The following is an 84800-nucleotide window of genomic DNA, read 5'->3' on the forward strand; positions in this document are numbered from 1 at the left end:
GTCATTGTCATTGTCATTGTCATGCTCCTTTGCTTGCAGTCTGATGGCAGCTTATGTCGTCGGGCAAAGGAATGTATTGATGCATCGCAAACCTGCGCCATTTGTTGCGGCACGGTTCTCAAGGAGGATGGATTCACCGGGGGCGCGATGGGGAGTGCCTGGGGCAACAAGCATGTTGTTCCGCGACTGATTGGAGCGCTAAACAGCCGGCGTCATTCCTGGTTGCTGCAACGCAACGTCTTCCAGGCCTGGAGGGGTTCGCGGCGAGTCTGAGGCCGGGTCTGGTACCTCAAGCTCATCAGGAAAAAGGTCGAATGAGTCAGTAAGGACATTATGTCCTAGGGCTTTATGTCCAATGTCGGTCGCGGTTTGTTTAGCCTAGAATAGGGCGACTTCAAGGGCGATATCATGCAGCGGTTTGAGGTAGTGCTCCTCACGATAGATAGTGTCAAGTAATAGTCTGGAAATACGCAAAATGATGGAATTGGACTGGGTCCCGATAGTCTTCGTTACCTTCAAGGTGCTCGTGCTCGCTACGGGCATGTACTTCGCCATCAGGTGGCATTACGATCAAGGGAAGAAGGATAAGGATAAAAAGAAGGAAAAGCGCGCGGTGCTGCGCGCGGGCGGCAAGGTGGCCGCAATCTTCGTGCTGTCGCTCCTGGCCCTGGGGCTGCTCACCTTCGTCCTGGCCAGGACGCTCGGTTTGGACTTGACCTTTCCATGATGGCAAAGAATAGCGGGCCGATCTCCGGTGATGCGGCAGCTATTTTCCGATGCGGCATCGCTGCGGGACTGTTAATCGGCAAGCCATCAGGCATTGCATTGATGTGTTTCATGGCCGACAGCGGACACCCGTACAGTAACTCATGCACTGGCAAACACGTTCGCATCGGACGAGTTATCCACGGTATGCCACGATTTGGCATATTGACCGGGCGGCATGCCGGTATGACGCGTGAACGCGACAGTGAATGTGCTTGATGAGCTGTAACCCACACGCGCCGCTACCTCTGTAATTGCCTCGTTCCGTTCAAGAAGATTTCTTGCCATTGCCATCCGCCACGACAACAGGTAGTCCATCGGTGTGACACCCACGGCTTTGCTGAATCGTTCAAAAAAGGCCGAGCGGGAAAGTGCGGATGCTTTCGCCAACAGAGCAACGGTCCATGACGCTTGCGGGTTTTCATGGATGCAGCGGATTGCGTTCGCCAGCCGGATATCGGCAAGTCCGCGCAACAGCCCGGGCGAGGTCACCGCATTGTTTGAGGAGCGCAGCGCTTCAATCAACAAGACTTCCAGCAAGCGCGCGAGAACCTCTTCCCGCGCCGGGCGCTGCGCGCGTGATTCATCAATCACGAGTTGCACCAGCGCTGACAAACGGACGTCTCCCCGAATATGGACGAGCTTCGGGAGCAGCGTCAACAGTAATGCGGAGTCGGGCGAAGTCAATCGGCAAAAGCCGACCAGTGTTCTCACGTCGGCATCTGCTGATATCGATCCATTGCGGTGTTCGCCGTTTTCCAGGAGCGCGGGTTCGGACTGCCATTCATCCTCGGCAGGAGCGTCAAAGCTGGTTGCCAAAAATGTCGACATTGACGGAATCAGCACGAAATCGCCAGCTTCGACGATGAGTTCAGCCTCATTGATCGTATATCGCAGTTTTCCTTCCAACACCACGCAGCAACACAATCGCGTGCCGATGAGTTCACCGCGCACGCCCCAGCGTCCGGCGCCGGTCACAATCTTTGAGAACGTCATTTTCGGTTGCAGCAGCGCCACGACAGAAGCCAATGGATCAATCATTCTGGACTCTCGCAAACAAATTCGGGACTTTTGATTGTAGATGGTTTGGCTGGCAAGGGCTATCGTTACGGCTTACTGATGATGAAAGGATTTACATGAAAACCATTTTAATCACTGGCTGCTCTTCCGGATTTGGTCTGGAAATTGCCAGATATTTTTTGGAGCGCAAGTGGAACGTAGTCGCCACCATGCGTACACCGAATCAGGACGTTTTGCCAAAGTCTGAATATTTGCGGCTGTTGAAACTGGACGTGACTGATGCTGACAGCATACGTCGCGCAGTCGAAGAAGCGGGGCCGGTGGATGTTCTGGTGAATAACGCCGGCGTCGGCATGCTCGGGCCGTTCGAAAGTACCTCGATGGAAGCCGTACGCGAGGTATTCGAAACCAATACGTTCGGTACGATGGCCATGACGCAAGCATTTTTGCCGCAGTTTCGGGCACGCAGAGCGGGCGTTGTCGTCAATGTGGCATCTTCCGTGACCCTGAAGGCCTTGCCGCTGCTTCCTGTCTATACAGCCAGCAAGGCAGCCATCGTCGCATTCACCGAATCGCTGGCGCTCGAACTGGCTGAATTCAACATCCGGGCCGGCGTCGTATTGCCGGGAATGGCGCCGGAGACTGCGTTTGCATCCAATGCCGGCGCACGCGTCAGCCAGACATTTCCTGCAGATTACGCGGCCACGATGAATGCGGTGATGTCCGGGTTTCAGAATTACACCGGTGCAGTGACGCATTCGATTGATGTTGCCGAGGCGGTCTGGCAAGTTGTGCAAGACGGTTCGACTGCATTCCGCGTTCCGGCCGGCGCAGATGCGATCGAGTGGTTCAATAAGATCTAGTCGTCGGACAGGTCGGGCAGAACGCTGAGGGTGGGATCAGGCCGTGTATGGCAGGGGAGTGGCATTGGCCCGATCGGCTTTTTAAGAGAACGTGTATTACGCGACAGATTTCAGCTGCATGTCCGTTACTGGACGATTGTGGACTTTCGGAAACTAAACGCGTGCAATAATTTCTTTTATCTCACATCCTAATATTTGGCTCAGTCTTGTCAGACCTTTTTCCTCAATTCTAATGACATTTGGATTCATCACTTCCAAGACGAATTTAGCGAAGGCGACTGGCCACACATAGGCAAGCTTATTAAGGGATACACTTTTTTCGCAGCATTGAGTACGAACAATTAGGTTGGAAAATTTCCTTTTATACGCTTCCGACATTGCGTCATTCCACCAAGCCTCCATATCCGATTTGCACATCGGACAGCGAACTCCGTCCCAATTCTCACCAGCGTCAATGAATGCAACGTCCGAATGTTCAGTAGCAATAATCGATTCCGCTAGCGGAAATAGCGACGCCAACATTTCTTTTGCAGCTAATATGGCCTCGCCATTTGGAACGAACAGAGGGTCAGTTGGTACAAAACACAGAAAATTATCTGACATACGGGAAATAAGGTGGTTGACGGAATAATCCAGCATTTGTTCGCGTAGATCTCCTTGATCGCACCAGCTTTTGCCGACTTGCAGAAGTGGCTCGCACCCTTCATATCTTCCGGCGAGCATCCATCGACCACGTTTCGCTACGACTCCCAGTGCGTCCGTGCATCTGCCAAGGAGAGGAAGGTGAGTTCAAAGAAGGGGCCAATGTTAGCACCCCCCAACCTGTCCATCATGCAACGACCTTCATATTTTCCTTGGTAACTTTTTTTGATCATTAAGTCCGGTTCTGGCCGACTGCGGACGAATTAAAAAGTCATAGATATTGCTCGTGGCCAACACAAATAAGGCGCAAGGCTAATCTTATCCGCTTCACTAAGAGGTTCGGTCAATGGAGCTGCTATTGCACGGACTTGCGGCCAAGGAGCTTGAGCGGCAATATCTGAAGCAAATATCATCAGCTTTTCAACGTTATCCATCGGCGGACGTTCAAGAAGAGGAGATCCTTCCTTACCCTCCCTTACTGATACACCCGTGGAATGTGGTCAGTCCACGTCTTTTCCCTGACCAAGCTGCCATTTTGCCGCAAGGTCTTGGTGAAAGTGATGTGAAAATAGGAGGCATCCGACTCGATCAGCGCCCGGGTCGAGAGATCTATTTCCTTGTCCGCGATGGTGAACACATTTCTGCGCTCGCCCTGGTAGCGGGCGTTGGCCGGCTTGGCGTCATTGACTTCCCATCGGTATGATTCGCCGGACTTGTATTGGTTGTCACGAATGGTCCAGGTCACGTCGCTGGCGGTCGAGAAGGTCGAATCACCGGTTTGTTCATTGCGAACGCGCCTGAAAACCGGCCCGTTCCTTCCCAGCTCTTTGCCAAAGGGCGCGGCGTCATTCGATTCGACCGCGGCCAGGCGGCAGGCGTACTTGGTTTCGTTCTGCACGGGTACGGCCGGCAACTCGATCCATGTGTCGCCGCCCAATAAAAGACTGGTAGTGCCTGCCGTGGGGCTGGGCCAGATCATCGGAAATTGCGCATTGGCGACGGCCAGGCGGATGCGATGACCCGGTTTGAAGCGCCAGGTGGTGAAGTGAATCGAGGTGGCCAGCGTAGCCGGTGTGCCGTGTATCAATGCTTCAGGCGCAAGCCGTGAAACACGCTGCGAAGGATTGATGATCGCACCGCTGACCAGGGACACCTTGCCATCCGGCGCAACGTCTTCCAGACGCACCGTCCACTGATAAAACGACGCATCTGCGGCCACGCGCAAGCGCACTTGCGGCATGCCCATGATTTCCATGGCTTCGGTCAACGGGGCTGAATCGTAGACCAGGCTATGGGCATCGTCCGCTGCCATGTCGCCCGTTTGTTCGCCCCACCAACCGCCCGCGCCCATGCCGGCACCAGCGCGGTAGAGCAGGGTTTGGGTCGTCTCCTGCGCTGAAGGCGTATTGCCCAGTTGCTGCGCGGTTTGCGGATAAAGGCGTTGGCCGGTACTGCTGTTCCATGGCCATTGCTGGTCGCAACGCCAATAACCGGGGACGGTCTCCAGATCGGTGGCAGGCGGGTGCCCGGTACGCATGAATGCCGTCCAGCGGGGTTCCTCCAAAATACCGTTGTCTTTGCCTTTGAGCCAGTAATCCCACCAGCGCACCGCCTTTTGCCGCCACTCGTAGTTGGGGCCGGGCACGCCGTATTCAGGCCAGGCGTGGTTCCATGGTCCCATGTCCGCAATGACCGGCGCCTTGGAGGTTTGGGCCACCTCTGCCACGAAATCGCGGTAGCCGTCGAGCAAGCCACCGATCAGATAGGCTGGAACTTCCAGCGGCGCTTTGAATTTGACCGACTCCTTGCGCCAGAAATTGCCATCCTGTTGCTGACGCAGCCACGTGAATATCCAGGGTTCCCGGTCGAAGCGATTTCGGAAATAATTTTCGTCAATGCGGTAGTCCGGACTTTGCGGCATCGAATTGTCGGTATCGATTTGATGTGCGTAGGAATCGATATGCAACGCGCCGTCAATGTAATGAACGTCGTTGTAAAAAAGATCAGCCGACCCATGCGCGGCAATAATGGCCTTGAGCGCAGGCGGTTTCCTGTGAGCGGTCATCAGGGAATTGAAGGCGCTCCACGAAATGCCATACATGCCCACATTGCCATTCGACCAGTTCTTTTTGGAGAGCTGTGCGATCAATTCCTCGGCATCGGTAATCTCCGCTTCGGAATACTCGCTGACAGGAATACTGCCTTCGCTGCCTCCTGTACCGCGCACATCCACCCGGGCAACGACATAGCCACGCTTGGCAAAATAGGCGCCATATCCATAATCACCCAGCGCGAAAAAATCATCCTTGCGATAGGGCACCATTTCCATAATGACCGGGAAAGTTTCGCCGGCCGTTTTGGCTGCGGGGCGATAGTAGGTCACGGCCAAACGCACGCCATCTTTCATTTCCAGCGTGTCGTGCTCCAGGGAAAACGCATAATGCGTGGTGTCTGCTGGCAGCGTAGTAACGCCAGAGCAGCCGCATAAACCGCATATCAGGAACAAGCAGATTGCCTGTTGTCTCAAGGTGCTTGCACTCCATCGCATTTTTTTCTCCATGGTGATTTGTGCTGTTTGCAGTGCCTCGGCGTCAGCGTGTACGAACGAAAGCCTTTGATTATGGCAAGGATCACAGCTCCGGACAAGTCAGCGGGCACCGGGCTTGCGCATGCGCCTCCGTATCAGGCAAGGCCGCGAACGCAATGGTGGTGGTTGATATTCCATGCCGCCAGATTGCGCGCGTTCTTGGAACGTGTTCACGCGCTGTCGCTTTTGAAGCAAAAATATCGTAATGAGAAAGAGATACGCCAGCAACATCAGCGTGGTTCAAGAAGAGCTGGTCGTCGGGCAGAACGCCGAGGGGAGATCCGGCGGGGGGAGTTGGCCCGATCCGTTTTTTTGAGAGCGTGTATTGCGCGACAGATTCGGCAGCATGTCCGTTACCGGCGGCGGCTTCAACCGGTGAAGGCAACCTGCCAAGGCAGAATGGAAAAAACAGATGCAGACACGGCAACGCCATGCAGTTGTAAACGATTCTGAGCCACACATTCAAATTGCGCGCCGGATTTGTGGGCGACACCTGCGCTGGGGATATTGCCACTGGCGATCACGATTTCGACGCGCTGCATGCCAAGAGTGTTGAATGCACAGCGGGCCAATGCCCTGACACTGCGCAACGCCACACCCCGCCTTTGGGCAGACTGGCGCACCCAATATCCAAGATTGCAAAAGAGATGTTCATGGTTGATGGCATTCAAGCCTGCGCCGCCCAGGAATTCACCGGTCGCTGCCGGGAAAGCGCCGAACTCGTGGGCGGAACCAGCCGCAAAAGCAACCCGGCAAAGCTGGAACCAGTCAAGGGCATCTTGCCTGGAAAAAGCGGGATTGCACCAGGACATCCATTGACCTGCGGAGTCCACCGATTCACGTGCCGCGGCAGCGAAATTTTCTGCGTCGCTGTCGTCAAACGCGCGAAACACAAGTCCTTCATACAGGAATGGTTGCATTGAGATTGCTGATTCAAAGTGATATTCAGATTATTTTACAAGCGCGGCCGTTGCGGGCGGCGGTGACAGATATCACCGCTTTCCGCCATCACCACCGGCCGCAGGCAACCGGCCATTGAGCCGGATGCCTGCGGCATGTTGCGTGGCAGCTTAAAACTTGGTCGAAATGCCCAGGCCCCATTTGCGTTCGTCGTCGCCCGTGTCCGGCAACAGGCCGTTGGAATATTCCAGGCTCAGTCCCACGTTCTGGTTGAAGTTGTAGGTCAGCGCGCCTCTCCAGTAATGGATGCTCTGCGAGCCTTGCAACGCCTTGAGGCCGGTATAGGTAGTGGTGAAATCAAAAGGCAGTCTGGGATTGGTCGATGCCAGCGTGAAGCCTGCCTGTACCCCGAGGCGGATGAAGTTTTGGTGTTCATCGTACACCGTGGCGTCGCCGCGATTGACATACATACCGTTGCGACTCTGGGCGATCAGGATCGGCTTGAATGCCAGGCCGTTGTCCCAGCGGATGAAATCGTTGAGGAGGCCCGGTCGCACCATGGTGTAGGTGAAGTTGAGGGTGAACAGCCGGCTGCCGTCGGTGCTGTTGATGAGGTAGTCCGGCCGCGCGGTCAGGTCTTCGGTATTGGCCGAATCGGGATGTGCAAAGTGGAATGCCGACAGCATACCGACCTGACCGCTGCGGGAGGTTTCCACCGAGGTGCCGTTGCCGGTGTAAGTGGTCTCACGGTTTTGTTTGAAGCCGACATAAGGCACCGCTTCGTAGGTACTGCCGTTGCTGTCCATCGGGCGTTTGTCGAAGGAGTAGCCGGTGTAGACCACGATGTCGTTGGTGCGCGATTGCGCCACGTCATCGTTGGACAATGTCAGATGGGCGCGGTCGACCGATGCATAGGCGGCCTTGTTGCTGCGATCGACGGATAACTGGTCGGGATTGCCGCGTATGCGCACCGGATCGAGCCAGTCCGGCTGAGGTTTTTCCGGTGTGGCGGCCGGGGCCGGCGCGCTGGTGCCGGCCGCTGCGACTGCCGCCACCGGCGCAGTGGTCATGCTGGCTGCCGCTGCGGCATGCGGCAAGCTGAGCCGGGCCTGGGGCTGCGCACACACCAGATTGCTGCGGTTATCGGCGTCGAAGAAGGTGGCGGCGACGGCACCGCTGACCGGTTTGAATTGGGCATCCTTGCCATCGAGCAGGCTTTGCAGGTCTGCCGCGATGTGGCCGGCGTTGCAACTGTCGCCCTGGCACGTGCCGCCGGCGGTTGTTGCGACGGCATGTTTCTTGATCAGCCATGCAGCCAGTGCCCGGAATGATGACAGCGGCGCCGGCTGGTCGCCTACCGACAAATAGGCGGTGCTCACCGGATAGGTGGCAAGCAGGCGGGCCGCCAGTTGTTCCTTGTCCACCTTCAGATCGGCGGTGCATAACGCGGCGGCATCGGCAGCCTGCGTCAGAGGCGCGGCACCGGCCGCGGACAAGAGCAGGAGCGCAGCAAGCGAATGGTTTCGGCTTCGCATTGATATCCTTTTTGTTGAAAAATGCGTTGGTCGGAAATAAAGGGCATCGACGCCTGGAGACAGCGCCGCCATGGCTCGTCAAAAGGTGGTATGGACGCACCACGCGGGGAAATGTTCAACGCCAGTGGCAAATTTATATCCGCAGCGAGGGCTGCCCGTGCCACGTTGCGCAGCATCATCACGGCATCAATGCGGGACCGGCAACACGGTGCGGTGCGGGGGGCTGGTGTATGGACGAACAATGGCTGCAATTTATTCGGTACAGGTATCGGTTTGATTTGATATCGCCGGTTGGTGGCTGCGCGGCATGCCGGCGGTGAACTCCCGCGTGCAATACTTGCTGTCGGTATCAGGATCAGGATGCTGATCGTCAGAGGGCAGGTGAGCGGGGGATTTCAAGACGCGCTGAAATGACACGCAGAAGGCCTGCGGAAGAATGACGGGCTCTGGCCGATAGCCTCTTCCGTCTCCTAATGCCGGTGCAGAATCGCTTTCAGGAAAAGCTTGAAATCCTTTTCCAGATCCGCGCCAAAATCTTGTCTGGCCACACCGCGAAATTCCAGCGGCTCCAGCAACGGATCGATGGCACCGATGGTGCGAGTGGCGCTGCCCAAAGCATCAAATTTGATGGAGTAGGAATAATCGGGATTCGTCACCAGATCCGGATTGTTTGCATGCCGCCGGAGACGAAAACTCAGGCTCAGGTACGCCGGCTTTTGGTTATCTTCGCTCAATTCACCGGCCCACCAATCGGCGGCCTGCAATTCGACCCGCAATGCGGCAACCGTCTTCTTTACCGTGTCAACGGCTCTGGATGTGATCATGTCAAAATCCTCCAGCGCTTGCCAGGCGTCATCCTCTGCTGCTTGTTTCTCCAGCGCTATCTCGCGTATCGCCTCATCAAGTATGCCCATGGTTCGTTTTTCCCTTTATCGAAGAGGGAATGGTAGCTGACAAGCACCGCATATTCCCGAAAATTTATTGGCCGGGGCGAACGCGGCGCTGCCGGCAGGTGCCGTTCAACGGCGGCGAACGGCAGTTTGAAGCGACTGATCTTGTCCATCGGACAAGAAAATATCGCCGCGATGCACCATTTCCCCCGGCGGCGACTGACAACACCGGCGACGGTGTCAGCGGTTGCCTGTAGCGTGTTTGTGCTACAGACAACCGCGGCACAAACTCATATACTCGCGTGACTTCAAAAAGCGGGCATGGTCACCGGCAATGATCAATCGGGCTGCATGCCGCCGGCAGTCGGCAACGTCACTCGCAATATCAACAACGGCGGCTGGATCGGGTAACGCAACAGAAACAGCCGTGCGCTGAATAAAAATCGGATATCTGCTCCAGAACAAATTGCACGTCATCCAGGGGGAATGCATGTTTCAACTCAACCATCAGGGCGACACGCGCCGGTTTTGCCGATTGCAGCCGACGTCCTCGTGGCGGCGTGCAGGCGATATCGCTGCGGGTTCTTTCCGCGCTGTCCGTGCCGTGCGCACCGTATTGCCGGCGCTCGTTGCAATGACCGCCGCACTGATGGTGATGCTGTTGTCTGCCTGGTTCAGTGCGGCCTGGGCCGGGGTTTCTCCTTGCGGCACCATCAATGCCAGCGTCGCCGCAGGGCAGCAGGTGCAGATCGTGTTCAATATCGGCGGCTGTTCGAGATTCGGCTGGGACGGCATTCTTGTCTATCCCGCCAACGGCATTATCGTTGCGGCGAATCCGTCAGAGGGCGACACCAACACCTACATCATCTATTCCAACAGCGGCAACGGTCAGCTCACGGATACCTTTACTGCCAAGGACGAGAGCAATAATGAGATGACCTTCAACATCACGATTGCCGCACCGACGTCGCCGCTGACGATCTCGCCGACGGCATCCGCTAATCCGACCGTCGCCCAAAATTTTTCGCAGCAAATGACCACCACCGGCGGCACCGCGCCGTATACCTATGCGCTGGTTGCCGGCTCATTGCCGAACGCCGTGACGATGAATGCCGCCGGTACTTTTTCGGGGATACCGATTACGCGTGGCACTTACAATTTCACGGTGCAGGTCACTGACGCGTCGGTGCCGCCGAACATACTCACCAAGCAGTATCAGTTGACGGTCGGGGCGGCGACGCTGACCACCACGCCGGCATCGCTTCCCAACGGCATGGTCAATACCTCGTACTCGCAGCAACTGAGTACCAGCGGCGGCATCGCGCCATACAGCTATGTGGTGGACAACGGCGCCAGCTTGCCGACCGGGCTGTCGCTGAGCAACACCGGCCTGATTACCGGCACGCCGACAACCGCCGGCACCAAATCCTTTACCATCATCGTGACCGACAGCACCGGCGTTATGGCGACAGTCAATCAGGCGGCTTACAGCATGATCGTCGACCCGCCGCCGCCGCCACCGGTGGCTGGCGCGGTCAGCCTGAGCATACCGTACAACAGCAGCCTGAACCCGGTGACGCTGTCGCTCAGTGGCGGTACCGCCACTTCGGTGGCAGTTGCCGGGGCACCATCGCACGGCACCACCAGCGTCAGCGGTACCACCATCAAGTACACGCCGACTGCCGGTTATAACGGCCCGGATGCGTTTACCTACACCGCCACCAATGCCGGTGGCACCTCGGCGCCGGCATCGGTGAATCTCACGGTTACTACGCCCGTGATCACCGTCTCGCCCGCCGGCACGGCGCTCAATGCGACGGGAGAGCAGCAGTACACTCAGGTATTCAGCGCCAGTGGCGGTACTGGTCCCTACACCTTTGCCCAGACCGGTGTCTTGCCTGTCGGCCTGAGTTTCAACAGCGCTACCAGAACCTTGTCGGGAACGCCGCTCCAGGGCGGAACCTATTCCGTCAAGATCACCGCGACAGATAGTTCCACCGGCACGGCGGTGCCAGGCGCTCGCGATTACACACTGACGGTGACGAACCCCGTAATCCGCGTGTCGATTCCCGCGGCCACGCTGCAACGCGGTATGCCTGCTTCTCTGCAAGCGAGCGCCAGCGGTGGCGTGGGCCCTTACATGTATGCGGTCACCAGTGGTTCACTGCCGACCGGCTTGATCCTGGCCGCTGACGGCAGCATCACCGGTACGCCGACCGTAGCCGGCGCCTATTTCTTCGGAATCACCGCTGTGGACAGCAACGGTTTCACCGGCGTCCAGAACTTCGCCAGCAACGTCGGTGCCGGTGCGCCGGTGGCGAATCCGGTCGCCACTACGGTCGCTTACAGCACCGGTGCCGGCAGCGCCACGATTGCTGCATCTCTCGGTGGTGGCACGGCGACTTCGCTGACGGTCGGTACCGGTCCGTCGCACGGTACGGTCAGCGCGCTCAGTGCAGCGTTGTTCAGCTATACGCCGACGGCCGGTTATGCCGGGCCGGACGCGTTTACCTATACCGCCACCAATGCCGTCGGCACCTCTGGTTCCGCGACCGTGTCGATTACCGTGTCGCCGCCGGTGCTGACCATGGCTCCGCCCTCTGCGTTGTCGGCCACTGCCGGCATTGCGTACTCGCAGATCTTTACCGCCGGTGGCAGCGCCACAGCGTTCACCTACAGCATGAGCAACGGCAGCTTGCCGCTCGGGTTGAGTTTCAATGCCGGCACCGTATCGGGTACGCCAACGCAAGCCGGCACGTTCAATTTCACGATCCGGGCCGTCGACAGTTCTACCGGGGCCGGTGCGCCGTTCAATGTCTCGGTCAACTACACACTGACCGTCAGCCCGCCGTCGCTGGGTCTCTCGCCATCCGTGCTGACCACGCCCCAGGTCGGTATCAGTTTCTCGCAGCAGCTCTCGACCGCCGGCGGCACCGCACCCTACACCTATACCGCGAACGGTACGTTGCCACCCGGCCTGGGTCTGTCCACCAGCGGGCTCATCAGTGGCACGCCAACTACCGCCGGCGCGTACACGTTTTCGGTGACGTCAACCGATGCCGGCAGCTTCAGCACGACAAACAGCTACAACGGCACGGTCGGTGCCGGCAAACCGGTGACCGCCAACAGTGCCTCCACGGTTGGCTACAGCAGCAGTGGCAACGGCATCAGTGCCTCGCTCAGCGGCGGTACGCCAACCACACTGACCATTACGACGGCGGCGCTGCATGGCGCGGTGGCGACAGCCGGCATCAACGGTTTTACCTATACGCCGACGGCAGGCTACAGTGGCACCGATACTTTCAGCTACACAGCGACCAATGCCATTGGCACCTCGAACCCGGCGACCATCATCGTCACCATCAGCGCCCCGACCCTGGTTATCACACCGTCGACCACATGGAGCGCAGTGCAGGGCGCAAATTACAGCCAGACACTGACCTGGAGCGGGGGCAATGCGCCGTATACCGCGATCACCGTGACGGGTCTGCCGAGCGGCCTGACATACACCACGAGCACCACCAGTGCGACCATCTCCGGTACGCCAACGCAGAACGGCAGTTTCTCCGTGACGGCATCGGCCACCGACAGCAGCACGCCGACGCCGTTCATCAAAACGCAAACATTCACGCTCACGGCAGGGCAGGCGATTCCGGTCGTGGTCGCTGACAGCGTCAGTACCAATGCCAACCAGGCGGTGACGGTGCCGGTGACCAGCAATGACAGCGGCGCCATCACCAGCATCGTCGTGATCACTGCGCCGGCACACGGCACGGCAGTGGTCAGCGGCCTGAACGTGCTCTACACGCCGGCCGCCAATTATTTCGGCAGTGACAGTTTCACTTACGCCGCAACCGGTCCCGGCGGCACCTCGGCTCCTGCCACCGTCAGCGTCACTGTCGCCGCTCTGGCAGTACCGACCTCGGCGCCGCAAAGTGCCAGCGTCGCGCCGGGCCAGTCGGTGACACTGCACGTCGGCGCTGCTGCGGCCAACGGCCCGATCACTGCGGTGACCTTGTTCAGCGCACCGGCCTCGGGCAGTGTCGCAGTCAATGGCACTGACATTGTCTACACCGCCGTCAACGGTTTCAGCGGCAACGTGCAATTTACATATGCGGTGTCGAACGTATTTGGCCCGTCAGCCGCCATCACGGCCACGGTCCGCGTCGGCATAGTGCCGGTGGCGCTCAACCAGAGTGTGTCCGGCGCGGCCGGCGCTGCGGTGGCGGTCGATCTGATGGCCGGCGCCAGCGGCGGACCGTTCACCGCTGCGACCCTCGGCGTGCTCAACCCTGCGGCTGCCGGCACCGTCGCCATTGTCAATGCCGGCAGTCCTTCTTACCGGTTGAACTTCACGCCGGCAGCAGCGTTTTCCGGTGTGGCGACGGTGACCTACACGCTGAGCAATGCGTCGGGGCAATCGATGGCGGCGACTGTCACCATCACTATCGGCGCCCGCATCAATGCGACCAATGATGTTCAGGTCAAAGGCATCGTGGCGGCCCACGCCCAGAGTGCCAGCCGTTTCGCGACCGCGCAGTTGGGCAACTTCAGTCGCCGCCTTGAGAGCTTGCACGGATCCGGCTGGGCTCAGTCCAGTTTTGGTCTGGGATTTTCACAGCCGGCCACGCCTGTCAAACCGCTGCTGGCGCAATGGAGCGACGACGAAGTGGATCGCGTGGCCGGTTCACCGTTGCAGGCAGGCATGCGCAAAGTGGGCTGGCCGCTGTTGAGCCAGGCCGGGAAAACCGGTACCAGAGCGTCGGCAAGCAATAGCCAGGACCTGGCCGCGTTGCCGGAATTGCCGGCCAAGTCAGAACAGGAAAAACAAGAGTTGTCGCTATGGATCGCCGGCACGGTCGACTTTGGTCAACGCAATGCCAATGGCCAGCAGGAAGGTTTCCGCTTCACCACCAACGGCGTCAGCATGGGTGCCGATTATCGCCTCAGCGATCAGCTCACGATCGGCGTCGGCACCGGCTATAGCCGGGATCGCAGCGACATCGGCGACAGCGGCAGCAAGAGCATCGGGCAGAGTATGGTAGCAGCGGTCTACGGCAGTGTGCGACCGACACCGGACATCTTCATCGACGGCATGCTCGGCTACGGTGCATTGAACTTCGACTCGACCCGCTACATCACCGGCGACGGCAGTTTCGCTACCGGCCAGCGCCACGGCCAGCAAGTGTTCGTGGCACTGGCGGGCGGTTACGAATTCCGTGGCGAAAGCTGGATGTGGTCGCCCTATGGCAAGCTCGATCTGGCATCCACCACGCTGGGTCAATATACCGAAGCTGCCGCCGGCAACAATGCGCTGACGTACTTCAAGCAACAAGTGCGGACCACCAGCGGCACCTTCGGCCTGCGTACCGAGGGCCAGTATCTGAGCCGTTCCGGCATGTGGACGCCGCGTGCGCGGGTGGAGTACCGCCGGCAATTTTCCGGGGCCGGCGAAGCAGGAATCTCGTATGCCGATCTGGCGTCGAAGAAAAAGGCCTATGTGATCCGCTCGGACGACAGCTTCACCGGCAACTGGACCGCCGGCCTCGGCATGCGCTTGCTGATGTCGGGCGGCATGTCGCTGATCGTCGATTACAGCAGCAACCTCAACGTCGGTCAGGGACGCTATTCATCGATCCTGTTCGGGGTCAATGTGCCATTGCGTTAACGGGCACATCGCTGGCCGTTGCCGATGGTGCAGCGGCCAGCGCAGATCACAAGGTCTGCATGAAGGCCTTGACGCAATCGGCAAATGCGCGCGGCTGTTCAATCGCGCTCAGGTGCGAGGCGTCGGCCAGCACTTCCAGGCGGGCACCGGGAATGGTATCGGCTAGCAATTGCGCCATCGCAACCGGCGTGCCCTGGTCGAGGGCACCGGCGATCACCAGTGTGGTGGCCTTGATGGCGCCGATTCTGGCCGTGGTGTCGACGTTGCCGACCGCATGGCAGCAACCCATGTAGCCGTCGGCGTCGGTGCTGGTCAGGCGCTCGCGGAAGCGGCCCACGGTCGCGGCTTTCTCGCTGCGGAACTGGTCGTTGAAGTAGCGTCCCATGACGGCATCGGCCACTGCTTCGATGCCGTCTTCGCGCACCGTGGCAATGCGTTGACGCCAGGCTTCGCGTGCGGCTTCGGGATAGGCTGAAGTCGAGTTGGCAATCACCAGGGCATTGATCAGTGACGGATGGCGGATCGCCAGTTCCTGACCAACCATGCCGCCCATCGACAAGCCGATCCACAGCACCGGGCCGGTATCCAGTTCGCGCAGCAGTCGCGCAGCATCGTCGGCCAGATCGGCGATCTCATACAAGCCGGCGGGGGCATCTGAACTGCCATGTCCGCGCTGGTCGTAAGTGACCACGCGGCAATCGGCGGCCAGTTCATTGGCCAGGCTGTCCCACATCGTCAGATCGCAACCGAGCGCATGGCTCAGCACAATCGTGTGACGCGGGATTTTGCCATTGCGCGGGGCGCGCACGCTGTAATGCAGGGCGGGCTTGCCGCTGCTGCGGTATTCGCGGCCAATGCCGGGATGGCTGGTCAGTGTCGGCGCCAGCGGCGTCACGGTATAGCCGATCTGTTCCCCGACTTCGCGCAGGATTTGTTGCGCATGCGTGAAGGCGGTATTGCCGGCCGGGACGCCGGCATAGATCGCGGACTGGATCAGCACTTCTTTCATTTCATCCGGCGTCAGGCGCGTTTCGGCATCACCGAGCAAACCGGCGCGCACATGCAATTCGAATTCTTCCCAGCGCCCCAGCGCAATCGTGATCGCCAGCACGATGATGCGGCGGGTCTTTGGTTCGAGTCCGGGACGGCCCCAGATTTCATTCCAGGCAAAGCGCGTGATCAGATGTTGGAATTCGGCATTGAAGTTGGTGGCGTTGGCCACCGACCGGTCTACCCAGGCGTCGCCCAGCACTGCCCGGCGATTGCGCATGCCGCGTTCGAAGTCATGGTCGAGAGGATCGTAGCTCATGTAAGTACTCGCAAGAAGGTAAGTGGTTACGGTGCAGAGGCCGCGTCGAGTGCGGCAATCTGTTGCTGCAGTTGTTGCAATTGCGTGTGCGCCAGTGCTTGCGCCGGTGCGGTGGCGGCCACTGCATCAAACAGGCGGCGCAGTTGTGTCATGTCGATGGCGGTATGCAAGGCCGCATCGGCTTCCACCGCCGCGCCCAGCACATCGGCCAGTTGCCGGCCGCTGGCCACGGTTTGCTGTGTCAGTTGTTCCAGCAGGGCATGGGCGCGCGGGCGGCCGATGCTGGCTGCCAGATAAATCGAGGCGGCTTCGGCAAACACCAGACCTTGCAAGCTGTCGATATTGCGCTGCATGCGCACGCTGTCGATATGCAAACCGGCAAAGGCTTCGTTGAGTGCGCTCAGTGCACCGTGGGCACTCAAGAACAAGGCAGGCCATTCTGCCAGCTCGGCTTGCCAGTTGCCGAGGCCGCGCTCATGTTGCTGGCCCATGCTGGCGAGCAGGGCCGCAGCCTGATGCGGCGTGCGGGTGGCGGCGGCCAGCGCGATCATGGCCGATACCGGATTGCGTTTGTGCGGCATGGCTGATGAGCCGCCACGGCCATTGCCGGAAGGTTCCGCCAGTTCGGCGATTTCACCTTGCGCCATCAGGCTGAGGTCGGTTGCCAGTTTGCCGAGACTGCCCACCAGCACGGCAACTTCCATGCCGAGCCGGACCCATTCGTCGCGCTGGGTATGCCAGGCGGCATCGGCGGCCTTGATGTCGAGCTGCTGCGCCATGCGTGCCGCCACTGCCGGGCCGGCGCTGCCCATCACCGCCAGCGTGCCGACGGCGCCACCCAATTGCAATTGCAAGGCGCGCGCGCTGACGGTACGCAACTGACTGCGGGCGCGCACCAGCGGCGCCAGCCAGCCGGTCAGCTTGAAGCCGAAACTGGTGACTTGCGCCGGTTGCATCAAGGTACGTGCCAACACCGGTGTCGCCAGATGGGTCTGCGCCAGTCGCAGCAAATGTGCGCTGAGGCTGCCCAAGTCGCGATCGATCAGGCGCAAGGCATCACGCGTGACCAGCACCATGGCGGTATCGATGACGTCTTGACTGGTGCTGCCCCAATGGACATGCGTGGCTGATTCTTCACTGTAGAGGGCGACCGTTTTGGTCAGTTCCTTGACCAGCGGAATTGCCAGGCTGCCGGCGCGGCGGCCGGCATGAATGATGGCGGGGATATCGTACAACTGCGCATTGCAGACGCTGGCGATGGTGCGCGCGGCGGCTTCCGGGATGATCTGTTCGGCGGCTTGCGCCTGTGCCAGTGCGTCTTCAAAACGAAACATCGCCTGCACCACCGAGGCATCGTCAAATACCGCGATCATGTCAGGCGTACTGAGAAAACTGTCGAATAGGGAAACGCTCACGGTAGTCTCATTAGTCAGGGTAAATAAGAAAGCAAGACGCCTGCGACACCGGTTTCGATGTCACAGGCGCTGGCCGGCTGCTGCGTTCAGACGTAATCGAAGAATACCGTTTCTGTGGCGCCTTGCATCCGGATATCCCATTGATAACTGCCATCGGCCTGCTTGCGGGCGATCAGGGTATCGCGCCGCTCGGCCGGCACCTGCGCCAGTATGGCCGATTGTGCCAGACCCTGGTCATCGTCGAGAAACACGGCCGTGAACTGATGCTTGATCAGGCCGCGCGCGAAGACCGTGACATACATCACCGGCTCGCCGGCGACGCTGGTTTGCGGCAGCGAAACATTGACGCTGAAACCGCCCTGATCGTTGGTCGGTACCCGCCGGAAGCCGGGCAGGGCATGACTGGCTTCCACCGTGTTGGCGGTCGGCAGCCAGGCTTCGATCCAGCCGTCGTTGATCGGTGTGTCGTCGCCGTCGAACAGGATGCCGCTGATGGTGACGGTCGATGCCGTGCTGCTGACGGCGGCGGTGGCATCCACGCCCCAGTGCCATGCTTCATGCGGGAACGGGCCGATGGTTTGCGAGGTGGTAATTTTACTGGTCATATATTTTCCTTTGGCATGGACGGGATCACAGTCCCATCGGCGTGGCATCGCGGCCGCGCAACACGATATCGAATTCGTAGCCGAGCATTTTGTCGTCCACGGTTTCATCCATGCTGAAGCGCGAAATCAGGCGTTGCCGGGCAGCGGCGTCGGGAATGCTCTGGAAGATCGGATCGAAATCGAACAGCGGATCACCCGGGAAATACATTTGCGTCACCAGACGCTGCGCATAGACATTGCCGAACATCGAAAAATGGATGTGCGCCGGACGCCATGCCTTGTGATGGTTACCCCACGGATATGGACCCGGCTTGATGGTGACAAAGCGGTAGCGGCCGTCGGCGTCGGTCAGCATCTTGCCGAAGCCATGGAAATTCGGATCCAGCGGCGCGTCATGCTGGTCGCGTTTGTGCCAGTAGCGGCCGGCCGAATTGCATTGCCATACTTCCAGCAACGAGTTGCGCACCGGTTTGCCATCTTCATCGAGCACGCGGCCGGTGACCACGATTTTTTCGCCGAGCGGCTCGCCGTCGCCTTGTGCCGTCAGATCGGTGTCGTTGGGCAAGATCAGTGCGGGCGAGACCAGCAGGTTTTCATGGGTCGGCGCTTCCGCCTTGATGCGCAACGGCGGCAACGTGGGGCCGCGCTTGACCGTGGATTTGTAGGGAGGGTATATCAGGTCCGGCCAGACACCGGGTTCGATGGCATCGAAGTTCAACGCAAATCTCCTTTATATGAATGGTGCGCAGCGCCACCATGTGTGCGAATAGCATCGTCTTGAGTAACGGTGACCTGATACTAGGCAATGGACTGGCAGCAATCAAGATGGATTCTGCTACCGGCATTCGCCATTCGCCCGATTTGTGCGACAATCGCCCAAATTGACGGATATCTGACCATGCCACCCTCAAATACCAACCGCAGTGATGACAATGCCGCCGCCACGGATGATGTCCTTGCCGTTGCCGCACCGCACAAGCGCGATCTGATTGCCGGCCTCGAAAAAGGCTTGCAAGTGATCGAAGCATTCGACCAGGAACGCTCGCGCCTGACCATCAGCGAGGTAGCGCAACGCACCGGACTGACCCGCGCGGCGGCGCGTCGCTATCTGATTACGCTGGCCCATCTGGGGTATGTGCGGCATGAACAAAAACTGTTTTCCCTGACACCGATGGTGCTGCGTCTGGGGCAGTCGTATCTGCATTCGGCGCGCTTGCCGCGCATCGTGCAACCGCTGTTGTACCGGCTGGCGGCGAGCCTGCAGGAAGCGGTGTCGGCCGGTGTGCTCGATGATGATCAACTGGTGTGCGTGGCCGCAGTCAGCGGCGGCCGGCTGGTATCCACCACCTTGCAGCCGGGCACCCGGGTGCCGGCCTTTTGCACTGCCAATGGCCGCATGTTGCTGGCCAGTTTGCCGCCAGACATGATCGATGCCTTTCTGGCGCGACTGGTACCGGAACCGATCACTGCCCACACCATCGTCAACAAAGAACGGCTGGCGCTGGAAATCGCACGGGCCAGAGCGCAAGGCTATGCCTTGGTGGATCAGGAACTGGAACTCGGTTTGCGCACCATCGCCGTGCCGCTCCGGAATTTCCGTGGCGATACCGTGGCCGCCATGAATGTCAGCGTGCACGCTGCACGGATGCCGCTGGAAGATATCGTGGAGCGCTGCCTGCCGGCGCTGATCAAGATTCAGGTCGAACTGAGCGCCATGTTGTAGTGCCGCCGCTCGCCATGGCCCGCCACAAAAATTCCATTTTCGTATTGACCCTGACCTTGGGTCAGGTCGCACAGTAGCGGCTGAAGGAGAGCAACCATGCTATTGAAAGTCGGCGCATTGGCCCGTCAGACCGGGCTGACCATCAAAACCCTGCATCACTACGATGCGATTGGCTTGCTCATTCCTTCTCACCGGTCCGACGCCGGTTATCGCATGTACGACCGCGATGACCTTATGCGCCTGAATCAGATTCAGGCGCTCAAGCAATTGGGTTTTGCGCTGGCCGATATCGGTGACACGCTGGCTGGCGATGGCATGACGCTCACGGACCTGATTCCGAAACAGTTGGCAGAGCTCGACCGGCAGATCGAGCAAAGCACGCGTCTGAGAACGCAGCTGCTGTTTCTGAAGAACAAGATGGACCAGGGCGACACGCCGGAGATGGCCGATTTGCTGCTTACTCTGGAGTTGATGACCATGTACGAAAAATACTTTACCGCAGAAGAATTGACCTTGTTGGACCACCACCGGCGCAATGCCGTCCCGGATCTGGATGCGCGCTGGGCGACGCTGGTCCGGGCCATGCGCGACCTGATGCAACGCGGCGTCGATCCGGCCCATGCGGACGCCCAGGCGCGGGCATCGGAATGGACCGCGCTGGTGGAAGCAATGGTGGGCAATGATCCGGCGCTCATGACCAAAATGGATGCCATGACCCGCAATGAAACGGCGGCGCAGGCGCAGTCCGGCATTGACCCGGCATTGCTGGATTACGTCATGTCGTGCATGCAGGCGCGACACGCGGCAATCTATGCCAAATACCTGACACCGCAGGAGCTGGCGCACGTGTTGCAGGGCCGGACGCAAACCAAAGCCGCCTGGCCGCCGCTGATTGCCGCCATGCGCAAGCTGGTGGCACAGGGCGCGCAGGTCAGCGATCCGGCCGTGCGCGAACTGGCGGCGCAATGGAAAATCCTGTTTGATGTGACCCATGCCGGCGATGACGGCAGCCTGAAAGCCAAGCTTGCGGCCGCGTATGCACAAGAGCCGGAATTGCTGCGCGGTACCGGACTGGACATGCCGCTGTTGCAATTTGTCGGACGCGCCATGGCCTTGTTGTAACGGGCGTTTTCAGGAGCCGTCTGCGGCGTCTTCCGGCGCCATGTTTTGGCCGCGAAATGCTTTCGGCGTCAGGCCGGTATGGCGTTTGAACAGGCGGCTGAAATAGGCCGGATCCTGAAAACCCAGTTCATAGGCGATGCTGGCGATGCCGGATGGCACATAGGTCAGTTTGCGGCAGGCTTCCAGCATCAGCCGCTGCTGGGTGAGGTCGAAGGCGGAGTCTCCCGACAGTTTCAGGCACAGGCGATTCAGCCGGCTCGGCGTCACCCGCAGGCTGGCGGCATACTGGCTGATCTGCCACTGGTCTTTGTAGTGTTGTTCGACCAGTGTGCGAAAGCGGCTGAATAATTCAAAGTCATGCCGCCCGCTCTGATCGGCCGAGCGGTGGTCGGCATGCAGCCGCACCAGCAACAGCAGGGCGCTGCGCGCCAGCCATTCCAGCATCAGTGTGTGGCCGAACAGGGGCCAGGCCGATTCGGCAATCAGATTGCGCAACAAGGCTTCCAGTCGTTCCCGCACTTCGGGTACGGGTTGCAGATCGATGGCCAGCGGCTGCACGAACAGCGTCGCAAAAATATCGGTCTGGCTGTCGGCGCCGGTGCTGCTTCCGACCGCGAATACCACATTCTGATCCACCGTCAGTACGAAGCCGACCGCTTCTTCCGAAAAGGCAAAACCGTGCACCACCGACGGATGAATCGTGATGGCGACCGGGCCTTCACATTCCCAGACCGCATTGTCGATCTCGGCGCTGACATGACCCGACATTAAAAAAAGTACCTGAAACAGACCGCGATGCGTATGGCTCTGAATGTGCCAGTCATGCAGGCGGCTGCGGGTCTCGATCAGTTCTATATGCACGAACTCGGCGTTGTCTGGCCTTGTGTCCTCGCCGTAGAGCGAGAATTGCGGTACCTGTTCAGCGCGGGCTTTTTTGTTGCTTGCAGCCATGGGCAACAGCTTTCGTCAAAATGATGCGTGTAAAAATAGTACAAGTTATTGCGGCTTTCATCCATTCTTTCCAGCGCCATCCGCCGCTACGATGCAGGCATACCAATAAGGAGACATGCCATGCATACCCAAGTAGCCATCATCGGCGCCGGTCCGGCCGGACTGTTGTTATCTCATCTGTTGCATCTGCAAGGCATCGAATCGGTGGTGCTGGAAAGCCGCAGCCGCGCCGACATCGAAGCCACCATTCGCGCCGGTGTGCTGGAGCAGGGCAGCATGGATATCCTCAACGAATCCGGCGTGGGCGAGCGCATGCGCAGCGAAGGTGCGCTGCACCACGGCTTCGAGCTGTCGTTCGGCGGCCGCCGTCATCGCATTGATCTGACGGCACTGACCGGCAAGGCCATCACGGTGTATGCCCAGCATGAAGTGATCAAGGACCTGGTCGCCGCCAGACTGGCGGCCCAAGGTACGCTGCTGTTCGAGGTCAGCGAAGTGCAATTGCACAACATCGACAGCGAAGCGCCGGCAGTCAGTTATCAGCATGCCGGGCAAGCGCAACATTTGCAGGCCGACTTCGTGATCGGTTGCGACGGTTTTCACGGCGTGTCGCGGCCATCGATGCCGGAACACCTGCGGCAGGATTTTCAGCGGATTTACCCGTTCGGCTGGTTTGGCATTCTGGTGGAATCGGCGCCGTCGTCCGAGGAGCTGATCTACGCGCAGCATGAACGCGGCTTTGCGCTGGTCAGCACGCGCTCGCCGAGTGTGCAGCGGCTGTACTTTCAATGCGATCCGAAAGATGACGTCAATAACTGGTCGGATGATCGCATCTGGGCGGAATTGCATCAGCGGCTTGAAAACAATGATGGCTGGCAACTGAAAGAAGGCAGGATTTTCCAGAAGAACATTATCGGCATGCGCAGCTTCGTGACGACCACCATGCAGCACGGCCGGTTGTTCCTGGCCGGCGACGCGGCGCACATCGTGCCGCCGACCGGTGCCAAGGGCATGAACCTGGCGGTTGGCGATGTGCGCATCTTGTCGCAGGCGCTCAATGATTTTTACCGGCATGGACGTCACGATCAATTGGCGGCCTATACCGAAAACGCACTCAAGCGGGTCTGGCGCGCCGAATATTTCTCGTGGTGGATGACCAGCCTGTTGCATACCTTTGCCGACGCTTCGTCATTCCAGCAACAGATGCAGCGCGCCGAGCTGGAGTTCGTGGTCAACTCCAAAGCCATGGCGACCGCACTCGCAGAAAATTACGTCGGCGCATTTTAATCAACTGTCATTGCCAGTGTCAGTCGCTGCTGTTCGGTGGCTGACATCGGCAACACCGCTGCCGCTTCAGGCGGGTGCAATCCGGCATGGCGCAGCTTGAATACACTGACCGCCTGACCCAGGCTGGCAGCCTGATGTTACAAGGCTTGCGACGCCACCGATACCTGCCGCACCAGCGCCGCGTTTTGCTGCGTGGTGCCATCCATTTCGGCGATGGCGCGATTGATCTGCTCGATGCCCAGGGATTGTTCGTGGCTGGCGGTACTGATTTCACCAATGATGTCGGCTACTTTCTTGACGCTGACGACGATGCCGCTCATGGTGGTGCCGGCCTGATTCACCAGCTTGCTGCCATAGCCGACATTGTCGACCGACGTATCAATCAAGCCCTTGATTTCCCGCGCCGCATTGGCCGACCGCTGCGCCAGTGTGCGCACCTCCGACGCCACCACCGCAAAGCCGCGACCCTGCTCGCCGGCGCGCGCGGCTTCGACCGCAGCATTGAGCGCCAGGATGTTGGTCTGAAAGGCAATGCCGTCGATGACGCTGATGATGTCGACGATTTTTTTGGCCGAGGCATTGATGGCTTCCATGGTCTTGACCACTTCCGCCACCACGGTGCCGCCCTCGGCGGCAATGTCGGATGCGGAAATCGCCAGCGTGTTGACCTGTTGCGCGCTGTCGGCGTTGTGTCTGACCATCGCCGTCAATTGTTCAATCGAGGATGCCGAGTGTTGCAGCGCAATCGCCTGTTGCTCGGTGCGCGAAGACAGATCATCCATGCCATCGGCGACTTCCAGCGAGGCAGTGGTGATACTGTCGGCGCCCTGACGGACTTCATCCACGGTGCGGTGCAGGCTGGTGTTCATGTGTTGCAGCGAAGTCAGCAACTTGCCGGTTTCGTCCTGGTTGCCGCTGCGGATATCGGAGGTGAAATCACCGCGCGCCACCACCTCGGCAATTGCCACCGCATGTTGCATCGGCACCGTGATCGAGCGCGTCATCATGGCGCCGATCACGCCCACCAGCAACAAGCCGAGCACGCCGATGGCGACAATCAGATTACGCGTAAACACGTAGCTGGACTGGGTATCCTGACTCGCAGCCTGCATCAGGCCGGCTTGATAGGCCACCAGTTGCGCCAGCGAATCGCGGTAGGCAATGAAATCCGGCAGCACTTCTACGGTCAGGTATTTCTTGGCTTCATCCAGCATGGTGAGGTCAATGTATTCGAGTACCTTGTCTTGTTGCTGCATGAAGCGGGTTTGCAGGCGCAGGGTCTTTTTCAGCAAGGCCAGTCCGGCCTCGTCGACGATCATTTTTTGCAGTCTGGCATCGTTGTTCTTGATGGCCGTACGCGAACGCACGATGTTGGCCAGTTCCTTTTGCTGATCGGCGACCTCGTAGTGCAGCATCATGTTGCGGATCGCCAGTGAAATATTGTTGGCTTCGGTGTAATTGCCTTGCGCCACTTCAATCGCCGGCCAGCGTTCGGTAATGATGCGCGCGGTATCGTCGTTGAGGCGCGATAACACATTGAGTGCAATGCTGATGATGATCGCCAGAATTGCCACCACGATACAAAAAGTCATGCCGAGACGAACTGCTATTTTCAAATTGCCAAGCTTCATCTGGTTCTCCGCTCCTGATTTTGGTTTTTGGTGCCGGGCGCTGAGTTGGATTTTTATTTGTCGGCCGGAAATATGCTCGCAGATGATAATCAATGTGTGTGCGATAAACAATCTAATGGGCGATAATCGCACGTCATTTGCTGGTGTGCGTTGCAACAGTGTTTTGCCGGGCCCAATGAAAAATGCCGCCCGGTATCAGCCGGGCGGCATGCATGAAGCGAACTGCGGTGACGACAATCAGAAGCCGATCGCGCGGCCATCCGGATTGCGTGGATCGGAATAACCGTAGAAACCGTCATCCTTGATCTGAATCGTTTGCGTGCGACCCATGGACGGCTGAATGCTGACTTTCTGGCCCTTGTCCTGCAACAGCTTGATGGTGTCGGCGCTGATACCTTTTTCGATACGCAACTGATCCGGCGCCCACTGATGATGGATGCGCGGCGTGATGGTAGCTTCCGCCACATTCATGTCGTGATCGATGACGTTGAGGATGGTTTCCATGGTGGTGGTGATGATACGGCTGCCACCCGGGCTGCCGGTCACCAGGAACGGCTTGCCATCCTTGAGCACGAAGGTCGGCGACATCGAACTCAGTGGCCGTTTGTAGGCGGCGACGGCATTGGCTTCGCCACCCACCAGGCCGAACGCATTCGGCACTCCCGGCTTGACGGAGAAGTCGTCCATTTCATTGTTGAGCGTGATGCCGGTACCGGTCGCCACAATGCCGCTGCCGAAATTCAGATTCAGCGTGTAGGTGGTGGCGACAATATTGCCGGCCTTGTCGGCGACCGAGAAATGCGTGGTCTGGTCGCTTTCATACGGCTGCGGTTTGCCCGGTTTGATTTCAGTCGATGGCGTGGCGCGGTTGGGATCGATCTTCTTCGCCAGTTCATCGGCATAGCTGCGCGAGGTCAGGCCCTTGACCGGCACCTTGGTGAAATCGGGGTCACCGAGATACTCGGAGCGGTCGGCATACGCCAGTTTCATCGACTCCGCCATCAGGTGGATGGTCTGGGCACTGTCGGCGCCGTACTCCTTGAGCGGATAGCGTTCCAGAATATTCATCATCTGGATGATGTGGATACCGCCCGAACTTGGCGGCGGCATCGACATGACCTGATAGCCGCGATAATTGCCGACCACCGGTTCGCGTTCAACCACTTTGTATTTCTTGAGGTCATCACTGGTGATCAGGCCGTTGTGTTTGGCCATCTCGGCGACGATTTTTTTGGCAATGGCACCTTCATAAAAAGCCGACGCGCCTTCGCGCGAAATCAGTTTCATCGATTTCGCCAGATCCTTTTGCACCAGCTTTTCGCCAGCCTTGAGCGGACGGCCATCCTTGAAGAAAATTGCCTTGCTGGAATCCCACTGGCCCAGATGATCGCGTTCGGCCGCCAGAATCAGCGCCAGACTCGGGCTGACCGGATAGCCGTCGTTGGCCAGCTTGATTGCCGGCGCCATGACTTCCCACAACTTCATGGTGCCGTATTTGTTGAGCGCATGGGTCAGGCCGGCCACCGTGCCGGGAACGCCGACGGCGAGGTGACTGTACAGCGAACGACCGGGCACTACATTGCCCTTGTCATCCAGATACATATCGCGGCTGGCCCGGGCCGGAGCCATTTCGCGGAAGTCGAGTGCGACATTCTTGCCGGTCTTGGCATCGTGAATCATCATGAAGCCACCGCCGCCGATGTTGCCGGCATTCGGCAACACCACGGCCAGCGCGAAGCCGACGGCGACGCCGGCATCAATCGCATTGCCGCCGCGCTTGAGAATATCGACGCCGACCTTGGTGGCCAGTTCTTGCTCGGAGGCAACCATGCCGTTGGCTGACTGAATCGGGCTGACGATGTCGTAAGTGAGGTCGTACTTGATTACCGGTTGCGCTGCAGTCTGGGCCTGGGCCGGCATCCCTGTCAGCGAAGTACACAGCAACGCCAGTGCCGGCGTGCTGAAGCCATTAAGTCTCCTCATGCGTCTTCTCCTGTGGTGATTTTTTTATAACGTTTCATCATGCTTGCGCATGCGCTGATTGTAGCGCCGGGAAGCGGCTTGTCGATAGCAAATATTGGCGAATTGGCGTCGCAAAAAAATGCCATGCGCGGCTCGTCGTTCATGCCGATTTTGCATCGGCAGGCAACGCGCTCTGCGCTACACTGCCGTTTGTTTCCAACAATGCAAGGATCGTCATCATGAGTGAAATCAAACGCAGCCATATCGGACCACGCCTGTCGCAGGTAGCCGAGTATCAGGGGGTACTGTATCTGGCCGGACAAGTGGCCAGGAATGTCGACGTCGGCATCAAGGGCCAGACCGAAGAAGTGCTGGCGACCATCGACCGTTTGCTGGCCGAACAGGGCAGCGACAAGAGCCGCATTTTGCAATGCACGATTTATCTGGATGACATGGCGCTGGCGGCCGACATGAATGCGGTGTGGGATGCCTGGGTGACGCCCGGCCATGCACCGGCGCGTGCTACCGTACAAGCCAAACTGGCCACCCCGCAAAAGCTGATCGAGATCACCATCATCGCTGCTGCCGGCAAGTAAGTTTCAGTGCAACGGCAGGGCGCGATGGCATACCGTTCAGGTACTTTCGCGCACTGCCAGTTCAAAGCCGAGATCGATGCGTGCCTTGGCGATGGTCTCGCCTTTGAGTTGTTGTATCAGCAATTTTGCCGCCTGAAAGCCGATGTCGTAACGCGGCGTGACGACCGTGGTGATCGACGGCGTGGCGCAGGCGGCCCATGACAGATCGTTGAAACCGGCAATCGCCATTTGTGACGGCACCTGAATGCCGCGACGCTGACATTCAAACAAGGCGCCCAGCGCCAGATCGTCATTGCAGCAAAAAATGGCATCACAATCGGGATTCAATTCCAGAATCCGGCGCAACAATTGCGCCCCCATATCGACGGTAGTCGGAGTCGGCAGCAAGACTTCGATATCCGGGTCGAAGCCGGCTTCACTCAATCCCTTGCGAAATCCTTCGCGCCGCTTGAGCATGCGCGGGTCCATCTGCGCCGCCAGAAATCCCGGCTTGCGATAACCGCGTTCAATCAAATGCCGCGCCACCGCGTAGCCGGCCTTGAGCTGGGAAAAGCCGACGCTCATGTCTTGCTTGCTCTTGCCGAGATCGAACATGCGCACTGCCGGGATATGATCGCCGGCCGCAGCGCGCAAGATGTCGTGCTGTTCTACGCTGGACAATAAAAAGCCGTCAGGCGCATGTGCCAGATACGTCGAGATCAGTTGCGTTTCCTTGGCCTTGGCGTAACCGGTTTCGCCGATCAGGAACTGATAACCGGCTTGCGCCAGATAGTCACGGATACCGCTCAGGGTTTCGATGAAGACGGCATTGGTCAGCGATGGCACCAGCACCCCGATCACTTGCGAACGGGCCGATGCCAGCGTGCTGGCGGCCTGATTCGGGAAGTAACCGAGTTTCTTGATGGCGGCGCTGATGCGGTCGCGTGCTTGCTGTTGTACGACGGCGGGCGTTTTCAGTGCGCGCGAAACAGTCATCGGACTGACTTGCGCTTCACGGGCGACATCGACGATGGTGACGCGGCCGGTGGCGCGGCCGGCGCGCGCGGGCTTGGTGGTCGACGGGACGGATGGTTGTCGGGGCATGGCGGGTGGGGAGACTGATGTTGGCGACATCATACTCTGGTGGCGCGCATGACTGAAAGGGATTCAGCGGGGAGTGGCGGTGGTTGTTTCTGCGATGACCCAGGCGGGGCAGCTCCGCCGCCACTCAGTTCGGAACCGATCGCCAACGGGAACCCGAAGGGCCGCAGCTGTTGCGGCCGTCTTTCTTTGCTTGCTTTCTTTGACGAAGCAAAGAAAGTGAGTGGCTGCGGGCCACCCCCTGCTTGCTTCATCAAAGAGAGACGACAGAAAAAATAAAAATACACGGGCACATCCTTCAAACCTCTTCCCGAAACTCCATCGCATTCCCGATCTCGCCGGATCGCTTTTGCTCCTGCCGCCGCAATTCCACACGCCTGATCTTGCCGGAAATGGTCTTCGGCAAATCCGAAAATTCAATGATCCGCACCCGCTTGTAGGGCGCCAGTCTGGCCCGTGCAAACGCAAAGATCGATTGCGCCAGCGCATTGTCCGGCGTGAATCCCTCCCGCAAGGTGATGAACGCTTTCGGCACATACAAGCGCAAATCATCCGGGCTCGGCACGATGGCCGCTTCCAATACGGCCTCATGTTCGACCATCACGCTTTCCAGCTCAAACGGACTGATGCGGTAATCCGACGACTTGAATACATCGTCATTGCGACCGACGTAAAAATAGTAGCCGTCTGCATCACGCGATGCGGTGTCGCCGGTGTGGTAATGACCACTGCTCATGACATCGGCATTCTTTTCGGCATCGCCTTCATAACCGATCATCAGACCGACCGGACGGGTTTGCAGATCGAGTGAAATTTCACCTTCCAGTGCCGGCTGGTCATCGGGATCGAGCAAGGCCACGCGATAGCCGGGCAGGGGCCGGCCCATCGAACCGGGTTTCAGTTTCTGGCCCGGCGTGTTGCCGATCTGCGCCGTGGTTTCGGTCTGGCCGAAGCCGTCGCGGATGCGGATGCCCCAGGCCCGTTCGACTTGCTCGATCACTTCCGGATTGAGCGGTTCACCGGCGCCGACCAGTTCCCGCAGCGGCAACTTGTACTTGCTCAACTCTTCCTGAATCATCATGCGCCACACGGTCGGCGGTGCGCACAGCGACGTCACGCCGCAGCGGGCGATGACTTCCAGCGACTTGCGCGCATTGAAGCGTTCATAGTTATAAACGAACACGGCGGCGCCGGCATTCCACGGCGCGAAGAAACAACTCCAGGCATGCTTGGCCCAGCCGGGCGAGCTGATGTTCCAATGGATATCGCCCGCTTTCAAACCGATCCAGTACATGGTGGACAAGTGGCCGATGGTGTAGCTGGCGTGGCTGTGCAATACCAGCTTGGGTTTGGAGGTAGTGCCCGAGGTGAAATACAACAATAGCGGATCGGTCGCCAGCGTGCGCGCATCAGGTGAAAAACCGGTAGCGGCGAAGCTGCTTTCTTCAAACGCATGCCAGCCGGGCGTGGCGCCACCGACCGCGATGCGCGTGAAACCGTCGCCGAGCGCCGCAAATTTTTCCAGTTCAGTGGTTTGCGCCACGACGTGACGGATCGCGCCGCGTTCCATGCGGTCCAGCAAATCATCACCGGACACCAGCATCGTGGTCGGGACGATCACGGCCCCGAGCTTGATACAGGCCAGCATGATTTCCCACAACTCGACCCGGTTCGGCAACATCAGCAACAAGCGTTCGCCGCGCTTGACGCCGAGGCTGCGCAAATAATTGGCGACCTGACTTGAGCGCTGTGCCATGTCGGCAAAGGAAATCTTGCTTTCCTTGCCATTCTCATCGACCACCCACAGCGCCGGTGCCGTATTGCCCTTGGCCTGGACGTCGAAGAAATCCAGCGCCCAGTTGAATTCCGGCAAGACCGGCGCGCGATAATCGCGATAAGCGGTGTCGTAATCGTTGCGGTGCAGTTGCAAAAAATCGCGTGCGGCAATAAAGCTGCGGTACTTATCGGTCATTGCTGTCTCCGTTGCTATTTGTAGTAGGTCTTCTGTTTGGAGACAGCCTAAGCCAAAACGTTGCAGCCAGGTGTCGCCGGCCTGACATTGTGCGAGCGACAACGCGGCAAGCCGCACGGCAGCGGCTTTGCTCAAATTCGCAACGGATTTGCATGGATGCACAGCAGCTCGCATCCCCGCTTGCTGCCGCAACGCAGCAATCAGTCGGTGACTTTGGCCCGGGTCAGTTTGATCTGGCCACGGCTGGTTTTCTGTTCCAGCCGTTTCCGTTTCGCGCTGCGAGTCGGTTTGGTGGCGCGCCGGGTCGGCGGCAGGACGGTGACGGATGCCAGCATTTCATGCAAGCGCCGGATCGCTTCTTCCTTGTTCTTTTCCTGACTGCGAAACGCCTGGGCCTTGATGATGATCACGCCATCTTTGCTGATGCGCTGATCGCGCAAAGCCAGCAGGCGTTCTTTCAAATGCGCGGGCAGGGAGGAGGCTTGAATGTCGAAACGCAAATGGATCGCACTCGATACTTTGTTGACGTTTTGGCCGCCACTGCCCTGGGCGCGGATGGCGCTCAATTCTATTTCGTCGTCAGGGATGAGCGGGGTTTGGATAATACGTCCTTGGCTTGCGTGGACAGGCATTCTAGCGCCAATCGTCGGACCCGGTCGTGCGCGGGGCCTCCGCGCGTGCCGCTTGCAAGACGCGCGACCGCTGCCCGGCGTCTGGCAGCGCACTGTTGCATCGCCGCTGCGGGCACCATGCCGGCCGCCTTTGTGCGTAAAAATCCGTTGACACCAGAAATTTGGTAGCGCTATCATCGCGCCTTGTGTTAGCGCTACCATCGCATTCAACATGTCGCAACGGGTACTTGAAACGTTGGCGCATCGACGCTGGAGCCTGACCGCTGACACTGCGCAAGACAGTGGGCACGACGGGTTTGCAAGCCGGCATGGTCCGATTACCGTTCGTCTGAGGCATGAAATCCAGGTGGAATACATGTTCGGCGGCGTAATAACGTCCGCTGTATTTCCCGTGTGCAATCAAGGTTGTCATCGTGCGCCGCTGCGTATGCCCGCGGCATGAACCTGACAGCCGGCACCTCAACACCTTGGAGACATTCATGCTGGGCCTGAGTCACGAAGCAACCCTGTTGTTAAACGCAGTCATTGCCATTGTCGCGTTGATCCTGATGATCACGCGTTTCCGCATCCATCCTTTCATCGCCCTGACCATCACTTCCGGCTTGCTCGGTCTGATTTCCGGCATGCCTTTGCCGAAGATCGTCAAATCCTTCCAGGATGGCTTTGGCGGCGTGCTCGGTTTTGTCGGCATCGTCCTCGGACTGGGCACCATGCTCGGCAAGATGATGGCCGAATCCGGCGGCGCCGATCAAATCGCACAGACGCTGGTGCGCGCCTTCGGCAAGCAGCGTGTGCATTGGGCCATGATGATCGGCGCTTTTCTGGTCGGCATCCCGCTGTTCTTTGAAATCGGTTTCGTGTTGCTGATTCCGCTGGTCTTCATCGTGTCCCGCCGTTCCGGCGTACCGCTGTTCAAGATCGGCATGCCGATGCTGGCCAGCTTGTCGGTGATGCACGGTCTGGTGCCGCCGCATCCGGGGCCGTTGCTGGCGATCGGCATTTTCGGTGCCGATATCGGCAAGACAATCTTGTATGGCCTGATCGTCGGTTTGCCAACGGTCATCATTGCCGGTCCGATGTTCGGCTCTTTCATTTCAAAGTATGTTGATATCAAGCCATCGGAAGAATTGATGGCGCAACTGGCGCGCGAGCCGGAAACCAAGAACTTGCCGGGCTTCGGCATCACGCTGGTTACCGTGCTGCTGCCGGTATTCCTGATGCTGCTCAAGACCTTCGTCGATGTGGCACTGCCGGAAGGCAGCGCCATGCGCGACCTGATGGATTTCATCGGCAATCCTATCGTGGCCTTGCTGGCAGCGTTGCTGTTGTCGCTGTATACCTTTGGTACGGCGCGCGGTTTTTCCCGCCAACAGGTATTGAAATTCGTCGACCAGAGCCTGGCGCCGACGGCTGCCATCGTGCTGATCATCGGCGCCGGCGGCGGCTTCAAGCAAATGCTGGTCAATAGTGGGGTCGGTACTGCCATCGGTGAAATTGCCGTGCATGCGCAAATTTCTCCGCTGTTGCTGGCCTGGTTCGTGGCCGGCGTGATTCGTGTCGCCACCGGTTCAGCCACCGTTGCCACCATCACCGGCGCCGGTATCGTGGCGCCGCTGGTGGGCATGATTCCCGGTACCAATCGCGAATTGCTGGTGCTGGCGACCGGCGCCGGTTCGCTGATCTTGTCGCACGTCAACGACGCCGGTTTCTGGCTGGTCAAGGAATACTTCAACATGAGCGTCGGTGAAACCTTCAAAACCTGGACCGTGATGGAAACGATTATTTCAGTTGTTGCTATCATCTTCATCATGTTGCTTAATCTGGTGGTCTGACCGATCCGAACCACCGTCCGGGAGTACCAATGAAGAACAACCTCATGCTTGGCGTCGATATCGGCACCACCAGTACCAAAACCGTGGCCTTCACGCTGGATGGCCGGGTGGTGGCCCAGCATGCGGTTGAATACCCGTTGTTGTGCACTGCACCGGGCATGGCCGAGCAAGACCCGCAGCAGATTTATCAGGCGGTGCTGACATCGATTGCGCAAGCGTTGCAGGCGGTGCGGGCCAAGGGCAATCACGATGGCGTCGCGCTGGTGTCATTCAGTGCGGCCATGCACAGCGTGATCGCCATCGGCCAGGATCAGCAGCCGCTGACCAACAGCATCACCTGGGCCGATAACCGTGCCAGCGTCTGGGCCGGACGCATCAAGACCGAACACGATGGCAACGCCATCTACCGCCGCACCGGCACCCCGATCCATCCGATGTCGCCATTGTGCAAACTGATGTGGTTGCGCGAGGATCAGCCGCAATTGTTCGCGGCGACGGCGCGCTTCGCCGGCGTCAAGGAATATGTCTTTTTCCGCCTGTTCGGACAATGGCTGGTAGATTATTCGATTGCCTCTGCCACCGGTCTGTTCAACCTGCAACAACTGGCATGGGACGAGGGCGCGCTGGCGCTGACCGGCGTTGTGCCTGCGCGGCTGTCGACACCGGTACCGACCACGCATCATCTGCAAGGACTGGATGCGGCGGTCGCGGCGCAACTCGGTTTGCCGGCCGACACGCCGTTTGTGATCGGTGCCAACGACGGCGTCTTGTCGAATCTCGGCGTCAACGCCATTCATCCGGGCCAGGTCGCGGTCACCATCGGCACCTCGGGCGCGATGCGCACGGTGATCGACAAGCCGGTGACCGATGCCTCGGGCCGCACTTTCTGTTATGCGCTGACGCCTGATCATTGGGTGGTCGGCGGGCCGGTCAATAACGGCGGCAATATTTTCCGCTGGGTGCGCGATGAACTGGCGACGGCGGAAGCAGAGACTGCCCGTCAAGCCGGTATCGATCCTTACGATGCGCTAACACGCATCGCCGAACAGGTGACGCCGGGCGCCGAAGGCTTGCTGTTCCATCCGTTCATGGCCGGCGAACGGGCACCGTTGTGGAATGCCGATTTGCGTGGCTCGTTCTTCGGCCTGGCCTTGCATCATCGCAAGGAACACATGATCCGCGCCGCGCTGGAAGGCGTGATCTTCAATCTCTACAGCATCTTGCCGGCGGTCGAAGACCTGATCGGACCGACCAGACGCATGATGGCGACCGGCGGCTTTGCGCGTTCGGCCTTGTGGCGGCAAATGATGGCCGATATTTTCAATCGCGAAGTGGTGGTGCCGGAAAGCGTTGAATCATCGTGCCTGGGCGCGGCCGTACTCGGTTTGTATGCGCTGGGTCTGGTACCGTCGCTGGATGTGATTTCAGACATGGTCGGCTCCACCAACCGGCATGTGCCGATTGCCACCAATGTCGCGATCTATGAACGGTTGCGGCCGATCTTCATGGCGCTGCCGGGCAAACTGGAACAGGAATATCTGGCATTGGCGGCATTTCAGCGGGACGCGCCGACACCTTGAGTTGCACGTAGTTATTCACCGTATTCACCGTAATCTGCCGTTCGGGATGACTGAGCGGTGCAGAAGAAATCCACCAGGAGACGCAATGACAACGACATTACCATCGGGTTTGCAACAATTTTCTCTGAGCGGCAAGCTGGCGCTGATCACCGGTTCCAGCGGCGGCATCGGTCTGGCGCTGGCGCGCGGACTGGCCGCTGCCGGTGCCGCCATCGTCCTCAACGGCCGGGATGCGATCAAGCTGGCCGGCGTTGCCGCTACCCTGCGTGAAGAAGGCTATACCATCCACGAAGCCTGCTTTGACGCTACCTCATCGGCATCGGTCGATACCGCCGTGGCGCGTATCGAAAATGAAATCGGTGCGATTGATATCCTGTTCAACAATGCCGGCATTCAACGCCGCGGCCCGCTGGAAAATTTCACCGACAGCGACTGGCACGATCTGATTTCGACCAATCTGAACAGCGTGTTCTTTACCGCCCGTGCCGTGGCGCAACGCATGATTCCGCGTGGCCGCGGCAAGATCATCAATGTCTGTTCGGTGCAGAGCGAACTCGGACGTCCCAACATTGCGCCGTACACCGCGACCAAGGGCGCCGTCAAAATGTTCACCAAGGGCATGGCGATTGACTGGGGCAAATACGGTTTGCAAGTCAACGGCCTTGGCCCCGGTTATTTCAAGACCGATATGAATATGGCGCTGGTGGCCGATGAGAAATTCACCGAGTGGCTGGTGGGACGCACCCCTTCACGGCGCTGGGGCGATGTCGAAGATCTGGTCGGTGCTGCGATCTTCTTGTCCAGCGACGCCTCGCGTTTCGTCAACGGTCACATTCTGTATGTCGATGGCGGCGTGACTGCCACGCTGTGATATGCCGCTTGCCTGCATATCACTGAACTGAGCGAACCGAACGAACCGAACGAACCGAGCCGAACCCACAGGAGAAACACATGCAACAAGGAATTGTCATTCACGCGCCGCACGATTTGCGCGTTCAGGAATTGGAAACCGGCACCTTGCAGCCGCAGCAACTGAAAGTCAAAGTCAAGGCCGGCGGCATTTGCGGGTCCGATCTGCACTACTATCATCACGGCGGTTTCGGCACGGTGCGCATCAAGGAACCGATGGTGCTGGGCCACGAAGTTTCCGGCGTGATTGCCGAAGCCGGCAGCGGCATTACCGACATCGCGCCCGGTACCAGGATTTCGATCAGCCCGAGTTTGCCGTGCGGCAGTTGCAAGTACTGTCAGGAAGGCAAACAGAATCACTGTCTGGATATGCGCTTTTACGGCAGCGCCATGCGCATGCCGCACGTACAAGGCGCGTTCCGTCAGGAAATCGTGATCGAGCGTTCGCAGGCGCACGTGGTGGCCGATCATGTGAGCGATGGCGAAGCAGCGATGGCCGAGCCGTTGTCGGTGGCCTTGCACGCGGTGCGTCGCGCCGGCCCCTTGTTTGGCAAGCGGGTGCTGGTCACCGGTTGCGGTCCTATCGGTGCACTGACGGTAATCGCCGCCCGCCGTGCCGGTGCCTTGCAGATCGTGGTGACCGATGTCGCCAAAATGCCGCTGGAAAGTGCACTCAAGGTCGGCGCCGATCAGGCGATTGATGTCAGCGCCGATCCGCAGGCACTGCAGTCTTTTACCAAAGACAAGGGCAGCTTCGACGTACTGTTTGAAGTCAGCGGCAATGAACAGGCGTTGCGCGGCGCGCTCGATACCTTGCGTCCCGGTGCCGTGATCGTGCAAGTTGGTCTCGGCGGCGACATCAACTTCCCGGCCAACCTGCTGGTCGGCAAGGAACTCGAATGGCGCGGCGCCTTCCGCTTCCATGAGGAATTCGCAATCGCCGTGGAGTTGATGAACAAACGCCTGGTCGACGTCAAGCCGCTGATCTCCGCAACCTATCCGTTCGAACAATCGGTCGACGCGTTCAATATCGCCGGTGACCGTTCGAAGATGATGAAGGTGCAGCTCAGCTTCAATTGAAGGTCAGTTGAACCGGATTGGCAACAACGGGGCGGGCCGTCATGGCACCGCCCCGTTGTTCACTGGCTGTCGCGCCGGGGGGAGTTGCCACGCGGCTGCCGGTTCAGAATGGTCTGTTCAATCTGACTGAACTGCTCCACATACGTCAGCATGAACGGGCGCGTGGTCTTGCTGGCGAATGCCACGCCCAGCAGCATGAAACCTTCGAACGTCATGCGATAGGCGCGCGCTCTGGCATCGCGTTTGCCATCGCTCCTGAATGCCGGTGCGATTTGCAGGAAGTGCGGGTCATGCCAGCGCGACGGCAATTCCATCTGTACCAGATCGATACCGAGCAATATCTTGCTGTGCGGCTTGCCGAAAAAACGTGCGACCTGCTGGCTGGTGGTCACTGCCTTGCCATCGGCGATGGATACCAGACCGTCGTTGTGTTGCGAAGAACCTGAATGCATCAATACTCCCGTCATTGAAGGATGAAGCGTGAAAGACAACGCCGGCCATGACCGGACATGGGCTGCTTCGGGCATGCCATCCGGTTGCCTTGCCGGCAAAATGATTCCGGCCGCAATGTGCCGGTCCACGCACCGCGAGACTCGCAATCAATCGATATTTAAGTAGAAAAATAGCGATATTTGTCCATGTGAATAGACGATACGAAGTGTTTTGGCGGCTTGGAAGAGGGGGCGAAGTCATGTTGCAAACGACTTGCGCAATGCCTGCCATACCTGGCGATATTGCTGTAACAGTGAATTGGCCCGGTTAACACCGAATGATTGAAGCGTCGGCGCTAAAGTCAATTCCGAACAGGTAATATTTTGTTTCCTTGTGGAAACTTAAGTGTATTTATCTTCCTGTGATGAGTCTATTTTGATATTCAAATCGATTTGTTGATTCCTATACAAAAAACAAATCATTTGTTAGATTCTTGCTCATGAGCACTTTCCCGGAACGCATCCGTATCATCCTGTCCGAAATGGAAGGGCCGCAACACGGCAAGCAAAGCAGGCTGGCGCAAATCGCCGGTTGCACGCGTGGTTTGGTCAATCAATGGAAGATCGGGATTCATGAAACCATGGGCTACGCCTATGCCAAAAACATAGAGAAGGCGCTCGGTTACAGTGTGTCGTGGGTTCTCGATGGCACCGGCGCCAAGCAAACCGGCATCGGCGCCACGCGCTATTTTGTCTCGGAGGAAGCCAGCGGTGTCGGTGAGTTCACGGTCTCGGATCATGAACTGGTGCCGGTCAAGACCGGCGTGCTGAACCTGAAAGCCGGCAGCGAAAAATTCAACGTGGTGCCGATAGATAATGACGATTTGCCGTTCGTGGTACGGCGGCACTGGATCAACACGCACGGCTACGTGCTCAAGCGCCTGATTGCCATCAAGGTCAGCGACGACAGCATGGAACCGGCGTTGTACGAGGGCGATACCATCATCATCAATACCGCCGACCGGCAGTTTCTCGACGGCGTCGCATTCGCCATCAACTACGAAGGCCAGCTCAGCCTCAAGCGCATGATGCGCGACGGCGGCGAATGGTGGCTGGCGTCGGATCATCCCGATCAGCGCCGTTTTCCGCGCAAGCTTTACCGGGTCGGTGATTGCAATCCGATTGGACGGATTGTCTGCAAGCAGAGTGCGCAGATTTGATTGTCATTCTGAGCACGGTTTAATCGAGGTGGTTTGATGCAATGATCAAATAACGGTCCAATTCATTGTCGGATGTAATGAATTCTGGTCGACGACTGCAGGATGAGGATCGATTGCTTTTAGCAAGGTTCTTAGTTTGAGTATGAGATGCGCTGGTTCAATTGCTCTCGGCCGCAATTTTGAGTGTTTCGCTGGTTGCTCTAAATGACATACGATGCGTACTTTGTTCGCGTGAATTAGTTTTTTTGCGCAAGACTTTTCGTCTGGGTCGACTGCTGAACATTTGGCGCTGACAAGTCCGGCCAGAGTATCTCTGACTTTGATAGCTACTTCGTCACCTAAATCAATTGTCTTGGTTCTTGCATGCTGTCGAAAGTCTTTAATTTCGATCAGCCAAGCGGTATTCCCCTCTGCAAAGACTATGTCAACGGCTTTGCTGGAGCCACAAATTTTCTGGGCTTGATTTCTATAGTGCGACCAATCGTCATACTTGCTGGATATGCTGTCGGCAGGAAAGGTAAATGTGAGATTTCCTTCGACCAAGGTTGATTGGATAACTGACATTACGTCTCCTCTGCATCGAGGAAGCGATCTGATTGTCTTAACTCTTCGTCCAACGAAACTATGGTATGCAAATCATCAATCCGATCACCTTGTTCCAAGATAACTGCATCTGACTCGGCTACCAATGAAAAATATCTCGAATTCATTTCTTTGTAATTCTTGTTTGTCGCCAGCATCTCTAATTCTCGAAGCAGAAATAGCGAATGTGTAGCGATGAAAATCTGGATTCCTTCTGACGCCAGGCGAACGATACTTTCAGCAAGGGTCTTGATGAGTTTGGGGTTTAGGTTTGTTTCCGGTTCGTCCCAGAACAGATAGCCTTGTTCAAGTAATACTCCTGTACTTATCAAGCGGGCCAACATTGCGAGTTTCCTCATTCCTTCTGCGACGAGCGGCATTTCCATTCGTCCCTCTCCAGTTACCTGAAGATAAAACCGGCCGTTCGCCCCATCAACGACAACCCTGCCTCCCATCGCTTCTTCAAGTGGTTTGAGTAATCTGGCAACTTTGTTTGCACGAGGACCTTTGATCGAAGGAGCACCAAGCAGTGAAACGGTATCGCGCCATGTTTCCTCAAACTCGATATGATAATTGTCATATAGCGGAACAAACCATGGACATAATGTGGCCAATTCACGCGTCGGAAAATAAACTGGAGACAGAGTCAAGCATTCATTCGGCGCCTGAATTACTTCAACTTGAGATTTGGCATTGGTCGCAAAGGCAATTTTGCTGTTTTTACCATCGTCTTTCATCGTCAGCGCAATTTCGCAACGATCGCGGCCTTGTTTACGCTTTACCAAACGCCCAATAGACTCTGGACGCATTACCGCGATCAGCTTATCGGCATACGCTTTTTCGAGCGTAGATTTAGAAAAATCCTTCCCAATTTGGGCCTGTACTTTTAGCATCGAATAGATCGCTTTGAGCACATGTGATTTTCCCAAACCATTTTCTCCTACGATCACATTTATGCCGGAAGAGAACTTCCATATTGCATTTGGTACTGTTGTTAAGTTTTGAAACTGCGCCTTTTCTAACATATTGCGTCCTTATAAAGACCTTATTTTACAGTTTGCCTATGCATGAATTAGATGGGTATCAGGCGGCCTCCAACTCTGTTTTTCTATGCCAAATCATACTGGTCAGACTAATAAATAGAAAAATAGCATCATAACCGTGCAAGTATCTCATGCACCTGACACTATGCAATAGCCAGACATTACGGAGGCTATTGTTCACGTACCATTCAGGCACACAGGCTTAGGGTAAAACATCGGAGCGAACAGAGGATTTGTGTTGACCCGCACCAAGCGTCCTGCGGCCGGCAGCAACATGTTATTGCTGCCGATACGAAATTGCGCAGGTACTCGTTGGTATTAATGAAGGGGCTGCCGAAAGGACCCAATTTCAGGAAGATATGAGGAGCTACAGATGTTTCCTGTCAAGACCAGGTCTATCATTCTGGCAATGAAGGATATTGCGTTTATTTGTCGATCGACAGCATTCGTTCCACATACCGCGCAATCACATCAATCTCCAGATTGACCTTGCTGCCGGCTGCCAGATGCTTGAGCGTGGTGACCTGAATCGTGTGCGGAATCAGGTTGATCGAGAAGCTGCAGCCGCTGGCGCTGTCTTCGACGCGGTTGACGGTCAGCGAGACGCCGTTGACCACCACCGAGCCTTTGTATGCCAGGTATTTGGCCAGTGACTTCGGCGCTTCGACGATCAATTCCCATGATTCACCGACCGGTTCGAACTTGCGTACCGTGCCGAGGCCGTCGACGTGGCCGGAGACCAGATGGCCGCCGAGCCGTTCGGCCAGCGTCAGCGCCTTTTCCAGATTGACTTCGCCCTGTGCGTCGAGGCCGGCAGTGAGGCTGAGACTTTCACGCGAGACATCGACCGTAAAACCGTGGGCGGTCTTTTCGACCACGGTCATGCAGGCGCCATTGAGGGCAATCGAGTCACCCAGATTGACATCATGCAACGGCAAGCTGCCGGCATCGATGTTGAGACGGACACCGGCGTCGGGGCCAGCGCCAAGTGCTTGTACGGAAGTGATTTTGCCGACGGCGGCAACGATACCTGTAAACATGCGGATACCTGAAAAAATTAAGTGAATCGTGCAAGGATACGCAAATCTGCGCCGATTTGCTTGACCTCATGAAAACGCAATTCCAGACTGCCGGCCAGATCGTCGAGGGCGGGCAGATCGAACATGTCGCGCGCGTCGCCCAGCAGGCGCGGCGCCAGATAGAGCAGCAGCTCGTCGACACAGTGTTCGCGTAACAGCGAGGCATTGAGCTTGGAGCCGGCTTCGATATGCAATTCGTTGATTTGCCGTTTGCCGAGTTCTTGCATCACTTGCGGCAAATCGACCTTGCCATCGGCGTTGGCGGCGACGATGACTTCGGCGCCGGCCGCTTCCAGCAATGCGTGTTTCTGGCGGTCATCGCTGGCGGTGAATACCCAGGTGCCGCCGCCGCTGACCACCTTGGCTGCCGGCGACAAGGCCAGCTTGCTGTCAATCACGATGCGGCGCGGCTGGCGCGGGGTGGCAATGGCGCGCACATTGAGTTGCGGATCGTCGCCGCGTACCGTGCCGATACCGGTCAGGATGGCGCAGGCGCGGGCGCGCCAGACATGACCGTCATCGCGCGCGGCCTGGCCGGTGATCCACTGGCTCTTGCCATTGTGCAGAGCGGTCTTGCCATCCAGACTGGCGGCGCTTTTCATGCGTACCCACGGCGTGCCGCGCTGCATGCGGGTAAAGAAACCGATATTGATGGCGTGCGCCGCGTCGCGCAGCACGCCGCTGCTGACGTCGATGCCGGCGGCCTTGAGCCGTTCCAGCCCCCGACCGGCGACCAGCGGATTGGGATCGCCGATGGCCGATACCACACGGCCGACGCCGGCCCGGATCAGTGCATCGGCACACGGCGGGGTGCGGCCGAAATGGCTGCATGGTTCGAGCGTGACGTAGACGGTGGCGCCACGCACGTCATGGCCGTTGGCTTGCGCATCGTGCAGCGCTTCGATCTCGGCATGATTGCCGCCCGGCGGCTGCGTGAAGCCGGCGCCGATGACGCGCTGCTCCCTGACGATGACGCAACCCACGCGCGGATTGGGGGTAGTGGTGTACATGCCGCGTTCGGCCTGTTGCAGCGCCAATGCCATGGCTTGCTGGTCGTCGGTGATCGCTGGAAATGAAATGGACATACGGTTTCTGCTCGGTTCTCGAAATGAAGCCAACACCTGAAGCGTGTGCCGGCGTGCACCGCGACGTTATCACGGATTGCGGTGTCATGTGTCGATCTCACTTGGCTGGTCTGGCGGACCTGGTCAGGCCGGGCGGCAGGCTGCAGCCGGGATCGACGCCGGGGCGGCAACTGCGCACGCGACCGATGAGATTGACGGCGATCAGGCGTTGCTGCTCCGCTTCCTCGAATAACCAGCTGCCGGCAGTGTTGGTGCCGGTGCTTTGATACGCAATGATGGCGGCGCGCACGGTGGTGGTGATGGCGAGTGAATCCGGCAGTGAAGCATGCTCGGTGATCAATATGTCCCCGGCTTGAAAATCGCTGTCGGTATTGTTGTCATGCTTGACGAAGATGCGCCAGCCGCTGCGCCAGTCTTTGCCGTTGCGGGGCGCCAGATTGGTGCGGACGCCGCGCATGATGGCGGTAGAGCGGGTCAGATTGATGGCTTGCAGAAAGGCGGCGCTGGCGCTGTTGACGCGCTGGATCGCAAGAAACCGCTGGAAGTTGGGTACCGCCATGCCGATGAAGAGCGCGGCGATGGTCAGTACCGCCATCAGCTCCGGCAACGTGAAACCACGGGCCGGAAATGCTGGTGGCGGGATTGATCGGCAGCCAGTCATGGGAATCTCCGTTTGTGTGATCAATTAACGGCATGCCGCGGGGATGGCATCGCCACCAGTGGCGGCGGCAGTCCGGCGTCCCCGGCTGTCGAGCGTGAGGGTGCCGCAGACGGGATCGGCGAAACCGTTGGGTACCGCTTGCAGCCGGATGCATTGCTGCAGGCCGGGCGGATCGCAATCGACGCCGCTGACGTGATACGCGCTGCGGGCCGGATCGTTGCCGGAAAACCATTTGAATCCGGTTTCGTTGCTGTTGCCGGCAAACAGGCGGTAGCGGTTGTTCAGTGAGAAATGCCGCTCTTGCTGCAACATCACCTGCAATAAGGCGGCATGGCCTTCAGCGCGTTTGGCGTGCAACAGGCGGGACTGGTAGGCCGGATAGGCCAGCGCCAGCAGAAGACTGAGAACGCTGATGACGATCATCAGTTCGATCAAGGTAAAACCGCGTTGTGCTGATACGGGCATCGGGTCTGGTTTCATCGTCTGCTTTTGCCGGTGCCTGAGCCGATAGCGGCATCACGGCGCAGGTCACGCCAGGCGGGAATTTCTTTCCAGCCCCAGCTTTTTCCGGTGCGCGTGATGTTGATTTGATGGAGTATTTTTGCTGCCGGCTTACCTTTGTCGCTGGCGGCAGCCGCCAGAATGTTGACTGCGCCCGCACTGTCACCGTCACCGTCACTGCCGCTGGCATGGGCAATCGGCATTCCCAGCAATCCATGCGGATGGCGGGTTCCGGTGCTCTCGCTATTGATGCCGGTCAGTGCGTTGACGCGATAGCTGCGGCTGGTCAATGGCTGGCAGGAAGTGGCGCCGGCGGACAAGGAGTTGAATACCAACTGCTGCTGCACCACCAGCGGATCATAGATGACCCGCTCGCCGCTGTGCCCGGCATCGGGAAAGTCGATATACCAGCCCAGCCGGAGGTCATTTTCGTATGCCAGTGGTGCGCCCGTGATCATGAAGCCGTCGTCGCTGTCGGGCGTCAGCGTGCGCGCCTGCAGGTCAGCCCGGGTGCGATTGTAATCGCCGCTCAGATCGCGTACTGCATAAAATGACTGCGGTTGGAATGTCGTCGGATTCAGGTCGCTGTTGCTGACCAGCTTGCCGGTGCCGAACAGCACCAGAAAGCCACCATGCGGCGCATGCAGGACTTGTGGGCGGGTGGTGATGGCTTGCGGACGGCCGCTGCCATCTCTGCTCAGAAACAGACGAGTGGGAACGACCTCCGATAATTGCGCTGCGCTGTCGACCGTTGAAAATGTGAAGCGCCACATATTGCCGAGCAAATCGCCGGTGTAGAGAGTGTCAACGCTGCCATCCGCAGCCAGTACCAGACCCGGTGTGGCCAGCGCATTGCCATAGCCGGCCGGGGTCGTGACGGTCTTCAGTTTGAAGTAATTGACCCCCGGCGTCCAGTGCGTGACCGGCTGGTCGAGCGCCAGCAGAAACAGGATGCCGGCTCCGCTGGCGTCGTCCGGATAGACATTGCGCGGGCCGGTAGCGAGAATGGCGAAATGCCGCATGTCCGGTTTGCCGGCAGTGCCCAGATTGAATCTGGCGATCACCGGCGTACTGGTGAGGTGGCCCATGTCGGCATCGTCCCGGTTGCTGAATTCCCATAACACGCCGCGCCTGGAAAATGTGCCGGGATCGGAGATGTCGAGCGCTACCGCACCCTGCGCACCGCCGCCGAGACCGGCGACCAGCACGGTGCGCCAGGCGGTGCCGCCGGCCACCGGCACGTCTGCGGTGGTCAGCGCACCGTCGACATAGGCCCGGTGCGAATAGCGCGGTGCGGTCAGTGCCCGCAGTTTGTTGATCAGCATTTGCGGGATATAGGAAAACAGTTCGGCGCCGCTTTTGGCATCGAATGCGTGCAGCATGCCATCGTTGGCACCGACATAGATTGCCGGCGGGCGCGAGCGCAGAGCGGCTGGCAGCAATGCGGATGGCGGCCCGACATACAGGACGCTGCTGTTGACGATATCGCCGAGCAGATTGTTGCGCGGACGGAAGTTGTTGAAGCCGGATTCGCGTGCGCGTTCGCCGCGCAGATAGGCAATGCGATCGATGCTGCTGAAATCGGGATGGCCGCCAACAGGGGTGGCGGCAAACAAATTGGCTTGTGCCGGCGTCAGTGTTTGATAGAGGAACTCTGTGGTTTGCGTTGCCGGATCCGCGCCGCGTACCGCGGTGTAAATGCGGCGCTGATTGTGCGCGCTGTTGATATGGCTGGCCGCGTCCCAGTCGCTGGCCTGATTGATGCGGAGATTGCCCGCAGCATCGGTGTGCAGTTGGCTGCGGGTCAGGCTGCCGCTCCACCAACGGCTTTCGAATCCGGCCTGATACAGTGCGCCGCCGCCGCTGGCGATGCCGCGCGGCGCGATACCGTTCGGCGTCGCGGGCTGACCGGGCAACAAGGGCATGCATTCGACAAAGCTGATGGTGCGCAATCCGGTGAGGGTATACGAATAGTTGCCGGTAATGCTGAGCGCGCGTTCACCATCGAGACGAAACAGATTGAACTCGTCAATACTGCTGACCGGCAAGGCAGCGCGAAACGGCCGTTTGCGCAGCAGGATGCGGAAGCTGAGGGTAACATTCTGCTGCCCCGCAGCGGCTCGGAACCGGTGTTTGCTGTCGATTCTGGTCGTGCCCCAGTATTCGGTATCGGCATAGAGAATGCCGAATTCCATGCCTTCCAGCCGGTCATTATGCGCTCCCGGATCAGGATAGAGATAGAGGGTTTCGTCGGCGCTGCCGCCGATTTCGTTGTCGCACCGGAGATGGATTGTTTGCTCGGCAGAGGTCCAGGTGTTGAGGTAGTCGGGGGTATTGCGGGCCACTCTCAGGGCGTCGCCGATGGCATGGCGCACATTGATGGCGTTGCTGTCGCGGTCGCGGCAATTCAACGCCATGACCGCTGATGACATCAGCGATGCGGTGATCAGCATCGTCAGTATTGTGAGTCTTGGCCAGAATTGGTCGGGAATGAATGCAGGCATGACGCGCTTATTCCTTTTGCACAATTTTTTCGAGCAGAACGTGTGCCGTGGCACGCTGATTGAAACCGATTGCGGTGATGCGGTAACGCAGTGAAAGATGATCGGTGGTGGTGCCGGCAACCGGTGTCACGTTGCGCATCAGCTCAATCAGATAGCGCGGCGGCGGTGTGGCAGGGGTGCCGTTTTCTGCCGCATAATGATTGCCGGTGAAGTGGCCATAAGGTACGCCGGCCCCGGTGACCTGTGATAGATCCATGTCTTGCCATATCATCCGGCCCGGTGTTGCAAGGCATAAGCCCAGGGTTTCGCCGCCGCCGCAGCCCGGCTCAGCGGGAAAAGCCTGCATGTTTTGTGGTGTAAACAGCGACGCGCGGCGCGAACGCCGGATATCGTCTTCGGCATCCGATAAAGCGGCTTCGGCGGCCTGAAAAGCGTGTGCCCGATCTTGCGCATTGCGCAGCATTTTTTCGCCGAGCAAGATACTGTTGGCAGCACCACCGCTCAACAGCAGCAATACCGACAGCGTCAGCAATACCAGCAACAGCGCCGCGCCGTGTTGTCCGGTCGCGGCAGCGGCAGGCGGCTGTGCCATCGCATTCATGATGGCGGCTGGCGCAGCCAGACAGTAGTGTTGAATACCTTGCGGATGTAGCCGCGACTGGCGACATCCGGCTCGAACCTGACGCCGGGATCGGCAGCCTCGCGCAAGGCGCTGTAAGCCGGACCGAACAAGTGATAGACGCTGGCCGCACGGGAACCGATATGATCGATATTGCTGGTGCGTACCAGAATGGCGATGCGCACTGCGACCACTTGCCGCCATTGGGTGTCGCTCATGGCGGCAGCGTTCAGCAACTGATCGGGAACGCCGTCGCCATTGCTGTCGATGGCATACAGAAATTGCAGCACCTCGATGCCCGGCACCAGGTCAGCGACTGGCCGATATCCCGGCCGGCCATCATATTGGCAAGACAATTCCGGCTTGCCATCATTTCCGCGTGCAAGATAAAAATTGCTGATGCTTCGGGTGACGGCGTTGATGGTGCCACTGCCACAATTGCGGACGGTGCCGTCGGCGGGAGTGCCGGAGCCGATCTGCACGACCGAAATAAGGTCGCTGTGATTGACATCGGGACGGGAAGTCAGGCCGCTGCTGAAACGGACGTTGTCGTCACCTTCGATCGCTGGCCGCAACCTGGTGCCAGCCGTCAGCGGCAGGCTGCCGCCGGCGTTGGCCTGACGGATGACGCGCGCCATCAGTTCGAATGCCATCCGGCTGGCTTCTTGCATCCGTACCGATTCCTCGATGTGCTGATTGGCATGACGCGCCATCAAAAACAAGGCGCAGCAAGTGAGTGCGACGGCGCTGCCGAGCGTCATGGCCACCATCATTTCGATCAATGTCAGACCGCATTGCACGCGCTTGAGGCGTGGCGGCGGAAAGCGCGGAAACGGGCAAGTCATGTGCCTCCCGGCATCACATGCAGAACCAGTTGCGGTGGTGCAGTGGCACTGGCACCGGCGCTGCGCCAGCCGATCTTGATGGCCATGGTGCGGCTGTTGTCGCTGGCAGTGCAGTCCCATTCCCGGGTGGCTTGCGGCGTATCGTCAACGCACACGACCGCGCTTGCTTCGGGAAATGCCTGTTGCAGACGTTCCTGCCATTCGCCGATGCTGAACGCGGCAAATTCCTGCGGTGTGCAGACTGCGGTATAGCACTGTTTGGGGGCAGGCACGCTGCCGCCAGCGGCGTTGAAGGTAAACCGATAGGGATTGGGTTGACCGCTGCGCGGCGGATTGGCGCGCATGATGTCGGCCAGCTCGGTTGCCATGATGAGGGCTTCGGACTGGTAGGCGCTGTGCCGGATGCTGCGCATGCCGTGCAGTTGCAGCGTCAGCAGAGCAATGATGCCGATGGCCAGAATCACCATGGCAATCAGCACTTCGAATAGCGTAAAGCCTGAATTCTTGCTGCCGCTCACGTCGTCTCCCGTACCGGAATATGTCGGTCGGGAAATATCTTACTGTTAAAAAATTATCTTAAAAGCAAGATTAGCGAGGCGTAAGCAGGGCGACTTTGCGATTCTTAACTACTTTTTGTAATCGTTATTCTTGCTTAAATGACAATCTGATATGAGCGCAGGATAACGGGTCTGTGCATCGGCGTTCGCCGGCTATACCGGATGCTGTTCCGGATATTGCGTCACCACATAAGCGGCAGCTTCGGTATCGGCCGGATTGCGATAGGCGTGGGGCTGGTCGGCATCGAAAAAGATGGCATCGCCGGTACCGAGCAATTGTTTGTGGTCGTTGAGCTGAATTTCGAGCGTGCCGGAGGTGACTACCAGATTTTTCTGGGTGCCGGGCAGGGCGGCGCTGATCTGTTCGGTCGACAAGCCTTGCAACTTGAGTTCATGCAAGACGAAGCGACGTTCGCCGGGCGGGGTCAGGCTGCGGCTGATGAAACGGTCATTGCCGCTGACCAGACGCGGCGACTCCTGCAGCGGCAGCACCACGAATCCTTGCTGGGCAAAGTTGCGCAAAAACGCTGCTACCGATACTTGCAAGGCCGAAGCCACGCGTTGCAGTACGCGAATGGTGGGAACGCTGCGTCCCGATTCGATCTGCGCCAGCATGGCGCGGCTGACGCCGGATTTGCGCGACAGTCCGTCCAGCGACAAGTGACGCAAGGCGCGCAAGCGCGACAGATTGCCGGCCACGATATCCTCGATGTCATTGCGTGCCGGTGCCGGTACTGCATGCAAATGATGGGCAGCTGCGGGAGCAACGAGGGTGGTAACGGTAGCAGGGGTAGTAGTCATCCGGAGTCTCCAGTGCATCTTGCATCAATACCGGGATGGATTGATGCAATGCAGCTTAGCACCGGCGTTATATTGTCCAGAACGAATAAATACTCACAACCATATGCGGAATCAGAATGATGAGTGCGGTTCCAGCAAGAACTGCGCTTCTTCCGGCGTGGTCGCCCGCGCCAGAATCGCGTTGCGATGCGGGAAGCGGCCAAAGCGGGCAACGATGGCGTGATGTTGCGCGGCAAAGGTGAGATAGCCGTCGAACAGGGGCTTGTCGGCGGCCGGCGCGTCTTGTTTCAGCTTGCGGAACAATTGCAGCGAATAATCCTGGTCGTCGGCATCTTCCGCATGTTCCAGCGGCAGATAGAAAAATACCCGTTGCAGCGGCGGCAGTTGCTGATCAAAACCTTGCGCCAGACCCAGATGGCAGCATTGACGTGCCGGCTCGTCGTACGCGAATGCCTGCGGTGTGCCGCGATGAATATTGCGCGGAAACTGATCCAGCAGAATGATCAGCGCCAGCATGCCCTCGGGACTCTCGGTCCAGTCCGCCAGCCGGTTGTCGGCGGCACTGTCCGGCAAGGCCCCAAAACGGGTGCGGATCAGGGCGTCGGTGGCTTGATCCTTGCCCCACCACAGCGGCGCCTGACGCTCTGCCACGGTGCTGTTGTCAGCGGCATCGCCGAACCAGAATTGCAGAATGCTGCGGATATCTTCCATCTTATTCAGCCACTACCTTGATGCGCACGTCGCCGAGGGTGACGATCTGGCCGGCGGTGATCTTGCAGGTCTTGCGCAATTCCACTTTACCGTTGACCTTGACCTGGCCGTTGGCTACGATGGCTTTGCCGGCACCGCCGCTGTCGCACAGGCCGTTGAGCTTGAGCAATTGATTGAGTTCGACGAACGGACCTTGCAGCTGAAATTCCAGTTGTTGCATATAAACCTTAAAGCGATGCGCTGTGCGCGAGAGTGTGTTGGGCCTTGTCGAGCCAGACATCCAGATTGGCCAGTAAATCGTCCTGGCTGAACGAGCAGCTTTCCTCGGTAAACAAGCTGCCGGCTTCCAGCCGTCCCAGCAAGTCTTCGGCGACATCGGCGTAACGCGCCGGCAAGGCTTCCAGCAATGTACTTTGGGCGCGCCAGACGGCGCAGAAATTGCTGACGCCGGAGCGGCCCTGACGCAGATCGGCCAGCGCGTCGCGCAATGTCCGCAAACGCGGATCGTCCATCAGTGACGCTGGCAAGGCATTGGAATCATGCATGGTTGGCCGCCATGATGAAGAGTGCCACGACCGCGCCGTAGCCGACGATCCATGACAGGGAACGCAGTGACGGCCGGTTGCTGAGGTAGAGAAAGGTGTACAGCAGTCGCGCCGCAATGAACAGCAGCGCCAGATTGTTGATGGTGCTTTGGGTCACGCCCAGTTGTTGCGCCGTCAGCACGGCCGCCGCAAAGAACGGAAATGCTTCAAAGTGATTGCGGTGCGCATAATCGGCACGGCGTCGCAAGCCGGATTGCTTGTCGAGCCAGGCGCGCGGTTCGGCATTGTCGAAATCGCGCTTGCCATATTTGGCAACGGCGATGGTCAGTACCGGCAGCAGGCCGGCGATCAAGATGCACCAGTAGGCAATGGGCATGCGGACTCCTAAAGTGTCTTTGCTTCGAACGTATTGCAGTTGCTGACCTTGCCTTGCGTCAGGCCGCGCTTGAACCAGTTCACGCGTTGCGCTGACGTGCCGTGGGTAAAGGAGTCCGGCACCACTTGTCCTTGCGCTTGCCGTTGCAGTGCATCATCGCCGATGGCCGAGGCGGCGTTCAAGGCATCTTCGACGTCACCCTGTTCCAGAATGCTGCGCGCCTCATTGGCATGAAAGGCCCAGACGCCGGCGAAGCAGTCGGCCTGCAATTCCAGCCGGACCGACATGGCATTGGCCTGCTTTTCCGACATGTTGCGACGTGCGGCATCGACCTTGTCGGAAATGCCGAGCAAGTGTTGCACGTGATGGCCGACTTCATGCGCGATCACATAGGCCTGGGCAAAGTTGCCGGAGACGTGGAAACGTTCCTTCATCAATTGGTAGAAGCTCAGATCGATATAGACTTTCTGGTCACCCGGACAGTAAAACGGGCCGGTGGCGGTCTGCCCGGTACCGCAGGCAGTCGGTGTGCTGCCGGAAAACAAGACCAGCTTGGGACGGACATAGGTGGCATTGCTGGCGCGGAACAATTCCGTCCAGGTGTCTTCGGTATCGGCCAGCACGGTCGAGACAAACTTCGCCATCTGATCGTCGGCCGGCGGTTTGTGCGCCTGGGTTTGCGGCACCGGCGCCGGTTGGCCGCCGCCACTGAGCATATTGAGTACGGTCAGCGGGTTGACGCCAAGAAAGTAAGAGGCCACCAGCGCAATGGCAATCGTCCCCAGGCCGAGCGAGCGTCCGCCGAACTGCAAGCCGCCGCCACCACCGCCTCCATCACCACGTCGATCTTCAACGTTGTCGCTTTCGCGGTTGCCTTCCCATTTCATGATGTTTCCTTTGCCCGGCTGTAATTCGACTGTAATTCGGCTATAACGCGATAGTGCGATTGTAATGGAGAGCGCCGCCGGCAGCGCATCGCGGTAAACAAAAACAGCCGCGTCATCCCGGATGACGCGGCTGTTTCGGTGATTGCAGAAAAGGCATGCCGCAAACCATCCTGCGGCCGGCAATGCAATCAGGGGCTTACTTGAAATCCCATTTCATCTGATCACCGATGGTGATATGGCTGGCCGAACGTACGCACAAAGGCAGGTAATCGGTCACCGGCGGCGGCAGCGGAATGCCTTCGGCCAGCAGATTGTCGTTGCGGAATACGTAATTCAGGCCGGCAAAGCCGCCGTACAGTTTGAGCGCACGCAACAACAGGCGCGCATTGCAATCCGGAATCCGTTGCCGGATGCGCGGCAGCAGCCGATCCATTTCTTCCACGCTGATGTGTTCGTAAGCAGTGCCGACCGGCGCCACGCCACGGCCTTCGGCCAGTGCGATGTCGATGTCGTGAAACGACTTGCTCGCTTGCACCCCGGCCGACAGATGGAATACGTCATGCGACAACGCATCCTTGAGCGCCAGTTCGATAATGCCGCGGGCACACCAGTCAACCGGCACCACGTCGATTTTTTCATCGAGTTCCGTGGTCAGAATGCCAAGCATTTGCCACACCATGAAGACCCAGAAAATGCTTTGTGACGGACCGCAGCCCAACACCGTGTGGCCCACGATGATGGACGGCCGCACGACCACCAGCGGCAGATCGGGAAAGGTTTCGCGCAGTTTCTTTTCACCCATGGCCTTGGAGCGGGTGTACGGCACCAGATGGTCTTCGTCGGCCAGCGGCAGATCGCGCAATTCCGAGACCACGCCATCAATCGCCGCATCATCGCCGCATGCCATGGCAGTGCCGATATACATGAAGCGCTTGAGTGCCGGCCGGCCATGCATCAATTGCCCGAGGGCAACAGTGCCGTCGACATTGATTTTTTCCAGCGAAGGGTGATGCGAGAAGGTGGCCAGCGCCGCCGAGTGAATCACGGTCGAGACCTGATCCAGACGCGAGTCTTGTGTCACATTCTCCATTTCGCCGAGGTCGCCGCACAGAATTTGCGAGACTGTGATTTGTGCCACTTCCTGAGCGCTGGCGCCGAGCAACTTGAGGTTTTCCGCAATGCGTGTCAGTCCCAGTTCCGGACTGGCAGCGCGTACCAGAAACAGCAGCCGCGCGCCGACGCCGCGCCGAATTGCCTCTACCGCATTGGCCCCGCCCAGAAAACCGGTGGCGCCCGTCATCAAAATGAAATTATTCATGTGAAGCTTATGTCTTGCCGTGTTGTGCCTGTTGCTGCATTTGCCTGCCATGCGCGAAGACCGCTGCGGTCCACAACACAGGGCAAGACCCCCTTTGATTCACCAAGTCACTGCCGGGTGGGTTCTGGATACCCACGGATTATTTTTGTTTGACCGGGTCGGCTATGGCGTTTGGCTATGCCGGCTGATGCCCGACTTGCTATGAAAAATCACCAGCGTTCATCGAATAAATTCTCTGCAACGTAGTGAATTTTCGACTCATGGGCGTAGTAACGGCTGGTTGCCATCCGTCGTTGACAGCGGCGGTCCGGCCGATGGAAATAAACGCGAGTGAAAGGATCGGAAAGCGGCCGCCGGCAGTTGCCGAAGGTCATCATTCATTCCCATCGAGGGGCTTATGTGGGACTATAGATGCGTATTCAGACGTCAATTGGCGATAAAAGTCCGTAACTGGAACGAATGTCATCGTCGCCATGCCGTGGCACCGTGTTCTTGTGCCCCGGCTTTCTGCAGCAACTTTTGACCAGGAGACTTCATATGATTTTATGGCTCGCTTTATTCGTGGCTGGATCACTGGCATTGATGATGGCGCGTGCCAGTGCCTGGGGCTGGTTGGCCGGCGGTGCGCTCTGGATTGTCTTGGGCGCGCTGACCGGTGAAGCCAATCTGGTGATCTGTGTCCTGTTGCTCATCCTGATTTGCATTCCAACCTTGCTTACCGGCATCACATCGTTGCGCCAGACGCTGATGACGCGACCGGCACTCGATCTGTTTCGCAAGATCCTGCCGCGCATGTCGGCCACCGAACGTGACGCAATCGAAGCCGGGACCATCTGGTGGGATGCCGAACTGTTTTCCGGCAAGCCGGAGTGGAGTCGTCTGTTGCAGTTGCCAGCCTCAAAATTAAGTGCCGAAGAGCAAGATTTTCTGGATAACGAAGTAGAACAATTGTGTGCCATGGTCAGCGATTGGGACAGCACCGTGGTGTGGCAGGATCTGCCGCCGCAGGCCTGGCAGTTCGTCAAAGACAAAGGCTTTCTGGGCATGATCATTCCCAAGCAATATGGCGGCAAGCAATTTTCCGCGCATATGCATTCGCAGGTGATCATGAAACTGTCATCGCGTTGCTCGGTGGCGGCGATTTCGGTGATGGTGCCCAATTCGCTTGGCCCGGCTGAACTGTTGCTGCACTACGGCACCGAAGAACAGAAAAATCACTATCTGCCGCGGCTCGCCAGCGGCGCCGAAATTCCCTGCTTTGCCCTGACCAGCCCGTATGCCGGGTCGGATGCGGCGGCAATTCCGGATGTCGGCATCGTGTGTAAAGGCATACATGAGGGCCGCGAGACGCTGGGCTTTCGCGTCACTTGGCACAAGCGTTACATCACGCTGGCGCCGATTGCGACCGTCCTCGGTCTGGCATTTCGCGCGCTGGATCCGGATGGCTTGCTCGGCACCGAGGCCGAACCCGGCATTACCTGCGCGCTGATTCCGACCAATCATCCCGGCGTCGATACCGGCCGTCGTCACTGGCCGCTCAACGCGGTATTCCAAAATGGCCCGACCACCGGCGAGGATGTCTTCATTCCGCTGGACTGGGTCATCGGCGGTCAGGCGCAGGTCGGCAAAGGCTGGCGCATGCTGATGGAATGTCTGGCGGCCGGCCGTGCCATTTCCCTGCCGTCGTCCAGCGTCGGTTTCTCCAAGATGGCAGTACGCGGCACCAGTGCCTATGCTGCCATGCGGCGTCAGTTCAAGATTGCCATCGGCAAGTTCGAAGGAATCCAGGAAGCACTGGCGCGCATGGGCGGACATCTTTACATGATCGATGCCACGCGGCGGTTATCGGCGGCGGCGGTGGATGCCGGCGAAAAGCCGTCAGTCATTTCGGCGATCTCGAAATATCACGTGACCGAGCGCGGCCGCCTGATCGTCAACGACGGCATGGACGTCATCGGCGGCAAAGGCATTTGCATGGGCCCCGGCAATTTTCTGGCGCGGGTGTATCAGCAAATTCCGATTGCGATCACGGTCGAAGGCGCCAACATTCTGACGCGTTCGCTGATCATTTTCGGGCAGGGCGCGATTCGCTGCCATCCCTATGTCCTCAAGGAAATGGCGGCGGCAGCCGACAGCGATCATGAACGCGCACTGCAAGATTTCGATCAGGTTTTCTTCGGCCATTTGAAATTCACGGCGGCCAATGTGGCGCGTGCTTTCGTGTATGGCATCAGTGGCTGCCGGCTGGCACCCGGCGCGGCACAGGCAGCGCCCGAAGTGCAGTTGTATTACCGGGCCGCGACCCGCATGTCGGCGGCATTTGCGCTGCTGACCGATGTGTCGATGTTTGTGTTGGGTGGTTCGCTCAAATTCCGGGAGCGCATTTCGGGTCGTCTCGGCGACGTGGTGTCGCAGTTGTACCTGATTTCGGCGGCACTCAAACGGTATGAAGATGATGGTCGCCAGCGCGACGACTTGCCCTATCTGGCGTGGTCGGTACAAGATGCGCTGCACCGGGCGCAAGAAGCGATGATCGACGTGCTCGATAATTTCCCGCAGCGCGGGATTGCCATCGCCTTGCGGCTGTGGATGTTTCCGCTGGGTTTGTCGTACCGCAAACCATCGGACGCATTGGCCAGCGAAGTGGCGGTGGCGATGCAAACACCCGGACTCAGTCGCGAGCGTTTGCTGGCCGACGCCTATATCCCCGACGCTGCCGGCGATCCGCTGGCCAGCGGTGAACTGGCCTTCAATTTGCTGCCGCAAGTGCATGCCATTGAGCAACGTCTCAAGCCGCTGCTGGCCGAGGGGAGTGTGGCCGCGCTGCCGCAAAGCCTGATCGAATTGCTGCGCTGGAGTGTGCAAGCCGCAGCCGCCGGTCACATCAGCGCCGAGGAACGGCAGGTACTGGACGACTTTGCCCGTCACGGCGACCGCAGTGTTCAGGTCGATGAGTTCGGTCCGGACCTCGGCCGCCGGGAGGCGTTGGCGCAGGCACAGGCCGGCATTTGACGGCGGCGCCGCAGGGGCGGTGCTGCCTTGGCGGCCCGCCGGGCGGCATTGGATGCATGCAGATTGACAGTGCGTTGCGCCCGCAAGTCTGTTTCGGCGGCGGCAGACAGCGTATACTAGCGCGCGTTATTATTCATTTACGGTGCTTGCCGCACTTCGCTTTTCGCCATGTCTTCTTCAAATCTCTCGTCGTCTGCCGCTTCCTCCAACAAAGATCTGTCGTTCCGCTGGCTGACCATTCGCCAGGCAACACCGTTTCGTATTGCGCTGACGCTGGTGATCGGTTTGCTGGCGTTGCTGTCGCTCAATCTGACCACGTTCGGTGGCAGCGAAGTGGCACTGTTGAGCCTGGGCGCGATGGCGCTGACCTATCTGCTGGCAGAAGTATTGCTGGTGCTGATCGTTACGCTCGGTCCGTTGCTGGTGTTGCTGTTTTTCATTGCGGACAGTATTTCCCGCTTGTTCTGAACGGCTGATGTCCTGATTCGCTGATGCTTCATCCGCTGGCCCCGGTATGTTTGCCGGTACCGGTATGCCATCCATGCCTGATGCCATATCGGGCATGTTGATCTCCACCCCGTGGTCGCCCGGCCACGGGTAATTTGTTTTTCACTGTCCTTTCGCTGTTTTCCTCGTCGTTTCTTCTGCGGTTTCTTCCGTTGTTTCTGCTGTTGTTCTCCTCCTCCTGTTGTTCTCCGAAAATCGTCTGTCATGACATCGGTTTTGCTGCCGCCCGGTGCTGATGACATTCGTCTTGATGAGAATTTTCTGAAAAATGTTTTGATGCGCAAGTGCTTGTCAGAAGATGTCAGAAGATGTCAACAGATGTCAGTAATCGTTCGAGAATTTCTATCAGAATCCGCAACTTCACAAAGATTTGCGCATTGCCACGGGGGGTGCGTCTGAATCGATTGTTAAATCGGATTTACGCAAAGCAGCGCGGCATGGTGATGCCGGCTCGCCGTGCCGTGTCTGTCATGTTTGTTCTCCATGGCAGGCTGGCATGGCGGCCGCTGCTGGGCGTCAGTCACTGGATAAAAATTCAAAGACCGCCATGCGCAGCTACCAACTTTTCAGCCGGGTTTCCCGGGTTCGCCAACTCGCATTGTTGATGGGAACGGCGGCACTGTTTTACAGTGCCCATTCCCAGGCCGCGCTCGAAGTGTCGAAGAGTGTCTCGCCGGGTTACAGCACCTCCATTTATCCAGGCGACGTTACCTCGTTCCGGATTACGCTGACCAACAGCAATTCGGCATCGGCTGTTACTGGTGTGAATTTTACCGACACCATGCCACCCGAGTTGACGGTGGCCGGCGCCGGCGTCAAATCTTATGCGTGCTTTGATGGTACGAATGCACCCGTGGCCAGCACCGGTTCGATCACCGCGACCATCGGCTCCAGTCAGATCATCGTCGCCGGCGGCACGGTACCGATTGCCCAAGCGGCCGGTAACACCGGCCGTTGTGAAATTGACGTCGAAGTCACGTCACTGGCACGCAACAAATCACTCATCAACACCATTCCCAAAGATGCCGTCAGCGGTGTCGATAATAGCGGCAATATTACCAATGGCTCACCGGCACTGCAGTCGATCCTCGTCAATGATCTGACGTTGCCCAGCCTGAGCAAAAGTTTTTCTTCCTCGGCTGTCGTCAAAGGTGACAAGACAGTGCGCCTGACCATGGTGATCAGTAACGCGGGCGCTGCCACCAATTTGCCGCTCAACGGCATCGGCGATACACCGGCCTACGCCTTGCGCGATCGTTTGCCCGTGGGTTTGCAGGTAGCAGCAACGCCCAATGCGACGGCTGTTTGCAGCGGCAGCGGTGTGGCGCCGACATTTACGCCGGCCGCGGCGGCGACGGTACTGACGGCCACCGGCGGCACCGTGGCTGCCGGCGGCAGTTGTACGCTGGCAGTCGATCTGGTGGGTACCACCACCGATGGCGCGTATCAGAAAGATGTGGTCAATACCATTGACCGCAATACCGATTTCGGCAACAAGCGCGGCCTGATCCCGGCCAGCGATGCCAGTGCCAGCCTGTCGATCCGTTCGGTATTGCGGGTCACCAAATTGTTTGCACCGGGAACCGTCAGTGCCGGTCAGCCATCGACGCTGACGATCACCTTGAGCAACGACAGTCCGGTCAATCCCATCACGCTGACCAGCTTCATCGACAGTCCTATCGATGGCATCGGCAATGCGGCGTATGGTTTGAAAATTGTTGGCACCCCAACCAATACCTGCAATTCCACCATTACCGTCAATGGCGGCGCAACCGGATTTTCTCTGACCGGCGGCGCCATTCCGGCAGCCGGCAGTTGTGCGATTACGGTGACCTTTGTCGGCAGCGTACAGACTGCCGGTCAGCCCAAGGCGTTTACCAACGTGATTCCGGCCGGCGCAGTCGTGACCAGCGATTCCGGTATCACCAGCCAGGGTGCGACGCACTCGGTCACGGTCGCCGACCAACTGCTGGTCAGCAAAAGTTCCAGCCCGACGACGGTGGCTGCCGGCAATCCGATTCAATACAGCATCAGTATCAGCAATTACACCGCTACTGCGTTAAGCAATGTGGTGCTCAAGGACACCTTGCCGCCGGGCGTGCTGGCATTGCCGACGGCACCGTCGGCGCCGAGCGTGTCGCCTGCTTCCTGCCTGAATCTGACGCACAACATTCCGCCGCTGCCGATTTCGATGGCGGTACCGCAATTCACCATCGGCACCGTGCCGGCCGGCACGGGTGCCGGGCCGGGCGTGTGTACCGTGACGTTCTGGGCGATGGCGCCCAAGGGTTCGGGCGTCAACACCACGCTGACCAATACGATTCGTGCCAACGATGTCGGCACCGGCGGTATCGTCAATGCCATCGATTCCAACAGCGTCGTTGCCACCATCGGTTCGGCGCTCACCATCGACAAGAACTTCAGTCCGGCCAGTGCCGCTGAAGGCACGGTATCGCTGCTGACGCTGACGCTGACCAATATCTCATCACAGGCGATCACCAACGCCAGGTTTACCGATACGCTGCCGGTCGGCTCGACTGGTTTGCAACTGGTGGTGGCCGACCCGGCCAGCGCTGCCACTACTTGCCAGAACGCGACGCTGACGGCACTGCCGGGCACCAACACCATTACGCTGACCGGCGCCACGGTACCGGCGCGTGCCAGCAATGGCACCGGCACCAGCGGCAGTTGCCAGGTCCAGGTCAAAGTGATCGGCCCGGCCGGCAATTACACCAACAGTTTGCCGGCGGGTGCCTTGAGCGGCACGCAGAATTATGCCGATGGCACCACCGACACCATCAGCAGTCCCGGTCCGGTCAACGCCAGTCTGACTTACACCGCAGCATTGGTGGCCAGCAAGAATTTTTCGCCGACGACCGTCAGCGCCGGTGGCAAGGCCACGGTGCGCATCAACCTGACCAATACCGACAGCGGCACGCTGAATAACGTCAGTGTGCAGGATCCGTTGCCGGCCGGGATGGTGATTGCCTCCCCTTCGAATGCCTATACTACTTGCGGCGGCAATCCGGTCATTACGGCGGTGCCGGGCGCGGCATCGGCGGCGTTGTCCGGCGTGGTGCTGGCGGCGGGCGGCAAATGCGATGTCTTGTTCGATGTCGCTGTCAGCGGCAGCAGCAACTGGATCAATACGATTCCGGTTGGCAAGGTCACTGCCAGTGGCGGCGTGCAAAACGTGCAGCCGGTCACGGCTACGCTGATCAACAGCACCGCCGGTGCCGTCAGCGTCACCAACAATACCGCGCCGGCGACCTTGCCGTCGCCGGGCAGCGCCAGTGAACTGACGGTGAAAATCAGCAACACCGGTTCGGTGGCGCTGAGTGGCCTCAATCTGAACAACTATTTCACGGCCAACGGTGTGGCCGGCGGCGTCGCCACCGGCATGCAGATCGCCGCCAATCCTGATCTGAGCACCACGTGCCCGGGCGGGATCGTCACGGCCGGCCCTGACGGCACCAGCATCCTGTTGTCCAACGCCACGCTGGCGGCCGGTGCTTCCTGCACGATTACTGCCAATGTCACGTTGAATACCACCGGTACCGTGCAGAATACGATACCGGCCGGTGCCATCACCAATAACCAAGGCATCAGCAACGCCACGCTGGCCGTGACCAGTTTGTCGGCGGGTGCCAATATCGGGATCGTCAAACGCTTCACGCCGGCGGTGATCAAACCGAATGAGCGCGCGCGCCTGCGGTTGACCTTCATCAATCCGGTGACGATTACGATGACCGACCTGACCGCGGTCGACAACTTGCCCACCAACATGAGCATACCGGCGGGCGCCAATCCGATGACGACGTGCAGCGGCGGCAGTGTGGCGGCGACCAGCGCCAGCCAGGTCAAACTGAGCGGCGGCAGCTTGCCGCCCGCTACTGCCGGCAGCTCTGCCAGTTGCTATCTTGAAATCGATGTGCAGACCAATGGTGCCGGCACCTTCAGCAACGTGATCGCACCGGGCGATGTGAGCGCCAACGCCGGTGGCACACCCACCTCCAATCCGACGCCGGGGACGGCGACGCTGGAAGTGCGCAATCCGGTAGCGATCAGCAAGGCTTTCCTGCCGACTTCGGTGGCGCCTGGCGTACCGTCGACGGTGACGATCACGCTCAACAACAGCAACAACATTGCCCTGACCAATGCGGTGCTGAACGACGTCTTGCCCGCCAATCTGGTGGTGGCGCAAGTGCCGAACGCCAGCACCACTTGCAGCGGCGGCGTGGTGACGGCCAATGTGTCGGCCAAATCAGTGGCGCTGACCGGCGCCACATTGCCAGCCAATGCCTCGTGCGTGGTGAAGTTTGATGCGGTCAGCAATATTGGCGGCGTGTATGAAAACATCATCGCTGCCGGCAGCCTCAATACCAAACAGGGCGTGACCAACGAAACCCCGGCCAGCGCCACGCTGAGCCTGCTGGATCCGCCGACGGTCAACAAACAGTTCAATCCGGTATCGATTGCGGCCAATGCCAGGTCGACGCTGACCATCGTGCTCGGCAACCCTAACAGCAGTGTCGCCACCTTGAGCGCAGCGCTGGTCGATACCTTGCCAACGTTGCCGGGCAATATCGTGATTGCCTCGCCGAACGCCCTGAGCGGTACGTGCAACATGGGCAGCGTGACGGCCCCGGCCGGCGGCGCAACGGTAACCTACGCCAGCGGCGCCACCATTCCGGCCGGCGGCTGCGTGATCAATGTCGATGTCACCGGTACGGTCAACGGTTCGTACAACAACTTCATCGGCGCCGGTGCGCTGACCACCAATATCGGCAAGAACGTACAGCCGGCCAGCGCCAATCTGGAAATCACGCCGCTCGGCTTCATTTCCGGCAAGGTATTCAAGGACAACAAGCTGGTGCCGAACGGCAGCTTCGTGCAGGGTACCGATACCGCCATCGCCAATGTGACGATCACCCTGAGCGGCACCAGCTACGGCGCCGATGGTGTCGCCGGCGGTGGTGATGACACCGTGGTCACGTTGACCACGGTGACGGATGCGCTGGGCAACTACGCCTTTACCGGTCTCCTGCCGGGCAACTATACCGTTACCGAAACCGAACAACCGGCCGGTACCCTCAATGGCATTACGACTGCCGGTACGATTGCGGGCAGCGGGGGTGGCACCGCTGGTACGGCGACTGCCATCAGCGTCACGCCAAGCCGGGTGTCGAACATCATTTTGCTCAAGGATGGCGGCGGCAAGGTATCGTCTTCGCCCGGCAACAATTTTGCCGAAGTGGTGCCGTCGTCGATCAGCGGCAAGGTATTCCTCGATCAAAACAATAACGGCGTCTACGAGCTGGCAGACAGCCCTCTGGCCGATGTCAGCATCGAGTTGCTGAACAATCTGGGCGCGGTGGTGGCGACCACCAAGACCGATGCCAACGGCGCATACAGTTTCAATAATCTGGTGCCGGGTACGTATTCGGTACGTGAACCGAACCAACCGGCCGATACCATCAATGGCAAAACCGTAGCCGGTACCATGGCCAACGGTGGTACCGCCGGCACACCGACTGCCGTCAGCGTCTTGCCGAGCCAGATCAGCACCATCGTGCTGCCGCCGGCAACCAACAGCAGCGGCAACAACTTCGCCGAACTGCCGAGCGGTCGCCAGATTTCGGGCCGGGTATTTGCCGACGTCAATAACGATGGCCTGTTCAATGCCGGCGACACCGGTTTGGCCGGCGTCAAGATCGACTTGACTGGTACCGATGTCAACGGTACGCCGGTGACAAAAACTACGACGACTGCGGCGGATGGCCGGTATACCTTCATCGGTCTGCCAGAAGGCACCTATACCGTTACCGAACCGGTACAGCCGCCGCGCACCAACAACGGCATCACCACGGCCGGTTCGGCCGGCGGTACTGTCACTGCGGTGGGTACCGTGCCATCGGTCATCTCGGTGATTCCGATGACCGGCAACAATACGATTTCGGTGGACAACAATTTCGCCGAAATGCCGATCCTGACCGGTGTCGTTTCCGGCAAGGTATATGTTGATACCAACAACAATGGCGTGCCTGACGGTGGCGAAGCCGGCATCGCAGGGGTAGTGATGCATCTGACCGGTACCGATATCAATGGCACCGCCGTCAGTCGCGATACGACTACCGCCGCTGATGGCAGCTACAGCTTCGCCAACCTGGTGCCGAGCAATGCCAGCGGATACACCATTACCGAAATCCAGCCGGCGCAATACAAGGATGGAAAAACTACTGTGGCACCGGGCAATCCCGGTGTGGGGTCATCGGTCAAACCGGTATCGGCCAACAATGCCGATGTGATCCGCAATGTCGTGGTGCAGGCTGGCGATGTGCTGGGCAATTACAACTTCGGCGAAATCGGCAACCTGGCCCTGAAGGCGCCGCTGATCAATGGCTATGTCTATCTGGATCGCGAACACAGCCGCCAGCGTCCGGTCGATGGCAGCGCGCCCGGCCTGAGTGGCTGGACCGTGCAACTGACGCAAGGTGCGACCACCATTTGCACCACCACTACCGATGCCTATGGTTTCTACCAGTTCGACAATCTGCATTGCCCGGGCTATGAAGCATCCGGTCTGCCAACCGGTGCCGGCTTCAACATCCGTTTCACCAAGGATGGCAATCAAATGCCGACGGTGCCGACTTCGGGCGACAATCGCGGCAATACCTCGACCGCGACGGGCGGCGTGATCAGCAACATCACCTTGTCGGCCAACGATGAAGTGATCGAACAAAACCTGCCGCTCGATCCGTCCGGCGTGGTGTATGACTCGGTTACCCGCAATCCGGTCGCCGGCGCGGTGGTCAGCATCAGTGGTCCGCCTGGCTTCAATGCCGCCACGCATCTGGTCGGCGGTCTGGCGGCGCAAAGTCAGACGGTGGGCAGCGATGGCTTCTATCAGTTCTTGCTGCAAAATGCCTTTCCGACCGGCACGTATACCTTGTCGGTGGTTGCACCGGGCGGCTATCTGCCGGCCCCTTCGACTAGTCTGCCAGTGTGTAACGGGACGCTGACCGTGGGTGCCTTGCCGAATCCGGCCTTGGTCCAGGCCAGCAATACCGCGCCGGGATTGTCGGTGCCACAGCAACTCGATCCGAGCGCTTGCGCCGGTCTGGTGGCCGGTGGTGCGGCATCGACCCAGTACTATTTCAGCTTCGTGATCACCAATGGTGGCTCGGCGGATATTCTCAACAATCACATTCCGCTTGATCCGGTGCAGCAAGGCGCGATCCGCGTCTCGAAGACGACGCCGCTGGTGAATGTGTCGCGTGGCGATCTGGTGCCTTACACCATCACCGCCACCAACACGCTGACTTCGCCGATTCCGAACGTGAATGTGCGCGATCAGATTCCACCCGGCTTCAAATATCGTCAGGGCAGCGCTTCGCTCAACGGTGTGGCAGTTGAACCTGCGGTGAGCGGACGTTTGCTGACCTGGCCGGCGCAGAACTTCGCGGCGCAGGAAAAGAAAACCTATCGTCTGCTGCTGACGGTCGGTTCCGGTGTCGGCGATGGCACGTATATCAATCAAGCCTGGGCGGCCAGCAATGTGACCAGTCTGATGTTGTCGAATCTGGCGACGGCGACGGTACGCATCGTGCCGGATCCGACTTTCGATTGCCCGGACATCATCGGTAAGGTATTCGACGACCAGAACGCCAACGGCTATCAGGATCAGGGCGAGCCCGGCATTCCGGCAGTGCGTCTGGCAACGCCGCGCGGTCTGTTGGTGACCACCGATGCCGAAGGCCGCTTCCATGTGCCGTGCCCGGACATTCCGAATCAGGACCGTGGCGCCAATTTCGTGATGAAGCTGGATGAGCGCTCGTTGCCAAGCGGTTACCGCATCACTACCGAAAATCCGCGCGATGTCCGCATTACCCGCGGCAAGGTGACCAAGCTCAACTTCGGCGCCTCGATTCACCGCGTGGTGCGGCTGGAACTCAGCGATGCCGCGTTCACTGCGGGCAGCACCACCTTGCAGCCGCAATGGCAACAGCAACTGGATGCCTTGCCGGCGCAATTGAGACTGCGGCCATCAGTGGTGCGGCTGGCGTATCAGAGCGGGCAGGAAAAAGCGGAGCTGGTGCAGCAACGTATCGCGGCCATCCGCAAATACATTGAAGAGCGCTGGAAAAAGGATGCGTCAAAAGGGGAGTACACGCTCAACATCGAAGTCGAGAACGCACAATGAAAACTAAAAATCGTTTTAATCTCCGTGCGAAACGGATTGCCGTTCTGTTGAGTGCACTCGGCATGACTTACTTGCCGATCCGGGCGCAGGAAATAGCGGATATCGCTGATCCGAATTTCAAGGTGCGCGGCAAAATGCTGGATCACAATCGTACTGATCCGGCGCTGGTGTCGCCCAACAGCGAACGTCAGGGCAGTGAGTTTGCCGGCCTGTCGCCGTCGTCGCTGTCGTTTGGCGAGCGCAAGATCATGCTGGAAACGGTGGCGCCTGAAAGCGCGGCGCAGCAACAGCTGGTGATGGAAGACAAGATCAATGCCAGTCATTTTGAGTCCGGACGCGCAGTGTTGCTGCCACCGACCAAGGAGGCGTTGAATGACTTGTTGCATACGCTCAAAGACAAGCGCGACATCAAGATTCAGATCGTCGGTCATACCGATAGCCAACGCATCGCACCGGCCTTGCGTGCCACCTACGCCGACAATCAGGCATTGTCGGAAGCACGGGCACTGGCGGTGGCTGCCTACCTGAAACAGGGACTGAACATTCCGGCGGACGCTTTTTCGGTGAGTGGCAAGGGCGAAAGCCAGGCCGTCGCCAGTAATGCAACGGCGGCTGGCATGGCGAGGAACCGGCGGGTAGAGATCCGGGTCTGGTTCAGTGCTGCTCCGGCCATGGTGACGCGCGAGAAAGTCGTTGACGACAACGTCTGCGCCGCCAATCCGAATGCGGCCGAATTGCCATTCTCGATCAGCGTCGACGGACAACCGATGCAACTGGATGCCAAGGCACAGGAAGCCGATCATCAGCGTTGCGTCGACGTCGGTCTGGAAAAGGCCGATATTCAGATCAAGTTCGATCCGCTCAATGTTTCACCGGCACTCAATGTCTGGGTAGTCCCGAGCACCGCCGTGCGCGGCAAGGAAGTTTACTTTGGTACTTACACCAACTATGCATGGTGGCTGCGTCGCGGCGAATTGCGGGTGTTTGCCAAAGGCCAGAACACCCAGGAAACGCCGTTGGCAGTGGTGCCGTTTGCGCCGGGTGCCGCGATCCGGTGGCAAGCGCCGGACAATGTCCCGAGCGAGCTGGCTTATCTGATCCGGGTCTATGATGCCGATGGCCGGTTCGATGAAACCTTGCTCAAGCCGATGCGTTTGCTGGATCGCAGCGATCCGCTCAACGATCCGCAACGGCTGGCGCGCGAACAATTATCCGGTTGGGGCGAGTCCAGTCTGTATCTGAAGAACATTCCGGCACGCGGTGGTTCGGTGACGATCAGCGGCGAAAAGATTCAGGCCGGTGAAACCGTAACCGCCATGGGCATGCAAGTGCCGGTCGACGACAAGGGCAAGTTTGTGTTGCGGCAGATTTTGCCACCCGGTCCGCATCAGGTGGATGTCGCTGTCAAAGATGCCAGTGGCAAGGGGGCCAGCTTCCGGCGCAATCTGTCGATTGCCGATCAGGACTGGTTCTATTTTGCCGTCGCTGATCTGACACTGGGTCAGGACCGGACGACCGGTCCGGCGCAACTGGTGACCAATGACACTTCGCATTACAACAATGAAACCTGGATCGACGGTCGCGGCGCGTTCTACCTGAAGGGCAAGATCAAGGGCGATTATTTGCTGACGGCCAGCGCCGATACGCGCGAACAGCCGTTGCAGGATTTGTTCAGCAATTTTCAATCGAAGGATCCGAACTATCTGTTGCGACGGATCGACCCAGACCGTTACTACCCGGTGTATGGCGACGACAGCACCATCGTCGATGATGCACCGACGCAGGGGAAATTTTTCGTCAAGCTGGAAAAGGATAGTTCCTATGTGATGTGGGGTAATTTCCAGACCGCATGGACCGGTACCGAACTGACCCAATACAGCCGTGGTTTGTATGGTGCCAACCTGCTGTGGAATAACAATGACACCACGCGTTACGGTGAAAAGCGCACCACGGTGAATGCATTTGTTGCCGATCCGGGGACGTTGCAATCACGCGAAGAATTCCGGGGCACCGGCGGCTCGCTGTATTACCTGCATCATCTGGATGCAACCGAAGGTTCCGAGCGGTTGTGGGTGGAAGTGCGCGACAAGGATTCCGGTCTGGTGATCCAGCGCACGCCGCTGACACCGGCGCAGGATTATGAAATCAATTATCTGCAAGGTCGGGTAGTGTTACGCGCCCCATTGCCGTCGGTATCCGATGGCAGTACGCTGATCCAGACTTCGACCGCCAATGGCAATCCGGTCTACCTGATTGCGACCTACGAATATGTGCCGGGCCTGACCGAGATCAGCAGCAGCGCCGTCGGTCTGCGCGCCAGCCACTGGTTCAATGACAATCTGCGCGTCGGCATGAGCGTGTATCGTCAGGGCGATAATGGCCAGGATCAAAATCTCAAGGGCATCGACACCATGCTGCGCTACAAGCCCGGCACCTGGGTCAAGGGGGAAGTGGCGCGTTCCAGCGGAATCGGCAATACCGCGCTGACCTCGCTCACCGGCGGCTATGATTTTGCGCAAAGCATTCTGACCAATCAGACCGCCCATGCCGAGCGCGTCGATGCTGCGCTGGATCTGGCGGATATCAGTACGCTCAAGGGCCGTTTGTCGGCGTATTGGCAAAATCGCGGCGCCGGTTTTTCCGGTCCCGGACTGGCAACGCCGAATGGCGAAGCGATGCAACAGAAAGGTTTCTCCGGCACGGTGCCGATCAATGATTCAACTGAAATCAGTACCAAGGTCGATTATCGCGATGCTCTCAGTCAGAGCGCCAACACGGTGGAAACCGCAGTGCGACACAAGATTGATGCGGAATGGGGTGTCTCGGCCGGGGTGCGGCGGGATCAGCGTTCCAATGCCAACGTGCCCGGAGCGATTGTCAATGCCAGCCCGTTGCTGAGTCAGAATGGCGCGCGCAGCGATGTCATCGTGCGCGTCGATTACCGGCCATTGGAAGAGGGCGAAGCGGAAAAGCTGGCAGTCATGCAGGCCACCGGCAATGCGCTGATGCCGGCGGCAGCGCCGGTAGCGGGTGCCGAATTGTTGCCGGCGGCAGTTGGCAGCGGCACGGCCGGCGCGCCAGTGGTGCCGCCTGCCAATGGTGGCAGCGTGATCGCCAATAATCAAAATGGTCCGACCGGATCCTTGCTGCCGTCCGCCACGCGCAACGGCAGCATCGAGTCGCGCGCCACGGTCGATCCGACTTCCGCTGCCGGGGTGGCAGCGGCACGCATGCTCGGCCTCAAATACAAGCCATGGGATACCTACGGTTTCGTGCAGGGCACAGTGGCGCGCAATGGCGATCGCGGCGAAAACGACCGCGCCGGTATCGGTGGCAGTTGGCAAGTCAACGACCGTTTGCGTCTTGGTGCCGAAGGTTCCGGCGGCAGCGGCGGGGTCGGTGGGCGTCTGTCCGGTGATTATCAGGTGGATGACCGCAGTACCGTCTATCTGAGCTACACCATGGAAACCGAAAGTCAGGACAGCAATTACGGCGGTCGTCAGGCCACCCTGGCATCGGGTACCCATTACCGTTACAGCGATCAGGTCGGCATGTTCGGCGAAACCCGCTGGTCCAACGGCTCCGGTCCCAAGAGTCTGACGCATGCGTTCGGCGTCGATTTCGCACCGGATAAGCGCTGGACCTTTGGCGTCAAATATGAAACCGGCACCTTGTCCGATCCGGTCTCGGGTGATCTCAAGCGGGATGCCATCGGCTTGACGGCGGCGTACAAATATCAGGACCTGAAATTCAGCAGTGCGCTGGAATTCCGCAACGATAAAACCAGTACGCTGGGCAATGTGGTCGGTACGTGCATGACCAACGATATCAACGGCAATTGCGCCGGTATCGCCGGTGACAACAATCGCCGTACCTGGTTGCTCAAGAATTCGGCGCAGTATCAATTGGATCCGGCCTGGCGTCTGCTCGGCAAATTCAATCTCTCGCGCAGCAGCAACAGTCAGGGTGCGTTCTATGACGGCGACTATACCGAAACGGTACTCGGCGCCGCGTTCCGTCCGGTCGACAATGATCGCTGGAATACGCTGTTCAAGTACACGTATTTCTATAATCTGCCGTCACCGGGTCAGGTCGACAGCGTCACCGGCGGTGCGCTCGACTACACCCAGAAGAGCCATGTGTTCAACATCGACACTACCTATGACGTGGTGCCGTGGCTGTCGGTCGGCGTCAAGTACGGTATGCGGCTGGGTCAGTTGCGCATGTCCAAGACCAGCGGCGAGTGGTTCTCCAGTCGTGCCGATTTGCTGGTGTTGCGGGCCGACTTCCACATCGTCAAGGAGTGGGATGCGTTGATCGAAACCCGTCGCTTGCGCGCCAAGGAAGCTGACGATATGCGCTCCGGCTATCTGGTCGGGATTTATCGTCACATCAAGAGCGATGCGTCGGGCAGCGTCAAGATCGGTGTCGGCTATAACTTCACCGACTTCTCCGACAATCTGACCGACATGTCGTACCGCAGCCGTGGCTGGTTCCTCAATGCCCTTGCAGCGTTCTGATATAGGCGCCGTGGCCTCGTCGTTCTGCAATGACGAGGCCGGCCATCAGGGCCGATACGTCAAGCAGTTCTGAACAGCGGTGTGACACTGTCGTCGAGCGGAAAGAACGGCCGCCGGCACACATGCCAATCCAGTTTGGTCAAATCCGCACGCGCCGCACCCGGCGTATCCAGTGCGTACAGGCGCGGTGCCCAGGCATAGGTCTGGCGATAGTTCATCGGATTTTTCACCACCACATACTTGTAGTCGCTGAGCGTCAGGCCGGCGGCAACATATTGTTCATCGCCGTATTCGTAGGCGGCTTTGCTGGTCACGAAAAGCGTGACGTGACGATGGCGCAGAATCACGGCGTCGCCTACGGTCGACCGTATGCCGGACATCAGGCCGCCGGCATAAGTAAATGCGCCGTCATGCAATGACAGCACTTCTGCTTCTAGACTGACTGGCGGACCATTGCGCGTTTCCACCTTGTGGCCGACCGCGTAGTGCGCGACCGAACCGATGCCGCGTTCGCGGGCCTGCGCCACGACTTCCGGATCAACGATCTGGACCAGCAAGGAGGCGTTGTTGCCGGTGCGCAGGCAGGCATCCAGCACCACGGCACTGTCGCCGGTAGCGCCGGCACCGACCGCGTCTGACATCTCGCTCAGAATCACGGGGCCTTCCTGCAGGTCGCGGCTGTCGCTGAGTGCCTCGTCCAGTGTCACCAGTTGTGGTGTCAACCGATGCCGGTCGCGCCAGAGCCGGTCGCACAAGGTGGTCAAAATTTTCTCGGTATGTTCATTCGGTCCGTCACTGACGACAACGAAGGCGGTGCCGCCGTCTTCGTGTTCCGCCCACGGTGTCAACGGGAAGTAGCTGACGGACAGAATGCCGGGCAAGGCCTCGAAGGCCCGGCATTGCTTGTAGATGTCGCGCATCGGGGTATCGGTGCGGGTGCCCGAGGTGGTCGGTGAGATCAGCATGGCCAGTTTTTTCATGGACATAGTCACGGCCGATGCCGGCTGCAACGCCTTGAGCAACAATTGCGCGCCGCGTACGCCGGTTTCAAACGGATCGTCGTGCGGATAATGCTGATAACCCACCAAGGCATCGCACAATTGCAACAACGCGGGCGTGACATGGGCGTGCAAGTCATAAGACACCACTACCGGGATATCACCGACCAGTGCGCGCAGCCTGGTGAGCAGTTCGACTTCCGGGTGCGCAGTGTCTTCACAGATCATGCCCCCATGCAGGGCAAGATAGATGCCATCCACCTTTTCCGTGTGGAGCCGGGCCAGCAGATTTCTTTGCAGTTCTTCAAAGCTGTCGCGCAGGACCGCGCCGCCGCATCCGCCATGCGTGGCGATCAATGGCAGCAGCTCGACATTGGCAGCGTGAAATACTTGCAAGGCGCCCGAGATTTCCACTTCGCCGCCACCGAGACGAGTCAGGATCTGTTCGCCTTCGTAGTAATAATTTTGTTTGAATTGTGCAAATGCGGATCTCCCGGCGGAGAAGGTATTTCCTTCAAACAGCAGTGCGCCGATGGCAATTTTCATGTGCTGCTCCTGATGTGATGATGTACAGCATGCAGTCTGCCGCTGGCAGAAAGCGGCACAGGCCCTGGCAGGCCTGTGGACAGCAAATGGTGAAGACGCCGCATTGCCGGTATCAGCAGACGGCGCGCATCAGCATGGTCAATGTTTGTTCAAATCGCGTCTTGCCGTTTCCGGTACGGTCAGTGCGGCCACGAAAACCAGCGCCGCCAAGGTCGCCAGATAGAAACCCGGCGCCATTGGATTGCCGGTCAGCTTGACCAGATAGGTGCCGACGAATGGTGCGGTACCGCCAAATACGGCATAAGAGATGTTGTAGCTGATGGCAGCGCCGGTGAATCGGACCGAGGTCGGGAACAGTTCGACGAAAAAAGTATAGCTGCCACCGCCGAACACTGCCAGACAGACGGCCAGAATGATTTGCGCAAAAATCGCGCTCTGCAAGGTATGTTGGGTCAGCAGGTTGAAGGTCGGGACGCTGAGGACGGCGATCAGCAATGAGCCGGCCAGCAGCATCGGTTTTCTGCCGATGCGGTCCGACAAGCGGCCGCACAGCGGCAGCAGAATCGAAAAGGTCAGCAAGCCCGCCGCATTTGAAATCAGCGATTCTTGTTGTGTCAGTTTGACGACGGTTTGCAGGTAAGTCACAAAGTAACCGACCATGAAATAGAACGTCAGTGCATTCAGCGACACGATCATGAATACCTGCAACATGCGCAAGCGGCTGCTGCGCAAGCTGTCGCGCAGCGAAACTTTTTTCTGCGTTCCGCGTTCTTCCACGGCTTTGATGAAGGCGTCGCTTTCTTCTGTCTTGTGCCGGATATACAGGCCGATGGCTGACAGTGGCGCCGCAATCAGAAACGGAATGCGCCAGCCCCAGGAGGCATAACTTTCTGCCGACATCGAATTGACGATGCCCAATATCATGACGCCGGCGACGATCGAAGGAATCGCCGACATGGCAATCGTAATGCCGATCCAGAAGCCGCGCCGTTCGATGGGGGCATGTTCCAGCACGAAAGACGGCGCACCGACGGCTTCACCACCGGCCGAAAAGCCCTGAACCAGACGACATACCAGCAAGGCCGCCGGCGCCAGCAAGCCGATCTGACCATAGGTCGGCAGCAGGCCGATGATGGCGGTCGCCGCGCCAATCGACAGCAAGGTAATCGCCAGCACTTTGCGGCGCCCGATGCGGTCGCCCAGCGTGCCGAAAAACACCCCGCCCAACGGACGCACGACAAACGCCACGCCATAGACGGCAAACGCTGCCAGTACGCCGGCCACCGGGTCGGTCTGCGGGAAAAACAATTTGGCGATCATCACCACGGAAAATCCATAAATGGCGAAGTCGTAGAATTCCACGAATTGACCGACCGCCCCCGCAATGAGTACGCGTAAATCTGGTTTCTTGCGCACTGACAGTTCTGGTGCGTTCTCTGATACAGCATTCATTTTCCGGCCCTTTTTTTGGATAGGTGTCAATGGCAGATATCTGGGTGCTCTAAGGCAATTCTGCTGGCGTTTACCGATGAAAAAAGGTGAATTCCGGTTCGGGAATTCACCTGCCTGGCCGTGGGTAACAATCAAGCCGGCCGGGACTTGGGTTGATGCTGATTGATTCTCCCGAGATGATTGTCGGGAAAGGACGCGTCATCCGATCGATGTCAGCGCCCACTCCGGTTTCACGCCCTTGGCGCGTGCCACGCGCAAGTCTCCCGAACGGGCGTGGCCTTCGAAATTTTCTGCGCGTGATGCACGTCCGCACAATTCACCCATCGCCGCGCTGGCCGGCAGCGACCGGATTTCCTGATAGGTTACGGTCTTCAAAAACTTGCCGACCCACAGGCCGCCGGTATACCGGCTGGCGCCACGGGTAGGCAATACGTGGTTGGTGCCGATGACTTTGTCGCCGAATGATACGCAGGTATTTTCACCGAGGAACAATGCGCCGTAATTGGTCAATGCGGTCAGCGCCTGACGCGGCTCGGCGATGAATGCCTGCACGTGTTCACTGCCGTATTGATCGGAAATGTCGAATGCTTCGGTCAGCGTATCGACCACGATGATTTCACCGAAATCACGCCAGGCTGCGGCGGCAATCTCGCGCGTGACCAGATTCGACATCTGCAATTCCATTTCTTTCAGGACTTGCTCGCCGACCTTGCGGGAGGTGGTTACCAGCACTGCCGGGGAATCGGGGCCATGCTCGGCCTGACTGATCAGGTCCACCGCAATGGTGAACGGATCGGCAGTCTCATCGGCAATAATCAATACCTCTGTCGGGCCGGCGAACAAGTCGATGCCGACTTCGCCGAACAACTGGCGCTTGGCTTCGGCGACATAGGCGTTGCCGGGACCGGCCAGCATGTCCACGCGGTCGATGGTGGCGGTACCGATGGCCATGGCAGCCACCGCTTGCACGCCGCCGAGCAGATAGATTTCATCGGCGCCGGCGAAATATGCAGCAGCGACCGAGGCATCAGGAATGGCGCCGCGATTGGGAGGGGTACAGGCAATCACGCGTTTGACGCCGGCTACCTTGGCGGTGGTGATGATCATGTGGGCCGATGCCAGCAACGGATATCTGCCGCCGGGAATGTAGGCGCCGACCGCGTTGATCGGGATATTTTTCTGGCCGAGGAAGATGCCGGGTTGTACTTCGCTTTCGAAATCGCTGACCGAGGCCCGCTGCAATTCGGCAAAGCGGCGCACATTGACTTGCGCCGCGCGAATATCGGCCAGCGTTTGCTCTGGCAAGCGGGCGATGGCGGCATCAATCTGCTGCTGCGACAGCCGGAAGGAGTCAGGACTCCATTGATCGAACTTTGTCGAAAACTCGCGCACGGCAGCGTCGCCTTGACTGCGAATCTGCGCAATCACGTTCTCGACTACTTCCCGCACTTGCGGCGTTGATGACTGAACGGAATGCGTCTGTTGCGCGGCTTGTTTCAGGTGGTACTTCAATGTCGGCTCCGAAGATGAATGTTGGCGTGAATTGCGGGGGAGGGCCTGTGGCGCGGACTCTGGCGCTCCTCTATTGGTCGGGTTTGAGTATAGAATTCAGCCTGACATCAGGCAATATCCATATCCTTATAAATTGCATAACCTTTACTTATGACACTGGTTCAACTGGAAGCTTTTGTTTTATCCGCCAGGCTCAAGACATTCAGCGCTGCCGCACAGCAGATGGGCATTACGCAACCGGCGGTGTCGGACCTGGTGGCACGGCTTGAGGCCGAGCTCAACACCAAGCTGTTTCGACGCACCAAGCGCTCGGTGATCATCACTGCCGCCGGCGAGCAATTGTTCCCGTTTGCCGAACAGTCAATGACCTCGGCCATGCAAGGCGTGCAGGCAGTCAAGTCGATGATGTCGCTGGGCGGCGGCACGGCCACCTTCGGTCTGTTGCGCAATGCCGATTTTTATCTGGGCACCAATCTGGCGAAACGGTTCCATGCACTGTATCCCGACGTGCACATTCGCCTGATTGGCCAGAACAGTGCCGAGACCGCTGCCGATGTGGCGTCCGGTTATCTGGAAGCCGGTCTGGTGACGTTACCGATCGATGATGCGGAGCTTGACGTGGTGCCGCTCGCGCGCGACGAAGTGTTGTACGTCAGCGCGGATCAGAAACGGGGCCGCAAGCCGCCGGGTATTTACGATCTCGGCGAAGTGCCGCTGGTGTTGTATGACGCCCATTACGCCCTTACGGATCCGGCCCGGCGCCAATTGAATGACCGGGCGCGGGTGGCCGGCGTCAAACTCAATCCGCTGATTGAGGTGGAGTATCTGGCGACCGCACTGGCGCTGGTGTCGGAAGGTATCGGCGACACCATCGCTTGCCGCGCTGCGCTCAAATCGGATGGCTATCCGGCCAATCTTTACAGTACCCCGTTCGCCGAGCCGCTGTACGATACGCTGGCGCTGGTCAAGCGTCGCGGACAGTTGCTGTCGCCTGCAACGCGTGAACTGGCGCGACTGGCGCATGAATCGCTGATTGCCTTTCAACGCTCGGATGCCGGCACCACGGAATTGCTGCCAAGTGCAACCGACACCACTTCCTTCTTTTTCTGACCATTGTGAAATCAGTTTTTGAAAACGACGCCATGCAATTGCTCATCCAATCCGAATCTCCCGTCACGCCGCAGGCCGTGGCACAACTGTCCGCCGTATTGCAGGCCACGCCGTCTTCCGGCACCGGTGACCCGTGCCTGACATTTTCCTTGGCCGCAGCACCAGCCCCGGAAACACGCGCCGCGGTGCGGGACATATGCCACCAGCATCAATGTGATCATGGCTGGATCAGCAAGCGCCGCGTGCTGGCCAGTTATGGTCTGCTGGTGTTCGATATGGATTCGACGCTGATCAACATCGAATGCATTGATGAACTGGCCGATTGCGTTGGCCGCAAGGCAGAAGTCGCCGCCATTACCGAGCGCGCCATGCGCGGCGAAGAGATGGATTACGACCAGAGCATGATTGCGCGCGTGCAGTTGCTGCGAGGACTGGCTGCGCGTGATCTCAAGCGGGTCTATGACGAACGCCTGACGATCACGCCGGGTGCACGGCAACTGGTGCAACAGGCGCGTCGCGCGGGGTTGAAAACAGCGATCATTTCCGGCGGCTTTGACTATTTCGCCGACCGCCTGCGGGCTGAACTGGAGATTGATGTTGCCATCTCGAATCGCCTCAGCATGGAGCACGGTTATGTCACGGGCGGAATGGATAACCCGCCGGTCAATGCGCAGGTGAAGGCCAGTACCGTGAAATCACTGTGCGCTGAATGGGGCGTGGCACTGAGCGACACGATTGTTGCCGGCGACGGCGCCAATGATCTGCAGATGATGGCGATTGCCGGTGTGTCCGTCGGCTACCGGCCGAAGCAAATCGTGGCAGAAAAAGTCGATATTCAGATTGCACACCTGGCACTCGATTCAGTACTCGGCTATCTGACGCCAAACGGATTTGCCGCCCGGGTGTGATTACCGATACCGGCTTGATGCCGGTCTGCGCTTGACGGGAGATTCCCGTTTCCGTCGTGGCTGATTGCTGCATGGCAATCGTTGTTTCCGCCACGCGGGCAACAAAAAAAGAGGCAATACATCCTTGACTTAGGCATTTCTAAGATATATCTTAGTAACGTCTTAATCAAGAGGAGTCAATATGTTTGGACGTTTAACTGGCCGCATGTGCGGCCCCAAGCACAATCGTCATGAGCGCCCGCATCACGGTGGTGGTGGCTTGTTTGAAGATCGCGGTGGCCATGGCCGCGAAGGCGGACGCGGTGCACGCATGTTTGAACAAGGCAGTCTGCGTCTGGTGATTCTGCATTTGTTGCAGGAAAAGCCGCGTCACGGTTACGAAGTGATCAAGGCCATCGAGCAATTGGTAGGTGGCGAGTACAGCCCGAGCCCGGGTGTGATTTATCCGACGCTGACCTTGCTGGAAGAATTGGGCTATGCCGCCATCGAAGCGGAAAATGCCGGCAAGAAGTTGTATCGGATTACTGCGGAAGGTGAACATTTTCTGCGCGAAAATCAGGAAGCGCTGGATGTGGTGCTGAAACGATTGGAATTGCGGCAGCGTGCGATGGGACCGGAAGCACCGGAACTGCGTCGCGCCATCCAGAATTTCAAGATGTCGTTGCATACCCGGCTGGCCAAGGGGGATCTGACCAAGGCCGAGTCGCACGCGATTATCGACATCATCGACAAGGCGGCAGTCGCCATCGAGCGTACCTGATGATTGCCAGCTGGCTGAGTCTTTCGCCTTTCATCAAACCACTGAATGCAGAAGGAGTCTGCATGCGCGAACATCGCTATCGCATCACGCTGGAACATGTGGCGACGGCATCGGCCGGGCAGGCACAACATGTGCCATTGCAATTCGAAGCCGGCAATCACGACGATCTGTTTGTCATCGTCGACAAGCTGCGCAGCAAGCAACAGTTCGATGCCGATGCCAGCGCCGCGCTGGCGGTCGGTCTCAAATTGTTTACCGAAGTGATGCTGAAGAATCGCCAGCATCCCTTGTTTTCCGAGATCAGCCAGCCACTGCGCGATTTCATCGGCAAGCTGAAATCGCAACCCGATGCCGACGCAGATAACGCTGGCGCAGTACCCGCCTAGTCCGGTTCAGGGCCGGTCCGGCATGATCATTTCCGCATATTCATAGAGCGCGGCGAGAATTTCCTCGTCGCGCTCATTTGCATTTGCAGACAACTGATCAATCTCGCTGGAGAACATGTCAAAGTTGCGCACGCCGCCGGCGCCATCGAACAGACGCGCCGCGCGATGCGCTTCCCAGCGCGTCGCTTCGTCTTCGCTCAGTGTCTCCGGGAAGTTGCGGGCGCGATAGCGGAACAGCAATTCCAGCAAACGCTTGTCATCAAAGTGATAGCTCGCCTGCGCCAATTGTTGCGGCGACAGCGCGCGCAGTTGCGTCAATTCGCGCCGGTCATTGTTGCTGATAAAGCCGCCATACAAATCTTCATCGACATCCGGTGCGGCTTCTTGCGGCCGCCGGTAAACCTCGGCCCACAGCTTGCTCAGATCGGGCAGGGCGGCAGCCGCAGTGGCGTTCAGCAGCGCGCCGTCGAGATCGATGCCGAGTTCGGCGGCACGCGCTGCCGACAGTGTCTTCAGGTTGCCGACCACCATCGGTGATTTGTTCAGGTGAATGCTTTTGACCGGCAGCCGCGCCACGCCTTCCGGCAAATCCTCTTTCTTGCTGAACATGCGCAGGCGTGCGGTATCGGCATCGAGCGTCGCCAGTTCGCCGGGATCGCTGCTGAGGTCCCAGGCCAGTACTTCATTCTTGTTGGTCGGATGAATACCGAGCGGCCACATCACGGCCATGCAACCGCGTACCGCCGGGAACATGCCGGAGATGTGCAGGAACGGATGCGCCGCCGGCAAGCCGATTTCCGCCGCAACCTTGTCTTTCTTGTGCAGCGCCAGACAAAAGTCGAACAAGCGCGGTTGCTTGTCTCGAATCAGGCGCGCCAGGGCAATCGTGGCACGCACGTCCGACAGTGCATCATGCGCTGCTTCATGCACCAGGCCATTGGCCTTGCTCAGATGTTCCAGCTTGAAGCTGGGCGTGCCGTCTTCCTTGGTCGGCCACACGATGCCTTCGGGCCGCAAGGCACAGGTGGCGCGTACCACGTCGAGCAAATCCCAGCGGCCGCAACCGTTTTGCCATTCGCGCGCATACGGATCGATCAGATTGCGCCAGAACATGAAGCGGGTAATTTCATCATCGAAGCGAATGGTGTTGTAACCGACGCCGATGGTGCCGGGTTCGGCCATGGCCTGTTCGATTTGCGCGGCAAACTGATATTCCGGAATCCCGCGTTCCAGGCATACCTGCGGCGTGATGCCGGTAATCAGACAGGATTGCGGATCGGGCAGGAAGTCAGACGCCGGCTGGCAATACACCATGATCGGCGCGCCGATTTCATTGAGTTCGGCATCGGTGCGGATGGCGGCGAATTGCGCCGGCCGGTCACGCCGCGCCTGTGCGCCGAAGGTTTCGTAGTCGTGCCAGAGAAAGGTGTGATTGGACATGGTCAGCGTAGTGGAAACAAAAGAGGCGCGGCAGATGCCTGCCGGCGCATGGTGGATCAGCCGGCGCGGCTGGCTGGCAGTGCTTGCGGCATCGGACCTGCGGCTGCGATTTTACCTGATGCGGTGGCTGGCGAACTAAGCTTTGGGTACAGCCGGCTGCCGCAGTTGATCGAGAATCGCTTGCAGCGTTGCTTTCAGATTGCCATGTCGCATCGGCGCCGCAGCGCCGCCGAATTCGATATCGTCGATTACCCAGCCGCGTGCATCCCGGCCCAGCAACAAACGATCCGTCCATTTGATGGGCGTCGATTTGCCATCATTCCAGGTCAGCTCGACGGCGCAGCCGGCATTGTCGTCCTTGAGTTCGCACGCCAGAATCTTGAAGGCGGTCAATCCTTTGGGATTGGCGCTCAGCAAATCGCCCTGCACCAGTGCCGGTTCATCGGGATTGGCCAGATGCGCCTCTTCCGCCACCGACACATCCTTGACCAGATCAAACAGCGGTACCGACAGATATTCCCGAACCGCGATCAGTTCCTGCAAACTCAGCGCGCCGGCCGGTTTGAGTGTCTGGTGCATCTTGTAGAAGCGGGTCACCAGATCGCGGGCCTGCTCTTCTTTCGCCGGAGTGCATGCCAGCGTCATGAGGGCGGCAATGGCGATAATGATGGTGCGGACAAACTTCACGATTTTTCCCCCGAGTCTGACTGTGTATTTGTGACTGCTTGAGTTTTATGCAACGTGGCCTGATTTTACGCAAAAAGAATGCATTAAGGAAATAAGCCTGCCGCAGCAACTGCTGTCGGGGGAAAACATCATTCGGCCTGGCGCACCACGTCGGTCAGTGCATCGCTCAGATATTCCCGGTGCGAGGACTGGCCATTCCCGGAAAACTCGATATCGTCGATACGCCAATGCTGATCTTCCTTGACCAGCAAGACCTTGTCTTTCCAGTTTTCGGTCGCGCTGTCCTTGCTTTCATAGGTAAACCGGACCTGACAATAGGCCTTGTTGCCTTCCGTTTCACAACTGTCGATGCGGTAAGCAGTGGCGCCTTCGAACAGCGATGTAAACAAATCCCCTTCGATCATCGGGGCGGCCTGATTGTTGAGTGCCGCACGGTACTTGGCTTCAGTATCGGATGCCTGTTGCATCAGGGTATACAGCGCACGCGATACAAACGGTTGCAGTTGCTTCAATTCATCCGGACCGGGAATGCCGGCGACGCGGGTTTTCAGATGCTGGTCATAAAGACCGCTGATGACTTGCTCTTGCTGGCTGGCATCACTGGACAGACCGCCGCAGGCAGTCAGCACAGACAGCGCCAGCAAGATGAGGAAACGCTTGAACATGTTCATTTCATACTTTTCTGCAACGGGGAGCGGTCGCCGCGCGACCTTCCCGATGCGTCGTGACTACAATTGCGGCCGACACCCGCAGCCGGGTGCGACTTCACTACTCAAGCAGCAGTGTTCAACAGGGCAAAGTGCTCCACCTGTGGTGCACTGGCGAAGAACGGTCCGACGATGCCGCGCCACTCGGCAAATGCCGGCGATTCGCGGAAATCCACGGTGTGATTTTCCAGTGTAGCCCATTGCACCAGCAACAAATAACGTTCCGGTGCTTCAACCCCTTTTTGTATCTGATGGCCCAGGTAGCCTTTGGCTTTGGCGATGGTCTGCGCGACACCGCGCGCAATGGCGGCGTCGAACTCGGCTTGTTGGCCCGGTTGAATGCGAATGTCGGCAAGTTCCAGAATCATGTTGTCTCCGTTGGTCAGGGTGGCGTCTCTTCTGATTGATACCCTACGGCTATTTACCGGAAGAGTTCTATAGTCGTTCTATAGCAAGCGGGCCTCGATTATCACATTTTCCAGCGCTGCGTGCCTCGTGCAGCAGGCGCCGACATGGGCGAAGGTTTCATTTTTGTCATCGCAACTGTACTTTGGCACATGAATGACTATGCTGAAGTCAAGGGGGCAATTTTGTTTTGTTGTCGAGGAGACCATTATGTTGGGCAGACAAAGACTGTATTTCATGTTGCCGGATATCGCCAGTGCCCGCAGCATGCTTGATGAACTCTTGCTGGCACGGATCGAGATCAGGCATATCCGCTTTTGGGCGCGTGACGGCGACTTGCCCGACGACATGCCGGACGCCAGTTTCTTCCATAAAACCGATCTGGTGCATGGGGCCGAAATGGGTATGCTGGTGGGTGGCCTGATCGGGCTGGCAGGCGGCATCTGGCTGGTGACGTTTCCACCCGAGTGGGCGCACCTGAACATGCTGACCGTGTTGATTACAGTGGTGTTCGGCGCGGTGCTCGGCAGTTGGATGTCTGGCATGGCGGCAGCGGCGCTGCCCAATTCCCGCCTGAAAGACTTTCAGCAGGAAATTGCTGCCGGCAAGGTATTGCTGATGATCGATGCTCCTTTCAAACGGGTCGCCGAAATCGAAGAAATGATGGCGCGCCGCCATCCCGAAATCAGGTTTGGTGGTGTCGAACCGCACATTCCGGTCTTTCCTTGACGCGTGTTATTCCTTATTGTCAACGTGGTATGTATCGCCGGCCCTGAGCCGGCGATTTTCATGAGTGCGGCCGTTTTGATGAGCGCAACCAGGAACCAGATTGGCGCAGCGCTGCTGGTCTGATGCCGAATCCGCACCGCTTGTGCGCAGCCGCTGCACCGTCAAATTGCAGCATCGGATTTATTTGCGTTTGCGACCCGGCGACGATTGTTATTTGTGCCCGGCGTCAATACACTAACCCCCGGTCCAAATTAAAAAAAGAAAGGCAACTCATGGCGGGTTCTTATTTTCCTCAGTGGCGGGTGCGCAGCAGCGCAGCCGATGGTCAAGGGCAGGTGATTGCAGCCGACGAACGACTGCCGATGCCGCAGACGGTGGCAATGGGTGTGCAGCACGTGGTGGCCATGTTCGGCTCGACCGTACTGGCGCCGTTGCTGATGGGATTCGATCCGAACCTGGCGATTCTGATGTCGGGTGTCGGTACCTTGCTGTTCTTCGTCTTGGTTGGTGGCCGCGTCCCGAGTTACCTCGGTTCCAGTTTTGCCTTCATCGGTCTGGTCATCGCCGTCACCGGTTACGGCGGTCAGGGACCGAATCTGAATCTGGGCGTGGCGCTGGGCGGCATCATTGCCTGTGGCGCCTTGTATCTGCTGATCGGGGTGCTGGTCAGCATGGTCGGTACGCGCTGGATTGAAAATCTGATGCCGCCGGTGGTGACCGGTTCGGTGGTGGCAGTGATCGGTCTGAATCTGGCGCCGATCGCCGTCAAGGGCGTGACCGGTAATAATTTCGATGCCTGGATGGCACTCGGTACGGTGTTGTGCGTAGGGCTGGTGGCAGTGTTCACGCGCGGCATGATGCAGCGCTTGCTGATTCTGATTGGCCTGTTGCTGGCCTATGTCATCTACATTGCACTGACCAATGGCGCCGGCCTCGGCAAGCCGATTGATTTCAGTGCCGTCGCCAATGCCGCCTGGTTCGGCATTCCGCATTTTTCGGCACCGGTATTCAAATTGGATGCGATGGCGTTGCTGGCGCCCATCGCCATCATTCTGGTGGCGGAAAATCTGGGTCACATCAAGGCGGTCAGCGCCATGACCGGACAAAACCTGGACAAGTACATGGGCCGCGCCTTCATCGGCGATGGACTGGCGACGATCCTGTCGGGCAGCGTTGGCGGCACCGGTGTGACGACCTATGCGGAAAACATCGGGGTCATGGCGGTGACCAAGATTTATTCGACGCTGGTCTTTGTGGTGGCAGCGGTGATCGCCATCGTGCTGGGCTTTTCACCCAAGTTCGGTGCGGTGATTCTGACCATTCCGGGCGCCGTGCTTGGTGGCGTTTCGATTGTGGTGTTCGGTCTGATCACCATCTCCGGCGCCCGCATCTGGGTTGAAAACAAGGTCGACTTTTCCAATAACACCAATCTGATCGTCGCTGCCGTAACCGTAGTATTGGGCGCCGGCGATTTCACGCTGAAGCTGGGCAACTTTGCGTTGGGCGGCATCGGTACCGCTACCTTCGGTGCCATCATCCTGTATGCGCTGCTGAAAAAGCGTTCCTGACAGCGTTGTCAGTCAATAAAGCAAATACGGCAGGTGCGGTTCCACAATCGCACCTGCAATAAAATTTCCATTGAGCAATTTATCGCGGCTCACTATACTAGCCGGGCCAGTCAATATCGTGATTCGCAACCAGCCCGGGAAGGGGCGCGGATCACTTGTCTGCATGACAAGCCCACACCAACAACAGGATGCCGCATGAACGCCGTTTTCAAGAGAACTTTCGTATTGTTGTGTATTGCCACGCCACTGCTGGCGGGGTGTGATGCCTTGGCCGGCAAGAAGGACTACGCCTATTTCAGAAAGAATGTCGATGAAGCAAAATCGGTTTCCGATCAATGCTCCATGAATGGCACTTCCGGCATGAGCACGGCGCAGATCGCGACCTGCAATGCGGCACGCGACGCCTACGCCAACCGCAACTTCAACTACTGAGACCACGGGCCGCAAGCGGCCACCTGCAAAATGGCGGTGGCTGAGCGTCGCCGCATTTTGCTTGTCACAAAACTGTCAAAGTCGGCCGGTAGAATCCAGCGTCTCTCTTTGATGGCTTGTTCCGGTCGCTATGCATAACCCTCCCGTTTCACCGCAGGCGCTGCACGTGTTGTATGAGCCGGCCGGTTTCATCTGCGCCTTCCGCTTTGATGATGGCGCCGCCACCGCGCTGAAATGGCATGAGATACAGACCGATACGGTGGTCGCCCCCGCTTTTACCTGGTTGCATCTGAAGACCGCCGACGTCAAGGTGCAGCAATGGCTGGAGCACAAGGAGGACATTCCTGAGCACATCAGTGAATTCCTGCTCAGCAACGATACCCATCCCTGTCTGCACACCACTACCAACGGTGTCTACGGCACGCTGGCCGATATCAAGATGGAGATCGGCGACACCGGCACCGAAAAAGGCGCATTGCATTTCTTTCTGGATGGCAGCCGTTTACTGACATTGCGCACGCAAGCCTTGTGCTCGACCAATATGCTGCGGCAGAAGGTGCTCGACGGTGCGCGGTTTCACAATGCCATGGAATTGTTTGCCGAACTGCTGCGTTGCCTGGCAGACGGTTTCAATGCCCGGCTTGAACATCTCAACGATAACGTCGATGACATTGAAGAATCCGTGCTGTCGGACCGGCGCTCGGAAGATCGCAGCGAACTCAGTGCGATCCGCCGCCAATTGGCCGAATTGCGGCGACACATTACGCCGGAACGGCGTTTGTTGAGTCAGCTCAACCGCTTGCGTCCGGCCTGGGTGCCATCGAGCGCGCTGGAAGAATTGACGCATGCGCTCGATGAACTCAACGATTTGCATCTGACGCTGGAAACCTTGTATGAGCGCGCCAAATTATTGCAGGAAGAAATTGCCTCGCAGATGTCCGAGCAAATGAACCGCAATCTGATGGCCTTGTCGATTTTGACGGCGTTGCTGATGCCGGCGACCTTGGTGTCGGGGATTTTCGGGATGAACGTGGCCGGTTTGCCGGGTTTGCATGACGAGGCTTCATTCCTGATGGTGATGGGCGTCATGGGCGGCCTCGGCGTTGCCACGGTAGGGTTGTTGAAGTGGCTCAAGATCTGGTAAGGCAGACGCCGCGCCAATGAAAAACGCGCCGGGATCGCAGAGCGGCCACGGCGCGTTTTTTTTGCAGACTGCAGCGTTACGCTATCAGTACTTGCCCATGAAATCGCCCTTGCCGATTTCCAGACCATTGCTGCGCAGGATCGCGTAGGCAGTCGTCACGTGGAAGAAGAATTGCGGGAAGCCGTAGTGCAGCAGATAGTGCTCACCGGTAAAGCGCTTTTCTTTCGGTGTGCCCGGACGCAGCACGACTTCACGTGTTTCGGCACCCTTGAATTGTTCGCTCTTGAGGGTATCGAGGAAGGCCAGTGTCTTGTCCAGACGCTCTTGCAGATCGGCAAAACTCTTTTCGTTATCGTCGTAGGCCGGCATGTCGACATCGGCCAGGCGTGCCGAAACACCCTTGGCGAAATCACAGGCGATCTGGATCTGGCGCGTGAAGTTCAGCATGTCCGGAAACAGACGCGCAGTCAGCAAAGCGTCAGCTTCGATTTTTTTCTCGGTGGCGTGCGCTTCAGCCTTTTTCAAGACATCCTTGAGGCTGTTGAGCAATTGTTTGAAAACCGGGACGGAGGCGTTGTAAGCAGAAATTGTCATGGTTTATTCCTTGGTTGAGGTCGCTGCGATGATAGCAGCTTCGCCGCTATGGTGTTTTTGCATGCGATATCGCTTGCTTGTGAATCTTTTGATAAGGCCGGGGTCCATCTGGAGCACCGATTGAATGTGCCTGCCATCCGGCCGGCAACTATTTCCTGGGAGTAAGGATGACTGAAGATGATGTCCGTCGCAACGCGTTTTCCATGCCAATTCACAATCCGGCGTTTCCTCCCGGCCCCTATCGTTTCATTGATCGCGAATTTCTGATCATCACCTACCGCACCGACCCCGACAAGTTGCAGGCCATGGTGCCGGCGCCGCTCAAGGTGACCGAGCCGATTGTCAAATTCGAGTTCATCAACATGCCGGACTCGACCGGCTTCGGTCACTATTGCGAATCGGGTCAGGTGATTCCGGTCACGCTCGATGGTGTCGCCGGCGGCTATGTACACAGCATGTATCTCAACGATCATCCGCCGATTGCTGCCGGTCGCGAGTTGTGGGGTTTTCCGAAGAAACTGGGCGAGCCCGAATTGCGGGTGCACAAGGATACGCTGATGGGCACGCTCGATTACAGCGACCTGCGCATTGCCACCGGCACCATGGGCTTCAAGCACAAGACGCTGGATAAGGAGACGGTAAAGAAATCGCTGGAGACGCCGAGCTTTTTGCTGAAGATCATTCCGCATGTCGATGGCACGCCGCGTATTTGCGAACTGGTGCAATACACATTGCAGGACATCACGATCAAAGGTGCCTGGAGCGGACCGGCGGCGCTTGAGCTGTATTCGCATGCGCTGGCGCCGGTGGCGGATTTGCCAGTGTTGGAAGTGCTGTCGGCGGTGCACATTCTGAGCGA

At 58.6% G+C, this 84800-nt stretch carries 70 protein-coding genes; 27 read left to right on the plus strand and 43 right to left on the minus strand.

Annotation, left to right across the window (positions count from 1 at the left end; all coding sequences use genetic code 11):
- On the plus strand, positions 1-273 hold a 273-nt coding region (locus AKL27_RS28485), incomplete at its 5' end, for a hypothetical protein (protein WP_232311033.1).
- Positions 274-475: 202 nt separating this feature from the next.
- Positions 476-727 (plus strand): hypothetical protein, encoded by a 252-nt coding sequence (locus tag AKL27_RS19020; protein ID WP_050464440.1) that lies wholly within the window; start codon positions 476-478, stop codon positions 725-727.
- 140 nt (positions 728-867) lie between these two features.
- Here the strand turns inward: AKL27_RS19020 and AKL27_RS19025 are convergent, their stop codons facing one another.
- On the minus strand, positions 868-1806 hold the full coding sequence (locus AKL27_RS19025; protein WP_050464441.1) for a helix-turn-helix transcriptional regulator: 939 nt from the start codon (positions 1804-1806) through the stop codon (positions 868-870).
- A gap of 95 nt (positions 1807-1901) precedes the next feature.
- Between AKL27_RS19025 and AKL27_RS19030 the strand changes: the two genes are divergently transcribed.
- On the plus strand, positions 1902-2648 hold the full coding sequence (locus AKL27_RS19030; RefSeq protein ID WP_050464442.1) for an SDR family oxidoreductase: 747 nt from the start codon (positions 1902-1904) through the stop codon (positions 2646-2648).
- Between the two features lie 153 nt (positions 2649-2801).
- On the opposite strand, the gene AKL27_RS19035 is transcribed toward AKL27_RS19030, so the two are convergent.
- The 5 genes from AKL27_RS19035 to AKL27_RS19055 form a co-directional block, all read right to left on the minus strand.
- Positions 2802-3287, minus strand: a complete 486-nt coding sequence (locus AKL27_RS19035) for a hypothetical protein (protein WP_157057011.1) — start codon at positions 3285-3287, stop codon at positions 2802-2804.
- Between the two features lie 478 nt (positions 3288-3765).
- Positions 3766-5838: a CocE/NonD family hydrolase gene (locus tag AKL27_RS19040; protein WP_050464444.1), complete on the minus strand. Its 2073-nt coding sequence runs from the start codon at positions 5836-5838 to the stop codon at positions 3766-3768.
- A gap of 407 nt (positions 5839-6245) precedes the next feature.
- Positions 6246-6797, minus strand: a complete 552-nt coding sequence (locus tag AKL27_RS19045) for a GNAT family N-acetyltransferase (RefSeq protein WP_050464445.1) — start codon at positions 6795-6797, stop codon at positions 6246-6248.
- Between the two features lie 150 nt (positions 6798-6947).
- Positions 6948-8312, minus strand: coding sequence for a hypothetical protein (locus tag AKL27_RS19050; protein ID WP_198156018.1), 1365 nt, complete (start codon positions 8310-8312; stop codon positions 6948-6950).
- Between the two features lie 470 nt (positions 8313-8782).
- Positions 8783-9226, minus strand: coding sequence for a hypothetical protein (locus AKL27_RS19055; RefSeq protein ID WP_050464446.1), 444 nt, complete (start codon positions 9224-9226; stop codon positions 8783-8785).
- 466 nt (positions 9227-9692) lie between these two features.
- Here AKL27_RS19055 and AKL27_RS19060 point away from each other — a divergent pair, with 466 nt between their 5' ends.
- Positions 9693-14870 (plus strand): putative Ig domain-containing protein, encoded by a 5178-nt coding sequence (locus AKL27_RS19060; RefSeq protein ID WP_050464447.1) that lies wholly within the window; start codon positions 9693-9695, stop codon positions 14868-14870.
- A gap of 46 nt (positions 14871-14916) precedes the next feature.
- On the opposite strand, the gene pcaCD is transcribed toward AKL27_RS19060, so the two are convergent.
- The 4 genes from pcaCD to pcaH all read right to left on the minus strand — a co-directional run bounded on the left by pcaCD (position 14917) and on the right by pcaH (position 18917).
- Positions 14917-16179: a bifunctional 4-carboxymuconolactone decarboxylase/3-oxoadipate enol-lactonase PcaCD gene (gene pcaCD, locus AKL27_RS19065; RefSeq protein ID WP_050464448.1), complete on the minus strand. Its 1263-nt coding sequence runs from the start codon at positions 16177-16179 to the stop codon at positions 14917-14919.
- 26 nt (positions 16180-16205) lie between these two features.
- Complete coding sequence (gene pcaB, locus AKL27_RS19070; RefSeq protein ID WP_050464449.1) at positions 16206-17594, minus strand: 3-carboxy-cis,cis-muconate cycloisomerase; 1389 nt, start codon at positions 17592-17594, stop codon at positions 16206-16208.
- A gap of 86 nt (positions 17595-17680) precedes the next feature.
- The gene (locus tag AKL27_RS19075) at positions 17681-18199 is read right to left on the minus strand and encodes a peptidase associated/transthyretin-like domain-containing protein (protein ID WP_050464450.1); all 519 of its coding nucleotides are present in this window, start codon (positions 18197-18199) and stop codon (positions 17681-17683) included.
- Between the two features lie 25 nt (positions 18200-18224).
- Positions 18225-18917 carry a protocatechuate 3,4-dioxygenase subunit beta gene (gene pcaH / locus AKL27_RS19080; RefSeq protein ID WP_050464451.1) on the minus strand — a complete coding sequence of 231 codons (693 nt, stop codon included), beginning with the start codon at positions 18915-18917 and terminating at the stop codon, positions 18225-18227.
- A gap of 180 nt (positions 18918-19097) precedes the next feature.
- On the opposite strand from pcaH, the gene AKL27_RS19085 reads away from it, so the two are divergent.
- Positions 19098-19922: an IclR family transcriptional regulator domain-containing protein gene (locus AKL27_RS19085; protein WP_050464500.1), complete on the plus strand. Its 825-nt coding sequence runs from the start codon at positions 19098-19100 to the stop codon at positions 19920-19922.
- A 96-nt stretch (positions 19923-20018) separates the two neighbouring features.
- Entirely contained in the window at positions 20019-21044 is a 1026-nt protein-coding gene (locus AKL27_RS19090; protein ID WP_050464452.1) for a MerR family transcriptional regulator, read from the plus strand.
- Positions 21045-21053: 9 nt separating this feature from the next.
- On the opposite strand, the gene AKL27_RS19095 is transcribed toward AKL27_RS19090, so the two are convergent.
- Positions 21054-21995 (minus strand): helix-turn-helix domain-containing protein, encoded by a 942-nt coding sequence (locus tag AKL27_RS19095; protein WP_050464453.1) that lies wholly within the window; start codon positions 21993-21995, stop codon positions 21054-21056.
- Positions 21996-22115: 120 nt separating this feature from the next.
- On the opposite strand from AKL27_RS19095, the gene AKL27_RS19100 reads away from it, so the two are divergent.
- Complete coding sequence (locus AKL27_RS19100; protein ID WP_050464454.1) at positions 22116-23282, plus strand: 4-hydroxybenzoate 3-monooxygenase; 1167 nt, start codon at positions 22116-22118, stop codon at positions 23280-23282.
- Positions 23283-23419: 137 nt separating this feature from the next.
- Here the strand turns inward: AKL27_RS19100 and AKL27_RS28660 are convergent, their stop codons facing one another.
- The 3 genes from AKL27_RS28660 to AKL27_RS27865 form a co-directional block, all read right to left on the minus strand.
- Positions 23420-24913: a methyl-accepting chemotaxis protein gene (locus tag AKL27_RS28660; RefSeq protein ID WP_050464455.1), complete on the minus strand. Its 1494-nt coding sequence runs from the start codon at positions 24911-24913 to the stop codon at positions 23420-23422.
- Positions 24914-25150: 237 nt separating this feature from the next.
- Positions 25151-26896 carry a gamma-glutamyltransferase gene (gene ggt, locus AKL27_RS19110; protein ID WP_050464456.1) on the minus strand — a complete coding sequence of 582 codons (1746 nt, stop codon included), beginning with the start codon at positions 26894-26896 and terminating at the stop codon, positions 25151-25153.
- Positions 26893-27039, minus strand: a complete 147-nt coding sequence (locus tag AKL27_RS27865; protein WP_157057012.1) for a hypothetical protein — start codon at positions 27037-27039, stop codon at positions 26893-26895. The genes ggt and AKL27_RS27865 overlap by 4 nt, the downstream gene beginning before the upstream one ends.
- 75 nt (positions 27040-27114) lie before the next feature.
- On the opposite strand from AKL27_RS27865, the gene AKL27_RS19115 reads away from it, so the two are divergent.
- The gene (locus tag AKL27_RS19115; protein ID WP_050464457.1) at positions 27115-27471 is read left to right on the plus strand and encodes a RidA family protein; all 357 of its coding nucleotides are present in this window, start codon (positions 27115-27117) and stop codon (positions 27469-27471) included.
- A gap of 36 nt (positions 27472-27507) precedes the next feature.
- Here the strand turns inward: AKL27_RS19115 and gntR are convergent, their stop codons facing one another.
- The 3 genes from gntR to arfB form a co-directional block, all read right to left on the minus strand.
- The gene (gene gntR, locus AKL27_RS19120) at positions 27508-28554 is read right to left on the minus strand and encodes an HTH-type transcriptional regulator GntR (RefSeq protein ID WP_050464458.1); all 1047 of its coding nucleotides are present in this window, start codon (positions 28552-28554) and stop codon (positions 27508-27510) included.
- Positions 28555-28849: 295 nt separating this feature from the next.
- A complete protein-coding gene (locus AKL27_RS19125; RefSeq protein ID WP_050464459.1) occupies positions 28850-30523 on the minus strand; it encodes an AMP-binding protein in 1674 nt (557 codons plus the stop codon).
- A gap of 200 nt (positions 30524-30723) precedes the next feature.
- Positions 30724-31155, minus strand: a complete 432-nt coding sequence (arfB, locus tag AKL27_RS19130; RefSeq protein ID WP_050464460.1) for an alternative ribosome rescue aminoacyl-tRNA hydrolase ArfB — start codon at positions 31153-31155, stop codon at positions 30724-30726.
- Between the two features lie 479 nt (positions 31156-31634).
- On the opposite strand from arfB, the gene AKL27_RS19135 reads away from it, so the two are divergent.
- From AKL27_RS19135 to AKL27_RS19150, 4 genes are all read left to right on the plus strand, one after another.
- Positions 31635-32987, plus strand: a complete 1353-nt coding sequence (locus AKL27_RS19135) for a GntP family permease (RefSeq protein WP_050464461.1) — start codon at positions 31635-31637, stop codon at positions 32985-32987.
- 29 nt (positions 32988-33016) lie between these two features.
- Positions 33017-34567 carry a gluconokinase gene (gene gntK, locus AKL27_RS19140; RefSeq protein WP_050464462.1) on the plus strand — a complete coding sequence of 517 codons (1551 nt, stop codon included), beginning with the start codon at positions 33017-33019 and terminating at the stop codon, positions 34565-34567.
- An 85-nt stretch (positions 34568-34652) separates the two neighbouring features.
- A complete protein-coding gene (locus tag AKL27_RS19145; protein WP_050464463.1) occupies positions 34653-35438 on the plus strand; it encodes an SDR family NAD(P)-dependent oxidoreductase in 786 nt (261 codons plus the stop codon).
- Between the two features lie 80 nt (positions 35439-35518).
- The gene (locus AKL27_RS19150) at positions 35519-36556 is read left to right on the plus strand and encodes an L-idonate 5-dehydrogenase (protein WP_050464464.1); all 1038 of its coding nucleotides are present in this window, start codon (positions 35519-35521) and stop codon (positions 36554-36556) included.
- A 59-nt stretch (positions 36557-36615) separates the two neighbouring features.
- On the opposite strand, the gene AKL27_RS19155 is transcribed toward AKL27_RS19150, so the two are convergent.
- Entirely contained in the window at positions 36616-37008 is a 393-nt protein-coding gene (locus tag AKL27_RS19155) for a Rha family transcriptional regulator (protein WP_050464465.1), read from the minus strand.
- A gap of 479 nt (positions 37009-37487) precedes the next feature.
- On the opposite strand from AKL27_RS19155, the gene AKL27_RS19160 reads away from it, so the two are divergent.
- Entirely contained in the window at positions 37488-38207 is a 720-nt protein-coding gene (locus AKL27_RS19160) for a S24 family peptidase (RefSeq protein WP_050464466.1), read from the plus strand.
- Positions 38208-38252: 45 nt separating this feature from the next.
- On the opposite strand, the gene AKL27_RS19165 is transcribed toward AKL27_RS19160, so the two are convergent.
- The 17 genes from AKL27_RS19165 to AKL27_RS19245 all read right to left on the minus strand — a co-directional run bounded on the left by AKL27_RS19165 (position 38253) and on the right by AKL27_RS19245 (position 52321).
- A complete protein-coding gene (locus tag AKL27_RS19165; RefSeq protein ID WP_198156019.1) occupies positions 38253-38771 on the minus strand; it encodes a hypothetical protein in 519 nt (172 codons plus the stop codon).
- Positions 38771-39814: an AAA family ATPase gene (locus AKL27_RS19170; RefSeq protein ID WP_050464467.1), complete on the minus strand. Its 1044-nt coding sequence runs from the start codon at positions 39812-39814 to the stop codon at positions 38771-38773. Before AKL27_RS19170 ends, AKL27_RS19165 begins: the two co-directional genes overlap by 1 nt.
- Positions 39815-40257: 443 nt before the next feature.
- Positions 40258-40872 carry a riboflavin synthase gene (locus AKL27_RS19175; protein WP_050464468.1) on the minus strand — a complete coding sequence of 205 codons (615 nt, stop codon included), beginning with the start codon at positions 40870-40872 and terminating at the stop codon, positions 40258-40260.
- A gap of 17 nt (positions 40873-40889) precedes the next feature.
- Positions 40890-41996 (minus strand): bifunctional diaminohydroxyphosphoribosylaminopyrimidine deaminase/5-amino-6-(5-phosphoribosylamino)uracil reductase RibD, encoded by a 1107-nt coding sequence (ribD, locus tag AKL27_RS19180; RefSeq protein ID WP_050464469.1) that lies wholly within the window; start codon positions 41994-41996, stop codon positions 40890-40892.
- A gap of 97 nt (positions 41997-42093) precedes the next feature.
- Positions 42094-42657 (minus strand): GspH/FimT family pseudopilin, encoded by a 564-nt coding sequence (locus AKL27_RS19185; RefSeq protein WP_050464470.1) that lies wholly within the window; start codon positions 42655-42657, stop codon positions 42094-42096.
- 24 nt (positions 42658-42681) lie between these two features.
- Positions 42682-43122 carry a type IV pilin protein gene (locus tag AKL27_RS19190; protein ID WP_198156020.1) on the minus strand — a complete coding sequence of 147 codons (441 nt, stop codon included), beginning with the start codon at positions 43120-43122 and terminating at the stop codon, positions 42682-42684.
- A gap of 11 nt (positions 43123-43133) precedes the next feature.
- Complete coding sequence (locus tag AKL27_RS19195) at positions 43134-45662, minus strand: pilus assembly protein (protein ID WP_083439161.1); 2529 nt, start codon at positions 45660-45662, stop codon at positions 43134-43136.
- Positions 45663-45669: 7 nt separating this feature from the next.
- Positions 45670-46254 carry a pilus assembly PilX family protein gene (locus AKL27_RS19200; RefSeq protein WP_198156021.1) on the minus strand — a complete coding sequence of 195 codons (585 nt, stop codon included), beginning with the start codon at positions 46252-46254 and terminating at the stop codon, positions 45670-45672.
- Positions 46255-46259: 5 nt separating this feature from the next.
- On the minus strand, positions 46260-47126 hold the full coding sequence (locus AKL27_RS19205) for a PilW family protein (RefSeq protein WP_050464474.1): 867 nt from the start codon (positions 47124-47126) through the stop codon (positions 46260-46262).
- Complete coding sequence (gene pilV / locus AKL27_RS19210) at positions 47123-47644, minus strand: type IV pilus modification protein PilV (protein WP_050464475.1); 522 nt, start codon at positions 47642-47644, stop codon at positions 47123-47125. The genes AKL27_RS19205 and pilV overlap by 4 nt, the downstream gene beginning before the upstream one ends.
- A 192-nt stretch (positions 47645-47836) precedes the next feature.
- A complete protein-coding gene (locus AKL27_RS19215; RefSeq protein WP_083439163.1) occupies positions 47837-48484 on the minus strand; it encodes a helix-turn-helix domain-containing protein in 648 nt (215 codons plus the stop codon).
- A gap of 111 nt (positions 48485-48595) precedes the next feature.
- Complete coding sequence (locus tag AKL27_RS19220; RefSeq protein WP_050464477.1) at positions 48596-49195, minus strand: DUF924 family protein; 600 nt, start codon at positions 49193-49195, stop codon at positions 48596-48598.
- Between the two features lies 1 nt (position 49196).
- On the minus strand, positions 49197-49415 hold the full coding sequence (locus AKL27_RS19225) for an RNA-binding S4 domain-containing protein (protein WP_050464478.1): 219 nt from the start codon (positions 49413-49415) through the stop codon (positions 49197-49199).
- 7 nt (positions 49416-49422) lie between these two features.
- The gene (locus AKL27_RS19230) at positions 49423-49740 is read right to left on the minus strand and encodes a hypothetical protein (RefSeq protein ID WP_232311034.1); all 318 of its coding nucleotides are present in this window, start codon (positions 49738-49740) and stop codon (positions 49423-49425) included.
- Positions 49733-50116, minus strand: a complete 384-nt coding sequence (locus tag AKL27_RS19235) for an MAPEG family protein (RefSeq protein WP_050464479.1) — start codon at positions 50114-50116, stop codon at positions 49733-49735. The genes AKL27_RS19230 and AKL27_RS19235 overlap by 8 nt, the downstream gene beginning before the upstream one ends.
- An 8-nt stretch (positions 50117-50124) precedes the next feature.
- Positions 50125-51003 carry a KPN_02809 family neutral zinc metallopeptidase gene (ypfJ, locus tag AKL27_RS19240; protein ID WP_050464480.1) on the minus strand — a complete coding sequence of 293 codons (879 nt, stop codon included), beginning with the start codon at positions 51001-51003 and terminating at the stop codon, positions 50125-50127.
- 196 nt (positions 51004-51199) lie between these two features.
- On the minus strand, positions 51200-52321 hold the full coding sequence (locus tag AKL27_RS19245) for an SDR family oxidoreductase (RefSeq protein WP_050464481.1): 1122 nt from the start codon (positions 52319-52321) through the stop codon (positions 51200-51202).
- 537 nt (positions 52322-52858) lie between these two features.
- Here AKL27_RS19245 and AKL27_RS19250 point away from each other — a divergent pair.
- The 4 genes from AKL27_RS19250 (at position 52859) to AKL27_RS19265 (ending at position 68563) form a co-directional block, all read left to right on the plus strand.
- A complete protein-coding gene (locus AKL27_RS19250; protein WP_050464482.1) occupies positions 52859-55333 on the plus strand; it encodes an acyl-CoA dehydrogenase in 2475 nt (824 codons plus the stop codon).
- A 168-nt stretch (positions 55334-55501) separates the two neighbouring features.
- Entirely contained in the window at positions 55502-55801 is a 300-nt protein-coding gene (locus AKL27_RS19255; RefSeq protein WP_050464483.1) for a hypothetical protein, read from the plus strand.
- Positions 55802-56336: 535 nt separating this feature from the next.
- Positions 56337-64043 (plus strand): DUF7933 domain-containing protein, encoded by a 7707-nt coding sequence (locus AKL27_RS19260; protein ID WP_050464484.1) that lies wholly within the window; start codon positions 56337-56339, stop codon positions 64041-64043.
- Positions 64040-68563: an OmpA family protein gene (locus AKL27_RS19265; protein WP_050464485.1), complete on the plus strand. Its 4524-nt coding sequence runs from the start codon at positions 64040-64042 to the stop codon at positions 68561-68563. The genes AKL27_RS19260 and AKL27_RS19265 overlap by 4 nt, the downstream gene beginning before the upstream one ends.
- 59 nt (positions 68564-68622) lie before the next feature.
- On the opposite strand, the gene AKL27_RS19270 is transcribed toward AKL27_RS19265, so the two are convergent.
- The 3 genes from AKL27_RS19270 to hisD form a co-directional block, all read right to left on the minus strand.
- The gene (locus AKL27_RS19270; RefSeq protein WP_050464486.1) at positions 68623-70107 is read right to left on the minus strand and encodes a M81 family metallopeptidase; all 1485 of its coding nucleotides are present in this window, start codon (positions 70105-70107) and stop codon (positions 68623-68625) included.
- Between the two features lie 138 nt (positions 70108-70245).
- A complete protein-coding gene (locus AKL27_RS19275; RefSeq protein WP_050464487.1) occupies positions 70246-71559 on the minus strand; it encodes an MFS transporter in 1314 nt (437 codons plus the stop codon).
- A gap of 198 nt (positions 71560-71757) precedes the next feature.
- Positions 71758-73071: a histidinol dehydrogenase gene (gene hisD / locus AKL27_RS19280; protein WP_232311035.1), complete on the minus strand. Its 1314-nt coding sequence runs from the start codon at positions 73069-73071 to the stop codon at positions 71758-71760.
- Positions 73072-73221: 150 nt separating this feature from the next.
- Here hisD and AKL27_RS19285 point away from each other — a divergent pair, with 150 nt between their 5' ends.
- From AKL27_RS19285 to AKL27_RS19300, 4 genes are all read left to right on the plus strand, one after another.
- A complete protein-coding gene (locus AKL27_RS19285; protein ID WP_050464488.1) occupies positions 73222-74181 on the plus strand; it encodes a LysR family transcriptional regulator in 960 nt (319 codons plus the stop codon).
- Positions 74182-74213: 32 nt separating this feature from the next.
- Entirely contained in the window at positions 74214-75089 is an 876-nt protein-coding gene (serB, locus tag AKL27_RS19290; RefSeq protein WP_050464489.1) for a phosphoserine phosphatase SerB, read from the plus strand.
- A gap of 181 nt (positions 75090-75270) precedes the next feature.
- Positions 75271-75849, plus strand: a complete 579-nt coding sequence (locus AKL27_RS19295; protein ID WP_050464490.1) for a PadR family transcriptional regulator — start codon at positions 75271-75273, stop codon at positions 75847-75849.
- Between the two features lie 62 nt (positions 75850-75911).
- Complete coding sequence (locus AKL27_RS19300) at positions 75912-76235, plus strand: DUF3861 domain-containing protein (RefSeq protein ID WP_050464504.1); 324 nt, start codon at positions 75912-75914, stop codon at positions 76233-76235.
- 6 nt (positions 76236-76241) lie between these two features.
- On the opposite strand, the gene sbcB is transcribed toward AKL27_RS19300, so the two are convergent.
- Entirely contained in the window at positions 76242-77675 is a 1434-nt protein-coding gene (gene sbcB / locus AKL27_RS19305; RefSeq protein ID WP_050464491.1) for an exodeoxyribonuclease I, read from the minus strand.
- Here sbcB and AKL27_RS27870 point away from each other — a divergent pair.
- On the plus strand, positions 77674-77814 hold the full coding sequence (locus tag AKL27_RS27870; RefSeq protein WP_157057013.1) for a hypothetical protein: 141 nt from the start codon (positions 77674-77676) through the stop codon (positions 77812-77814). The two genes, sbcB and AKL27_RS27870, sit on opposite strands and share 2 nt — an antisense overlap.
- Here the strand turns inward: AKL27_RS27870 and AKL27_RS19310 are convergent.
- The 3 genes from AKL27_RS19310 to AKL27_RS19320 form a co-directional block, all read right to left on the minus strand.
- Positions 77811-78362, minus strand: a complete 552-nt coding sequence (locus AKL27_RS19310) for a hypothetical protein (RefSeq protein WP_083439164.1) — start codon at positions 78360-78362, stop codon at positions 77811-77813. The two genes, AKL27_RS27870 and AKL27_RS19310, sit on opposite strands and share 4 nt — an antisense overlap.
- 128 nt (positions 78363-78490) lie before the next feature.
- Positions 78491-79027 carry a DUF3828 domain-containing protein gene (locus tag AKL27_RS19315; RefSeq protein WP_232311036.1) on the minus strand — a complete coding sequence of 179 codons (537 nt, stop codon included), beginning with the start codon at positions 79025-79027 and terminating at the stop codon, positions 78491-78493.
- 107 nt (positions 79028-79134) lie between these two features.
- Positions 79135-79437: an antibiotic biosynthesis monooxygenase family protein gene (locus AKL27_RS19320; protein ID WP_050464493.1), complete on the minus strand. Its 303-nt coding sequence runs from the start codon at positions 79435-79437 to the stop codon at positions 79135-79137.
- 247 nt (positions 79438-79684) lie between these two features.
- Between AKL27_RS19320 and AKL27_RS19325 the strand changes: the two genes are divergently transcribed.
- The 4 genes from AKL27_RS19325 to AKL27_RS19340 all read left to right on the plus strand — a co-directional run bounded on the left by AKL27_RS19325 (position 79685) and on the right by AKL27_RS19340 (position 83347).
- Positions 79685-80203, plus strand: a complete 519-nt coding sequence (locus tag AKL27_RS19325) for a DUF1269 domain-containing protein (protein WP_083439165.1) — start codon at positions 79685-79687, stop codon at positions 80201-80203.
- Positions 80204-80475: 272 nt separating this feature from the next.
- Positions 80476-81771, plus strand: coding sequence for a solute carrier family 23 protein (locus AKL27_RS19330; protein ID WP_050464494.1), 1296 nt, complete (start codon positions 80476-80478; stop codon positions 81769-81771).
- 195 nt (positions 81772-81966) lie between these two features.
- Positions 81967-82203, plus strand: coding sequence for a hypothetical protein (locus AKL27_RS19335; protein WP_050464495.1), 237 nt, complete (start codon positions 81967-81969; stop codon positions 82201-82203).
- A 130-nt stretch (positions 82204-82333) separates the two neighbouring features.
- Entirely contained in the window at positions 82334-83347 is a 1014-nt protein-coding gene (locus AKL27_RS19340) for a transporter (RefSeq protein WP_050464496.1), read from the plus strand.
- A gap of 84 nt (positions 83348-83431) precedes the next feature.
- Here AKL27_RS19340 and AKL27_RS19345 read toward each other — a convergent pair whose 3' ends face one another.
- The gene (locus AKL27_RS19345; protein ID WP_050464497.1) at positions 83432-83941 is read right to left on the minus strand and encodes a DUF1993 domain-containing protein; all 510 of its coding nucleotides are present in this window, start codon (positions 83939-83941) and stop codon (positions 83432-83434) included.
- A gap of 167 nt (positions 83942-84108) precedes the next feature.
- Between AKL27_RS19345 and AKL27_RS19350 the strand changes: the two genes are divergently transcribed.
- Positions 84109-84800: acetoacetate decarboxylase (locus AKL27_RS19350; RefSeq protein WP_050464498.1), on the plus strand; the 692-nt coding region annotated here is incomplete at its 3' end.

This window comes from Herbaspirillum autotrophicum, from assembly GCF_001189915.1.
Classification (GTDB): Bacteria; Pseudomonadota; Gammaproteobacteria; order Burkholderiales; family Burkholderiaceae_D; genus Herbaspirillum; species Herbaspirillum autotrophicum.

Coding starts and splice junctions, on each gene's coding strand:
- AKL27_RS19165 (WP_198156019.1), bottom strand. CDS start 38,771: ATGTCAGTTATCCAATCAACCTTGGTCGAAGGAAATCTCACATTTACC.
- AKL27_RS19325 (WP_083439165.1), top strand. CDS start 79,685: ATGTTGGGCAGACAAAGACTGTATTTCATGTTGCCGGATATCGCCAGT.
- AKL27_RS19040 (WP_050464444.1), bottom strand. CDS start 5,838: ATGCGATGGAGTGCAAGCACCTTGAGACAACAGGCAATCTGCTTGTTC.
- AKL27_RS19055 (WP_050464446.1), bottom strand. CDS start 9,226: ATGGGCATACTTGATGAGGCGATACGCGAGATAGCGCTGGAGAAACAA.
- serB (WP_050464489.1), top strand. CDS start 74,214: ATGCAATTGCTCATCCAATCCGAATCTCCCGTCACGCCGCAGGCCGTG.
- AKL27_RS19285 (WP_050464488.1), top strand. CDS start 73,222: ATGACACTGGTTCAACTGGAAGCTTTTGTTTTATCCGCCAGGCTCAAG.
- AKL27_RS19320 (WP_050464493.1), bottom strand. CDS start 79,437: ATGATTCTGGAACTTGCCGACATTCGCATTCAACCGGGCCAACAAGCC.
- AKL27_RS19115 (WP_050464457.1), top strand. CDS start 27,115: ATGAGTGAAATCAAACGCAGCCATATCGGACCACGCCTGTCGCAGGTA.
- AKL27_RS19035 (WP_157057011.1), bottom strand. CDS start 3,287: ATGCTGGATTATTCCGTCAACCACCTTATTTCCCGTATGTCAGATAAT.
- arfB (WP_050464460.1), bottom strand. CDS start 31,155: ATGCCTGTCCACGCAAGCCAAGGACGTATTATCCAAACCCCGCTCATC.
- AKL27_RS19330 (WP_050464494.1), top strand. CDS start 80,476: ATGGCGGGTTCTTATTTTCCTCAGTGGCGGGTGCGCAGCAGCGCAGCC.
- AKL27_RS19085 (WP_050464500.1), top strand. CDS start 19,098: ATGCCACCCTCAAATACCAACCGCAGTGATGACAATGCCGCCGCCACG.
- sbcB (WP_050464491.1), bottom strand. CDS start 77,675: ATGTCCAATCACACCTTTCTCTGGCACGACTACGAAACCTTCGGCGCA.
- AKL27_RS19215 (WP_083439163.1), bottom strand. CDS start 48,484: ATGACTACTACCCCTGCTACCGTTACCACCCTCGTTGCTCCCGCAGCT.
- gntK (WP_050464462.1), top strand. CDS start 33,017: ATGAAGAACAACCTCATGCTTGGCGTCGATATCGGCACCACCAGTACC.
- pcaCD (WP_050464448.1), bottom strand. CDS start 16,179: ATGAGCTACGATCCTCTCGACCATGACTTCGAACGCGGCATGCGCAAT.
- AKL27_RS19255 (WP_050464483.1), top strand. CDS start 55,502: ATGTCTTCTTCAAATCTCTCGTCGTCTGCCGCTTCCTCCAACAAAGAT.
- AKL27_RS19190 (WP_198156020.1), bottom strand. CDS start 43,122: ATGCCCGTATCAGCACAACGCGGTTTTACCTTGATCGAACTGATGATC.
- ggt (WP_050464456.1), bottom strand. CDS start 26,896: ATGAGGAGACTTAATGGCTTCAGCACGCCGGCACTGGCGTTGCTGTGT.
- AKL27_RS19345 (WP_050464497.1), bottom strand. CDS start 83,941: ATGACAATTTCTGCTTACAACGCCTCCGTCCCGGTTTTCAAACAATTG.
- AKL27_RS19300 (WP_050464504.1), top strand. CDS start 75,912: ATGCGCGAACATCGCTATCGCATCACGCTGGAACATGTGGCGACGGCA.
- AKL27_RS19150 (WP_050464464.1), top strand. CDS start 35,519: ATGCAACAAGGAATTGTCATTCACGCGCCGCACGATTTGCGCGTTCAG.
- AKL27_RS28660 (WP_050464455.1), bottom strand. CDS start 24,913: ATGAAGCTTGGCAATTTGAAAATAGCAGTTCGTCTCGGCATGACTTTT.
- AKL27_RS19095 (WP_050464453.1), bottom strand. CDS start 21,995: ATGGCTGCAAGCAACAAAAAAGCCCGCGCTGAACAGGTACCGCAATTC.
- ribD (WP_050464469.1), bottom strand. CDS start 41,996: ATGTCCATTTCATTTCCAGCGATCACCGACGACCAGCAAGCCATGGCA.
- gntR (WP_050464458.1), bottom strand. CDS start 28,554: ATGCCCCGACAACCATCCGTCCCGTCGACCACCAAGCCCGCGCGCGCC.
- AKL27_RS19315 (WP_232311036.1), bottom strand. CDS start 79,027: ATGTTCAAGCGTTTCCTCATCTTGCTGGCGCTGTCTGTGCTGACTGCC.
- AKL27_RS19295 (WP_050464490.1), top strand. CDS start 75,271: ATGTTTGGACGTTTAACTGGCCGCATGTGCGGCCCCAAGCACAATCGT.
- AKL27_RS19335 (WP_050464495.1), top strand. CDS start 81,967: ATGAACGCCGTTTTCAAGAGAACTTTCGTATTGTTGTGTATTGCCACG.
- AKL27_RS19135 (WP_050464461.1), top strand. CDS start 31,635: ATGCTGGGCCTGAGTCACGAAGCAACCCTGTTGTTAAACGCAGTCATT.
- AKL27_RS19075 (WP_050464450.1), bottom strand. CDS start 18,199: ATGACCAGTAAAATTACCACCTCGCAAACCATCGGCCCGTTCCCGCAT.
- AKL27_RS19230 (WP_232311034.1), bottom strand. CDS start 49,740: ATGCATGATTCCAATGCCTTGCCAGCGTCACTGATGGACGATCCGCGT.
- AKL27_RS19200 (WP_198156021.1), bottom strand. CDS start 46,254: ATGGCACAGCCGCCTGCCGCTGCCGCGACCGGACAACACGGCGCGGCG.
- AKL27_RS19265 (WP_050464485.1), top strand. CDS start 64,040: ATGAAAACTAAAAATCGTTTTAATCTCCGTGCGAAACGGATTGCCGTT.
- AKL27_RS27865 (WP_157057012.1), bottom strand. CDS start 27,039: ATGAACGACGAGCCGCGCATGGCATTTTTTTGCGACGCCAATTCGCCA.
- AKL27_RS19030 (WP_050464442.1), top strand. CDS start 1,902: ATGAAAACCATTTTAATCACTGGCTGCTCTTCCGGATTTGGTCTGGAA.
- AKL27_RS19250 (WP_050464482.1), top strand. CDS start 52,859: ATGATTTTATGGCTCGCTTTATTCGTGGCTGGATCACTGGCATTGATG.
- AKL27_RS19225 (WP_050464478.1), bottom strand. CDS start 49,415: ATGCAACAACTGGAATTTCAGCTGCAAGGTCCGTTCGTCGAACTCAAT.
- AKL27_RS19175 (WP_050464468.1), bottom strand. CDS start 40,872: ATGTTTACAGGTATCGTTGCCGCCGTCGGCAAAATCACTTCCGTACAA.
- AKL27_RS19125 (WP_050464459.1), bottom strand. CDS start 30,523: ATGACCGATAAGTACCGCAGCTTTATTGCCGCACGCGATTTTTTGCAA.
- AKL27_RS19195 (WP_083439161.1), bottom strand. CDS start 45,662: ATGCCTGCATTCATTCCCGACCAATTCTGGCCAAGACTCACAATACTG.
- AKL27_RS19260 (WP_050464484.1), top strand. CDS start 56,337: ATGGCGGCCGCTGCTGGGCGTCAGTCACTGGATAAAAATTCAAAGACC.
- AKL27_RS19025 (WP_050464441.1), bottom strand. CDS start 1,806: ATGATTGATCCATTGGCTTCTGTCGTGGCGCTGCTGCAACCGAAAATG.
- AKL27_RS19220 (WP_050464477.1), bottom strand. CDS start 49,195: ATGGAAGATATCCGCAGCATTCTGCAATTCTGGTTCGGCGATGCCGCT.
- AKL27_RS19155 (WP_050464465.1), bottom strand. CDS start 37,008: ATGCATTCAGGTTCTTCGCAACACAACGACGGTCTGGTATCCATCGCC.
- AKL27_RS19185 (WP_050464470.1), bottom strand. CDS start 42,657: ATGACTGGCTGCCGATCAATCCCGCCACCAGCATTTCCGGCCCGTGGT.
- AKL27_RS19235 (WP_050464479.1), bottom strand. CDS start 50,116: ATGCCCATTGCCTACTGGTGCATCTTGATCGCCGGCCTGCTGCCGGTA.
- ypfJ (WP_050464480.1), bottom strand. CDS start 51,003: ATGAAATGGGAAGGCAACCGCGAAAGCGACAACGTTGAAGATCGACGT.
- AKL27_RS19270 (WP_050464486.1), bottom strand. CDS start 70,107: ATGAAAATTGCCATCGGCGCACTGCTGTTTGAAGGAAATACCTTCTCC.
- AKL27_RS19045 (WP_050464445.1), bottom strand. CDS start 6,797: ATGCAACCATTCCTGTATGAAGGACTTGTGTTTCGCGCGTTTGACGAC.
- AKL27_RS19340 (WP_050464496.1), top strand. CDS start 82,334: ATGCATAACCCTCCCGTTTCACCGCAGGCGCTGCACGTGTTGTATGAG.
- AKL27_RS19275 (WP_050464487.1), bottom strand. CDS start 71,559: ATGAATGCTGTATCAGAGAACGCACCAGAACTGTCAGTGCGCAAGAAA.
- AKL27_RS19160 (WP_050464466.1), top strand. CDS start 37,488: ATGAGCACTTTCCCGGAACGCATCCGTATCATCCTGTCCGAAATGGAA.
- AKL27_RS19205 (WP_050464474.1), bottom strand. CDS start 47,126: ATGACTTGCCCGTTTCCGCGCTTTCCGCCGCCACGCCTCAAGCGCGTG.
- AKL27_RS19100 (WP_050464454.1), top strand. CDS start 22,116: ATGCATACCCAAGTAGCCATCATCGGCGCCGGTCCGGCCGGACTGTTG.
- AKL27_RS19245 (WP_050464481.1), bottom strand. CDS start 52,321: ATGAATAATTTCATTTTGATGACGGGCGCCACCGGTTTTCTGGGCGGG.
- AKL27_RS19170 (WP_050464467.1), bottom strand. CDS start 39,814: ATGTTAGAAAAGGCGCAGTTTCAAAACTTAACAACAGTACCAAATGCA.
- AKL27_RS19050 (WP_198156018.1), bottom strand. CDS start 8,312: ATGCGAAGCCGAAACCATTCGCTTGCTGCGCTCCTGCTCTTGTCCGCG.
- AKL27_RS19060 (WP_050464447.1), top strand. CDS start 9,693: ATGTTTCAACTCAACCATCAGGGCGACACGCGCCGGTTTTGCCGATTG.
- AKL27_RS19145 (WP_050464463.1), top strand. CDS start 34,653: ATGACAACGACATTACCATCGGGTTTGCAACAATTTTCTCTGAGCGGC.
- AKL27_RS19020 (WP_050464440.1), top strand. CDS start 476: ATGATGGAATTGGACTGGGTCCCGATAGTCTTCGTTACCTTCAAGGTG.
- AKL27_RS19090 (WP_050464452.1), top strand. CDS start 20,019: ATGCTATTGAAAGTCGGCGCATTGGCCCGTCAGACCGGGCTGACCATC.
- AKL27_RS27870 (WP_157057013.1), top strand. CDS start 77,674: ATGGTCAGCGTAGTGGAAACAAAAGAGGCGCGGCAGATGCCTGCCGGC.